Annotated in this window: 66 protein-coding genes, 3 tRNA genes and 2 pseudogenes (1 of these 71 only partly in view); 40 read left to right on the top strand and 31 right to left on the bottom strand. The window is 49.5% G+C overall.

Going from position 1 to position 95,612, the window contains the following annotated elements:
• On the top strand, window positions 1-380 hold a 380-nt coding region (locus tag ELAC_RS10055; protein ID WP_204250556.1), incomplete at its 5' end, for a hypothetical protein.
• Window positions 352-3,039 carry a DarT ssDNA thymidine ADP-ribosyltransferase family protein gene (locus tag ELAC_RS10050; protein WP_098039153.1) on the top strand — a complete coding sequence of 896 codons (2,688 nt, stop codon included), beginning with the start codon at window positions 352-354 and terminating at the stop codon, window positions 3,037-3,039. The genes ELAC_RS10055 and ELAC_RS10050, both read left to right, overlap by 29 nt.
• Window positions 3,040-3,140: 101 nt before the next feature.
• Here ELAC_RS10050 and ELAC_RS10045 read toward each other — a convergent pair whose 3' ends face one another.
• Both ELAC_RS10045 and ychF read right to left on the bottom strand, forming a co-directional pair.
• Window positions 3,141-4,622, bottom strand: coding sequence for a hypothetical protein (locus tag ELAC_RS10045; protein ID WP_143406496.1), 1,482 nt, complete (start codon window positions 4,620-4,622; stop codon window positions 3,141-3,143).
• 286 nt (window positions 4,623-4,908) lie between these two features.
• Complete coding sequence (gene ychF, locus ELAC_RS10040) at window positions 4,909-6,003, bottom strand: redox-regulated ATPase YchF (RefSeq protein ID WP_098039151.1); 1,095 nt, start codon at window positions 6,001-6,003, stop codon at window positions 4,909-4,911.
• Between the two features lie 507 nt (window positions 6,004-6,510).
• Between ychF and sctU the strand changes: the two genes are divergently transcribed.
• The 11 genes from sctU to ELAC_RS09985 all read left to right on the top strand — a co-directional run bounded on the left by sctU (window position 6,511) and on the right by ELAC_RS09985 (window position 25,165).
• The gene (gene sctU / locus ELAC_RS10035) at window positions 6,511-7,587 is read left to right on the top strand and encodes a type III secretion system export apparatus subunit SctU (RefSeq protein WP_098039150.1); all 1,077 of its coding nucleotides are present in this window, start codon (window positions 6,511-6,513) and stop codon (window positions 7,585-7,587) included.
• A gap of 98 nt (window positions 7,588-7,685) precedes the next feature.
• Window positions 7,686-9,872, top strand: a complete 2,187-nt coding sequence (sctV, locus tag ELAC_RS10030; RefSeq protein WP_420810334.1) for a type III secretion system export apparatus subunit SctV — start codon at window positions 7,686-7,688, stop codon at window positions 9,870-9,872.
• Window positions 9,873-10,019: 147 nt separating this feature from the next.
• A complete protein-coding gene (gene sctW / locus ELAC_RS10025) occupies window positions 10,020-11,267 on the top strand; it encodes a type III secretion system gatekeeper subunit SctW (protein WP_098039148.1) in 1,248 nt (415 codons plus the stop codon).
• 58 nt (window positions 11,268-11,325) lie between these two features.
• Entirely contained in the window at window positions 11,326-11,793 is a 468-nt protein-coding gene (locus ELAC_RS10020) for a CesT family type III secretion system chaperone (protein ID WP_098039147.1), read from the top strand.
• Between the two features lie 89 nt (window positions 11,794-11,882).
• On the top strand, window positions 11,883-13,430 hold the full coding sequence (locus tag ELAC_RS10015; RefSeq protein ID WP_158227867.1) for a transglutaminase family protein: 1,548 nt from the start codon (window positions 11,883-11,885) through the stop codon (window positions 13,428-13,430).
• A gap of 262 nt (window positions 13,431-13,692) precedes the next feature.
• Complete coding sequence (locus ELAC_RS10010) at window positions 13,693-15,600, top strand: hypothetical protein (RefSeq protein WP_098039145.1); 1,908 nt, start codon at window positions 13,693-13,695, stop codon at window positions 15,598-15,600.
• Window positions 15,601-15,910: 310 nt separating this feature from the next.
• Window positions 15,911-19,672 carry a coiled-coil domain-containing protein gene (locus ELAC_RS10005; RefSeq protein WP_098039144.1) on the top strand — a complete coding sequence of 1,254 codons (3,762 nt, stop codon included), beginning with the start codon at window positions 15,911-15,913 and terminating at the stop codon, window positions 19,670-19,672.
• Between the two features lie 92 nt (window positions 19,673-19,764).
• Window positions 19,765-20,367: a cob(I)yrinic acid a,c-diamide adenosyltransferase gene (locus ELAC_RS10000; RefSeq protein ID WP_098039143.1), complete on the top strand. Its 603-nt coding sequence runs from the start codon at window positions 19,765-19,767 to the stop codon at window positions 20,365-20,367.
• 71 nt (window positions 20,368-20,438) lie between these two features.
• Window positions 20,439-23,051, top strand: coding sequence for an ATP-dependent Clp protease ATP-binding subunit (locus tag ELAC_RS09995; RefSeq protein ID WP_098039142.1), 2,613 nt, complete (start codon window positions 20,439-20,441; stop codon window positions 23,049-23,051).
• Between the two features lie 547 nt (window positions 23,052-23,598).
• Window positions 23,599-24,120 carry a ferritin-like domain-containing protein gene (locus ELAC_RS09990; protein ID WP_098039141.1) on the top strand — a complete coding sequence of 174 codons (522 nt, stop codon included), beginning with the start codon at window positions 23,599-23,601 and terminating at the stop codon, window positions 24,118-24,120.
• A 181-nt stretch (window positions 24,121-24,301) separates the two neighbouring features.
• On the top strand, window positions 24,302-25,165 hold the full coding sequence (locus tag ELAC_RS09985) for a BON domain-containing protein (protein ID WP_098039140.1): 864 nt from the start codon (window positions 24,302-24,304) through the stop codon (window positions 25,163-25,165).
• Window positions 25,166-25,653: 488 nt separating this feature from the next.
• On the opposite strand, the gene sthA is transcribed toward ELAC_RS09985, so the two are convergent.
• A complete protein-coding gene (gene sthA, locus ELAC_RS09980; protein WP_098039139.1) occupies window positions 25,654-27,048 on the bottom strand; it encodes a Si-specific NAD(P)(+) transhydrogenase in 1,395 nt (464 codons plus the stop codon).
• A gap of 409 nt (window positions 27,049-27,457) precedes the next feature.
• Here sthA and ELAC_RS09975 point away from each other — a divergent pair, with 409 nt between their 5' ends.
• The 5 genes from ELAC_RS09975 (at window position 27,458) to queG (ending at window position 30,277) form a co-directional block, all read left to right on the top strand.
• Complete coding sequence (locus tag ELAC_RS09975) at window positions 27,458-27,901, top strand: hypothetical protein (protein ID WP_098039138.1); 444 nt, start codon at window positions 27,458-27,460, stop codon at window positions 27,899-27,901.
• A gap of 116 nt (window positions 27,902-28,017) precedes the next feature.
• Window positions 28,018-28,090, top strand: a tRNA-Val gene (locus ELAC_RS09970).
• 9 nt (window positions 28,091-28,099) lie between these two features.
• Window positions 28,100-28,173 (top strand) — tRNA-Asp (locus tag ELAC_RS09965).
• Between the two features lie 186 nt (window positions 28,174-28,359).
• Complete coding sequence (locus tag ELAC_RS09960; protein WP_098039137.1) at window positions 28,360-29,304, top strand: YitT family protein; 945 nt, start codon at window positions 28,360-28,362, stop codon at window positions 29,302-29,304.
• A 10-nt stretch (window positions 29,305-29,314) separates the two neighbouring features.
• The gene (gene queG / locus ELAC_RS09955; RefSeq protein ID WP_098039136.1) at window positions 29,315-30,277 is read left to right on the top strand and encodes a tRNA epoxyqueuosine(34) reductase QueG; all 963 of its coding nucleotides are present in this window, start codon (window positions 29,315-29,317) and stop codon (window positions 30,275-30,277) included.
• A 197-nt stretch (window positions 30,278-30,474) separates the two neighbouring features.
• Here queG and ELAC_RS09950 read toward each other — a convergent pair whose 3' ends face one another.
• Window positions 30,475-30,795, bottom strand: a complete 321-nt coding sequence (locus ELAC_RS09950; protein WP_098039135.1) for a hypothetical protein — start codon at window positions 30,793-30,795, stop codon at window positions 30,475-30,477.
• A 262-nt stretch (window positions 30,796-31,057) separates the two neighbouring features.
• On the opposite strand from ELAC_RS09950, the gene ELAC_RS09945 reads away from it, so the two are divergent.
• Window positions 31,058-31,741, top strand: a complete 684-nt coding sequence (locus ELAC_RS09945) for an LOG family protein (protein ID WP_098039134.1) — start codon at window positions 31,058-31,060, stop codon at window positions 31,739-31,741.
• Between the two features lie 93 nt (window positions 31,742-31,834).
• On the opposite strand, the gene ELAC_RS09940 is transcribed toward ELAC_RS09945, so the two are convergent.
• The 7 genes and pseudogenes from ELAC_RS09940 to ELAC_RS12095 all read right to left on the bottom strand — a co-directional run.
• Window positions 31,835-32,131 (bottom strand): hypothetical protein, encoded by a 297-nt coding sequence (locus ELAC_RS09940; RefSeq protein WP_098039133.1) that lies wholly within the window; start codon window positions 32,129-32,131, stop codon window positions 31,835-31,837.
• Window positions 32,132-32,150: 19 nt separating this feature from the next.
• Complete coding sequence (locus ELAC_RS09935; protein ID WP_098039132.1) at window positions 32,151-33,038, bottom strand: cell envelope integrity protein TolA; 888 nt, start codon at window positions 33,036-33,038, stop codon at window positions 32,151-32,153.
• A gap of 886 nt (window positions 33,039-33,924) precedes the next feature.
• Window positions 33,925-35,286: an acetyl-CoA carboxylase biotin carboxylase subunit gene (gene accC / locus ELAC_RS09930; RefSeq protein ID WP_098039131.1), complete on the bottom strand. Its 1,362-nt coding sequence runs from the start codon at window positions 35,284-35,286 to the stop codon at window positions 33,925-33,927.
• Window positions 35,287-35,307: 21 nt separating this feature from the next.
• Window positions 35,308-35,862, bottom strand: a complete 555-nt coding sequence (gene accB / locus ELAC_RS09925) for an acetyl-CoA carboxylase biotin carboxyl carrier protein (protein ID WP_098039130.1) — start codon at window positions 35,860-35,862, stop codon at window positions 35,308-35,310.
• 357 nt (window positions 35,863-36,219) lie between these two features.
• Entirely contained in the window at window positions 36,220-36,777 is a 558-nt protein-coding gene (locus tag ELAC_RS09920; protein WP_098039129.1) for an elongation factor P, read from the bottom strand.
• Between the two features lie 165 nt (window positions 36,778-36,942).
• A complete protein-coding gene (rpe, locus tag ELAC_RS09915) occupies window positions 36,943-37,659 on the bottom strand; it encodes a ribulose-phosphate 3-epimerase (RefSeq protein WP_098039128.1) in 717 nt (238 codons plus the stop codon).
• 313 nt (window positions 37,660-37,972) lie between these two features.
• Window positions 37,973-38,047, bottom strand: a pseudogene (locus tag ELAC_RS12095) (SEC-C metal-binding domain-containing protein); the annotation flags it as partial.
• 144 nt (window positions 38,048-38,191) lie between these two features.
• On the opposite strand from ELAC_RS12095, the pseudogene ELAC_RS09905 reads away from it, so the two are divergent.
• From ELAC_RS09905 to ELAC_RS09895, 3 genes and pseudogenes are all read left to right on the top strand, one after another.
• Window positions 38,192-38,957, top strand: a pseudogene (locus ELAC_RS09905) (tRNA lysidine(34) synthetase).
• 19 nt (window positions 38,958-38,976) lie between these two features.
• Entirely contained in the window at window positions 38,977-39,831 is an 855-nt protein-coding gene (locus ELAC_RS09900) for an AAA family ATPase (protein ID WP_098039126.1), read from the top strand.
• A gap of 393 nt (window positions 39,832-40,224) precedes the next feature.
• A complete protein-coding gene (locus ELAC_RS09895) occupies window positions 40,225-41,826 on the top strand; it encodes a hypothetical protein (RefSeq protein ID WP_098039125.1) in 1,602 nt (533 codons plus the stop codon).
• Here ELAC_RS09895 and ELAC_RS09890 read toward each other — a convergent pair.
• The 4 genes from ELAC_RS09890 to ELAC_RS09875 all read right to left on the bottom strand — a co-directional run bounded on the left by ELAC_RS09890 (window position 41,819) and on the right by ELAC_RS09875 (window position 46,822).
• Window positions 41,819-43,216 (bottom strand): F-box protein, encoded by a 1,398-nt coding sequence (locus tag ELAC_RS09890; RefSeq protein ID WP_098039124.1) that lies wholly within the window; start codon window positions 43,214-43,216, stop codon window positions 41,819-41,821. The two genes, ELAC_RS09895 and ELAC_RS09890, sit on opposite strands and share 8 nt — an antisense overlap.
• Window positions 43,217-43,297: 81 nt before the next feature.
• Window positions 43,298-44,857, bottom strand: a complete 1,560-nt coding sequence (locus tag ELAC_RS09885) for a hypothetical protein (RefSeq protein ID WP_098039123.1) — start codon at window positions 44,855-44,857, stop codon at window positions 43,298-43,300.
• Window positions 44,858-45,052: 195 nt separating this feature from the next.
• A complete protein-coding gene (locus tag ELAC_RS09880) occupies window positions 45,053-45,499 on the bottom strand; it encodes an Hsp20/alpha crystallin family protein (protein ID WP_098039122.1) in 447 nt (148 codons plus the stop codon).
• A 120-nt stretch (window positions 45,500-45,619) separates the two neighbouring features.
• Window positions 45,620-46,822, bottom strand: coding sequence for an NAD(P)-dependent malic enzyme (locus ELAC_RS09875; protein WP_098039121.1), 1,203 nt, complete (start codon window positions 46,820-46,822; stop codon window positions 45,620-45,622).
• A gap of 356 nt (window positions 46,823-47,178) precedes the next feature.
• Between ELAC_RS09875 and ELAC_RS09870 the strand changes: the two genes are divergently transcribed.
• On the top strand, window positions 47,179-48,666 hold the full coding sequence (locus tag ELAC_RS09870) for a hypothetical protein (protein WP_098039120.1): 1,488 nt from the start codon (window positions 47,179-47,181) through the stop codon (window positions 48,664-48,666).
• Between the two features lie 2 nt (window positions 48,667-48,668).
• Here ELAC_RS09870 and ELAC_RS09865 read toward each other — a convergent pair whose 3' ends face one another.
• Window positions 48,669-49,136 (bottom strand): low molecular weight protein-tyrosine-phosphatase, encoded by a 468-nt coding sequence (locus ELAC_RS09865; protein ID WP_098039119.1) that lies wholly within the window; start codon window positions 49,134-49,136, stop codon window positions 48,669-48,671.
• A gap of 5 nt (window positions 49,137-49,141) precedes the next feature.
• On the bottom strand, window positions 49,142-51,082 hold the full coding sequence (locus ELAC_RS09860) for a bifunctional serine/threonine-protein kinase/formylglycine-generating enzyme family protein (RefSeq protein ID WP_098039118.1): 1,941 nt from the start codon (window positions 51,080-51,082) through the stop codon (window positions 49,142-49,144).
• A gap of 379 nt (window positions 51,083-51,461) precedes the next feature.
• On the opposite strand from ELAC_RS09860, the gene yidC reads away from it, so the two are divergent.
• The 10 genes from yidC to ELAC_RS09810 all read left to right on the top strand — a co-directional run bounded on the left by yidC (window position 51,462) and on the right by ELAC_RS09810 (window position 69,593).
• Window positions 51,462-53,927 (top strand): membrane protein insertase YidC, encoded by a 2,466-nt coding sequence (gene yidC / locus ELAC_RS09855; RefSeq protein WP_098039117.1) that lies wholly within the window; start codon window positions 51,462-51,464, stop codon window positions 53,925-53,927.
• 54 nt (window positions 53,928-53,981) lie between these two features.
• A complete protein-coding gene (gene dnaA, locus ELAC_RS09850; protein ID WP_098039116.1) occupies window positions 53,982-55,331 on the top strand; it encodes a chromosomal replication initiator protein DnaA in 1,350 nt (449 codons plus the stop codon).
• Window positions 55,332-55,689: 358 nt separating this feature from the next.
• On the top strand, window positions 55,690-56,967 hold the full coding sequence (ahcY, locus tag ELAC_RS09845) for an adenosylhomocysteinase (protein WP_204250555.1): 1,278 nt from the start codon (window positions 55,690-55,692) through the stop codon (window positions 56,965-56,967).
• 169 nt (window positions 56,968-57,136) lie between these two features.
• Window positions 57,137-57,211: transfer RNA gene (locus ELAC_RS09840), tRNA-Pro, on the top strand.
• 48 nt (window positions 57,212-57,259) lie between these two features.
• Window positions 57,260-58,297 carry a prolipoprotein diacylglyceryl transferase gene (lgt, locus tag ELAC_RS09835; protein ID WP_098039115.1) on the top strand — a complete coding sequence of 346 codons (1,038 nt, stop codon included), beginning with the start codon at window positions 57,260-57,262 and terminating at the stop codon, window positions 58,295-58,297.
• A 115-nt stretch (window positions 58,298-58,412) separates the two neighbouring features.
• Window positions 58,413-59,057, top strand: coding sequence for a hypothetical protein (locus tag ELAC_RS09830; RefSeq protein WP_098039114.1), 645 nt, complete (start codon window positions 58,413-58,415; stop codon window positions 59,055-59,057).
• Window positions 59,058-59,300: 243 nt separating this feature from the next.
• Window positions 59,301-65,468, top strand: a complete 6,168-nt coding sequence (locus ELAC_RS09825) for a RasGEF domain-containing protein (protein ID WP_098039113.1) — start codon at window positions 59,301-59,303, stop codon at window positions 65,466-65,468.
• 133 nt (window positions 65,469-65,601) lie between these two features.
• Window positions 65,602-68,547: a coiled-coil domain-containing protein gene (locus tag ELAC_RS09820; protein WP_098039112.1), complete on the top strand. Its 2,946-nt coding sequence runs from the start codon at window positions 65,602-65,604 to the stop codon at window positions 68,545-68,547.
• Window positions 68,548-68,651: 104 nt separating this feature from the next.
• The gene (locus tag ELAC_RS09815; RefSeq protein ID WP_098039111.1) at window positions 68,652-68,918 is read left to right on the top strand and encodes a 2Fe-2S iron-sulfur cluster-binding protein; all 267 of its coding nucleotides are present in this window, start codon (window positions 68,652-68,654) and stop codon (window positions 68,916-68,918) included.
• A 24-nt stretch (window positions 68,919-68,942) separates the two neighbouring features.
• Window positions 68,943-69,593 (top strand): iron-sulfur cluster assembly accessory protein, encoded by a 651-nt coding sequence (locus ELAC_RS09810; protein ID WP_239414503.1) that lies wholly within the window; start codon window positions 68,943-68,945, stop codon window positions 69,591-69,593.
• Window positions 69,594-69,761: 168 nt separating this feature from the next.
• Here ELAC_RS09810 and lpdA read toward each other — a convergent pair whose 3' ends face one another.
• From lpdA to ELAC_RS09795, 3 genes are read right to left on the bottom strand one after another with little or no spacing between them, the layout of a single operon-like run.
• Entirely contained in the window at window positions 69,762-71,150 is a 1,389-nt protein-coding gene (gene lpdA / locus ELAC_RS09805; protein WP_239414500.1) for a dihydrolipoyl dehydrogenase, read from the bottom strand.
• Window positions 71,151-71,164: 14 nt separating this feature from the next.
• Entirely contained in the window at window positions 71,165-72,310 is a 1,146-nt protein-coding gene (odhB, locus tag ELAC_RS09800) for a 2-oxoglutarate dehydrogenase complex dihydrolipoyllysine-residue succinyltransferase (protein WP_098039109.1), read from the bottom strand.
• Between the two features lie 9 nt (window positions 72,311-72,319).
• Window positions 72,320-75,136 carry a 2-oxoglutarate dehydrogenase E1 component gene (locus ELAC_RS09795; RefSeq protein ID WP_098039108.1) on the bottom strand — a complete coding sequence of 939 codons (2,817 nt, stop codon included), beginning with the start codon at window positions 75,134-75,136 and terminating at the stop codon, window positions 72,320-72,322.
• Window positions 75,137-75,661: 525 nt separating this feature from the next.
• Here ELAC_RS09795 and ELAC_RS09790 point away from each other — a divergent pair.
• Both ELAC_RS09790 and ELAC_RS09785 read left to right on the top strand, forming a co-directional pair.
• Entirely contained in the window at window positions 75,662-76,336 is a 675-nt protein-coding gene (locus tag ELAC_RS09790; RefSeq protein ID WP_143406495.1) for a hypothetical protein, read from the top strand.
• Complete coding sequence (locus tag ELAC_RS09785) at window positions 76,333-78,864, top strand: hypothetical protein (RefSeq protein WP_098039106.1); 2,532 nt, start codon at window positions 76,333-76,335, stop codon at window positions 78,862-78,864. The genes ELAC_RS09790 and ELAC_RS09785 overlap by 4 nt, the downstream gene beginning before the upstream one ends.
• On the opposite strand, the gene ELAC_RS09780 is transcribed toward ELAC_RS09785, so the two are convergent.
• Window positions 78,861-79,919: a hypothetical protein gene (locus tag ELAC_RS09780; protein WP_098039105.1), complete on the bottom strand. Its 1,059-nt coding sequence runs from the start codon at window positions 79,917-79,919 to the stop codon at window positions 78,861-78,863. The genes ELAC_RS09785 and ELAC_RS09780 overlap by 4 nt on opposite strands.
• Before the next feature lie 11 nt (window positions 79,920-79,930).
• On the bottom strand, window positions 79,931-80,629 hold the full coding sequence (locus ELAC_RS09775) for a hypothetical protein (protein ID WP_143406494.1): 699 nt from the start codon (window positions 80,627-80,629) through the stop codon (window positions 79,931-79,933).
• Between the two features lie 355 nt (window positions 80,630-80,984).
• Between ELAC_RS09775 and ELAC_RS09770 the strand changes: the two genes are divergently transcribed.
• From ELAC_RS09770 to hemW, 3 genes are all read left to right on the top strand, one after another.
• The gene (locus ELAC_RS09770) at window positions 80,985-82,832 is read left to right on the top strand and encodes a cytochrome c biogenesis protein (RefSeq protein ID WP_098039103.1); all 1,848 of its coding nucleotides are present in this window, start codon (window positions 80,985-80,987) and stop codon (window positions 82,830-82,832) included.
• A 547-nt stretch (window positions 82,833-83,379) separates the two neighbouring features.
• On the top strand, window positions 83,380-83,865 hold the full coding sequence (locus ELAC_RS09765; RefSeq protein WP_098039102.1) for a hypothetical protein: 486 nt from the start codon (window positions 83,380-83,382) through the stop codon (window positions 83,863-83,865).
• Window positions 83,859-85,013, top strand: coding sequence for a radical SAM family heme chaperone HemW (hemW, locus tag ELAC_RS09760; RefSeq protein ID WP_098039101.1), 1,155 nt, complete (start codon window positions 83,859-83,861; stop codon window positions 85,011-85,013). The genes ELAC_RS09765 and hemW overlap by 7 nt, the downstream gene beginning before the upstream one ends.
• 55 nt (window positions 85,014-85,068) lie before the next feature.
• Here hemW and ELAC_RS09755 read toward each other — a convergent pair whose 3' ends face one another.
• The 3 genes from ELAC_RS09755 to holA are packed head-to-tail and all read right to left on the bottom strand — an operon-like array spanning window position 85,069 to window position 87,503.
• The gene (locus ELAC_RS09755; protein ID WP_098039100.1) at window positions 85,069-85,755 is read right to left on the bottom strand and encodes an ankyrin repeat domain-containing protein; all 687 of its coding nucleotides are present in this window, start codon (window positions 85,753-85,755) and stop codon (window positions 85,069-85,071) included.
• A gap of 6 nt (window positions 85,756-85,761) precedes the next feature.
• Window positions 85,762-86,478, bottom strand: a complete 717-nt coding sequence (locus tag ELAC_RS09750) for an SAM-dependent methyltransferase (protein WP_098039099.1) — start codon at window positions 86,476-86,478, stop codon at window positions 85,762-85,764.
• Window positions 86,479-86,498: 20 nt separating this feature from the next.
• Entirely contained in the window at window positions 86,499-87,503 is a 1,005-nt protein-coding gene (gene holA, locus ELAC_RS09745) for a DNA polymerase III subunit delta (RefSeq protein WP_098039098.1), read from the bottom strand.
• A 197-nt stretch (window positions 87,504-87,700) separates the two neighbouring features.
• On the opposite strand from holA, the gene ELAC_RS09740 reads away from it, so the two are divergent.
• Window positions 87,701-89,482, top strand: coding sequence for a glycosyltransferase (locus tag ELAC_RS09740; protein WP_098039097.1), 1,782 nt, complete (start codon window positions 87,701-87,703; stop codon window positions 89,480-89,482).
• A 72-nt stretch (window positions 89,483-89,554) separates the two neighbouring features.
• On the opposite strand, the gene ELAC_RS09735 is transcribed toward ELAC_RS09740, so the two are convergent.
• From ELAC_RS09735 to ELAC_RS09715, 5 genes are all read right to left on the bottom strand, one after another.
• Window positions 89,555-90,265 carry a hypothetical protein gene (locus ELAC_RS09735; RefSeq protein WP_098039096.1) on the bottom strand — a complete coding sequence of 237 codons (711 nt, stop codon included), beginning with the start codon at window positions 90,263-90,265 and terminating at the stop codon, window positions 89,555-89,557.
• A complete protein-coding gene (locus ELAC_RS09730; RefSeq protein ID WP_098039095.1) occupies window positions 90,258-90,908 on the bottom strand; it encodes an HAD family hydrolase in 651 nt (216 codons plus the stop codon). Before ELAC_RS09730 ends, ELAC_RS09735 begins: the two co-directional genes overlap by 8 nt.
• Window positions 90,908-92,458, bottom strand: coding sequence for a GNAT family N-acetyltransferase (locus ELAC_RS09725; RefSeq protein WP_098039094.1), 1,551 nt, complete (start codon window positions 92,456-92,458; stop codon window positions 90,908-90,910). The genes ELAC_RS09730 and ELAC_RS09725 overlap by 1 nt, the downstream gene beginning before the upstream one ends.
• Before the next feature lie 3 nt (window positions 92,459-92,461).
• Window positions 92,462-93,214, bottom strand: a complete 753-nt coding sequence (locus tag ELAC_RS09720; protein WP_098039159.1) for a cytidylyltransferase domain-containing protein — start codon at window positions 93,212-93,214, stop codon at window positions 92,462-92,464.
• A gap of 427 nt (window positions 93,215-93,641) precedes the next feature.
• Window positions 93,642-93,848, bottom strand: a complete 207-nt coding sequence (locus tag ELAC_RS09715) for a hypothetical protein (RefSeq protein ID WP_098039093.1) — start codon at window positions 93,846-93,848, stop codon at window positions 93,642-93,644.
• Between the two features lie 218 nt (window positions 93,849-94,066).
• On the opposite strand from ELAC_RS09715, the gene dinB reads away from it, so the two are divergent.
• The gene (gene dinB / locus ELAC_RS09710; protein WP_098039092.1) at window positions 94,067-95,125 is read left to right on the top strand and encodes a DNA polymerase IV; all 1,059 of its coding nucleotides are present in this window, start codon (window positions 94,067-94,069) and stop codon (window positions 95,123-95,125) included.
• Between the two features lie 151 nt (window positions 95,126-95,276).
• On the opposite strand, the gene asd is transcribed toward dinB, so the two are convergent.
• Window positions 95,277-95,612, bottom strand: the final stretch of a protein-coding gene (gene asd, locus ELAC_RS09705; RefSeq protein ID WP_098039091.1) for an aspartate-semialdehyde dehydrogenase. 705 nt of this gene lie beyond the right edge of the window; the window shows 336 of its 1,041 coding nt (coding positions 706-1,041); its start codon lies off the right edge, out of view; the stop codon is at window positions 95,277-95,279.

Below are 95,612 nucleotides of genomic sequence, written 5' to 3'. Positions count from 1 at the left end.
CCATCCAGAAGAGTATGGAAAACGAAGCGACGGGAAATTTGGCCTCGCTAAAGGTCAAAATGCAAGGCGGCAAAGAGGTCAAGCTGGAAAACGCTCTCGAGATCATGACAAGCAGCTTCGAAAAGCTAACTCCATCCCAGCAAAACGATGAAATCTACGTCCTGAAGGATAGACTAGGCTACATAAAAAGAAATTCAGACACCAATCAAGAAAAGTCAAGCGAACTTCTAAAAGCCATAGAAGCTTACGAGAAGAAATTTTCTCAGATAGAAGGTAAAGAAATTACCGAAAGTCCCTTCCAGAAAAACATTTGCCAACTCACTACAGCCGTAGAAATCGCTAAAGGTCAAAATGCAAGGCGGCAAAGAGTTCGAACTTAAAAAAGCTGTCGACATCATGGTGAGCAACTTCGAAAAACTCACTCCCTCCCAGCAAAGTGACCAAATCTACGTCCTGAAGGAAAGATTAAGCTACATAAAAAATAACGCTGGCACCGATCAAAAAGGGGCGGGCGCGCTTCTAAAAGCTGTTAAAGCTTACGAGAAGAAGTTTTCTGAGGTAGACGGCAAGGCAATTACAGGAAATGCCTTCCAGAACAAAATTTGCCAAATCAACACAGCCGCGCAAATGAACGTTTTCGGCATTGCGTCTCCCCAAAGCAACGGAGATGTGCTTCTGAACATTACCCACCCCAACGCGCCAAGTCGCTTTTTTACTCTCAAACAGAACGAGCACGACAAAACGATCACCATATCCGAGCTCGGGAACCCGGTTTATTCCAAAACAATTCCAGATGATACCACCACCCTTGCCGCCGTCATGGCCTTCAAGAGTGAAATCGTCGAGGAGATGACCAAAGCCAAGGAAGCGTTGGTTAAAAAAACTTCAGATAACGTCGAGACGCTGGCAGGAGCCGCTCTAAAAGACATCGAGGAAAGCCAGAGGACCCTCTCCGCTAAAAAGTTCTCCCTAGGTGGCCGGATTGCCCATTTGTTTAAATCGATCGGAAGCTTCTTCGCTTCCATTCCGAAATTTTTCTCCAGGATCTCCTCCCCCGCTACAGAGACAACTCAGCCAATTGTTAAGTCCAGAGTGAAACTGCTTGCAGGCAAAACAAAAGCTGAGGGACAGGCCCCCACAAAGACACCGACTGCTCAAGGGGTCGATCTCACGCCCCAGCTCTCCATCAACCAAGCTACCACAGTATCGACGGGTTCTGATTTCACGATTTCCCCCTTCAAAGAACGAAGTGCTCTTACCGCACAGGATCAAGTCATAACCCCTTACGATGCGGAAAAGTTTCATTACGATTGGCAAATCAAAAACTCGCCGTTGCCTGAGGACGCGCAAAAAAAACAAATTGGCAAAGCCACGCCGGAAGAACTTTTGGGAATGACCTCGAGGGGCCTCTCTGTTTCGGCCGAAGAGTTCCTGGCTGCCGCAGAAAAACTTAAATCTAATCTTCCATCTAGTGGACAAGAGGGAGGTCCCCAGCTAACCACCCTCCACGACCTCTACTGCAGGGCTGCCGACCAATTCGAAGCCGCGGGCGACGTCACCAAGGCCTTCGAGGCGAGAGCAAATGCAGCCTCCTTTGCCGGCCCGGCAGCAAGCAGCAAGCTACACAATATGAGCCAGGCTGTCGCTTTCGGACAACAAGCACAAAAAAGCCCCCTTCTCCCTGCGCACTTCTCAGGGTTGGATACAGGAATTTTGAAGGGAGGATCTTTGAGAGCCTCCAACCGCACAATCAATGGAAATGAGATAACACAACTCGATTTCAAACTCAGCAGGTTTGCAAGGCAGGATCTTCAAGAACACTTATTGAACATCCAAAACAACTTGGCTGCCTTCGAAGCTTCCCTTCCTGCTGAACTCAAGGGTAAGGTGCGCATTACCGAAGTGAAAGATACCTTTCTTGGTAAAAAGCCGGATGGTTCATTTGCGGTAGAAGACGGCTATACTCCTTACGAAGCAACGGCCATCCAGATTGAATTCGGGGGGGTCGGATCCGTGATCATCGGTAACAACAAAGAGTTTGGATGCCTTTTCAACAACATTAAAGTACTGGTCAAAGCAGACCTTCCCGAGGGAAAGGCTGAGCAGCAAGTCCATCAGATGCTGACGATGCTGGGTGTCGGCCCCATACTCAATGAGCAGCGCCCCATGGATGAGGAGCGTCTCAAGACGGCTCTGATATTCCGTACCTACTACCCTCAACAAGCCACTAAAATGGAAAAAACCAAAGAGTTTTATGAGATGCCTTTGGATATGCTTAGGCAGAAGATCGAAGCGGAAGTACCCGAGATGAAGGATGTGTTCAAGAAATACGAAGACAATCCTGAGCTAATCGAGAAAAAGGAAATATATCCAGGGAAAACAACATTCTCTATTAACGATATCGGCATGCTGATGCGAAAAAAGGGAGCCTATGGCCTCATGGCAGGCGTCGGCAGTTACGTACCCGCTTCAGATGCCGCCGATACAGTTGTTTTGATGATGAAATATGGCGCCCTTGCCTCCCAGGACAGATTCCAGGCAGGACTGTTTGTGGAAGGCGCCTCCTCCGAGAAGGACTTACGTACTGGAGGCGGGGATCATGTGTTCACCCGACTGATCAACGACAAGACGGCGAAAGGCAAGCTAGCGGATACATATGGAGGAGATTTCACCTTCTCTGGCACATATCAAATGCTCTATGACCTCGATGTCTGCAACACCGGAGCATATGGCTACAAAACCGATGAATATGGCGTAAAGAACCCCGATCACAACGACTACTCAATTTACGCAGGAAGAAAAAACCTGCCGGAATTAGCCGAAATGACCGACAACTACAACAACGAGATCATGGTCAAAAACACCGTTCCCCCCGCAATGATTCGAGGCATTGTCTGCCAGACACAAGAAAATAAAGACGTTCTGGTGGAAAAGCTGACGGCGCAAGGCGTTATTGTAGACGGCAAAATCAATGGCAAACCGGTCGATTCGTTTATTCATGTCGCGAGCAAGTTCACGAAAGAGATGTGGGATAACTAAGAGACTGTCTCTGAATTAAATTTTTAGCATATAGCTTTCTCCTCTCTCGAAGCAGAAACTCTGACTCGAAAAACCATCCAGCTGTTATACCGAAGAAGCCCTTAATCGATCTCAAGCGCGGGACGTATCGACGCTATTTTCTCTTTTGCACCCGCAGAAACCGGTGTGTGCTTAAGCTTTAGGTGCTTCAAAGAGAAGCTAGACTGAACTGCCTCGATGATGCCGCTGTCTGAAAAGGAGTCGCACCGCTCTAAGTTAAGCTGATTTAAATTTTTGAGCCTGTGGGCCAAATCGATCAGCTCCGCATCGGTAATGGGCAGTCTTGCAATGCTAAGCACCTCTAGTCGCTGCAAAAGCCTAGAAAGAGTTTCAAACGATTTTCCCGATAAGCGCTCACACCCTTCCAAATCAAGATGGAGTAGTTTCGGACAGCCCTGACAGATCAACAACAGATCGTCTTCGTTAACCTGATAGCATTTGGTCAAGGTCAGCGACTCAAGATCCGAAAGCTTTTTCAAATACCCAAACCCCTTGTAGTCTATTCCGGTATCGTTTTTCAAATTCAGCCGCTTGATGTTTGGGCATTGTTCGACCAAGATTTTGAGGTCATCGCTTGTCAGCCAGGGGTTTTGAGAAATATCTAACTCCTCGAGGGTGGAAGGAATATCTAAGAATCGATTGGTGAACGCTTTCACTTCATTTAAACGCAATCCCACAAGCTGCCTCATCGAGGTGATGATGTGGGTAAAACGCGGATCGTCAACGATGGGCCCAAAAAATCCCAAGTGCGTGATCCATGGGCGCAGCTCTTCGAAAATATCGATAGCCGACTCCCGATAATCGTTAAATTCGATTTCCAGGAACTCAATATCGGAAAAGGTGAACTGGACACCCAGGTCGTAGGTGTTGGCGATTTTCAACACTTCGGCATAAAAAGCGAGCCATCTGTTTTTCATGCACTCTTTGATCAGACCGATGAAGTTAGCCTGCGTCACGTAGCGTTTTAAGATGCCCGCGGCCTCCTCCGGCAACCCACCGATCTCCCATTCGATCGCTGATTTATACACTTCCAAGACGACAGGGTATTCCATTTTCCAAAGATCTTCAGAGCGCCCCGTCTCCATATAGTCTTCAATCATCTTGAAGACATCGACCGGGATGAGCGGAAGTTCTATCCACTTGCCGTCAGGCGCCTTGTCTGCCGACGAAAGGAGCGTTGCAAAAAGCGGGCTTAGGGTACCCAGCAGAAGGGAGCTGACCTGCACGGTGGCATCTTTCAATTGGATATTCAGATCCCTTGGGACCTTGGAGAGCAGATTTACCGGATGGCTCCTTACGGCATAAGCGGTCCTGTCGGCAAGCTCCTGCGACAGATTCCCTTCAAGGAAATGGAACGAAAGCCTTTCGAGCATTTCGCGGGTCGCTTGAGGGTGAGCCATGGGCCATGATTCATCAGCGGCCGCTATCTCGAAAAACGTCGTCAACGTTCTCAAGTCTTTAGCTGCAAGTTCTACCAGTTCTTTGTCATCAGACGCGTCCTTGACATACGCAAGACTTTCTGGAAGCTGGGCAGGAAAATCCAAGGTGAATCCTCTTTCGTGTTTTAACGGAAGCCTCTCAAAATTCAGCATTAGGGCTTTGAACGCACCCCAAGACTGAAAGATTGCAAGTCATCTAATATTAGAGATGTGGAGTAACTTGCAATTTTTCAATTTTGAGACAATTTAGGTCTAAGAGAATACGCTAAAACTGAAATTACATGATTTGTTTTAGTACGGTCTCTAAAAGAGAGGATATAGGCAAATAAGGGGTTAAATGGAAGAAAAAGAGAATGAAAGAGGGAGCACAGCTCCCTCGTCCGCATAAAAATTAATTGTGCATGAAGAGAATGACATCGCCATCTTGGACAATATACTCCTTCCCTTCGCTGCGTGCCTTTCCGGCTTCCCGAGCTCCCACTCTTCCCTTACAAGAGACCATATCATCGTAGCCGACGACCTCTGCGCGGATGAATCCCTTTTCGATGTCGGAGTGGATCTCGCCTGCGGCCGCTTGCGCTGAAGTGCCTTTCCGGATGGTCCAAGCTCTGGTCTCGATCTCTCCGGTCGTAATGTAGGTGATCAGTCCCAAGAGCTCAAAGGAGGCTCTGACTAACTTGTTAAGGCCCGACTCATCGAGTCCCAAGCTTTCCAGAAACTCTTTCCTTTCCTCTTTGGGCAACTGCGAGATTTCCTCTTCGATCTTGGCGCAGATAGGCACGACTGGGCTCCCCTCTTTCGCGGCATACTCCCGCACTTGCCTGACATACGGGTTGTCATAGCTTGGAAGAGCATCATCCGATACGTTGGCGACATAAAGAATAGGCTTCTTCGTAAGGAAAGAATAACTTTTCAAAATCTTGTCGCCCGCCTCGTCCAGCTTCAAACTTCTGAGCGGCTTGCTCTCGTTAAGATGTTCCTCTGCCTGCTTGAGCACCAAGACTGCCGCTTCCATGTCTTTTTTGCCCTTCGCCTGCTTTTCAAGCTTGGGCAGTATATTTTGACACATCTGCAAGTCAGACAAGATGAGCTCTAAGTTGATCACTTCGATATCACGGACGGGATCGACACCGCCGGAAACGTGGATGATCTCATCCGACTCAAAGCAGCGCACCATGTGCAATATGGCATCAGTCTCGCGGATGTTGGCCAGGAATTTGTTGCCGAGCCCCTCACCTTTGGACGCTCCGGCCACAAGGCCTGCAATATCAACGAACTGCACTGTCGCGTAGATGATCTTCTTGCTGCCTGAGAGGGCGGAGAGAGTTTCCAGCCTCGGATCCACCAGTTCCACAATGCCGACATTGGGATCAATTGTGCAAAATGGATAGTTGGAGGCAGGGGCAATGTTTGATGTTAAGAAATTAAAAAGGGTCGATTTTCCGACATTGGGAAGACCGACAATTCCGCATGAAAGGCCTGGCATATCTACTCCATTCTTAAGATCAAATTTCGCCTGCTACTTAAACTTCAAAAGACAGTCCACAAACTCAACTCAGAGAATCCGAGCTGAGAAGAAGGCTCCAAGAGCCTGTTAACGGATTTGGATTTCGTCGATTACAGTTTGTGAACAGTCTCTTATAGAGTATTGAACCCAAAATCGACAGAAACCAAATCCTTTAAGAGATTCTAAAGGTAGCGGGATCAAGAATACCACGAAACTTTCTTTTTAAGAAATCCTTTGGAACCCCACTCCCCAAATAGGGTGTTTCCACCCGAAAAATCGACTTTTTCCTTGACACTCCCCTCTTTTGGGGGGTATACTAATAATGGTGATGAGTAAGAGTGCGTTTGTCTGGATTTTGCTTCGCTTATCTGCTATGTAACTATCGGGTGGTGTTTTCTACCTTCGGGCCTCAATTGCCGGGAGCTTTCTAGCCTCGAGAGAGGATAGATTCAGACATTTAACAAACATTACCGGAGTTTAGTCCCTATGGGAGAAAAAACAGAAAAGGCGAGTCCTAAAAAACTAAGGGATGCCAGAAAAAAGGGACAAGTCGCCAAGTCGCAAGACCTTCCCTCCGCTTTTACCTTTATTGCCTCCATCTGGATCACGATGGGCATGCTGGGTGCTATCTACACCAAGATAAGTACCTTTCTTACAGGCATCTTCGACATGGTTCCCCGCCAAAACCTGGAAGTCTATATTTCCAACGGATTTTCCGAAGGCTTCATGATCATCTTCCTCTGTTCCATTCCGGTCATGTTCTTAGTGTCCATTGTGGGCATGACCATCAATTTCCTTTCAGTTGGCCCGGTTCTTGCTTTAGAAGCTTTCAAGTTTGATATTAAAAAATTCGACCCGATCCAGAATTTGAAATCAAAGTTTAAGGTAAAGACCCTGTTCGAGCTGGTAAAGTCGGTCTTCAAGATCACAATCGCTTCCTGGCTGATTTACCGGGTGATGATGAAGTCGATACCGACGTTGATCACAACAGTCAACCACCAAGCGGACGTCGCCCTATGGGTCTACTACAACTTTCTAATGGACGTGGTCTTGCAGGTGGGTATCTTTTTCATCTTCGTGGCGGTTCTCGACTTTGTATTCCAAAAGAGAAACTTCGCCAATGAGATGAAAATGGAAAAATTTGAGCTGAAACAGGAGTATAAAAACACAGAAGGCGACCCTCACATCAAGGGAGAGCGAAAGAAGATCGCCCAGGAAATCGCGTACTCGGAAGGCCCGGGGGGCGGCGTCAAGGGTGCGAGCGCTGTTGTCACCAACCCGACACACCTCGCAATCGCTTTGGGATACCAACGGGAGATCGACCCGGCGCCCTTTATTGTAGCGATGGGTGAAGGAATACTTGCTGAACGCATGATCGAGATCGCCAAGAAAAACGATGTTCCTGTTGTGCGAAATATCGGTCTTGCTCATAAACTGTGGGAGGATGGGGATCTATACGAGTTCGTCCCCGAAGACACTTACGAAGCCGTAGCCGAAATTATCCGCTGGGTGCAAAAACTGCAGAACGACCCCGAAAACGCTGGGAATTATGTAGCCGAATAGTTGCAATTTGAATGAAAGTGCAATAAAATAACAGATATAGATGTAATTCAAAAGATTACTGTGCCGAGTTGTAAGCAATAGGAATAGAGATGGAAGCAATCAAGAAGGTACTCGACGGCATTGCGGCAAGGCTAGCAGGCGAAGGAGGCGCGATCACCAAAAGCGCCGACGTGGCCTTGGCTATCATCATCATTTGCATCCTCGGCATGATCATCTTGCCGATCAACCCCCACATTATAGACTTCTTGCTGGCTGTCAACTTAGCGATCTCCGTTTCGCTTCTGATGGTCGCGATGTACATTCCCTCAGCCCTCCACCTGTCGATCTTTCCCTCGCTCTTGCTGATTACAACGCTTTACCGTCTTGGCCTTAACATCGCCTCCACCCGTCAGATCCTCCTGCACGCCTACGCCGGAGAGTTGATCGAGCAGTTCGGCCAATTCGTCATCGGGGGAAACTTCGTCGTCGGGGGTATCATCTTCTTGATCATCACCTTGGTTAACTTCATCGTTATCACGAAAGGTGCCGAACGTGTCGCCGAGGTCGCCGCGAGATTTACACTGGACGCCATGCCCGGTAAACAGATGAGTATCGATGCTGACATGAGGGCAGGCATACTCGATGCCAACCAGGCACGGGAAAAAAGGCTTGTCATCCAGAAAGAGAGCCAACTGTACGGTGCTATGGATGGTGCGATGAAGTTCGTCAAAGGGGATGCCATCGCAGGTATCGTCATCACTTTGATCAACGTTATCGGCGGTATCGTCATCGGGATGACCATGATGGGCATGGACGCCATGTCGTCAGTCAACAAATTCTCCATTTTGTCAATAGGTGACGGTCTGATCTCGCAGATCCCAGCGCTGTTGATCTCCATTTCGGCCGGTATCGTAACGACCAGGGTCACCTCAGACAAGGGCGACACGGCGCTCGGTGCCGAGATTTCCGGACAGTTGTTCAAACAGCCCAAAGCTCTAATGCTTTCTGCAAGCTTTCTTGTCGGTATGGCCGCTGTGCCAGGCTTCCCGGCAGCCCCCTTCCTCCTTCTGGCAGCGGGTCTTGGCCTGATTTCCTATGCACTGTGGACTGAAGAGCAGGCTCAGGCAGAAGGCGGCACCTCCACTGGACTTAGCTCCGGCGGCAGCACCATCTCCTCGTCGAAGGGGGGAGCGGCAGCGCCCAAGACGACTAAAAAGACGAGCGTTCCCGAGCACCAGGCGATCACGGGCGGCGGGGTTGATAACTATGCCCTAACGCTGCCGGTTATCCTGGAGTGCGGTGCGGCCCTCTCCGATGAGATCCGCGAAGCGCAAAAGGTCAAAGGATCAAGCTTCGTCGACGTGATGATCCCCAAAATGCGGCAGGCGCTTTATGCCGACCTTGGCGTCAGGTTCCCTGGCGTCCACGTCAGAACCGACTCGCCGATTCTTCAGCAAGATGAGTATTCCATCCACTTGAACGAGGTGCCGATCATCCGCGGTAAAGTGCTGAAAGGCCACGTTTTAACGAACGAAAACGAAGAGAACCTATCGCGCTACAACTTAGCTTTCGTGACCTATAAAAACTCTCTTGGCCTCCCCTCTCTTTGGGTTGAGGACAAGAACATCGAACTTTTGGATAACGCCGGCATCAAATACTGGCAGTCGCTTGAGGTGATGATTCTGCACCTTTCTTACTTCTTCAGGCACTATGCCAACGAATTTGTCGGTATCCAGGAAGTGAAATCGATGCTGGAGTTTATGGAAAAATCCTTCCCTGATCTGGTCAAGGAAGTGACGAGACTGATTCCGCTGCAGAAAATGACCGACATTTTCAAACGTCTTATTCAGGAGCAGATCTCGATCAAGGACTTAAGGACGATTCTTGAGGCGCTGAGTGAGTGGGCGCAAACTGAAAAAGATACGGTTTTGCTCACCGAGTATGTCCGCTCGTCGCTGAAGCGCTACATCAGCTATAAATACTCTCAGGGCCAGTCTGTGCTATCGGTGTACATCCTGGATCCTGAAATTGAAGATATGGTAAGAGGAGCGATCAAGCAGACCTCGGCCGGTTCCTATCTTGCGTTGGACCCCGACTCTGTACAGCTTATTCTCCAAGGAGTGCGCAACACCGTGGCGCCGCCCCCTCCGGGAGGGCAGCCTCCTGTTATCCTGACGGCGATTGACGTCAGGCGTTTCGTCAGGAAACTGATCGAAATGGAATTTACCGACATATCCGTAGTTTCCTATCAGGAGATCATTCCGGAGATTCGTATCCAGCCGCTAGGTAGGATACAGATCGCTTAAGATAAGCGACTTGATACAGAGCCTAAAGACAAAGCCGGACTTAAATACAAGCTTCGGACTTATGGCACTGTTATTGCTCCCGTAAAGTGCGTGCCTATGGTTAAAAACCGTCGGCACACGCGATTGGCCAAGGAGGGTCTTTAGATTATGGGTTTCGATAGAACTTCAGGCTATGAACACAGGGACGTCACGCTTGCGGCCATGCAAGACATCCAAAAGGATGTCGCTCAAGAGCTCAAAGCCGAGAGGGAGACCGCCAAGGAAGCCGTGCAGAAAGAGCACGAGGAGATGGGCGGCGAGCTCCGGCAGCAACTCAAAGGGCACCGAAAAGAGAGAAAGGATCTATTCGGCCAAATCAAAACACACCTCGTCGAGAAACCCGACAAAAAGCAAGAGAACGAGATGGCCGGCAAGAAAGCCGCTGCCTTCGAAAAAAAGAACCCTGAACTTAAGGGCAAGACGCTCATGCTGCTTCGCGAGCAGATTGGCAACAATATGTCGCGGGAAGAGATCTTAAAGAAAGTTGAAGACTTCTACCAAGATCCGGCGCTCGCTGACGAGGCGATGGAATTTCTGGAGCAAACCACAGACGGGGAGCTGCAGGAAAAGTGCAAAGACGCCAAACAGCAGCTTAACGATAAGCACGGCCGCGAGATCGCCGCAGGACGCAATATTGGGGAACTCTCCAGGCAAACCGAGGGCCTCGGCACGCCGACAACGCTCAGACAGCTCTACAAAGACATCACAGGCAACCCACGCGAACCCAACACCCTCTTTGAAGAGCTATCGGAGCAATATACCTATAAAGACCTGCAGAAAGTAATCAAGTTTCTCTTCCATGCGCTGGGAACAGACATGAAATCCAAAGGCCCGTCGATCCCGAGGGGGCAGCTGCACCGTCTACTCTCGGAGACAAGGACTCTACAGGCAATCTTAGGAGTTTACCGTTTCTTCAAGGGGCGCATGAACCTGATGGAAAAACTGTTTGCGAAAGAAGGTCTTAAGATGCCGCAGAAGCTCTCCTTTGAGCTGATGTCCAAACAGTTCATGAAACTTGTCAGCGAGCGATACCCCTCTTCCGAAAAAATTCTTAAACAGATGGATAAATACGGCGTTGAGAAATGGATCATCGGTAAAATCATTGTCTTGAGTCAGATGAGGGACGGTATTCGCGAGGTGGCGATGAATCAAATCTATAAGTCGCTGCAGCACCGCGACGAGCTGCAAAACGCTATCATCGAAGCACTGGAAGACTTAGAAGACGAGTGGGAGGAGTACGAGGAGGAAGAAGACGAAGACCGCGAAGACGAGTGGGAAGAAGAGGAAGAGGAAGAAGACGAAAAGAAAAATCAGGGCAAAGGCAAAACGCCCCCTTCCCAAGCGCCACGCCGCTAATTGCCTTATGTGTGCCTGACCCGCAATAAAAAGACCTGTTCATGAGAGGAGTCATCATATGCTTGCCGGAGAACTTGGAGCCATTTTGGAAGAGCTGGGACGGGAGCTCCGCATCCCGAACCTCGCGCCGGATGAACACGAGACCTGTCTGATCAGGCTGGAGAGCGGCATCAGGGTGCAAGTGGAGCTTTTGAAGGGCGGAGAGTATCTTTTGATTGCCTCCGATCTGGGCGAACTCCCACCCGGAAGATACAGAATCGACCTCTTTGAAGCGGCACTGAAAACCAATGGCAGCGACGAGGGAGGACCTGGAACACTGGGGTTCTCCAAAAGAACAAACCATCTATTGCTCTTCGAAAAGCTCTTTCTTCAGGGCTTAAGCGGGATGAAAGTGGCTGACATGATCGGCCCTTTTTCTCAAAAAGCCAAAATCTGGAAGGAAGCAATTGAACGGGGAGCCATTCCCCAGATCGGCAGCAGTTCAACCGCCTCATCCGGCCGAGGAATTTTTGGCCTGCGCCCCTGAAACGGTTATTTCCATTCCTTTTTTCGGTATCAGTATAGTCATCTTTGAACTAAAATCAGGGCAGTTTAGTTCAAAAGATGATACATCCCATGCACCTGTTCATCCTGCTGATCGCCTCCTTTCTACTCGTAGGCCCCTCCTCACCACTTTTGGGAGAAGCCTCTCCCAAGCTAAGAGCCATTTACTCCAGCATCCCTCCAAAGGCGCTGCTCGAGCATCTTGCCTTCTACTCTCTCTACCCGGACAGTGAAGAGGGCAAACGCGCTCTCGTTGATGCCCTAAAACTTGCGGGAGCCGGTATCCAAGATCCATTCTTCGCAAAAAAAGCGCCTCTTCTAATTGACTCGCTGAAACACGCCCTGCTTCTCATCCATCGCGGCCGGCCGGAAGAGGCAGCTCCCCTCACACCCGAGGAGGTGGCATCCATTGACAAACTGGCGTTTTCACTGCAAAACCGCAAGCTTAAGGGAAGGGTGGCTCAAACCGAGCAAGAGGTGCTTGTTCTTCCGCCGGAAGAGATCGACCTCGCACGCGGGCTGCTTCTAAGCCAGCTTGGCAGCGAAAGCTTGGACGCCATCCGCTCCTATGAGGCTGTACTGGATCTGATGGCACTTTCCATCCGGGCCAAGCTTAAGAAAAACAGCGCTCCCAAAGACGTTATCCATGCCATTAACGCGTTCATCTTCGACGAGATGGGATACCGTTTCCCCCCCCTATCCTCTTTTGAAAAAAAGGTCGACACCTACACTTTCCTCTCGTCCGTCCTGGACTCGAGAAAAGGGGTATGCCTTGGCGTCTCCATTCTCTATCTCTGCCTTGCCGATAGGCTCGGCATCCCCATGGAAATCGTCACCCCTCCGGGACACATCTTTGTCCGCTACCGCGATGCGTTGAGCCATATCAACATCGAAACCACAGCCCGGGGCATCCATCTGGATGATGAGGAGTACTTGAGCGTTGGGACAAAAGCGTTGCAAAAAAGAAACGTCAAAGAGGTCATCGGCCTTGCCCACGTCAACCAGGCGTCTGTTTTTTGGGAGACAGGCGAGCTCACTCAAGCCATGGCCTACTATAAAAAGGCAGAGAATTACCTTCCCGACGATCTGTTGCTAAAAGAATTGATGGGGTACGCGCTGTTTGCCAAGGGAGAGAAAGAAGAGAGCTATCGTCTGCTGCAAACGGTTCAAGAGAGGAAAAACCCCTATCTCGTCAGCATCCACACCTTGGTAGACGACTGCCTTCAGGGCAATGCCACGCCCTCGGGAGTTTTGGCGCTCTTCATGCGTGTAGATGAGACCAATGAATCGATTGCCAAAAAGAGGGAGGCGCTTGAGACGGCCCTGCAGGAGAGTCCCCGTTTCAAGAGCGCCCTCTTTGCCCTTGCGCTAAACACCCTTAATGAACAAAAGCTTAAAGCAGGTTTAAAATTACTTCTCGATTATCACGCTCTCTACCCGGAAGATCCCGCCGCTGAATACTATCTCTCCATGCTGCTTCTGATGCGCTACAGGCTACAAGAGTCCTGGAGGCACCTCGAAATCGCCGAAGCGTTGGCTCTCAGGGAAGACCACAGTCCACGAGCCCTGAAAGAGCTTAGAAAAGAACTAGAGAAACGCTGTCCAAAAGGTTGTCGATAAAAATCCCTTCTGCACCGGCCCCCTCCGGCCCGAGAGACAAGATACAGGCAATAGTGTTGCCTAGGGGAAAACACCTCTATCTGCTCACACACCCTAGCCACTCCCCTCTCCCCCGATTTACGCTTATAAGCCCTACCACCCCGATATTTATAATAATAAAAAATCAACATCAATTTATAAATTGATAATAAAATTTTACAATAAATGCTATAATTAGAGCTATGTGATGATTGTTTTTTAACATACACGCCAGGAGTCCGAGATGGATCCCTCAATTCAGAGCAGAGTCCCCCAAACAGTTTCTTTCCAGACCCCGACCGGGGAATCCTCCGCACAGAATGGCGTCCCGCAAACATCGGGTGAACAACACACAAGCAATATTGCTCACGACATGGGTGTGACACCCGATGAGGCAAAAACCTCTTCCCTCCACCAAGGCGATGCTTCGAGCCACAAATTGGCCAGTCCCGATCAAGCACAACAAAGCCAGCCTACCGACAAAACTTTGTCAGCCATGCTAAAGAGCGCATTTCAAACTGTCAAAGGCGGGTTAGGCAGCGCAGCGGCCACAACAGCCAAGGCCATATTGAGCGCGGGACGCGGTGTTTCTGATTTCGCAAGAGATCTCCGTAATGAATTTGAGGCTGGGAACTTCATCGATAATAGGAAAGCCCAATTGTCTGGCCTCGCCGACAAAGCCTCCCAAAAAACCGGTATTGGACTCGATAGCAAGATCCAAAAACTGGAGACCTCCACTAAGCAGCTTGACCAACAAATAGCCTCTGACAAGACGGAACTTAACCAGTTGAAAGAAATGAAGGACCGGGTAACTACTCGGCGCGATAATGCCTCAAGTCAGTCTCTAAAAGGATCATTCCAGGAAAACCTCGATCAAATCAACAGAGAAATTTCTAAACTTGATGGTCGAATCAATATGACCAAGACGGAGTTGACAGCTGCAACTTCCCAATTAAAGGAACTGCAAGAAGCTAAGGGAAGTTCCATGCTTACCAACGCTTCCAGGATGGCCGGTAATCTCAAACCCCTAGCCCAAGGACTTGCCGGTCGCATCGGGATCATAAAGCATCAAAGACCTACAAGCCAAAACGATGAACAACTCTCCGCCGCCAAAGCAGAACTCGCTAAATTCACTAAAGCCGATGATGAAATCTACCAGCAACTCAAAGATTTGCAGGGGACCTTGAGTAAATACCCTGAGAATCCAAGCAATCCAGAACAAGCTAAAATGAAAAGCTCCATAAAAAAGCAAGTTCAGACACTGATAAATCAGAGAAGCGCCAATACAAAAACGCTGGAATCGATGCGAGAGAACATCCAAAAGATGCAGATTAAACAAACCGCTGAGGAGACTACATTCAGAGAGCAGAATCCCACTTTGATTGGCAAAGCCGTCTCAACAGCAACAACAGTTTCATCTGCCGTCTCATCCGCCCTTCAATCAATCAAAGGTTTAACGCAGAGTGACAACCTTAAAGCTCCTACAGGGAGGATTTCAACTGCACTCGGCGACTTAAAAGAGGGTGCCGGAAAAGTAGCCGAAGGGGCGAGAAAAGGTTTTGAGGCTCTACGCAGGGGCATCCGTGACCTCTTAGTCGGCAAGAAGGGAGAGAGTGATGAGGGTACGGGGATTAATAAAAGTAAAATGACTTCCTCACCTGCAAGTCAAGTAAAGCAGCAAAAGATAGAAATGGCTCACAAGCAAGTAGAGGAAATCCGCGCGAAGGTCAATTCCGTACTGAACCCTGAAAATTCAAAAGACTTGATGGGTGCAATCGCATTAGTTTCAGATGACAGACTAAATTCCATATTGAATTCCCTGGATGTCGATCAAAACGAAATTAAGAACAGTATTCGAAGGGATTTCGCGGAAATGCGCAATTCTCTCAGGGAACCAGCGCTTAACAAGCTCACAGCTTTAGCCTCACAAATTGTAAGTAACATTGAAAAATTTGAGACAGAAAGAGGTTCAATGACAGACCAAGACATAAAAAAAGAGATGGATGAACTTAGACCATCTTGTGCATATTTTCTCAACAGTCTCAACCGTGTGAAAAGTTCAAGAATCAATCCTCCTGGCGAGTCGGATCTGGCAGAGAACTTCAAGAAGATCCATGAATTTGCCAAAGAAAATGGTATTCAACTTCAGTAAATCGGCAATTTTAGCTTAGCTGAATTACTTCAAAGCCACATCCTCTCCAAATATACGTAATAGACCACGCCAAGGGCTGCAAAACCCCTCCAGGTAATCTCTATTCTCACCCATCGTAAAGTAATCGATGAGATGACAGCATCTCCACTCAATATTTTATTTAGATGGATTCCTTGATGCAGTTCTCGCTTATTCTTCACAAAAAATTAATCAAATTTAATTTGCGAATTAATAATTGAAATAGCATCCAAATGATATAATTAATGGTAAGTGACGATTGTTTTTTAAACATCTACACTAGGAGCCAAATATGGAAACCCCTATTCACAGCGGAGGTCCTCAATCAGGTTCTTTCCAGACCTCGCTTGGAGAATCTAAGACACAAGGCGGCGTCCAGCCGACACAAGATGAACAACACACAAGTGGAGTAGCTCACGATACCCATTTGACACCCGATGACACAAAGACCCCTTCTCTGCACCAAGGTAATGCACCCAGTAAAAACTTAGCATCTCCCCATCAGGCAAAGCAAAGTCAGCCTACAGAAAAGACTCTATCAGGCATGCTACAAAGCGCTTTTCAAACTGTCAAAGGAGGGTTAGAACGATTTGCGTCCGCAACAGGGAAGGCTATATCAAGCGCAGGACGCGGTGTTTCTGACCTCGTACGAGACACCCGCAATGAAATAGAATCAGGCGACTTTATCGACAACAGGAAAGCTCTGCTATCAGCCGCTGCCGATAAAGCCTCCCAAAAAACAGGCGTAGGACTCGACAGTAAAATCGAAAAACTGGAGACCTCCGTAAAAGGTCTTGAGAGAAAATTAGCTTCAGAAACAAGGATTCTTAGTCAGCTGAGTGCCGAAAAAGAGAAAGTAACTAAGGATCGCGATAACGCAAGCAACGCATCTCAAAAAAACGCCTACAAAGACAGAATCGGAATACTCGATAAACAAATTTCTGAAAATACTGCCCAAATCAATACCATCAAAGCCGAACTGAAAGTTGCCACTGGCCATCTGAAGGAATTAAAAGATGCCAAAGGAAGCTCAATGCTTACCAATGCTTCCAGGATGGCAGGTAATCTCAAACCTCTGGCCCAAGGACTTGCCGGGCGTATTGGAATCATAAAACTGCAAAGACCTACAAGCCGCAACGATGAGCAACTCTCTGCTACTAGAGCAGAACTCGCTACCCTCACTAAAGCAGATAACGAAATCGGCAGGCAACTTAAAGATTTGCAGGAGACTTTGAGTAAATACCCTGAAAATCCCAGCAATCCAGAACAAGCTAAAATGAAAAGCTCCATAAAAAAGCAAGTTCAGACACTGATAGATCAGAGGAGCGCCAATACAAAACCACTGGAATCGTTGCGAGAAAACATCCAAAAGATGGAAGGCAAACAGGCCGCTGAAGAGGCTGCTTTCAAAAAGCAGAATCCCACTTTGATTGACAAAGCTGTTTCAACAGCAGAAACGGTTTCATCTGCCGTTTCATCCGCCTTTCAATCCATCAAAGGTTTAAAGCACAGCGATAACATTGAGGCACTTGAAGCTCGGGTTTCAACTGCTCTTGGCGACTTAAAAGATACCGCTCAAAATGTAGCACAAGGAGCAAAACCAGCCTTTGAGGCTCTAGGGAGGGGCATCCGTGACCTGGTAATCGGCAAGAAAGGAGAGGGCGAAGAAGGCGCCCGGATCAGTAAAGGACTTATTGGCCACGTCTCCGATCTGGGCAGCGCCATAAAAGCAGGCCTTCCCAGCGCTGAAACCCTCAGCGGCCTTGCCAGTGATATCGGAAAAGCCGTTCTCAAACCATTCAAAGCTCTGGCCGCATTGGCAAATAAAGAAAGCGCTCCAGCGCAAGCTCAAGTCTGGAAGGAAAAACTGGGTGAAATAGAGAGCGCCCAAAAAACTGAAACGCAAGAGGTAAAGGATAAGGCTGAGGCGACTGCCGACGCAGTGGCAAATTTCCCCTTGCCCAGCGCTTCGACACTCACCGGAGCCACGTCAGTGACCTCCGGAGCCATATTAAATCCTGAGCACCCCGTCACACCACCTCAGATACACACCGGGACCACTCTTTTCCCCGCCATGCTCAGTGATGTCAAGTTAGTCAACGCCTCAATCGGTGGCTCCACAGGTGCTAAGCTCATGGAGGCCGGTGGAGAGAAATTTGTCCAGAAAGAGGGCCCGGTTCAGCAGCAGGGAGCTGTAGGGGCAGCCAAGCACATCACCGCAGAATACCACGCCAACGTAGCCTACAAAGCGCTGGGCGTCGACGTTCCGGAAGTCAAGCTCTACACCAAAACATCCTCCGATGCCATCAATGGACAGGCAGCTTCAGAGGCTACACCTGTCATGCTGGCTTCGTTTGTGAAAGACGCAAAACCGCTCGGAAAATATTTGGCAGAGAACCCGGGTAAACGAGAAGAGGTTATCGCGAAAGTTCAAAAGGACTTCATAGCGGACGTTTTGCTCGCCAACTGGGACGTTGTCGGGATGGGGATGGATAACATCCTAGTCACATCTGACGGAACACCCGTCCGTGTCGACAATGGATCTTGCTTTGAATTCCGAGCTCAAGGAGATGAGAAATCAATACCCAAGCTTGGTATTTCCGGTTTCTCAGATAAGGCAATAGAAGTTGACTCCTTCCGCAATCCCCAGATTAACCCTCAGGCCGCACAAATGTTCGGCAGCATCAGCGACAAGGAGATCATCAGACAGATTGACGAGATGGCCGGAAAAATGGATCAGCTATTGGCTGCCACCCCCCCGAAATATCATGATGCCTTGGAGGGCCGCATGGCATACCTGCAAGAGTATAAAAAAGGGCTTGAGAGCAAACTTGGCATCAAACAAGAAACAGCGGCCAGCTCAGCCGTTGAGCAAAAGGATAAAACAAAGGCAGCAGAGACACCTTCAAAAACCACGAGTGTGAAAGGATTAAGAGGCAGAGTAATTGGCAAAGCACCATCAAAAGAGTTAGCAGCCAAAGCCTCTAGCAGGGCTCTTGAAGCCTTTTCCGGCGCCCTTGAAAATATAAAAGGGTTTCTGTTCCAACGAGTCTCTGATCCAACCGAATATGTTACATGTGATGCCCTCGATGTTGCAGGAAAACTTGAAGGCAAAAAAAGAGAAGAGGCAATTGCCAATATGGCCAAAGAGTTCACAAGCGTTGCATCAAACGCTTTATCACATGTTACTGCTGAAAATCTTCTGGATGATTTCAACCCCTTAGCGTTGGCGCACCAAGGAATGACATTAAACATCCAGGAAGCTTTGTTCTACACCAACGGAACGCCTCACAAACAAAAAACGATGGAACGACGCTTCGAAGCTTTGATGGATGTTATGGATGCCTGCATAAAAAACGGTGATCTGACTTCAGCTTCCGCCATCCACGCAGCTCTTAGCCAAGAGGGAGTCCGCAGGATCATCAAAGATAACGATAAATTAATGCAGAGATGGGATAACCACGTTATTAATAATGGCACAACAAGTTTCAAAAAAATGAACGCCGGCGACAACATATCTACCCCCTATCTCCCGGGTCTTAAAAATGAATTGGAGATAGATCAAAAGGCGGGAAAGGGACGATTCGGCCAGATGACGAAGCAAGAGGCTTTTGATGCTATTAATAAAGGCCTTAAAAAACCGGAAAAACAGCCAGAAGGTGAAACCAAATCTTTGCTGGCCCAGGATCTGGGATTGAGGGGAATGGCCCTATATGCCCGCAACGCTGTCGCGGAAACGCAATCTAACGTAGAGTCGAGCGCTCAAGCTCTGCAAGGGTTTTACGCAAGACGAGATGAGTGCAAAAATATACTTGATCAAATCAAACTCCTGCCCAGACCCCTCCAAGCCGAAGACGCGGCGAGGGAAACAAAAGCAGAGAATGGCTTAAGAGAAGCCAACACCCAGATTGAAAGGGAAGAAAAGGTTCAACGTAAAAACAAGATGGGTCATGAACTGGCGGAATTGGGGTCTGTTAGACTGCATCCGAATGAAAAGAGTATGAACGACAAAGTGTGGGATGCTTCATACACTCTAAAACCAAAAGGTTCATAAATTAAGACGACTTTTTGGTACCTATTGAGATTTATTAATTTCCCAATTAGCATCGCTATCACTGAAACTGAATTAAGTTAACTGAGGAAGCGATGGTAAAAATCTACACGAAAACAGGCGATCAGGGGCAGACGTCCCTCTTCACAGGGCATAGAGTCCCCAAAAATTCCCACTACATGGAAGCCATCGGCACTGTCGATGAGTGCAACAGCGCGATCGGTGCTGCCATATCGCTACTGCCTTCCGACCAAAAGTTTAGGCAAGTGAAGGAAGAGCTGGAATTTATCCAGCACGCCCTGTTCGATATCGGAGCGGCTCTGGCAACACCAAGATCCTTAGCATCAACACCTAAAATTTCCAAGACACGTTTTGACAGCGAAGAGATCACTCTGCTGGAGAAATGGATAGACAAAATGGATGGCGCCCTTCCCAAGCTCACCTACTTTATCTTGCCCGGCGGTCATCCCGCTTCAGCCCTTTTACACCTGGCCCGCAGCATCTGCCGCCGGTCAGAGCGGGAAGCCTACCCCTTGGCACAAAATGCCGACGTCTCCGAAAACGTTCTAGTCTATTTAAACCGCCTGTCCGACTATCTGTTTGTCCTCTCACGCTATGTCAACTTGCTCTCCGGCAGCGAAGAGACGCGCTGGGAGCACAACAAAGACACCCAGGCCATGCTTGCCGAAAAGAGCTAACCCCCTTTTTGATATTCTCCGGTTCTGTTAACTTAGCAATGACATTCGTTGACCGCTAACCGGAGAATCCCATGGAGCATAAGTTCACCGATGCCGTAGGGGCAGCTATCCAAACCGCCTTTTCCGAAGCCGAGAACCACAAAAACACGGAAGTGGGCGACAATCACCTCCTTCTCTCCTTCTTAAAAGAGCCGGAAGGGTATTTTTCTTCAATTCTTCACCATCTAAATCTCCACCCGAAGGCGTTAATCGACTCTCTGCAAGACGAGATCAACAAAAGCGCCAAATGGGCAGGAGGGGAAACCAAGCCCCCCACCACCTCCTGGTCTCTTCAGAATCGTATCAGAGAGGCCGAAACGATCGCAAAGGCGTGGAAAGATGACTACACCTCCAGCGACCACTTTCTCATTTCCTACTGGAAAGGAGGCTCCGAGCCTTTCAACAAGTGGAAGAGCCAGTCGAAAATCACACTGAAGGATTTAGAAGAGCACATAAGAAAAATACGAGGAGAAAGGCATATGGACTCCCCCACAGCAGAAGAGAATCTCCAGGCGCTTGAAAAATACTGCAAAAACTTAACCGACCTGGCAAGAAAGGGAAAAATCGACCCGGTGATCGGACGGGAAGAAGAGATCCGCAGGACAATGCAGGTGCTGAGCCGCAGAACCAAAAACAACCCGATGCTAATCGGCGAGCCGGGTGTGGGGAAAACCGCTATCGCCGAGGGACTGGCTCAAAGAATTATCCAGGGGGACGTTCCGGACTCGCTTAAGAACAAGCAACTGATGACCCTTGACATGGGCAGCCTGATTGCGGGAACCAAGTTCCGAGGAGAATTTGAAGAGCGCCTGAAGGCTATCTTGCAAGATATCGAAAAGAGCGAGGGCAACGTCATCTTGTTCATCGACGAGGTGCATACACTTGTAGGGGCCGGAGCTGCCGAAGGAGCGATGGACGCGGCCAACTTGCTAAAACCGGCGCTTGCTAGAGGCTCTCTCCACTGTATCGGCGCGACCACGCTAAACGAATATCAAAAACACATCGAAAAAGACGCGGCGCTGGAGAGACGCTTCCAGACCGTCTTTGTCGACGAGCCAAGCCCCGAAGATGCCGTTGCCATCTTGCGGGGGCTGAAAGAGCGCTATGAGATATTCCACGGGGTGCGCATCACCGAGTCGGCCATCCATGCGGCCGTCTATCTCTCCAATCGCTATATCACCGACAGACGCCTGCCCGATAAGGCGATCGACCTGATCGATGAAGCAGCCTCTTTGATCCGCATGCAGATCGGCAGCCGTCCGCTGCCCATCGACACCAAGGAACGCGAGCTCTCCGCCCTCAATATCGAACTGGAAGCGATCAAGCGGGAAAAGGGCGCGATCGAACAGGGACGGCAGGAAAAGATCCAAGAGAAGATCGCGAAGATCAAAGAAGAACTCGCCCGGCTCCGCCAGGAATGGGAGCAGGAAAAGGAGCTTTTAAATACCTTGAAGCAAAAAAAAGATGCGCTTGAAAAGATAAAATTTCAAGAGGAGGAGCTGGAGCGTAAACTCGACTACGAAAAAGTAGCCGAAATCCGCTACCACAAAATCCCCGCACTCCAAAAAGAGCTTGAAGAGGCGCAGCAAAAGCTGTCTGCCAAGCCCCACCGTCTCTTGCAAGAGGAAGTTGACGACCAGCTGATCGCCCACATTGTCTCCAAGTGGACTGGCATCCCTGTTCACAAGATGTTGGAAGGAGAGGCCGAAAAGCTGCTGCATCTGGAAAAAGATCTTGAAAAGAGGGTTGTCGGACAAGATATTGCTGTTAAAGCCGTATCCGAAGCGATTCGCAGATCGCGCTCCGGCCTCGCCGATCCATCAAGACCGGTGGGAGTATTTCTCTTTCTCGGGCCGACAGGAGTGGGAAAAACGGAACTTTCCAAGGCGCTTGCCTCCATTCTATTCGATCAGGAAGAGGCGATGGTGCGTCTCGACATGTCTGAATACATGGAAAAGCACAGCGTCTCCAAAATCATCGGCTCTCCTCCAGGGTATGTTGGCTACGACGAAGGTGGTCAGCTCACCGAGTCTTTAAGACGCCGCCCCTACAGCGTTGTCTTGCTCGATGAGGTGGAAAAGGCCCACCCCGATGTTTTCAACATCCTGCTGCAGATCTTTGACGACGGACGCATCACCGACAGCAAAGGCCGTGTCGTCAACTGTAGGAACGCTCTATTCATCATGACATCCAACTTAGGCTCAGACCGTCTCCTTGCCAAAATGGAAGAGAAGAAAAAGTCATTTGATAAAGAGGAGATTCTGCAGATTGTCGAGCCGGTAGTCAAAGGCCACTTCCGCCCCGAATTCATCAACCGCCTGGACGAAATACTCCCTTTCCTGCCGCTTAAGGAGAGTGATATGGAGAAAATTGTCGCAATTCAGCTCGATACGCTGAAAAAAAGGATGGAGGAGCGTAAGAACGAGTTGTCCTGGTCGGACAACGCTGTGAGGTTATTGGCAGAAGAGGGTTACGACCCCCATTTCGGAGCGAGGCCGCTCAAACGGCTTATCCAGCACGCCGTTGTCAACCCCTTGTCAAGAGGCATTCTGGAAGGGAAAATACCTCCAGGAACCATCGTCGAACTGGATGTTAAGGACAAGGAAATTGCCTACACCGCCAAAATGAAAAAGGTAGCTCGGTAACCTTTCCAAAAGTCCATGGTTTTCCCCCTACACCAGTGAAAACCATGGACTGCTTTGTGATTGACAAGGCTTTCAAGACACTCCACGATATCTCCCACACACCTCATTTAAGTTTCGCCCGAGCGCTTCAACTTGCTAAAAAACAAGCGTTCCCAAAATGAAAACAAACCGCAACTTTTTAACTATACAACAAAGCTGTTCCGGTAGAATGTGGGGATAAGAGGAAACTTGATTTAGAGAGAAAGTATCTAAGATTCAACTTAGAGACTGACCACAAATAAATCATACGATTTCAGTTTGTGGACAATCTCTTAGCACACATAACCCCCACTCCTCTTTCGCAATTTAGTAAGTCGCATCCAGTTCACATTTTTCCAATATCAGAGACAGCCCGCAGACTCAAATCAGTATGCTTTACTCCTCCGTAGAATTATAGGTTTCGAAAAAATTTTCACCCTATTGGATTAATAAGCTGAATTATTTTTCGAAGCTTATAACTTAGATTTTATTTTTATCCTGACAACAAACAAGGACAAGGAGGTCGTTCATGGAAAAAACCTTTAAAAGCTTACTCATCAATGAATTGTCTGATTTATTGAGCGCTGAGCGGCAAATCGTTGAGGCCATGCCCGAAATGATCAGAGCGTCAGAATCCCCGGATTTGAAACATGCTCTTGAATCCCATTTGGTAGAGACAAAAACACACGTTGAGCGTCTCGAAAAAATCTTCGACATTCTGAATGTGAAGAGAGAAGAAAAGTTCTGCCCGGCAATGAAAGGGCTGATTGAAGAGTGCAAAAGCGTGCTTCACGATTTCAGATCGAAATCGTCTCTCTGCGATGTATTAATCATCTCCAAAGCGCAGCGCATCACGCACTACGGAATCGCGGCCTATGGAACCGCTCGCACATTTGCCAGGGAAATGGAGCTTGGCAAGGTAGCCGATCTTCTCCAGGCCTCGCTGGACGAAGAAGGAAATGCAGATAAAAAATTAACCAAAATTGCCGAGGGAGGTCTGCTGAAATCTGGTATCAATCAGCAGGCAAAAGCCCTTACTGCTCAGCGATAAGCCGACAGGCGGTATTCTTAATTCGGAAGGGGGCTCTGCAAGCAATCATGTGGCACCACCCTCCCGGAATTTGACGAAAAAATAGGGCTTGCTAAGAGACTGCCCCACAAACAAATCATACGATTTCAGCTTGTGGACACTCTCTTAGCAGTCGATGGAATAACCAACTAAAGGAGAAACTATGGATACCACGAAAATTACCGGTCTTCTGGCAATGATTTTCGCATCAGGCTTTGCCACGAGCGCTCATGCAGATTACTACTACCAAGATTCCAGATCGTCCTGCCCAAGCTGCCGCTCAAACGACCGATGCCATCATTCAGGCGGTTACCACCATGGTGAGGGCCAAAGATACCATCGAAGCGATGAAAACGGGGGATACAATCGAAACGACACCAATAAAACCGATCAAAACCGCCAAAGTGACCCTGCCAATAGGCAACAAGGCAGTTTTCATCCAACGAGCAAAAACTACGTCGCCAGCAATGCCCATGACAACTCCATGCAATTGACCGATGCAGAACTTGCGAAACAGATTCACGATAAGCTCGATTCAGGCTGGCTCTCAAAATCCTATGCAGGCGTAACCGCCCGTGTAAGCAATGGAAACGTTGTATTGCAAGGCCAGGTTGGCACGTCGGTGGACAAATCAAAATTGGAAGAAGAGATTCGCAACATGAAAGGAGTCATTAGCCTGAACAGTCAAGTCACTGTCGGGGAGCAAAACACCATGGAAAAGCCCGCTCAAGATCAAATGGAACAATCCGGTCAACACAAAATGGAGTTACCAGGTTCAGAATTTCCTCAGGACAAAGCAGCAACTACGGCAGACAGACAGCTGAATAAAAAAATTCGTGACAACATCGGAAAAAACTGGCTTGGAAAAAACTACAATGAGATTGCTCTGAACACTAAAAACGGAATCGTTACCTTGCAAGGAGCGATTAAAAACCCCGGTGACCAGCAAAAGCTGGTAAACGAGATTCAGCAAATCGAAGGGGTCAAATCCGTGAAGAGCGAACTCCGCGTGTTAAATAACAGCTAACTCCGCTTCAATGCATTATTTAAACACTCTTTGACTCGGGAGAACAATTCACTCTCCCGAGTCAAAGAACAAATAGACAGCCTTCACTATACCGAAACAACTTGAAGAATTGGAAATTTGGCCAGGAGGGCCTTAAGAATTTTTGTCCGGAGCGAGCGACCATTGCCGAGAGGCAAGGCGCGAGTGAGAACGAAAATTCTTAAGTATACCGAAATTCTCTCAAAATTTGGATTTTGGCAAAGAGAAAGCTCTCGCAATTGAATGATCGCAAGCCACCTAATATTAGAAATATGAGGTGGCTTGCGATCATTCAATCCCGAGGCTTTCTCAAAGCCCCCATGCCAAATTTTGAGAGAATTTCGGTATAAACCCAACGAAGCCAAAGACCAATTCTTCAAGTTGCCTCGGTATAAATGGGTTCCTCATGAATTCAATGCTCCCCTTTCCTAAGGGATAACGGTATTGAAACCGCGGGGAACACCTCATGCTCAGCGACGGTGCTTGATCTTGTTGATGCCGTTCAAAGCAGCAATACGATAAGCTTCCGCGTAGGTTGGATAGTTGAAAATGTGATCGATAAAGTAGTCGATTTTAGCGCGGAACGACACGGCGACCTGGCCGATGTGAACAACCTCGGCCGCTCCCCTGCCGATCACGTGGATACCGAGGATTTCGAGCGTTTCCTTGTGGAATATGAGTTTCATCAGGCCAGTTGACCCGCCCACAATGTGGCTTCTTGAGATCTCATAGAAATAGGCTCTGCCCACTTCATACTGAAAACCCAGCTCGCGCAGCTGGTCTTCGGTATATCCGCAGCAGGAGATCTCCGGAATGGTCCAGATACCGATCGGATAGAAGGTTGGGAAGTGGTGCGTCTCAACGCCGCAAGCGTGTCTTGCGGCAAGCCTTCCTTGCTCCATACTGGTCGAAGCTAAGCTAGGGCCTCCGATAACATCTCCAACCGCATAGATGTGAGACACCGGCGTCTGAAAGAGGGCATTGACGGGCAAATAGCCCTTGTCATTTTTTGTCAGTCCGCAGTTTTCGATATGCAGCGACTCGACGTTGGCTTCGCGGCCGAGGGCATAGAGTAAACAGTCTGCAGATAGGCTTGTTCCGTCTTTAAACTTAACGACAGCCCTATTTTCCTCTTTGATGATCTCTGCCGGTTCTTTCCGTCCTTTGAAGCGAAGGCCTATGTCGGTCAGCGATGTCTGCAAGTGGATGCCGATTTCAGAGTCAAGCAGAGGAAGAATATGATCCTTCTTATCGATGATGGTGACTTCGGTGCCAAGGGCTGCGAAAAAGGAGGCGTACTCAGAGCCGATGATACCACCCCCGAGAACCAGCATTGACTTTGGCACCCGTTCAATCCGGAGAAGACGTGTCGAGTCCAAAATGATCTTATCGTCAAATGGAACACCCGTGGGGTTTCTCGGGACAGATCCTGTCGCGATGATGAAAGACTCCCCCTTGATCTGATAGGAAAGCCGGTAGTCGCTGTCCACAATGAGAAGCGTATGGGGATTTTCAAACCGGCCTGTGCCATGCAGGAAGCGAATGTTATTTTTCTTGAACTGGCGGCTGATCATCGTCCGCTCTTCTTCGATCACCTGGCTCAAGCGGCTGTTTAACTCGGATATCGTGACCTCTTTTATATCGCGGACATCGCGGTATTGCCTCTCATAGAAGCGTGTCAGGTCGATGATCGCTTCACGCAGCGTCTTCGAGGGGATGGTTCCGGAATAGAGGCAATTGCCGCCGGGAGTCGGCTCCTTTTCCACTACGACAACAGATTTTCCCAGTTTAGCCGCCTGAATCGCCGCCTTCTGCCCGGCCGGCCCCGATCCAATCACCACTACATCGGCTTTTATCTCTTCCATAGAGGTTTTTTCCTTTTCCGTTGATACCGAAATGCATTGAAAGAGACTCTTTTCACCCGCTCTCGATGAAAAAAAACTTTTTCGATGCGTTTCTTCTGCGCTTGGTGCCTAGATCGCATGATCTTTCTGCTATCAATGCGCCAAACGAGATACGCGCCCGCTCTCTTTAAGCCCCGTGGTCACCCTCGCTAAAATCAATGCAGGACAGCGGCTTGACAAGCACTTGCCCAAACTAAGGTTTATCACGTTATGATAATTGTCTGTAGCAAATTATATGCCGCTCGGCTCTCTATGTGTGTTTTTCCAGCTATGGACAGGCTATTTTCAAAAGATGACAGTAAAATCCGAACGTGTTAAAATATTTTTAGAATCCTAAGGAAGCGGAGCTTTTTTTCAAAGAGGATCTTGTATGGGAAAAACCAATTTTACCAAAGTGGAAGAGTCTCTCGCGCAGGGTTTGCACAAAATGGAAGTGGAGAGGCTGCTGAATGAGGCCGATAAAGCTTCCGGCAAACCCCCTCCTCCAAAAAAAGAGACCAGCCCGGAGCTTGCCGAAGAGAAAAAGAAACTAATCAAAGACTTGGAGCTCAACATCAATCGGCTCAAAGCCAAAGACAGCAAGATCTTCGAAAAACTGAAGGTGAAACGTTCCACCGTTCAAAAATTCACAGAAAATCCTCAGAAGCTAAGCGAGGAGGACTGGAAGCATGCCGCCATTCTCCTGAAAAGAACCGAAACCCTACTGAAAGAGATGGTGCCCGACAAAGCCAATGATAAGCTTGTCGAGGACGAGCAGACGCGCCATCTTAACAAAAGGTTCAACGTCAATGAAAAGTGGCTTCCCCTAAATTAGCCACTGTTGACTCTTAACACTTAATTTTCAGCACTCTAAATTCAATTTCACTCCTTTCGCAGGAATCCCCTTGCGAATAATTGGCAAAATCTAGTAACTTTGTTCTTCCTTTCGAGGGGCGTATAGCTCAGTTGGTAGAGCTCCTGTCTTACACACAGGCGGTCATAGGTTCGAGTCCTGTTGCGCCCAAATCGATATGCGGGAGTAGTTCAATTGGTTAGAGCACCGGCCTGTCACGCCGGAAGTTGCGGGTTCGAGTCCCGTCTCTCGCGAATCTTTTATCGAGCGCCAAATATCTGGCAAACCGCTCGATCCCCAAAAAAACACAAAATTTCTGATAGACAATCCTTCGCTTCCTATTGAGTTTTAGCTAGAAATAGTGTATGCTTCCGCACGTGAAGAAAGTGGCTAAAAACTAGAATCTTCACTCAAGCCCGATAGGAAAGGAAGTAACCACTATGGCCTTAGCCCACGCGAGCGCAAAGCGCTCAATCATACACGAACTGTTTCTTCTCGTCTGGATGGTCATCGGTGCTTTCCTGGCCGCCTTTGCCATCGAGGTGTTTTTGATACCCAATCAGCTGATCGACGGCGGAATTGTTGGTATCGCGATGATCTTAAGCGGCCTGACAGCCCAATCTTACTTACCCTATTTTCTGGTTGCTCTCAACCTCCCCTTTCTAGTGACAGCCTACCGCTCGATAGGAAAGATCTTCCTCTTCCACTTCATCTTTGCAGTCTTTTCGTTCGCGCTCTCATTCACCCTCATCCACAATTATTTAACATGGCACTTTGACGGCGAAAGCCTCGAAGTCGTTGTCATCGGAGGAGCCATCCTCGGAATTGGCCTGGGCCTCATTATCCGCTATGGCGGATGCCTCGACGGCACAGAGATCATGGGCATCTTGCTATCCAAAAAAGTGGGCGTCAGCGTCGGGCAGGTTGTTTTAGCCTGCAATATTGTCATCTTTGGTGCTTTCGGCCTGATCAGCAAGGACTGGCACCCTCCGTTACTCTCTCTCATCACATATATGGTCGTGATCAAAGTGATGGACGCCGTCATTGTCGGCCTTGACGAAACTAAATCTGTCATGGTGGTCTCTTCGAAGTCGCAAGAAGTCAGAGAAGCGATCATTAACGAGCTGGGACTCGGAGTTACCGTCATGTACGGCAGAGGCGGATTCTCAGGCGCTGAAAAAGAGATCCTCTATGTCATAGCGGAACGTCTTCAGCTTTCCGAACTGAAAGATCTGATCCACCGCAACGACCCGGCGGCTTTCATCGCAATCGAAAACCTCCACGAGGTAGCCTACGGCATGGAAAACAACACGGCACGTCGAAAAGCCAAACCCAGCGTCATCAAGAAGATTGGTAAAGCGCTGATAGGTCGCAAGGCAAAATAGAATAAGGAACATGGACGAGATCTCTTTCGCGGAAATCCATGAGGCAGCACTCCGATCTGGCTTTCATGATTGCGGCATATGCGATCCGGAGATCCCCAAAGAGGATGCCGATGCTTACGATACATGGCTCAAAGATGGGCTAAACGCTCACCTCGCGTACATGGAAAACCGCATTAGGATTGATCCAAAGTCGCTGTTTGCCGACCTGAAATCGGTCATCATGTTCGTCACCCACTACAAGCAAGAAAAACTGCCGTTTGAAGAGGGCAAAGGGCTCATCGCCAGTTATGCGAGAGGCCGCGATTACCACCGCATCCACAAAAAGCAGCTGAAAGAATTTATCTGCTGGCTTGAGAAAAGGTCGGGGAAGGAGGGCATCGCCCGGGGCTTCAGCGACTCGTTCCCTCTACTGGAAAAGGCCCTTGCTGCCAAAGCAGGCCTTGGTTTCGTAGGCAAAAACACCCTGTTGATCCACCCCAAATTCGGCACCTTCGTTCTTATTTCAGGTATTTTAACATCTCTCGACCTGCCACGCACAGCCTCCAAAGCACGCATGCCCAGATGCGGCAGCTGCACCAAATGCCTCGACGCCTGTCCCACCTCTGCCATCATCGCACCCTACCGCGTAGACGCGGCCAAGTGCCTCTCCTCCCTGCTTATCGAATCGAAAGGCCCTCTGGAAAACCCCGAAAAGGTGCGCAATCCCGGTTATATTTTCGGCTGCGACATCTGTCAGGACGTGTGCCCTCATAATGTAAGGAAGCCCCTCTCCCTCCACACGGAATTTTCCCAGGAGAAAGGACAGGGAGCTTATATCACAAGAGATAGGCTGGAAGCTCTTCTAACGATGCCGGAGGAACTTTATGGCAGTCCCACTTTTGGCAGTCCCCTGAACCGCCGTGGAGCTTTAGGACTAAAGGCCAATGCCGAGACGCTCCCCTGGGCACTAGAGGCAGCCCACGAGCTGAAATAGCCTATTTTGCCTCCAGACGGAATCTCATAGACTGTTCTCAAACTCAAATCAGTATGCTTTACCGTCAAATTTGGTCTTTAGTGACTTAGGAGTGTGTGTAAGTGACGCAATATCTCAATCCCGAAAGCCCTCTCTTTGCCAAAAGCCAAATTTTGAGGCACTTTCGGTATAATCCCCGCGATCGGATTTAAAATCCTTTAGCGTCTTTTTAAGGAATAGCTAACGACGGAGGGAGACGAAGGTTTGGCGAAGTTGACAGGGCCAAACTGCTGCTTGTGGCTGAAGGGTTCTTTTACCTTCTCCCTGGAGACGGAGAAAGAGCTGTAGCCACTGGACTCTTCTGCAATGTAAACAAGCGTTCCAAGCACCATCAATATCCCCCGGAATCCCTTGCAACGGAGGCGATGAGGGAGTTTTTTGTCGTCGTCCAGCCAGCCCCTGATCGGGTAGTTGATCGGATGATGAGCCCCAAACATCAAAGGACAGGCGCGCGAAATAAAACGGTCTCTGTGGATCATAAATTCTTCTACCTTTCAAAAGCACTAGTATTATAATTTTTTACACAAACAAACAACTATTTTAATAAATTAAGAATTTATAAATCAACAATTACCTTTAATATATATTAATTTTTCATACTATCATTTCCATTTCCCGGGAAATTTCCTATCCTCTTTAAAATTTTTTAGATATAAACCGAGGGGTTGTCCGAACAGAATCTTCTAATGGCTGTTTGGCTTGACTCAAACATTCCTTTAACCTTAAGAGCGATACCCCCTTATGTTCGATGATGAAAAGCAAAGATCTAAACGGCTGCTCGCGATCGATTCGTGGCGCGTATTTCGTATCATTTCCGAATTCGTTGATGGCTTTGAGACGATGACCGCCCTTGGGCCTTCCGTTTCCATATTCGGATCAGCGCGCCTGCCGCCGGCCAGCCCCTACTACAACATGGCCATTGACGTGGCCGAGCATATTTCCAGAAAAGGGTTTGCAGTGATTACCGGCGGCGGCCCCGGTCTCATGGAGGCGGCCAACAAAGGTGCCCAGGCTGCCGGCGGCAACTCCTGCGGCCTAAGTATCGACCTGCCGAATGAAGCCGAGCCCAACCACTTTATCGACAGGCGCTATCAGCTGCAGTTCCGCTATTTTTTCATCCGCAAGGTGATGTTTATCCGCTACGCGCAAGGGTATGTTTTCCTACCCGGGGGGTTTGGCACTCTCGATGAACTCTTTGAAGCGCTAACCTTAATCCAGACGGAGAAGATCAATCGTTTTCCAATCTACCTAATGGGAACTTCCTATTGGCTTGGCCTGATCGACTGGCTAAAAGAGCGTGCCCTACGTGATGGCTGCATCGCTCCTAAAGATCTGAATCTATTCAAAATCACGAACGATCCGGAAGAGGTGGCGATCGGTATCGATCAACACTACAAGACCAGCAAGGGCCAACGTAACTTTTGATAAGGATTTGGTGAGAAGATGCACTCAAGGGGCCGGGATATCCCGGCTCCTTGAGCTCTTTTAAGATGAAGATTTATTATGATCTATCATTAATTATTTACGGTAGGGATTCAAATTCTGCTGCGAAAGAGGAACATCGCGTCTTTGCACATATTGCACCCCTCTGCCTTGAGCAGCCAGGGGAACCCCTTGCTGAACAGGCTGAACTGGCACTACCTGCACCGGAAGGGGCTGGCCGCCTTGGACGAACCCTCTGCCACCGTGCACGACGGGGCCTTGCCCGGACACCACAGTGACTCCTCTCTGCTGTAGGTCTTGCGCGTAGTTTCTTATTCCTTCATTTCTACCGGAGCCCGGTATCTGTCTTGCTGCGTTAGGATCAAAGGCCATGGTCAATCCTCCTATTGGATTAGAATCCGTTTTCACAAATACCGCTGACATAGTTCAGCATGTTGACGTTCAGTAAGATATTGGGCTTGCTGGAGAGCCAAGAATCATTGATACCCAAGATGATAGTATCGTTGACCAGCCATTTTTTCATGGTGCTGTAATCACCGGAAGAGATTCTCCAGATCGAACCATCTTCAAGGCAAAGTTCACAGTTAAGGTAGTCGATTGCAATGATCCAGTGGGTGTAAACACCGTTGTAGATAGGACCTTTCAACAAGTTAACTTCGATGTCAGCGCCTGTCATTTGGTTAACCAAACGGAAGTAGTAGCTGGAGAACCAGGCATGGTTAGGAAGCACCAGGATCGAGTCGGAGGCGAGCCAGTCCAGCGTCTTATAGCGGTGGCTGTACTTCACGATCCACTCTGAGCCGTCTTCCAGAGTCACGATGTCGCCAAGAACTGTGACAGCGATGGGGCGGTGCATAGCACCTTGGTGGGATGTGTAATAAGTGGGCTTAGCGATGATCTCTGCATTTGTGACATCTTCCACAGCTTCTTCGCTTGGCTCTACCGATTCGAGCGAACGTTTTTCAACACCCTCTTTGCCCTCAGCGCGATTTTTTCTCGCTGTCGCAATTTTCTCTTTCGCTTCCTGGCCCTTTACCCATTCGGCATGGCTTAAAGAACGGTTACCCACTTCAACGTGTTCCGCTTCCTGTTTCTCTTCGCCTTCTGCCCCTCTGATCTTCAGAGAGCCGAGGAATGAAAGTGCTTTCGTCTTTCTTTCTTCGCGACCAGTCTCAGCAACTTCTTCTTTTGTCGATTCGGTTTCTTCAGCTTTGATTTGTCCGGCAAACGTTGTCATTAAAGCTGCGCAATAAGCGATGTGCCATGTCAAGCTTTTCATATCTGATTTCCCTTTTGGTTTACAGACTATCCACAAACAGCAACAGTGTGATTTGAGCTGGTGAACGTCCCCTAGTTTATTTTTATCCGTTACAGCGGGCTAAACGAAAATGTTAGCAAACTGAGCCAGATTTTGGATTTGTCTCATTAAGATGACATAAAGATTACATTAATCTTCTCCAAAACGCTGTCATTCTAAAACTTTAACTACTGTTTTTCAAATATTTAATTTTTTTTAATTTTAGACTTCACAATTGAATATTCTGGTAACAAGTTCATCTCGTACTGCATAAATTTCCCGCCAAGAGATCGCTAAGAGACTGTTGACGGATTCGATTCCTGTTGATATTGGGTTTTCAATCTCTTTCGATTCGTTTTTTGGAGGTCAACACCAGCTCTTACAGATAGCCCCCAAAATCGACGCAATCCGAATCCGCTGACAGTCTCTAAAGAGTGCTGCATTATACCGAAAGTATCTCAAAACTTGGCATGTGGGCTTTGAGAAAACTCTCGCGATTGAATGATCTCAAGTCACCTCATATTTCTAATATTAGATGACTTTGTATCTTTCAATCGCGAGAGCGTTCTCTTTGCCAAAAGCCAAATTTTGAGACACTTTCGGTATAAACAAAAGAGCGGCATCCAGCTTTCTCAAAGCCTTCATGCCAAATTTGACAGACTTTCGGTATAATGCCGGATGCCGTTGATTTTTCAGGAGGAGGAAATGAACAGAAAAAATTTCAGAGAAATGGGGCCTTTAGCTCTCCGAAAGTGCCCCGAGTGCAAGTCACCCACGAGTAGAAATGTAAGGTGACTTGCAGTTTATCGATCGTTTGGGGCTTTCGCTTTACCCCAAACCAAATTTTGAGACATTTTTGGTATAATCGCTAGTCGAGGGTGAACCGGCACCCGTCGGCGATCAGTTTATCGATATAGTTGAGATCGTAGTTCATCCGCAAGAAATTGGGGTCTTCCAGCATGTAGAGATGAAAAGGGATAGTCGTCTTGATGCCTCCGACGTGGAACTCGCGGAGCGCCCTTTTGGCCCTCGCGATCGCCTCCTCCCGGGTACGTCCCTTGACGATTAGCTTGGCGACCATAGAGTCGTAGTTGGGCGGTATCACATAACCCGAGTAACAGGCGCTGTCCACCCTGACATGGGGTCCGCCCGGCGGGAGGTAATACTCCAGCTTTCCTGGAGATGGCATGAAGTGGTGGGATGGATCTTCCGCGTTGATGCGGAACTGGATCACATGGCCCGAGAAGGTGATATCCTTTTGCGTGAAAGGAAGCGGCTCGCCCCTGGCTACCCGGATCTGCTGCTCGATAAGATCGATATCGGCAAGCTCCTCGGAAACCGTGTGCTCCACCTGGATCCTGGTGTTCACCTCCATGAAGTAGTAGCGGCCCTCGCTGTCTAATAAAAACTCAACAGTGCCGGCAGAGTAGTAACCGGCCTCTCTGACAACCCGTACAGCTGCCTCGCCGATCTCTTCAATTTTTTCCTTACTGAGAATAGGGCATGGAGTTTCTTCAATGAGTTTCTGTCTGCGCCTCTGGATGGTGCAGTCTCGAATCCCGATATGAACGACGTTGCCGAACTTGTCGCCTAAAACCTGCACTTCGATGTGGCGAGGGTTTACAATCATTTTTTCCAGGTAGACATTGGGATTGCCAAAGCTGACTTCAGCCTCCGCCCTGGCAGCGGCAAAATGCTTCTTAAACTCTTCCATCGAGTGCGAAATGCGGATCCCCTTGCCACCGCCACCGGCGGTCGCTTTGATGAAAACGGGAAATCCGATCTTTTCGACCTCTCTGATCGCCTTTTCCATATCCTCCACAACGCCGTCAGAACCGGGGATGATTGGACAATTGGCCTTCGCAGCCGTCTCTTTGGCTCGTGCCTTATCACCCAGAAGCTGGATTGCCTTGGCCGAAGGACCGATGAACTCAAGTCCGCAACTTTCGCAAATGGACGCAAAGCTGTGATTTTCGCTTAAAAATCCATAACCGGGATGGATTGCGTCGGCTCCCGTAATCTCGCAGGCGGAGAGGATATTGGGAATTTTCAGATAGGATTTCTGCGAGGGAGGTTCTCCGATGCAGATTGCCTCGTCAGCGTGCAGCACATGCAATGCCTCACTGTCAGCCTCAGAGTATACCGCGATGGTCTGCAGCCCAAGATCATGGCAGGCCCTGATGACCCTGACAGCGATCTCGCCGCGATTGGCAATAAGTACCTTTTGCATAAAATTGAAATAGCCCCGCTACTACTCTTTGCTTTCGACACGGAAAAGAGGGGTGCCAAACTCCACCGGCTGGTTATTTTCTACCAACACTTCCACGAGCCTGCCCTTCACTCCGGCTTTGATCTCATTCATGACTTTCATCGCTTCAATAATGCAAAGAACTGTATCCGCGCTGACGATATCGCCAATTTTCACGAAAGGAGGATCGTCCGGTGATGGAGCCATGTAAAACGTTCCAACCATCGGCGATTTGATCACCTCTCCTTTTTTCGCCTTCATCTCTTCGCTCACAATAGTTCCCCCGTCTTGATTATTGCTCATTTCCGCTCTGCTGTGCGCTACGCTCTGATGAATCGGGGCTCCTCCCGCCTTGAAGAAGGCCGCATCTGTCCTTTGAAAAAAGCGATCGTCACGATATTCGGGCTTGAAATATTCAGGGATGGAAGCGCTCTCCTCTTTGGCTCGCATGTCATGCCTCTCCAGCATCAGCTCATATCCCTCTTCCTTGATGCGCAGGCGCTGAGTTCCGGTTTTCTCCATCGCGCTCATCAACTCTTTGATCTGTTTTAAATCCACTCGCTAAACTCCGCTTATATATTGCCAACGCTGTACGAGACTGCCCACAAACTGAAATCGTGTATTTTGTCCGCTCCATGGGATATAAACTTCGAGAAAATTATCGGCGTAACACGCCCTATTCTGATAATTTCTCGACACTCATAGCCCAATGCAGCAGCAAACCCTACCGATTGGAGTTTTAGTACAGGCTCTATACCGAAAGCGCCTCAAAATTTGGCATGGGGCTTTGAGAAAGCCTCGGTACTGAAGGAATGCAAGTCTCCTCTCTCTAATAGTAGGTGACTTGCAGTCTCCGAGAGAGCTTTCTTGTTGCCCAAAACCAAATTTTGAGACGCTTTCGGTATAAGTGCTGCGTTATACCCTTTGTACGTATTCGCCTGTCTTTGTATCAACTTTTATGATGTCCCCTACTTCAATAAAGGGTGGAACATCGATTTTTGCGCCGGTCTCCAAGATAGCGACTTTGCCGCCGCCCGAAATGACCGGATTTTCCTCATCCCCCTCAATTTTAGAGACCATGATCTCCAAAAACTGCGGCAGCTCGACAGCGAACACTGTGTCTCCAAAGTAGGAGGCCTTAAGCTCGACCCCTTCTTTAAGAAAATGGATCGCATCACCCACGATCTGCGCCGGCACGAGCACCTGGTCTAAATTTTTGGTGTCCAGGAAAAGATAATCCTTACCTTCCATATAGAGGTAGGAGATAGGACGCTCGATGAGCGCCACGTCGTCGATGTGCTGATTGATTTTAAAATTCTTTTCCAGCGTCTTGTTGGAGGAGAGATCGCGTAACTTCGTTTTGATGAACGGAGTTCCTTTAGGGACGGTCACTTTAACGCTCGTCTCGACGCGATAAAGCTTGTGATTGATCGAAATGATCATCCCCGGCGTTACTTGATTACTTAAAACCATACGTGTCCTTAGATTTTATCTTGTAGATTAGCCTATGCCAGCACTTTTGTCAAAGGAGCTCTTAAAAGAACTATACCGAAAGAGTCTCTGAATCGGGGATGATTAGGACACTTTCGGTATAAAAATGATGCGTTTTTACGAGACTGCTAACGGATTCGAAGTTTTTTACAAACTTTTAAGGAAAGCTATTTCCGAAGCCATATCCTTCGCCCCCATCAGGTAGGTGCCCGCGACAAATTCCGTAGCACCCGCAAGCAGGCACTCCTTAGCCGTCTCCCGGTTAATTCCTCCATCAACTTGGATGGGGAACGGAGGAAGTTTTAAAGTAGCGGGATTGTTTTTGTCGGCTGTAACGCCTCCCTGGCGAATATCCAGTTTTGTCAGCGCGTCGCGGACAAAACGAATCTTATCAAGCACCTCTGGCATGAATTTTTGCCCGCCAAAGCCGGGATGCACGGTCATCAACAGGATCATGTCACACTTGTTCAAATATTTAGGAACAAATGTTTCTGAGGTTTCTGGACAAAATGCCAAACCGGCCTCGACGTTGCATTTGCGGATAAAGCTTAGCGTATCTTCCACATCTTCGGTCGATTCGAAATGAAAAGTGATCCTGTCTGCGCCCGCCTCGACAAAGCGTTCGACATAGTCAAACGCGTTGTACATCATGAGATGCACATCAAGGAACATGTTCGTGCCGCGGTTGATTGCAGCGACGACTTGAGGCCCGATTGTAAGGTTAGGGACGAAATGCCCATCCATGACATCCACATGCAGCCTGTCAGCGCCTGAATCCTCAATCCTTTTTGCCTCGTCATAGATCTTGCCGAAATCTCCGGCCAGGATCGAAGGACAGATTTTGATATGCCCTTTAGTCCCCATAAATATCCTCCCTCTGCCCTTTATACCGAAAGTGTCTCAAAATTTGTTTTTTCACCTCGAGGAATCCTCGAAAGCAAGAGCATTCTCTTTGTCAAAAACAAAAATTTTGAAACACTTTCGGTATAATTTAGAGCTGTTTTAATTAATCGTGCTTTTCTTCGATGTTGTGTGTGGTGATCGGTTTAGGAGGCTCCTCCCCTTTGAGTTTGGAGATAGTATCCCCGAAAGTTCGCTCCAGAAGATCGGGTGCGGCGCCAGGTTTCTGCCCGCTGCGAATCACAACCGCTTTAATCTTTTTCTTCTGATGGGCAAGCTTAAAGCAGCATTGCTTATATTTTTTTCCTGACCCGCAGGGACAGGGGTCGTTTCTACCGACTTTCTGATTCATCTGACTCCTTTAAGCAAAGCGCTATGCCGTGAACCTTGGAACCCGCGCGCTTACCTTTACAAATGATTTTTTATAAACTTGTTTTTTTGCAACCAACCTATTATAATAGATCCTTTATTTTTTTCTAACTTTTTAGATCAATTTATGACTGAACACCTTCCGGTATATACAGAAGCTCGCCGCACCCCATCACTCTCTCCACCTTGGAAAGGAGTGGGCAAGGACATCGAGAAAAGCGTCCGTAAAGCTCTCCATCACTTCAACATGTTGGAGGGGGTCCAAAGCATCGCCGTCGCATTGAGCGGCGGAAAAGACAGCCTGACCCTTTTGGCTATGCTGGCGGCTGTCAACGTTCCCATCCTTCAAGCTACACGCTCTCTTTGTGGACGGCCCCTACACATGCGGCGCCGGCGTGCAAAGACAACAGCTCGAGGCGTGGTGTCAAGAGCTCTCTGTTCCCCTGCATGTCTTGAACTCCACCCAAACTCTCGAAACACTGGAGTGCTACAGCTGCTCAAGAGAGAGGCGCAGCCTGATGTTTAAAATGGCCAAATCGCTCGATATCGACGCGATCGCCTTCGGCCACCACCGCGATGACCTGGTGGAGACCACGCTGATGAATCTTTTTGTCAAAGGGGACTTCGCAGGAATGCTGCCCAGAGTGCCCATGAAAAAATACGGCGTCACCATCATAAGACCCTTGATATTTGCCCATGAAAAGGCGATTATCGAATTTGCGAGGCAGCAAGGGTTCTTGAGAATCACCTGCCGCTGTCCGGTAGGCCAGACAAGCGTCCGCAAAAAGACAAAAGACCTGATCGGCGAAATTAAAGAAATCTTCCCTCAAGCAGAGAGCAATATCGAGCTGGCTGTGCTGAGGCAAGGATCCCAGGCTGCTTTAGAACCTTAAAGAAAATGGAGCCCCCATCATGACCACCTCCCTGCCCTCCGAACACGAAAGCATCGTCGAGATCCAGGGAGTGCAGATCGCGCTCGGGTTCCCTGACGTGTTTCAATTCGAGTGGATCGGGCAGCAGGATGTGCTCGATCAGCTGCTCGCGGCATGGTACGTGGTCGATAAAAGCGATATCCCCCTCAATCCACGTCTGATCGGTAAACCGGGTGTCGGAAAAACAACTCTCGCCTATGCTGCCGCAAAAAAACTGGGACGGGACGTCTACATCTACCAGTGCACGATGGATACAAGGCCGGAAGACCTTTTGATCACTCCGGTCATCGGTAAAGAAGGGAGTATCCGGTATGTAGCCTCAAGCCTTGTCACCGCCATGATCAGAGGGGGGGTGTGCATCCTGGATGAGGCGAACCGCATGAGCGAAAAATCGTGGGCATCCTTAGCGGCGCTCCTGGACACAAGGCGTTATATCGAATCGATTATCGCCGGGCTTAAAGTGACCGCTCACGAAGATTTTAGGATTGCCGTCACCATGAACGACGACGCCTCGACCTATGAGATCCCCGAATACATCCACAGCCGGCTTCAGCCGCAGATCTATCTCGATTTCCCTGAGGCAGAAGAGGAAAAACGCATCTTAAAGGAAAATCTGCCTTTTGTGCCCGAGCACATCCTTGAATACGTCGTTACCTTCCTGCAACGGGCGCACGCAAAAAACGAAAACTACACCGTGCGCGACGGGATCAATATCGCCCGCTACGCAGCCAAGCGGATCCGCTGCCTTGAACACAAAAGAGTGGACTTAGAGTCGCTACTGAGGCAGGCTGTCATCATGACTCTTGGCGACGAAGCACTACCCTACCTATCCTAAGGAATTGTTTCCTTGAGAGACTGCCCGCAAACTCAACTGACGACTTCCGTGTTATCTTAAGAAGGCCTTGACATCGAGCGCTTTCTCTTGGCCATATCCCGAAAACATCTCAAAATTTGTTTTTTGGCAACGAGACAGCTCCCGTGCCAAATTTCGAGATACTTGCGGTATAGTATAGGCTCTTCGAACCTGTCATTTACACTCTAGCTCCCCCCGTCAATCGCAGATTGCTGCGCCGATCCCCGGGCCAGCCCGCGCCCCCTTTCGCACTCAAACAAAACGTTAATTTTTTATTAATTTATATATAACTAACGTAGAATTTAATATATATTAATTATTTTGCATTATCATTAGTTGTTATAATCATAAATGTAGAACAACAAGAGGTGATACATGCACAGTTTAGGTTCATATTTTTCATATTCGGCAGGCGACCGCCTCAGCAACAACATCCAAGAGATCATCAACTTTCCGGCGGACGACAATAACGCCCAGATCAAGGCAAGTTCCCAAGGTGTACTGGGCAGAGCGGACGGCAAGAAAGGCAACTGGGCAGTTAACTGGGTAAGCACCAAAGCAGGTTATGCCACAGAACTTCCCGGGACCGTCCAGGCAATTGACGAGACTTTCAATGCAGTCATCGATGAGTACAAACAGAATTTCGAAAACCTGCGCAGGGAGGGCCCTACGACAAAAACCATTACTGCCCTCAAAGACTGCTTCCAAAAAGAGCTCAGCATGATTGAGGGGCTTAAAAATATCTGCAACGTCTATCACCAGCGCTACGATCTGCCCAAAGAAAGCGCCGAGAGCAAAACCTTAGCGAGCAGCGTCTACAGCTCCCTGTTTCAAGTCGATGCTTCAAAAAAACAAGAAGGCCTGCACCTTCTGGACGACACCGCGCATAAATGGGGATCGGTGATCGCCCAGCATGGCGAAGAATTTTCACAACTCGTCCAATATTATAAAGAGCAGCAAGAGGCGCAAAGCGGCAGCTTTGATCTCTCCGCTTCCGTCATCTCCCCCAAAGCTTTTCAGCAATTCTCCAAGCAGGAGGCGACTGGTCGACTCGACGCATTTTTAGCGACATGGTCGCATCACATCGATCCCACCGAAGCGAGAGAAATGATCGATCAAGGCCAGGAACTTATGGGATACATCCTGAAGGGAGTGGTCACGAATCCGGCCGAAACCCCTATGGGAAGCGAAAAGGCGGTCACGTCACTGATGTGGTATTTGATGAAGCTGGCCATCGACAAAAAACAAGGACATGACCAAGGCTCGTTTGGAATTGAAGATCCTCAGGGCCGCCTCTATCAATTCCTGCTGAAAGCGGAAGGGTGCGGCGACAGGGAGTCGAGCCACTATGTCGGCAGAAGCGAAGCCACCACAGGCATATCCACTCTTGTCATGAAAAGCTCCAGGCATAAAGGAATCGACGTTGTCAGCGGCAAGCTACCCGCCGATAAACGCCATCTCCTCTTCGCGCAGGTGGACGCCAACACACCTCCATTGCATGGTGACGCAAGCAGTTCGGCTAAAGAAAAAATTCTCTTCATCAAGCTGGAAGACTTCTCTCCCTTCATGACGACCGCGTACGGCTACGACTTTGCCATGCACGGTGCGGAACTGGCAATCGCTCAGTACAACAAAGCGTTCTTGCCCGGAAGCGACGACCTGCCCGAAATGGCAAAAGAAAGAGTTCCTGCTGCAACCGTCAGAGAGTTCATCGCCCAAGTCAGGAACCTAGATCATGTCAACCTTTCGGAGATCAACCAGAAAATGACGGCAAGAGGATTTGCCGGGGAGCCTGAGAAAGCAGCCAAGCTATATGGCATTGCCTACATGACTGCTTTCATGCAAGAAGCTGGCAATTTAGCGATACTTCCAATTGAGTTTGACCCATCCAAGTTTTTCGCATCTCTGCCAAACCTTGACCACATGGACAGGCGCACCGGCAGAGAGGTCTATCTGACTGCGGACGAGCTTATTTAACAAATGAAAAAAGGCGCCTGAGAGTCTCAAAAAGGGTTTCAGGCTCCTTCTCTCCGACAGTTTCATTTGGGAACGGACGAATGGAAAAAATCCCCCCATCCCTTGTTGTCACGGTCAATTCCAGAGTTTTGCTGAACATCATGGAGTGCACCGGAGCTTTTACTTTGAAACAGTCGGTCGAATAGATCTTCACCAACGAGTTGCCCCTCTCTTCAAAAACTGCCACCTCCCCCGAGCTAAAAGCCGCCGCGACCAGCCCTTCTAGCCTACAGGCAGAAAGTAGTATTGCATTGTCTCTGAATTCTGTGCTCACAAGGCGCCGATTGGAAGAGATCACCTCCAGAGTACCCTCCAAGGTCGTCAGCAACAGGGCACTTCCGCCGAGAGATGTCCAACTGGATACATTCGTCCGCATGACCGAGGGAATTGGCAGGGAAGACGGACTGACGAAGACAAGGTCTCCCCCCGTTTTTAAATAGACAATCCCTCCATTGAATAACGCCGGAAATCCCTCTCCCTCTTGCAGGCAATATTCGCTCGCATCATGTCCCGGCCGGCTAAAGTAGAGAGTATCGCCGGACAGGCAAACCACCCCCTCGCCAGGCAAGGCCTGCACCCATTTGACAGGGTGCGAGTACAACGAAGACTTTGCCAAGACAAGCCCGCCATCGTGCCCTATGCGGAAGTCAAAAACTTCGCCGCAATCGGTGCCGACAATCACCCTACCCTCCGTGAGGCACTGGGCCGTGCAGTTTTCTATTCCCAGGTCTGTCCGATTGAGAGGTGTTAACGTCGAACTGTCTAAATGAAATAAGACGAGCGAGGAGTCAAGCTTCGAGAGCAGGAAAAGTCCGCTTTCTCCTTGAAGCACCTCTTTGACAGCGCCATACTCCTCCCTGGAGAATTCTTTGAAGGCAACCCCTCCGCTCGCTACTTCGACCGTCAGAGGAGAATCATTTTTGAGGAGGAGAGGGCACTTTTGCAGGCGGCAGCCCTCATCAGAGAAAAGAAGCGGGCTGCTCGCCCCCTTCAAATAAATCCTCACCGGCGCCTCCTGTCTTGGCTGCCCCATCTCATGGGCAAGCAGAGGCCGCAGCTTCTTATATTGAATGGGCTTTAATGCGGAATTCCAGGCCTCTTTGGCGGCTAGAACGATCCGGATATTGAGTCGGCAGCAAGCGCTCAAGGATAGATTACCGCCTCCAAATTGAGCATAGTTCTCCGATCCGCACACCTCCTTATAAAAGGCTTCCATCGCTTTATCGGAGAGACTTCTCCACAGACGGCAAGAAGTGCGGGCGGCAAGCAGGGACGGCCCATCCAGCCGCTCCAAGATTAATAGCTGCGCTTCAAAAGGCAGTATTTCCACAATGGAAGGAGAAGGTGTCATGGCAATCCCTTATTATATCGATTACCGTGACAATATAACTTTTACGCAATTATTTAACAACTAATGCTTAGAACAAGAAAACTACTTTAAACTACCAATGAGCATTTCTTTTATCTTTTGATCAACCGATTCATGCAAAATCCAGTGAAGGATCATGGCCTTGGCATCAGCTCCTTTTCCCTCCTTTTGCTCCTGGAGCAAAATTTTGGTGAGAATCACGGGATCGACAGAAATGGGATCAATCCCTCCTTTCTTGACATGGTGAGTTAAATACTTTCTCAGCACAATTTCCCTTCTCCACTTACGCTGCATTGATTTGATAACCGCGGCAATCTCCCTGGCGCCCTCCACCTTTTCCTCCTCCAGCAGAAGAGTTAGAGCTGTCTGAAACATTAGGGTTGACGAGGCGACTGTACAGTTACCCACTTTCTGCGGTTTTCCGCGCACAAACACAGTTCCCTCCTCCGCTTTTAGCAGGGTAAAGATTGGTCTGTCTTCTTTTGTCAGCCCTAAAGTTTCCTGCAGGGGCCGCCCTTCTTTAAACCGCATAATCAATTCGGCAAGCCCGCCCCCATCTCCGATCTTGGCGCGATAAATTCCCGGCTCGTCGATATACGCCAAGCCCTTATTGCAAATATAGATATTACCCTTGTAGAAGATGACACCATAGAGGTGATGGCTGCCGGTGACCTTGAAGGCCACCATCTCCCCCCTTTCAATGCGACGGACCAGCTCCGGAACCGGATCTTTCAGATAGGCAAGACTATCCTCCATGACCCGGTTCACCCTACGGACTGACTGCATGATTTTGCGCTTTGATTCTTCTTGATCGAGATACAGCTGCCTCAGCGCCCCATCGGATAGCGTGTTCTCGGCGTACCGCTTCTCTTGAGAGTTTCTCTCGAACAAGAATGCGACAATTTTTTCTTCGACTAAGCGATCAAGCCCCTGCAAAAAGCGGTGGCTCTGGCTCGGAGTCATCCCCTCGAGCGGTAAAAATCCTTTGGGAAGCTCGGTATTGCCCCCGAGTGAAAAAACACTGGCCAGCTCTCTTCTCCAGGCAAGCTCTTCCATCCGGGCAAGCAGCATCATCAAACGCACTCCATCGGGACACTTCTCTTTCTTTAGCGTCAACGTTTGCTCAAAAGCGTGTTTCATGGCAGGAAATTCAGCCGATTGCAGCCACTGAAAAAAAACATAGAGGACAAATTGGAGTTTATCGCCTTCAAAAGCATCCACTAGCGCATCGGTCAACGAACGCAACTTCACTCCCTCGCCCAGTTTGAGCTGATGAGAAAGCATCTGCTGAAACAGAACCACCTTCGTTTCCGGCTTCAAAGAGCTCTTAAGCAATGCGACTGCGGCACTGTCCCCCTTATCATCTTCTTCATTAGGATCCAGTCCGAGCTCCAGAAGAGCTTGAACCAAAGGCTGAACCTCCCGCTCTGGAATCTCCATACCAAAGAAACGGTGCAAGGAAGGAGGCCTTCCCTGCCAGGTGATCGCCGAAGCGCGAATCAACGCCCGCTTCTCTTCAACGCTCAATTCCTCTCCTATCAAAGAGGCAATGCCATCTCCCCCCTTCTCTTCCGAAAACAGAGGAACATTCATCAGCAAAAAAAGGAATAATATCAAAAACAAAGACCTCACCTGACGCTCCCGAGCTATTGAATAACAAGAAGATTTTACAGGAGGGTCGTGAAGCGCATTTAAATTTTTTTTGAGATTTTAATTAAGACTTGGATGCAGGAAGTGAGTTCTCAGACTGTTTTTACTAGAGGCTCTAAGACAAGGCGGAAGGGCTTTAAAGCCCCTCCGCCCAAGATTTGAGGAAGATCAGCTCTTTTTCAGCTCGATTTTTCGGGGCATTTCCTTTTGGCTCTTGCTGAACATGACATGGATCACGCCATTTTCATATTTAGCCGCAGGATCAGTCTTCGGATCGATATCTCCTGGCACAGCAATGCGGTAAGAGAAGGAGCGATGAGTTTTGTAGTAAAACTTCCGCTTCTTATTCTCCTCGCTCTCCTTGTGTTCGCCTTTGATCCACAGAATGCCTTTATCAAATGTGATCTCGATCTCACTGTCTCTCAGCCCGGGCATGTTGGCTTCTACATAGACGTGCTTGTCATCTTCGCTCAGACTGATGTTGGATGCACCCATTGACTCGAAATCTTCATTCATCTCTTCATCGAAGAGAGAAAACTGACGCATCAGCGACGGCAGGAATGCGTTGCGCATCAGGGGAGATTTCATCAGAGCTAATTTCGATTGATTAGACATAGGATTCCTCCTTGGTTTGAACCATCTATTGGACTCAACCCTTGTTATACGGCAAGGAGGATTTAAAAATCTAGCACTCGGCGTTATCGAGTGCTAGATCCAGAACTGGAGACACTTCGGTTAGAACAGAAGCGCCTTGCCCGCGACTCCGTCGTCGAATGCAGCCTGATAGACGGCTTTTGCCACGATTTCCGCGACACCTTCCTCTAGCGGCCGGGGAAGGATGCGTTCAGGCATCGGCGAAGGCACCAAGCTGGAAAGGGCAAAGGCAGCCGCCAGCTTCATACCGGGAGTGATAGTGGAAGCTTTGGCGTCGAGCGCTCCGCGGAAAATGCCCGGGAATGCCAGCGCGTTGTTAACTTGGTTCGGGAAGTCGCTGCGACCTGTTCCAACGACACTCGCTCCCCCAAGATACGCCTCTTCCGGCATAATTTCGGGCACAGGATTAGCCAGCGCGAAGATGATAGGATCCTTAGCCATGTGGGCTATGTCGTGACGGTTCAAGATGCCGCCGGCCGAAAGACCGATGAAAACGTCCGCTCCGGTAAGAGCCTCTTTCAAGCCCCCTCTAACACCGCTGCGGTTAGTGTATTTCAAAAGCTCTCTCTTGTAAGGATGCAAATCGTTCCGATCTTCAGAAATCACCCCTTTCGTATCCAGCATGATGATGTCTTTCGGTCTGTCGATCGGAAAATTGTGAATGCCGATGCCGAGCAATAGCTTTGCGACCGCAGCGCCTGCTGCTCCCGCGCCATTAATCACGACCGTCATCTCGGAGAGTTTTTTTCCTGTCAGTGTCAACGCGTTGAGCAAGCCGGCCATCAAGACTATCGCTGTGCCGTGCTGGTCGTCATGAAATACGGGAATGCCGATATTCTGAAGAGCGTCTTCGATCTCAAAGCACTTCGGAGCCTTGATGTCTTCGAGGTTAATCCCGCCGAACGTGGGCGCGATCGCCTTGACCACACGGATAATATCCTCAGGCTCCGTGGCGTCCAGGACGATAGGCACCCCATCAACCCCGGCGAATGTTTTCAAAATAATAGCCTTTCCTTCCATCACGGGCAATGCAGCATAAGGGCCAATATCACCGAGGCCAAGCACAGCCGACCCGTCGGAAACAACCGCAACCGTGTTGCCCTTCATCGTCAACTGCCACGCTTCATTACGCTCTCCGGCAATTTTTTTAGAAACAGCAGCAACTCCGGGCGTGTAAGCCACTGAAAGATCCTTCTGTGTCTCTAGCGGAAACTTGGATTTGATCTCCCATTTGCCCGAGGTGTGGCGGTGAAGATCGAGCGAAAGTGTATAAAACTCCGACATAACAATCCTTTCTTTAGTTTAAAAAGGAAGAGTGTAAAGTTTTTACCTTTAATTTTCCAGTTCTCCCCGATTCAATATTTTAAACCCATTGATTTAAAAAAAATAACTTGATAGAAATCACTCAAGGAAGCCCCTCGAGAACCGCTACCGGAAGCGCCTCTATTTTGGGGATCCCGGCGCTAGGGAAGTTCCTAGACTAAAAGATTTCAAGTCACCTAATATTAGAAGCATAAGAACACTTGCTATCTTTCGGTCGTGGAAAGCTCTCTTTTTGCTAAACCCCAATTTTGAGGAACTTTCGCCATACCTCCATGGAGACGGGCGCAGAAAGACTACTTCACCGAAAGGACTATTGAATGAAAACTCCACTCCGCTTTGGCCTGTCGGCCATCAACATCAACCAGGCCTGGCAAATAGTCCCCTTGTATAAGGAAATCGTGAAAAGAGGGCACTCGGCGGATGTCTTCGCCTCCCTGACAAACACCTCCAGCTACATTCCCTTCAACATCGAAAACATCCCGTGGGAACCCCTTGAAACTGCCGATCGGGAAGCTCTCATGGCCGCTCCCTACGATGTCATCATCGAAAGCGATGAGCTGCTTTCCACTCACGCCCTTGCCGCAAAGGGCTTCACACTTGGATTCTTTCCGGGCGGCTGCGGCCATTGGCTAACGACAGGAGACAACCTCCCGGCACTCTGCCGGCATAACGTCTGGGTAATGCACCATCAATTCGAAGTGGAAAGCCGCAGGCTGCAAGGATTTGACGGCATCTTTCCCATCAGCGGCATGCCCTCACTCAGCAACTACACCGACTACTCCCCAAAGAAGAAAGAGAGGGGCACCCCGCTCAAAGGACTCTATCTCAACGGCCCTCCCTTCGAAAAGACTCTGAAAGATCAGTTCACCCGTTTCCTTGCCCGCTTCGCCGAAACCAACTCCAACGTCAACCTGCTCATCAAAGAGCGATTTCTAAGCCGGGATATGGCCAACCACTACGAACTTGAAGTGCTGAAGATCGAAAAGATGCAAAACGTCCATGTGCTAGATGGCTACGCTTCGGCAGTCGAACTGATCAAGGAGGCAGACTTTCTCCTGGGCATCTCCACGACTGCCTTCATCGAAGCGCTGTTCATCAAAAAACCGGTCTTCATCATCGAGGACTACGACACGGAATACCTTCTGGGTGTCCGCACCGGCATCATCTACCCGCAATGCCTCGGTGGATTCACCCGTGTTGCCAAAGAGCACTTCATCACCAACTTTTCCGCCTGCCTCGAAGCTAGGAAGACGCTAACCGACGACGAATACAAAAAAAACTTCCCGCATCCGGATCCTTGCCACATTATCATCGACATAGCCGAAACCATCAAAGAGTGCCAGAAAGACCGCCCTCTGAGCGGCATTTTAGTGGAAGTCCCGTATCACAGCCGCGAGCAGTACCACGATGCAGTAACACTATTCATGAATAAATTGGATTCAAGCCGTCAAGAGCTCGTCAAGAGGCGGGAAGAGTTTCTTTTCCTAACGACAGTCTTCTCCGAATTACTGAGGATCATCCGCTGTACTCTCCCCCGCATCCCCTCCTCGTATTACACCCGTTTTATCACCGACCTGAAGAAGGAGTTTGAAGCCGGCAAAGAAGACGAAGCGTGGCAAGTCTCCCTCTTTGAAAATATCGGAACGATCTTCTTTAACTATCTTGATGCGGTGGGGGGAATCAAAGAAGAGTGGCTGCCGCCGGAGGGCTCTTTGTTTGACAAGTCATCTGACAAATACCTGCAAGATGCGATGGAGCGGTCGCCCCTCATAAGAGCACATATTCAGAAGTTGATCAAAAAATAGCTTCAGCTACCCATCTTTTTAACGATCAGCTCTTCGCACACATCTTCCATCATGTCCAGAACAAGCTCAAAGTCGGCCCTGCCCCCGTAGTATGGATCGGGCACATCCTGATCTTTATATGAAGTGCTGAAGGCCGTTGCAAGATGAACCTTGGCTTTGTGCTCAACGGTTTTGGCAAACTTGTAGAGATCTTTTAAAACCTCCCTGTCCATTGCCAAGATGAGGTCGAACTCATCGAAGTACCGTGGTTGAAACTGCTTAGCCCTACTGGAGAGGGTAAACCCCCTGTCGGACGCTGCCGCCCGCATCCTCGAATCCGGAAGCTGCCCTGCATGCCAATCGCCAATACCGCAGCTTTCGACCCTGATATCAAGACCTCGATCGCGGGCAAAATGCCTTAAGATCTCTTCTCCCGCAGGAGAGCGGCATATATTGCCGAGGCAAACAAATAATACGGAGCGCGCCATCATAAATCCTAGCTGTCATGTACATCGGCAGCACAGCGGAAGCCATAGGTGCCGTTGACTGTACCGGGGTTGTTGCGGTGGCGTTTGGAACAACGGAGATCTTCCTTTAAGCTCTTCCAGCATCCTCCCCTGAGAACACGGTACACACCCTGGAGAGGCCCCTTTGGATTATCAGGCTCCTGGACAGAGGTCTCATAGTAGTTGTAGCCGTACCAGTCATAGCACCACTCATACACATTACCGGCCATATCGTAAAGACCAAAAGGATTCGTGGGATAGCTCATCACCGGAGTCGTATCGGAGCTGAAGTAGTTGGCCTTCGATTTATCGATCTCATCACCGGAAGGGAATGTGGGGTATTCAGCCCCCCCCTTAGCGGCAAGCTCCCATTCCGCCTCCGTCGGCAACCTCTTTCCGATCCACTTGGCGTAGGCCGCAGCTCCATACCAGGTGACCCCGACTACGGGATGCTTGGCGTACCCCGATTCAATCGTGAGCTTGCCAGCGCTGCGCTTGATTCTGGAGTCTTTCAACCGGATTACGTCGTTGTGATTGGAATCTTTCTCGCCCCCGAGAGCTTCGAGAAAACGCACAAACTGCTCGTTGGTGACGGGGTGGATGTCGATGGCGAAGCTCTCGACATGGATCTCATGGCGCGGCATCTCATCGCGGCTCCCTTCGTTGCTACCCCTTGTATAGGTGCTTCCTTTGATAATCGCCATATCGGTCAGGATCGGCTCGATCAGCCTGTTCTCTTTCTTCTTAGGCTCATAGTGCTTCACCGTCTGGTCAACAAGAAACTGCGCTGCCGGATCGGGATCGATCTCAGGCCGCTCGATAAAACCCTCGTTGAGATGAGGCCTTAACGTCTCCTGCCCATCCCCGAAAGTCGAAATCACCCTCTGCTGCATCATATGCGTCGAGACCTGCACAGACTCCCCCCGTGCCGCCGTCGCAAGCTCCATTTCTACCGGTGCTTCCTGGACAGCAAAAAAACGACTTGCCACAGAGCTCTTCTTACTTGCTCGCACAGCTTTAAGAAGAGGCATGATCTGCTCCGGCCTCTTATCGGGATTTTGGGCCAGGCATCCGGTAATCAACGCGTTCCAATTCCAGCTAAGGTGGGGTGACAGCTCGGAAGGCGGGTCGAAGCATCCCTCAGGGAACTGCCCCGTGAGAAGAAAATAGGCCAAAACCCCGAACGCAAAGATGTCCGCCTTGACGCCGGCATCTTTAGCGCCGAGACGTTTCTGCTCGGGGGCCAAGAATAGAAAGTTTTGCAAAAAGGAGGCGTGCAGAGGCTTGAGCTCGTGATCGTCGAGAGGACGCGAAGAATATGTCCTGTCGCTTCCGGGAGGAGGGGCAATCTCGTCATGAATGCCAAGAGCCTCGGCAACACTTTTATAAGTCCTCGTCAAAATGGGTCCCTCACCCACAATCTTCGCCAGCCCGAAATCTGTTAAGAGCAATTTCGGCCCTGCTTCCTCTTTCGACACCAAGATATTGTTCAGTTTAAGCTCGCGATGGACAAGCGGCTTACCTCCGACTTGCAGGCCGTGCGCATAGTCGAGCGCATCGGCTACTTGCTCAAGCAGGGAAAAGAGCTCATCGTCTCCGAGATGCTCCTCCAGAGAGAGCATATGCTGGGAAAGGTTGGTTGTCTCACCCATCTCGTCAACTACGCAGTCCGTCACAACAAAATAGCGACCTGAGGCGTAAGAGACATTATGCACTTTGACAATGTTTGGATGACTCAGGCAGACAAGCCTGCCCACCTCTTCTTCAAAACGCTGGATAAATGCCCGATCTTGAGAGAGTTCCATCGGAAGAACCTTCAGGCAATACTGCTTTTTCATGAAACGGTGTTCAGCTAGTAGCACAGACCCCAGCGGGCCATGCCCTATCTGTTTGATGATCGTGTAGTCGCCCAGGATGTTGGCCTCAGTCATGCGATCTCCCTAATGATGCAGTCGGCTGGCCCGCGGCAAACGGGAACACCTACTTATTTCCTCTATCCCGAAGTCCCATGGGCAATCCTTGAAAACCCTGAATATACCGAAAACGTCTCAAAATTTGGAATTTTGGGTTAGAGAAAGCCAAAGTTCCGAATTTTGAAACATTTTCGGTCTAATTCAATAAACTCTCCGTGTGGACAAAAAGCCTATCATCAAAAAGCGTTACCAAAGACCAAAATTCAGCAGCTAGAGGTTCTTGCCAACAGAATAGAGATCGCTTTTAATTTTTCGCAAGACTAAGGATGCCTTCCTTGCACCTTTTAATCCTGTCTGCTAAACTGACCGTTTTTCAAATGTTTTGATAAGGCTATCCATGGACAAACGAACTCTGATCTTTGCTGTCTCCCTGAGCTTGACCCTCTTCGTCGTCAATATGTTTTTTGACTGGCAAGGCCAAGAGCAGAGAGAAGCCTGGCTTCAGCAACAAAAAGCCATTAAAACTAAAACGATAGAAAAACTGAAAACCGATATTGCCGCCAGCAAAAAAGCGATGCCGGCCCTTCCCATCGTCGACCTGCACTACGTCACACAAGAGGGCACAGAAAAACTGACGGCCTTAGAAGAGGGATCCAACGTCATCTTCTTAAAGCCGGAAGGATTTGAAGCCAAAGACATCTACACAGAAAAAGACGGCGTGAAAACACACTACTCGCCCCTCTTTGTTCCGGAAAAAGTCTCTCACCCTACCGTTTTCTCCAAAAAACCCTCGTCCCCCCTCAAAGTCGCAGAATATAACGAGTTTGGCCACTATGACTTAGTGCTTCTAATTCCCGACAAAGAAGGCTCGGGCTTTGCCATCTACAACGCCGAAATGAACGACGGCTCCTTCAGCGTTCCCCTCCAAAAACTGGACACCCTCTCTAAAGAGACGGAAGGGGACGAATACACTCCCAAATTTAAAGAAGGACCCGGCATTGTTCTGGCCAAAACAGACAATCGTCTTCTGCCCCTCGCCTACTTCAGAGGAACAAATCAACCTCTTGACTTCTTCGAAGACGCTGAAGAGTTCGCCAAAGACGTCGTCAAAGAAAGGAACGTCGAATCCACAGGATCTGCAGTTCAATCGTTTTACACACTGGAAAACGAAACAGTGCAGCTGGTCATATCGACTATCGGCGGCGCGGCGACAGAGATCAACCTCCCTTTCCAAAGCGAGACCAATACCCGAAGCGTCGTCATGCCCATCGAGTTTGACCGCGACATCCTGAAAGACCACACCGCCAACGCCCGCTTCCCCTTAAAGCCTGCTTACTCCTACAAAGACGGGAAAGCTGTGCTGGAAGAGGGCCAGACAGGTGGCTACTACCCCCTGCTCCGACGCGACCTGATCCAAAAAGGAAGAAAAATCCATCAGATCGCCCATAAGTACTATGCTTTCAACTTAGTCTCCGAATATCCGGAAATCGCCGAGCTGCCCTACACAGTGAAACACTATGATGGCGAGACGCTCGTTTTAGAAAGCAAGCAGGACAGACGCAAAATCACCAAAACGTTCGCTCTTGCGAAAAAAGACGCCCCTTACTGTTTTACCTTGAAAATCGATGTCCAGGGCGATGCAAGGGGATTGTGGCTGACATCCGGAGTGCCTGAAGCGGAACTGGTCAGCGGCTCCCCGGCACCCTCCCTGCAGTACCGTCTGACAAAAGCCGGCAAGCCCGAAGTGAATCAGATCGACCTGCCGAAAGACGCGATAAACATCTCCACCGTAGCGCCGGACTGGGTATCCAATTCCAATGCTTTTTTCGGCATCATCCTTGACCCGCTGAAATCGAACGAGTCAGGCTTCAAAGCCCTCTACGTTTCCGGCAAAGACGCTCCCTCCCGCCTGACGCTCATCGGTGAGGACTGGGAACGCTTCAAATCCGCCGACCTCCCCGGATACATGACCCTGCTGCCTTTAAATCAACAGGGCGGCTCCATGGAGTTCCGTTTTTTCACCGGACCCTACTCCACACCAGTCTTAAAAGAAGTTGACGCGGCTTTCAGCGACCCTACAACCGGCTACAACCCCGATTACCTGGCCTGCCAGACATTCCACGGATGGTTTGCCTTCATTTCCGAACCCTTCGCCAAATTCCTCTTTTTCCTGATGAACGCCTTCCACTCCTTCACAGGATCCTGGGCCATCTCGATCGTCTTGCTCACAGTGGCGCTCCGCATCATGCTCTACCCCCTGAACGCATGGTCGACAAAATCCATGCTGAAGATGCAGCAGATTGCCCCTAAAGTGCAGGAGATCCAGCAAAAATACAAAAATGATCAGAAAAAAGCGCAGATAGAGATCATGGAGCTCTACAAAGAGAGCGGAGCTAATCCCTTCTCAGGATGCCTCCCCCTCCTCGTCCAGATGCCGTTTCTGATCGGTATGTTCGACCTTCTGAAGTCATCGTTCCAGCTGCGGGGAGCCTCCTTTATCCCTGGATGGATCGACAACCTGACATCTCCCGACGTGCTCTTCAGCTGGTCTTTCCCAATCCCCCTGATCGGCAACGAGTTTCACCTCCTTCCGGTCATTCTGGGAGCTATCATGCTTATTCAGCCGATGGTGACGTCCAACCTGCCTAAAGACAAGAAGCTCTGGACAGAGCAGCAGCGTCAACAGAAAGCGATGGGAACGATGATGGCCGTCCTCTTTACCTGGATGTTCTACAACTTCCCCTCTGGCCTTAACATCTACTGGATCTCCTCCATGCTCCTCGGCATGGCGCAGCAGATCTGGACGCAAAAGACCATGAAGCCGGTAGCCTTTGTCGAAAACGCACCGAAGAAGAAAAAGTAGTCCACTGTTTTCCCGGCAAAAGCGACACTTTTGCCGGGACAAGGATAAAGTTGCATGAAAGCATGGGAACAGTTCATTGACCTCCACGAAGAGAGCTTGGGCAAAGCCGCGACGGATAAATGGCTAAGATCCTTGAAAGTGCTCCATTTCGACGCCGGCAACCTCTTCCTGGAAGCCTCCGACCCCTTTCAAATCATGTGGTTCGAAGAGCACATGAGGAAGAAAGTTAAAGAAGGGCTATTCAACAACAACAACCGCGAAATCAAAGTCCACTTAAGCCTCGCCAAAGTTGCCAAGCCCCTCTTAAAAAAGAGCAAAAAGTCTCCCAAAAAACCCGAAGAGAAGCCTTTTGCCCTAACGTTCGATGAGCTGGACACCCACTCCACCTTCAACACCTTCCTGCCCACCGATGAAAACCGCTTCGCACAGGAAGCTCTGAAAGAAGCGATCTCCACAGCAAAAGATGCCCACCCCGTCTTCAACCCTCTTTTCCTCTACGGAAAGGTAGGATCCGGAAAAACGCACCTCCTCAAAGCCGCAGCAAAAGCCCTGCAAGACCGCGGGCTAAGACCCATCTACTGCCGTCTCGAAACTTTCACCGAACACGTCGTCTCCGCCATCCGCATGGGAGAAATGAGCCGGTTCAGAGAAGCCTACAGAACCGCCGACGCCCTGCTCATCGACGACATCGACCAACTCGGACGCAAGTCGGCAACACAAGAAGAGCTATTCCACACTTTCAATACCCTTCACGTCCAGGGTAAGCAGATCATCCTCGCCTCTTCGTGCCCCCCGAAAGACCTCCAGCACATCGAACCGCGCCTTGTCAGCAGATTCGAGTGGGGCCTCTCCATCCCCCTCACGCCGCCAAGCAAAGACTCGCTGAAGAAAATCCTCGCCGAAAGGGCTCAAATGCTCAACTTCAGCATCAAACCGCGCATCGTCGACTTCCTGACAGACACCTTCCCCTCCTCCCCAACCGCCTCCGTCCGCGCCCTGGAAGCTTTAGCGCTAAGAAGCCATATCGAAGGCATCCGCACCCAGATGGCTCAAGTCAATCTAAGCCTACCCGAAGCCGCAAAACTCCTCTCCGATCTGATCAAAGACGAAGAAGAAAAAACTCTCACACCGGAACACATTCTTAAAACTGTTGCCGAGCACTTCGGCATCCGCAAAGACGACATCACCGGCAAATCCCAAACGAGAGAGTGTGCCCTCCCCCGCCAAATAGCCATCTATCTCTGCCGCACCAAACTCTCCATGCCCTACATGAAAATCGGCGATCTCTTCGGCCGCGACCACTCCACCATCATGTCCAGCTTCAAGCTCATCCAAAAAGGCATCGACTCCTCCGACCCCAATATCGCCCCTATCGTATCTTTCTTAGACAAACGCATCGGATAAGAGGATGCGGGACGTGGCCCCCTCTCCCCTGTAAAAGGGCCTGCACCCTTTTAAAACCCATGATCGCCTGCAAAAAGATAATGCAGATCCATGCTTCTGAATCGACGATTCGTCGGAATCACCGGATTGTACTCTCCTTAAGGCGAAAGGGATGAAAGACCTCAGACGCAAGAAAGCAGAGTAGCGTTTCATAGACTATTAAAAGTCTCGAAGCTCGTTCCCAGAGATTCAAAAGGACGAACGCCCATATGACAAAGTTCCAAAGGACAGCATCCCCTTTCCCCTCTCTCCTTCTATTGACGTGAAATGGGCTATTGAGCACATTGCCATTTTAGGAACAGAGCAAAGGAAAACGTCAGTGGTTGCTGTTGGTTATAAGATAAGGGATGGGCTCCCTGTTGATTCAGAAAGAGGTCGAGAGCTAGCGGAACGGGGGCGGCTTGAGACGGCCCTTGCGAGGAAGGAGATGCCCGGGATAGCGGAGCTCGTCGCTGAGTATGGCGAAAAGAAGCCTCTCCTCGGGGCGAGGATTGCGGGGTGTTTACACCTGACTGTAGAAACGGCGGTGCTTGTGACCGCTCTTCGGAGCCTGGGAGCGAGTGTTCGCTGGTGTTCTTGCAATGTATTTTCGACGGAAGACCATGCTGCAGCGTATCTTGCTTCCGAAGGCTTTCCGGTGTTTGCCTGGAAGGGTATGAGTGAGAAAGAGTATTGGGAATGCATTGCGGACACGGTGTCGATAAGTCCTGATCTGATCATCGATGATGGCGGCGACATGACGAAGTATGTGCTGGACCAAGGGATTGCGGTTAAGGGTGTCGCCGAAGAGACGACAACGGGAGTGCGGCTTTTGAAGCAGAGGGAATCCCTTCCATTTCCGGCGATCGCTGTCAACGACCTGATCACAAAGTCACAGTTTGACAACCGTTATGGATGCCGCGAGTCCCTCCTGGCAGGCTTGATGCAGGGAAGCGGAATGATGATTGGCGGCAAGGTGGCGGTTGTCGCGGGGTATGGGGATGTGGGCCGGGGATGCGTGGAGGCACTATCGGGCCTTGGCGCACGCGTGGTGGTGACGGAGATCGACCCGATTGCTGCATACCGTGCCGTGATGGAGGGTTTTGAGGTGATGACGATGGATGAGGCCGCCTTAATCGGCGACCTTTTCATTACGGCTACGGGGTGCGTGAGTGTGATCGAAGGGCGCCATCTCGAGATGATGAAAGATGGGGCGCTTTTGGCCAATATCGGACATTTCGACTGGGAAATTGACGTCTCATACTTAATGAAAAACCCTGATATAGAGAGAGTTAATATCAAGCCTCTCGTAGACAAGTTTGCCTGGAGGGGACGGGATAAGTGTCTTTTACTGCTTGGCGAGGGACGCCTTGTGAATTTGAGTCTGGCAAGCGGCCATCCGTCATTTGTCATGTCCAACTCCTTCTGTGGGCAGATTTTGGCAATGCTGGAGCTTTGGAAAGGGGGATACTCTCCCGGTGTTCACAAGCTGCCCCGCTTGCTCGATGAAAAGATCGCGCGCCTGCATTTGAAGCCGCTCGGTGCGAAGCTGACAACACTGACCAGGAAGCAGGCGGAATATCTCGGGGTTTCGATCGAGGGTCCTTTTAAGACGTAGTATGACAAAGATAAGGCCGCAAGTCCTCGTCACCATTTAGAGACGGCGATTAGGGACTTCTCCTCACTGCCAAGACAATGGAATTGCCTAGAAGATGCAAAATGTTCAGTTGGCGCTTTCCTAAAATCATGCCGGTGTGTTAGATTTATTTTTCGTTTTGAATTCCTCTCGGAGTATAGCGCAGCTTGGCTAGCGCGGCTGCTTTGGGAGCAGTAGGTCGGGGGTTCGAATCCCTCTACTCCGAGCTTAAGCTCCTATCTCCGGATAGGAGCTTTTTTTTTAAGGAGTACCCGTGCAAAACACTCTTCTTTCCTTCTATTTCGATCCGGATCCAATCGCTTTCACAGTTCCCTATTTTGATTTTGAAGTCCGCTGGTATGGGATTTTGTTCGCTTTGGGATTTATCTTGGGATATTTCTTTGTAGAACGCGTATTCTTCCGCATGATAGACGGGACACGGGAGATCCTTCCTCGCGACATCGCATCGATGGATGCTTTGAAGAAAGCGGTGGAAAAGATGCGTGGTGTCGAAGGTGAGACTAAGGTACGGGAAGACAAGGCCTATCTGGGACTTGTCAACCGCTCGCTCGCTTCAATGCCGGGACTGAAGACCAGATCGGACATTGTGAAGCTATTTCCGGGAGCTGTCTTGCCGACAAAGGAGCTAGCTTCCCTTTTTACGGATCGGCTGCTGTGGTTTATCATTGCCGGCTGCATTATTGGCGCACGGCTGGGACATGTTCTTTTTTACGACCTGCACTACTACCTGGCGCACCCGGCTCAAATTTTTAACCTGAGGGCAGGCGGCCTTGCCAGCCATGGAGGCGCGGTGGGGGTCATGCTGGGTCTTTATGCTTATACTGCTTTGTACCGCAGCCGCTTTTCCGAAATCTCGTTTTTAAAATTGCTGGATGTCGTCGTGGTGCCGACCGCGCTTGTCGCATTTTTTATCCGCATCGGCAATTTCATTAACCAGGAGATTCTGGGTCATCCTACGGATATGCCTTGGGGAGTAGTCTTCGGCCACCCGGTTGAAGGAGGGGGAGCTGTGGCCCGCCATCCGGTGCAACTTTACGAAGCGCTCTTCTATCTTTTTACCTATGTTCTGCTGCTATTGCTGGCAAACCGCCTGAAGGTGGGGCGGCTGGCGGGCCTTTTCTTCCTCCTCGTATTTGGCTCACGCTTCGTTTTGGAGTTTTTTAAAGAGCCGCAAAGTCTCGTCATCAATGAACACTCTCTGCTTGCAGGCCAGCTTTTGAGCCTGCCATTTATCGCTCTGTCGCTCTATCTGTTGCTGCGTCGGGAAGCGGCTCCGGCAAAGACCGAGTAATCGCTGCGCAAGACGTTCTTTTGTAAAAAAATTCACACATTCTTAATATAACATTTAAAATAATCAAACAAATCATCATCATAATTGACCTAATTTTAAATTTAATAGGTTAATTATGTCTTTCCACCGCACTCTTTTTTTTGACGGATGTAACTTGAACTCGCCTGTGATCGACTGCGTGAACAACTACTCCAGAATACCAAGCGCCACCGTGGTTCATAAAAAGGGCGACATCATTAAAGCTTTAAAGGACGGCAGGAAGTATCAGCTTATAACAATCGCCGGTCACGGAGCAAAAGATGAAATCAGCGTGGGTTCGGGAATGCAATCGAGCGATAATCCAAGGATGGAGATCTCGTTAAAAAAATTTGATCAGTCACTACTTTTCTTCAAATGCTTAAAAAAGCATCTCGACACAGAACACTCCACTCCGATTGTGTTCTTGGCCGGCTGTGAAATTTATGACTGCATGGATTCCCATGAAAAAAGCTCTCTGCTGTGGAGAATCAGTACGGTGATGAAGGATGTGCTTGTCATCGCTCCATCAACCTTGATCAGGCCGGCGTTAAAGAGCAATGCGGTGAAAATTAAATTCGAGTTTAAACCGGGAAAAGAAGCCGACTTTGACTTTTATCTGACCTTGGGAGCGTTCAGAAATGGGACGAGGATTGACGAGATTTCGACAATTCTGGAATTGACAAAGTGCACCAGTGAAGAAGAACTCCATAAGTATTTATGCAGGTGGGAGATGAAAATCTAATGCACTCCCCCTGCGAGTCCCGCAAATTCAGCGATACCGAAAGGCACTCAAAGCAAAAATATCGACCTTGAGACTCTTTCGGTATGCTTCCCTTTATCATGCCAGAGACTGTTGAGCCTCATCCCCGCAAACGCCCCTCAAACCACATCTTTACAGATAGTTAATACTACTTTGTTTTACATTTTACAATATCAACTATATAATCTAACTATGGTGATACTCTAATTTTTTGGAGGTTAGCGTATGGACCCCCATCTCTCTCCACGTGACCACGGCGAACTGCCGACGGATTACCAAATTCCCCAGGGCAAAACAAACATAGAGGAATCAAAGCGCACATACACGGTGAAGTCCCCACAGTCTAGCGCCAATGCCGCAATCGAAAAGGTCGCTACTGTCGAAAAGGGGTTTTTCTCTAGGGTGGGAACAACTTTGGAGAAAGCCGGAGGCAAGCTCATCAAAAAAGGCGGCCAGGCTGCCGCCCATGTCAAAATTTATGGGACAAGCTTAATCAAGGCCGTCAAAAACTATTTCGCTCTTCACAAAAGCTCCGACACTGGATTTAAAGAATATTTCAAAGTCGCCCTGCAGGCAGAAAAAGCGAACCGTTTAAGCAACTCCATCCAACTTATAAGCGCAGAAAAAGAGCAGTTCTCCACCAAGATGGAGTTCATCAAAGGCAAATTCCAAAGCCACGTCACTGATATGCACCTTTTGAAAAGCGGAAACATTCCTCTTGTCGGAGAGGCGAAGATCGACGGGATTCGAGAGGATCTCGAGCTTGGCATTACCTACTTGACTACACTCGCAAAGGAGGCGAAGAGCTCGGGCAATCCTCTGGAAGAGGCACTCTTCAAAACGATGGCGGAGACCATTGAAGGTGACTTGAAATTCATCAATTCCCTTGAAAAGGACAACTGGGGCAATTACAGGGTAAAAAAGGGTGTCGAGCTGCTAAAGGCGAGGAATAATCTGGATGCGGCAAATAAGGAACTTACTTCGCTACAGAAGCTAACATCCATACCGCTCGAAAACCTGTCGCCGGCAGAGCTTGGCGAATTGAGGCAAAGGCTCTCTGAAGGAGTCCACCTCGCCTCGGCGCATGTCATGGAGATCAGCGCCTCCTATGACACGATCAGAGGCGGCTTGGAAGACGCGGAAATTCGCTCCCGGCTCGATGGTTTAAAAGAGGCGCTGCAAGAGCTAAGAGGCAAAGTATTTACGATAGAAACGAAGATGCTTGGAGCTGAATGGAAGCAGTCCGAGCACAAAAAAGTCCTTGAAAAATGGGTTAAAGGAGCGTCCGGGCAGAAGGAACAGACAGACGAAAACAGGCAAAAGGAGCTGATGGGGCAAGCGATGGAGCTTAAGATCTTCATCGATAAGGCGGAGAGTTTAATTGAGAAGGGAGAGCAGCATTTTCCAGGGTATAGCCCAGCAATGCAAGAGCTGCAATCAATGAGAAAGGAGGCGAAAGATCACTTGAAGAGCATCCAGGAGGAGCATTATGCCATCGGGGCAGGTGAGCTGCTGGAGAGTTTTGAGGGTAGCATCAAGCCTTTTTTTGAAGGGTTGCAGGAAGATATCGGTCATCTCTACAGCTTAACTCCCTCCCATGTCGACAAGTTGGAAGCCTCCATCCAGGGGTTCGTAAAGAAAATGGATGCCAAGCTAAGCGCGCTCACCTTGATGAACCCCAAGGCAGTGGAGAATGATCCGGTCTTAGGCGAGATTGCTGACATGAAAGACTCTATGCAAAGCGCCCTAAAAGAAATCGAGAGTTATCGCTTGAGCGATATCGCCCATGAGTGGATTGCCGAGCTTTTCCAAAACGAGGAACCCTCGAAGCTGGATCTCGACATCGCGCTTTATAGCGGAAAAATCCACTCCGGTGTTTTGAGTGAGTATAGCGCGATTGATATGAACCTGAAAGGACTCGATGCAGAGGCCCTTGGACGGCTGAAAACCCAGCTGACAGACATCAAAGAGCGCCTTGAAAAAGACCTCACAGCTCTTGAAGGAGCGATTGATGCCAAGGAATCTGCCCATGAACCCATCAATGCCGATGTCAATGACGACGTAGCCTCTATCCGGGAGGCGTTCCACGCCATCGTTTCTGACCTTCAGGACGTCAAGAACGCTATCGAGCTGGACTCGATGACTAAAGAGATGATTCAGCATCAGGAGGCAGCGGCACAAGTGCTAAAGGGAAAAGAGCTTTCATCACGGGATATCAAACAGACCTTCCTTGCCTGGCGCACTTTCAAAGAAAAGGCCGAAGGCTTCAACAAAACCTTACAAGAAGGGGCGATGACTTCAGAGTTTCTCACCCACTTGGAGACAACGGAATCAAAATTCATTTCCTTGGCCGAAGTCGTCGTTAAATCGATGAATCAAGCGATTCTCCGAGAAGCCGATTCCTTGCTGGCCGCTTCCTCGATCGAAGAGTACACCGCCGGCGATGTCGAAAAACTGGAAAAGTGCGTTGAAAAACTGCGCGGGGCGTCTCTCTTCTTCGAGGAGGTCAACAACACTTTGGAGGGTATTTTTGATGCCAGCCACCCTCTCGCGAAAGAGAGCGCTCTCCTTACTGAGAAGAGCGATGCGTTGCAGGGTAAAATGGATTTGATCGCAGGCGAGGTTGTCCATGGCCAATTGAAAAAGGGAATGTTTGAGATCCTCGATAGCTCCGTCGGATTCTCCAAGCTAAAAGCAGCCTCTTTTGATTCGGCACGAGAAAAGATGATCGCTTTCGATGTTTGGATTAAGAAGGCTGAAGAGAGGAGCGCCTCTTATGCTCTCTTGATCAAAGATTTGTCAGCGAAAAGAGAGGTGATCGATGATTTTACTCCTGCGCTTGCCAGCTTGACGTTCATGATCGATGAGGCGAAGATGTTAAGAGCGGAGGCTTTTCGTGTAGAGTCTTCGGCACTCTTCCATGGGGCAGTGCGGAGCATTGAGTCCGATCCCCTCTTTCAAAAGGGCCTGAAACTTGTCAATGACGCTCGGAGCTCTCTTGCTAAGACTGCTGATATGCCCTTCAGTGAACAGGAGAAGTTTTCCTTTCTCCAAAAGGAATCTGTCGAGGAGTTGATGCATGATCTTGGGGTGCTCATTCCACAGCTTGAGGGTGGCGTGGCAGCGCTTAAAGGGCTGGAAGAGGAGATGAATAAGCATGGGCTTTCACTCAGTGCGGAGGAGTCTCAAAAAAAATGCAGCCTGGAAGAGGAGCTCGGCAATGCAAAAGCCGCCCTGCACCGACTGAATTCCCTGCGACCTCCTCAAGGAGATAATGAGTGCTATACCGATGCGGCCAAGACGATGGGAAAAGAGGGACGAAGGATTGCCGACAAGAAAACAACAGGCGGCAGGAACGTAATTATCCTTGAGCGACAGATCCAGCGGCTGATCGATGACCCCAAGTTGGTAATGACAGAGAAGGCGGGGCAGTTGATTGTCGACAAAAAAGAGGGACTAAGCGGCGTTTACGCCCTTAAAAAACACCTGAAAGTATTTGAAGAGATAGCTAAAAAGTGCGCCACACCCAAAGAGTTTTCTGATGAAGGCTACTCTTCCGACTCCCCTGTCGGCTTAAGCGCTTTTGAAGAAGCGGATCTCCAACGGATCCAAGGGCTTCTACCTAAAATCGAGAGCCTTGAGTGGATCGGCCACGTCGGCGCCAAGCATCCCGAAGCGGTGGAGGAACTCAAGCAAGCATTTCGGGAGCTTTCCACGGAAGTCGACCGGGCGCTTGGACGTCTGGCTGAGAGAAGAGTCCAAGAGTCTATCGATAAGATAAAGGAGTGCCGGGCGGCAAACTTCTCCTCTTCCGACGGAGAACTCCATGTCAGGGGCGATGTGAATGCTTTAGACCTCTCCGCTGCGCTCCTGATAATCAAGAGGATGACAGAGAGAGACCCGTTGATGAAAAAGGCATACTCCTCTCTTCCCGCTAAAGATCAGGAGGAGATCACGGCGATCAAAGCCCTGCTTGAGAAAGGTCTGAACGAGGCCTACATGGCTGGCAAGCCCAAGGCGGAGAGCTTCCATCATTTGATGCTGAGCCTCTCACTCAATCCTAAAACAGCTATTGGACAAGGCCAAGAGGAGTTCGCCACTTTCGATTCAATGCATCTTGGCCTGATGAACTATGACGGGCTTAAAAAGAAACCGCATCTTCTTTTTGAAGCGATCAAAGATGCGGCGGTTTTAGGGACGATGACCGATGAAGGCAGAAAGGATCTGTTCCGCTTCGTTTTGAAGTTTTACGATGGCGGCCTCTATTCCAAGGCCATCCAAGACCCTCAGGTGACGGCCGCTGTCCTTTATATGGCCGAATACGCCAAGGCTAACGGCGACAGCGAGCTTGTGCACCTCGGCAATAGGATCGAAAACGCCGCCCTGCGCGAGGCAACCCCTACCGAGAATAAGGGCGCTCCAGAAGTGAAAGCTGAATCTCCCGGTGCCTCTGAAGTTCTTGATAAAGTGCGAAAGAAGGGCCTTGACAGCAAGCGCAAGGAACAGGCCGAACACTTTGCCGAAGCGCTTAGGGCAAGGCGGCAGGAGATGATCCACGACATGGACTTCTCCGATTTGTGGCAGATCAAAGTGGGTGAAAACCCTTTCTGGGTGGGCTCTGTCGGCAAGATGATAGCCGAGTCAACCAACCTGTCTCATTTCGCGACACTTGAGATTTTAAAAGGCAATAAAGCCAAAGAACGTGCCAACACTCTTGAATTCTTTATCGAAGTTGCCTACCAACTGGTACAGAAGGGAGACTATGACAGCGCACAGGCAATCATGGGCGGGGCGATCAAGTCAACCGCTGTACTACGCCAGAAAAAGACATTTTCTCTCGTCAGCGACAGCGCAATGGAGAAATACCGCGAGCTAGATACTCTATTTAGCCCTGAGAAAAACAGTAAGAACTACAACGATGCCATCCGCCAGCGCATCAATGCCGGGCAGCCGGTAATCCCCTACCTTGGCACCTCTCTGACGATGATCACATTTTTAGGGTCGCGACCCGATATGAGCAAAACAGCTCCCGGCCAGATCAACCAGAGCAAGGCAAAAAAGGGAGGAGAGATTCTTTCTGTTTTCGAGGAAGCCAAAAAGAGCAAGGTGCCTTCCAGCCTGAACATAGGAGGACTCGGTGCGATGTTAGATGGGTTTCCCGCAGAGAGGGATGCCGCTGTCAAAGCCAGTAAAAAAGGCGGTTTTGACGACTACACCTACCACCTCTCCTTAGAGAAAGAACCTAAAGGCCAAGAGCCGGCAGTCTCCCTCACGAAAAAAGCCAAAGCGCTGCTTCCCGGACTCAAAAAAGGCAAAACAGAAGGCGCTGTCAAACCGACCAAGTCCAAAGCGGCTAAACCTGTCAAACCGAAAAAGGTGCCTCCCGAACTTAGCGGGGTCGCCGATCTCATGAAGCAGATCAATGAACAGGCAGGCGGAAAGTTCGCGAGCTTCGTCGGCCCGTGGAACGATAGTCGGGAGATGCTCGCCAAACTGCATGCGCTTTCGGGATCTACGCCAGATGCCACCGTCAGTCTTTCTATCGGAGGCAAAGAGATTCCGGTTCCACTGAAAGATTTTATCGCAGGTCAAGGCGCCGATTTTGTCGGACAAAAAATCCAGTCGGCTGTGGATCAGGCCAAGAGGGTGGAGACGGACCCGATGAGCGTTATCGAAGAGTACAGGACCAAATACGCCAAAGAGGGAAAAACAGCCTCTGACATGGATCTGACAAAAGCCTTTGGCGCCCTCTTCCTTTCTGCACAGGCTTTCAACCAAGAAGCGTGCAAGTTGATCGATAAGATGCTGACTCAGGCGATGAATGATAAAATGGTAGCACTTGCCCTGTTTGATGTAGAGGCCGGTGATGAGCTGAGGCCGGAGCAAGCGGCCTGGAACAAGAAGGTGCAAGAGAAGCTGACAGCTCTCGGCCACGAAACCTGGGTTCAAGAACGCCTCCATATCAATCAACAGATCACCACCATCTTGCGAAAACAAGGTTCCAATCTCGACGCCCCCCTTCTTAAAGGACTCCTGGCAGAGGTCGGGGCGTTCATCAAGAAATGGGAAGGAATGTCCTCTGCCGAAAATCAGGCGGCTCTTGCGAAGGTGCGGGAAGAAATGGGTCCTCCCCTGCCCCGCTTCTTCGTCAACAATCACCCCGACTATCCGGGGCTGATCTTTGACCAGGACGCAGCGCAGGCCAATTTAGCCGGCCTCAAAGACGAGGCAGCTAAGGAGGGCATCAAATCGGACGACAAGGAGGCTCTCAAAGCCTTCGTAGAAAGTAAGGGCTTTAAGCTTGACCCCTCCGGCTCGGTAGCCTGGAAAACGCCCTCCGAGGAAGCCATCAACAAAGCGCTCTCCTGGAAACACCTACTCCAAGGACAATAACTTCTTTACAAAGATTCAGAATATTCCAAGACCACTTGAATTTAAAAACAACAAATAATTGAAGCATTGACTTTTTTAAATAATTATTTGTTATAATAAAAATATACCGTCATTTTTATTTTAGAGGTGGTTTATGGGCGATGGGCTCCAAGGCCTTGGTCACACACAGGTTGCTTATGGTCAAGGACAAGTAAGTGGGCAGCCCCAGCAGCAGGGCGCCAAGATTGGAGGCCAAGCTGAGGGTGTGACTCAAGGAGCCTCCCAAGCAGCAACCCAAACTCTCAATCCAGAAGGTTCCTCAAAGAGCGGCGTTGCCTCTCGTGTGCAGGGCAATACGAATCACGTCTCCGCTCCAAGCGATGACCAAAAAGACACACAGGAAAAATCGAGTTCTTTCCTCTCCAAGCTGACGGGCGGTATTCACAAGGCAATGCAGGAGCTAAAAGCAGGAACCTCTACCTTCTTTTCGACCACTAGCGCGGCGATGAAGGGAGAAAAAGCACAAATACCGGACGAAGAGAAAGGGGCATCTGCCACAAAAGCCGGCAATGCCGTGGGAGGAGCGCTTCGCTACGCCGGTAAAAGACTCAATGACGCCAAACAGCGAATAAATTCTTCGATAGGCAATACGCAAGAGAGAAAGCAGATTGACCGAGAAATAAAGGAAATTAAACAGAAGCTTGCGGGGTTTCAAGGTCAGTTACATGAAGCGAGAATGAAACATGCCGACTTATCACAAGTTCCCAATGATCAAGGAGGTAAGCAATTTCGTGATTTGGGCAAACTGCAATTTGATCAATTAGAAGCAAAACTGGAGCCGGAGATTTCAAAACTTAACGCAAGGCTTGAAGAACTGACTAATTCTCAAAAGCAAAACCCGAAGCTTCAGGAGAGGGCCTCTAGCGCTGCGGGAAACGCTATGAAATCCATAAAAAACTTCGCTGCCGACGCTAAAAGGGAAATTAAATTCTCTGCTGGTATTGGCCGGGCCGCTCAAGAGAGAAAGGGAGTTGATGCAAAGGCTAAAGCTGTAAAACAAGAGTTGGCAGGCGTTAAAGAGCAGTTAGCAGAGGCCAGAACTTTTCATGCCAACGCGTCGCAAATACAGGGCCCCCATGGAGAAACTGCTCGTGCACAGACCTCTGGCAAGGTAAAGGATTTGGAAGCTCAAGTGGAGCACCTCGAAGGGCAGCTTGGAAGACTAAGTGGATACCAGAGTGAAAACGCCAAACTTCAAGAGAAAATATCAGGCGCTGTGAGCAAAAAATTTGAGAGCATCAAAGAAGGAGCGAAAAAAGAACTCGACTCCATGAAGGATATGGGCGCCACGGAATACCTGAAAGCCAAAGGCCAAGCTCTGAAGGGAAGGGTAGAGAAGTTTGCTACAGAGGCTAACAAAGAACTTAAGTTATCCGAGAAATTTGAAAGTGTCAAAAAATCCGATTTGAAAGGCCGGGTTTCAACTGCGCTTGGCGACTTAACAGAAGCTGCCGGAAAAGTTGCCAAAGGGGCGAAAAATGGCTTTGAAGCTCTGGGCAGGGGTATCCGTGACCTGGTAGTCGGCAAGAAGGGAGAGGGCGAAGAAGGGGCCCGGATCAGTAAAGGACTTATTGGCCATGTCTCCGATCTGGGCAGCGCCATAAAAGCAGGCCTTCCCAGCGCTGAAACCCTCAGCGGCCTTGCCAGCGATATCGGAAAAGCCATCGCAAAACCCTTCCAGGCACTTGCCGCACTGGTCAATGATAAACCCGATGGTTTGAGTCAAAGCGATAAAAACATTCTTACAATTGCCGATTTCTTCAGACCTGCGAACACTGAAAAATACCAAAATTCACATTTGGTATTTTTATCGGAGACGAACGAATTCAAAATACTTCCTAAAAGCAAAAAAGTACCTGCAGACGCCATCACTGATCCTGCAAAAGTAACAGAACTAGTAGTAAATGCTATCAAAAACAAAGCTGAAGAGTTTGCATCTGATGGAAAAGTGGCTGCTGCGCAAAATTTCACCCCGATTGGTGGAGGAAGAAACTTTGGCCTGAGTACGATTCCGCAGTGGATGGAAGGATCTTATAAATTAGACAAAAATCAGAGTCTTAAAGTACTAGCTAGCGTTATGGCTGGCCAAAACCTTGGTGTAGCCAGAGACAATGCAAAAGTATTTGAAGAGAACAAAGGCATATTGACAACTCTTTGGAAGATTTCAGAAATGCCCGATGATTGGAAAATTGAGGGAGCATCAGACACAATAGGAACATCCCTACCAGCTGCTGAGTTATTTGGAATCAAAAAGAGCAACAATTTTTTGGGTGAGATCGCAAATGACGCTGTTGCTAAAACTGAGGCTAATCTTATAGATATGACCGGAACTGCAGAGAAATTGCGACAAGGGAAATTGGCAGAAGCAGAAGCAAAACTAAAAGAATTAGATACAAAATTCGCTAATGGCGAAATAGATGAAACAAAATACAAAGACCTCAAGGGAAAAGCTGAGTCAGCAATAAATAAGTGGAAAGATCCCGATGCAAACAGTCTTGCTGAACTTCTGTTTGCACCAACAGCAGTATCTCAAGCTTTTAATCAATCGGCCGTGGAAGGGATGAGAAAAATGTTCGATAAATACTGCGATAATAATATCGGAAAAAGCTACCAACCAGCAGCTAAATGGGTGTCTGAAAACTCACCGGGTTTCGCCATCTACGCGAACTGGAACGCAGAACTCAATTCAAAACTGGATAAACTGAATTTGGGCAGTTACGTACAAGATAGAAAGGAAATCAATGATCTATTTGAGGCTGCTGGATCAAACACCGAAAAATTGCCCGATTTAATGAATAAAATTGATGAGTTCGTAAAAAAATACCCACCTGAAATTGTTCAACAAAATAAAGATGCGCTGAAACAAATCCAAAAAGACATGGGTAAACCCATTCCTATGATTGTCAAAACTAGTCATCCGGATCACCCAGGAAAAATTCTTCCCGACTCGGTTTTCACTTCCGATCAAACATGGCTTGAACCAACTCCTCAACAGTTGGCCGATGCAGAAATTTGGAAAAGATGGCAAACATCAAAATAGTCTGTTTATCATCAGATAATTCATTTAGCTGATTCTATTGCTCCTATTTCAAATTTAGGGTATAATAGCTCTTTTCTTTAAAGAAACAAGATGGAATACCCACAATGGCGAAGTTAATTTTTGAACATAACGGCGATGAAACTGATTTGCCGGACGGCTGTCCTATTGCCGAAGCTTGCGAAGAGGCAGGAGTGCCTTTTGCCTGTACAGAAGGCGTTTGCGGCACTTGTGTCATCGAAGTGAAAGAAGGGATGGAAAACCTCTCCGCTCCCACGCAAGAAGAAGAGGATTTTTTAGGAGACGGCACTTCAAAGGAACGCCTCGCTTGCCAGTGCAAAATTAAGGGCGGATGCGTTAGAGTCACGTTTTAACCACACAAATTAAAGGTTTTTTATATGTCATGTTCAAACAAAAAAGAGATGGGTTCTTGCTCGACCTCCAGGCAGACAAGCTCCTGCTCGACACAATCGAGCGACAAAGTGATTGAAAAACCGATCATCCACCGCGAGATGACGATCGAAGAGATTTTAGGCTCCTACCCAAGCAAAGCACAGAAGCTGGCGCAAGAGCTAACGCAGGCCGGCCTTCATTGCGTAGGCTGCCAGGCAGCAACTTGGGAGACCTTGGAAGCAGGCATGCTCGGACACGGCATGAGCGAGAGCTCGATCGACGCTTTAGTCCACCGCCTGAACAAGGTAATTCAGGAAGAGAGCGATCCGAACAGCATCACGCTGACTAAGCGCGCTGCTTCGAAATATCTGGAAATTCTGGAAGAAGATGGTAAGCAAGGCTATGGCCTTCGCCTTGCCGAGAGAATGGCCGGATGCAGCGGTTTTGAGTACGCGTTGGATTATTCTGAGAAAGCGCAAGCCGATGACCAGGCGTTTCTTTCACAAGGCATCGAGATCCACGTGAACAAGAAGATGGTTCCGCGTCTGATCGGGACAGAGATCGACTACATCGACGGCCTACAAGGCTCGGGCTTTAAGATCTCCAACCCGAATGTACGCTCCTCCTGCGGCTGCGGCTCTTCCCACGGCTATTAATTCATCTCCGTTTGACTTGGCGTGAGCCAAGTCAAGGCTGATGCCAGAAAGCTTGCTTTCTGGCATTTTTTTTGCCCTTTTTCATTCCTATTTTTCGGATTCCAAAGGGCCGGCCCTTTGGCGGGGTCCAAGGGGCGGCGCCCCTTCTTCCCTTTCTCCCCTCTTCCTCTACCCGTGCAATGTCCTGCCGATGGCGGTGAGGGCAGCTTCTTTTACCGCTTCCGAGAGGGTAGGATGGCCGTGAGAGAGATAAGCTATTGTATCCGTCGATTCCTTTTTCTCGATGGCGAGGGCTGCTTCGCCGATCATTTCCGAGGCTCGTTCAGCGAGTATGTGGACACCGAGGAGCTGTTTTGTCTCTTTGTGGGAGAGAACTTTGACCAATCCTTCGGTCTCGGAGGAGCTTCTTGCGCGAGGGTTGCCGCGGAGATAGGAGACGCCTTTGGTGTAGGGTATTTTGAGCTCTTTCACTTCGTCTTCTGTAAGGCCGACGGCGGCAGCTTCTGGATTTGTGTAGACGATGTTGGGGATGGCAAGGTAGTGGACCGGCCGGGGCGTGCCACTAATGAGGTCGGCAACGGCGATGCCCTCATCGGAAGCTTTGTGAGCGAGCATAGGACCGTCGATAACATCACCGATGGCCGACACAAAGGGGTTTGTCGTGCGGAAAGAAGAGCTGACCGCCACCTGGCCTCGTGAGTTGACTTCGACACCAGCCGCTTTAAGGTTGAGCGAATCGGTGCAGGGCTTTCTGCCGATGGCCACCAAAACTTTCTCTGCCGAGAAAAGCTTGGTTTCTTCAGGGAGTTTTACCGTAAGGTCGACCTTTTCCTTGGATATCCGGGCGTCTTGGACGGCGGAGGAGAGGTGGAAGATGAGGCCCTGCTTTTTAAGAGAGGTCAAGAGGTGTGTGGAGATGTCGCGATCGAACGTGGGTACGGGGCGATCCAGCATTTCGATTAGGGTGACGCTGGTGCCGAGCCGGGCCATGACGGAGGCGAGCTCTACGCCGATGACGCCGGCGCCGACGACGAGGAGCGATTTGGGCGGGCGCTTTAGGGCTAAAAGACCGGTCGATGAGAGGACAATGTCCTCGTCCAGGGGAAGAAACGGCAACGTGATCGGCTTAGAGCCTGTGGCGATGATGAAGTGCCCGGCCTTAAGCGAGTCTTTGCCGGAGAGAGTGATGGTATCTTTGGACGAGAAGGAGGCTAGAGCGGTGAATATATCGACTCCATTTTTTTTCAGAAGGGAGCGGACGGAAGAGGTAAGGCCTTTGACGACCTCTTCTTTCTTCTTCATGAGGGCAGTAAAATCGAGAGAAGGCTCTTTTACCTGAATGGCGTGATCTTTGAGGTGGTGATTGATGGTGTGATAGAGGTGCGTCGAGGCAAGGAGCGTTTTGGAAGGGATGCAACCGACGCGGAGGCAGGTGCCGCCGAGCTCCTCGTCTTTTTCGACGAGGGCGGTCTTAAGTCCATTTTGGGCAGCTCTCAAGGCGGCTACGTAGCCTCCGGGTCCGGCGCCGATCACACACACATCATAGGTTGAGGCCATGAGTATTCTCCTTGCTATAGGTCTATTAAGAGGAGCGATGGGTCTTCCAGGGCAGCTTTGATGGCGACCAGGAAGGAGACGGCCTCTTTACCGTCGATGAGGCGGTGGTCATAGCTTAAGGCCAGATACATCATGGGACGGATGACGATGGCGTCGTCGATGACAACGGGCCGCTTCTGGATGGTGTGCATCCCTAATATGGCACTTTGGGGTGGATTTAATATGGGTGTTGAGAGAAGGGAGCCGAATACACCACCGTTGGTGATGGTGAATCCGCCGCCTTGAAGGTCCTCTATAGTCAGGGTGCTGTCTCTTGCTTTCTTGGCAAGGAGGGCGATGGCCTGCTCGACCTCGGCAAAGCTGAGTTGATCGACGTTCCGCACTACCGGAACAATGAGGCCTTTCTCTGTCGATACGGCAATGGATATGTCGATGGTGTTGCGGTAGAGGATATCAGTGCCGTCGATGGAGGCGTTCACTTCCGGAAAAGCTCTCAAGGCCTTCGCAGCCGCTTTGGCAAAGAAGGACATGAAGCCGAGCTTGACCCCCGTTTTCTTCAAGAAGGCATCTTTGTGCTTTTCGCGTATTTGACTGACGGCCGTCATATCCACCTCGTTGAAGGTGGTGAGCATGGCGGTCTCTTGCTTGACTTCGAGCAGACGCTTAGCGATGACGCGGCGTATCTTGCTCATGGGCTTTCTGGTGACCTTTTCCGTAGGGGCAGGCGCCTTTTGAGGCTGTGGTGGAGCACTTTTTGCCGTCTCTTGCAAAAAGTCCTCTTTGAAATGGCGCAAGGGAGCGTCGTATTGGGGTACGGGCTCTTTTTTCTCCGGCACCTTTTCTTCTTTGGGGGCTGGAGGCGTGATTTCCGCCTGTGGAGGAGCTTTTTCCTTTGCCTCTTCTTTGGGAGGCTCTTTCGCGGCTTTTGAAGTGTCGACCGTACCGATGACAGTGCCGATGGAGACGGTGTCCCCTGTCTTTACAGTGAGGGTTATCTCTCCGGATTTTGGCGCGTAGAGGGGTTGGTTGACTTTGTCTGTTTCAAGCTCGAGTATCTCTTCGTCTTGAGCGACGATAGTGCCTGTCTTCTTAAATATTTCTCCGATGACGGCCTGAGAAATGGATTCGCCCATCGCAGGAATTTTTATTTCGATCTTCATGACGTTCCTCTATTTGTGGGACAAGGGTTCTTTTCCGGATGACCTAGCGATGTCAAACAGGTTGGGTTTGGCCTCTTTAAAGAGGGCGTTGACTATATGCTGATGCTGCTTTTTGTGCAGGGTGTGGGAGCCTGTCGCCGTGGCGGCGCTGCGCTCCCTTGCGATGAGGCGAAGCGGCATCCCCTCCGGAAGCAGGCTCTGCAAGCGAGGGATGATGTAGTCGGCCGGCCCCATGTTGCTTGGCTCTTCCTGAACGAAGAAGGCCTCTTTAAAGCCTTTGTATCTCTCGACGATGGCGGCGACTTTCTCGGCGTGAAGGGGGTAGAGCTGTTCGATGCGGATGATCGCCATGTGCGATGAGCCGGCTTTTTTTCTCTCTTCTGCCAGATCGTAGTAGAACCTACCTGATACGAAGACGATCTGATCGGCTTTCTCGGGAGGGTTCATGTCGTCAAGCACCTCTTGAAACATTCCTTTCGAGAGATCCTCTAGTGTGCTTACAGCCTGAGGATGCCTTAAAAGACCTTTTGGGGTCATGACGATGAGGGGCTTAGGTGTTTTTCTGAGTGCCTGACGGCGCAGCAGATGGAACATCTGGGCGGGCGTTGTGGGATTGACGACGTACATATTGTTCTCGGCTGACAGCTGGAGGAAGCGCTCGAGTCTCGCGGAAGAGTGCTCGGGACCCTGGCCTTCGTAGCCATGCGGCAAAAAGAGGGTGAGTGCCGACTGCTGCCCCCATTTTTGCTCGGAGGAGGCAATATACTGATCGGTAACCACCTGTCCGCCGTTGGCAAAGTCGCCGAACTGCGCCTCCCAGATCACAAGGGTGTCTTTTGCCGCCAGACTGTAGCCGTATTCAAATCCAAGGGCGGCATATTCAGAGAGGAATGAGTTGTAGATGTGAAAGGCTCCCTGCTCCGTGTGGATATTCTTCAGGGGAGTGTAGGAAGCACCATGCTCTTTTTGGTCGACGAGTACACCGTGGCGATGGCTGAATGTTCCGCGGCAACTGTCTTGGCCGACAATGCGGATCGAGCGCCCTTCATTAAGAAGCGTCGCAAACGCCAGCGTCTCGGCGCACCCCCAGTCGATGGGGCGAACCTCTTTACCAATGCCGGCCATGCTCATTCTTTCCTCAAGCAGCGTGGCAAGCTTGGGGTGGATATTGACATTTGGAGGAACTCTACCGATTTTTTCGGCGACCTTGCGGATCACCTCGAGGCTCACGTCTGTTTTAACTGGCTTTAGCATCTCTTCCCTTGCCTCATCGAACGTCGGCTCGTTAAGGCTGCCGTGTCTCGGCCTGTGGATTGCTTCGCTACGCAGGTCCATCTCCTCCTGCAGCAGATGATGAAATTCCTCTTCCAACTTGAGAGCAACCTCTTTTTCCACAAATCCGTGGCTGATGAGCTGGTCGCGAAAGAGCTCGCGGATCGACTTTTTAGAACGGATAAGCTGGTATTCCAGGGGCTGGGTGTAGGCCGGTTCATCCGATTCGTTGTGCCCGTATTTCCTGTAGCAGTTGATGTCGATAAAGACGTCGATGTGGAAGGTCTGGCGGATGAGCGAGGCAAGCTCCGTGGCGAAAATGCACGCCTCGGGATCTTCAGCATTGACGTGGAAGACGGGCGCACCGAATGTTTTGGCGATGTCGGTGCAGTAGATGGTGGATCTGCTGTCTTTCGGTAAGGTGGTGAAACCGATCTGGTTGTTGATCACGACGTGGACTGTGCCGCCTGTCTTGTAGCCTTCCAACCCGCACATCTGCAGCGTCTCGTAGACAATCCCCTGCCCTGAGAGGGCGGCATCTCCATGGACTAGGATGGGCACCACTTTATCCTCGCTGCTCTTCCCGAGAGCGTCCTGCCTGGCGCGCACCTGACCTTCGACGACCGCGTTGACGGACTCGAGATGGCTGGGGTTGGGAGTCAGGGTGATTGCAATTTCCTTCCCCTCTTCTGTTTTGACGGAGGCGTAAAACCCCTTGTGGTATTTGACGTCGCCGGAACCTTGGAAAGAGTTGGGAAGCCACCTGTCTTCGAATTCGTTGAAGATGTCGCTGCGCAACTTTCTCAAGATATTAGCGAGAACGTTCAAGCGACCCCTATGGGCCATTCCGATCACGAACTCTTCGCCTCCGGCTTTCGCAAGCGACTCAATCAGCGTAGCGATGATGGGTATGAGGGTTTCACCTCCCTCTAAAGAAAAGCGCTTCTGACCGACGAATTTAGTGTGGAGAAATTTCTCAAAGAGTTCGGAGTGGTTCAAAAGTTCCAATATACGCTTTTTAGTTTCCAGCGGCAGCTGCACCTTAAAGCGGCTGGGCTCTATCCTTTGCTGAATCCACTCTTCGAGCTCTAAGTTTTCTGTCCCCATGTACTCGATGCCGATCTGGCCGCAGTAGGTGTCTCGCAGCCAAGCGACAATCTCCTTGAGAGGCGCTGTCTCCTGAGGCATCAGCCCGCAGGTGGGAAACGAAAGGTGCATCTCGTCGTCGGCAAAACCCAGATAATTAAGGTTAAGAGGTTTTACAGGCTCCATCCCTTTGAGGTTGATAGGGTTGATTTTCGCTTCGAGGTGACCGAAGGTGCGATAGGCATTGATGAGCCTCATGATCCTGAGCTCTTGATGGAGAGAGGTAGCGGGTTCGGACTGAGCGGACGTTTCGCCTTGAGAAACCTCCTCCCTGTCGATGGATTCAAATAGCTCACGCAAATTAACGGACGCGGCCTCCCCCTTCTCTTTATACTCTTGATAAAGAGGATCGAGATAGCTTAAGTTTAAAGGAGATAGAAAAAATTGATCGCGGGCGGGCCGATCCATGCTGATCCTTGGTATCTTTTGTATTCAGATGTACAAAGAAAAAAATTTTCTTAAAAGGAAGATTATGTCGAAAGTGCCTCAAAATGTGATTTTTGGCAACGAGGACACCCCGCAATTGGAAGGTTACAAACCACCTAATATTAGAAAGATGAGGTAAATCGTAGCCTTTCAGATACCACACTACTAAACCCCAAACCCCAAATGCTGAGGCTCTGCCGGTAATATTCCATAGTCGAGGAAATAGCCCCCTTCGAGTCGAGAATCAAGGGTCTTAACCCGTTGTTTCAAGGTAGTCAATTAATGCTACGCCTGTTACGTTCTTGTTATCCCGAAAATTTTGAAAATATCGGGTTTTAGCTTTGAGAAAGCCTCGGGATTGAAAGATTGCAAATCACCTCATCTTTCTAATATTAAGTGACTTGTAATCTTTCAATCTTAGGAAGCCTTCTCTTTGCCAAAAAGCAAATTTTGAGACACTTTCGGTATCTGCCGAAACACGTCCGGCCAATTTTTAACCACTGTCCTATGATGCCCTGTATTCTGACGCAACCTCTCCGGAGGATACACCACCTGCCCTGGCAGGCGCTTTTTCTCCCGATCCTTCTTGCTTTTTTCTCCGGCTGCTCTTCGGAGGAGCAAGACGATGCCGTCGTTCAGGAAATTGTTGGTCGCTCGGGCGACTTGGATGCGCCCATCTGGCGGGTCAGGCGGCCGTCCAACTGGGAAGAGGTCAAAAGGACAGGTCCTGAACATGACACGACTTTGCCGGTGCAGGAGTGGACCATCGGTGAGGGCGATGATCTGATCAGGGTACAAATCCACAGCTTCCCGGCAGAAACGTTGGAGGCGAGGATTCCACCAATGGCACAGATAACGCGCTGGCAAAAGCAATTCCAGTCCTCCCCCCCGCCCGATCTCGAGCTGACAAGGCAAGCCTTTTCCGGATATTCGGGATACCTACTGGACGGGCGGGGCACGATCAAAGGCAGCAGCGTCCGGGTTCTCGGCTTTGCGATGAGCCTACCGGAAAGAAGCTATGCTGCCCTTTCGGCACTAAAAGGGAAGAAGTCCAGCGAGATTGCTGAAATGCGAGGCGACATCACAATCAAGGTGGTAGGCAAAGAGGAAGCTATCGACAAAAGAGAAAATGAGATCCGCTCTTTTGCAAGGTCTTTTGAACTGATCGATCCCATTCCATGATGAAAAAGCTGATAGCCAAAACATACCATTTCCTCGGCGGCGCTCTGTTCGCTGTTTTTTTACTGTTTGCCACGGCGGTTTTTGTCGCTTACGGGACAATTGTCGAGTCGAAAACAGGCTCGCATCAGCTGGCAATGGAAAGCGTCTACTCAAGCCTTCCCTTCAGATTACTCTTAGGGGGCTTTTTTCTTAACATTCTCATCTCGGCCCTCCGGCGCTATCCGTTCCGCTCCCGCCACATTCCCTTTCTTGTCACACACCTAGGCCTGCTGGTGATCATTAGCGGGCTGATCGTGAAAAGTTTCTTTGGCCTCCAGGGGATGATTTCTGTGCGTGCCGGCTCGCAAACCGGGGTGGCAATCATCCCGGAAGAGATTGAGCTTATAGCGGAATTCAAAGAAGGTGAAAGTGTCTCTCGCTACCGCATTCCCTTCCATAAAGATTACCTGGGCCGCTGGACTGCAGATAATTCCAATTCTCCTTTTACTGTCCGCATCGTTGGCAGCCGGGAGCACTCCTCACTTCATATGGACAGCTTTTTCAAAGGGGGGTTCCTTCATCTGCGAGGTCTTCGACCGATGCCCGTGACAATATTTGAAGAGGGAGTCCCCCTTTCTCCCTCAGGGAAAATTAAGATGCATCAGGGAGAGGGCGGGGTGATCGAAGTGATTGCCGTAAAGGCGGAAGAACCGGAAGCGGTCATTCGTGAAGCGCTACTTGACGCACACCTGACACTGAACGTTTTTGGCAGACCCACCCCCATTTTTTCCGGATCTTTAAGGGAAGCTATCGGCCAAGGAATCGACGAGAGGGGTATCAAAGCAACCCTCGAGCTCTCAGAGGACACCACCACTCTTAATATTGACTACGACTGCGGGAAAGGTGAGGAATCGCTCTCGTTGGATCTACCAACACTGCAAGTGACTCGTTCCGAGAAGATGCCGCTCGAGTGTTTTGGTAAGTTGAGGAGACCTCATCTCACGATGGAGCCAAAACTGCTCTTCATCAAAGACATGAGGGGCGCCATACAGATTGTCTCTTTAGACAGTGATGGGAAGTTGACCCAAACCGCGATGGGGCCCGATTGTGAAGGCGCACGCTTTCTCTCCTATGACGATGGCTTCATGGGCTATTCTGTCGAGTTACCTCTCACCTGCTCATTAATCGACAACAAAAGCTTCTCTCCTGAAAGGGCGGCTCTTTTTTTTGCTGCGGAAAGGCTCTCTGCCATGCCTGACCACCTCTTGCCGCTGCTGGTTTTTTCCACAAAAAGAGAAGAGGCTTCCGAGCTTTTGGCGCTTTTTCAAAAAACTTTTACCGAGGAGGGATTCTACTTCTACAGGGCTGCTGCTCCTCTTCCGGAAAAGGTGCGAAGAGCTCTTGAAAGGAGCTCCTTTTTTGACCAAAGAAAGGAATTGACCCGGGCCCTTGCCTTGACGACTCTTTTGACTGAGAACGCCTTGGAAAAAGCCAACGACGCAAAATCGCTGAAGGAAGCTTTTTCTCGCTCCGAAATCCCGCTGCCTCATTTAATTGATGAAGAGGATAACACTCTCTTTTTAGGGAAGCTCTCAGAGCTTGCCCTTGTGCTGGACAAGGAGATGAAAGAATCCCTTCCGGCGCCTGTCCAGTTCCCTTTGGACACAGCTACCAAGGCCAAGTTTCTCAGCCTGCTACTTCGCCTTTATGGCCTCACCTACCATGAGATTGTTCCCGAAGGCTCTTTCAATGTTCAGGATTTCATCAACAGAGAAGCGCTCTATAGCCAGATAGCGTTTCATTTCCCGTTTTTCACTGATCTGCCACGAGAAGAGGCGATGCAGGCATTTAACATAGCGGCTGCAAGTGAGAGTGCAAGCCCTGTTATGCGAGGGCTTTTAAGCGAGGCCGAGCGCACACCCTTTTTCTCCAAAGAGCTGCTTCGGGTTCTTGATATTGAAGAGGCGGACAGAATCAGGAACGTCCTGCAATCGGCCCCTCCTTACCTTGAGTCCACTGTGACGTTCCGTTTCGAGGAAAAACCGGCTGGGCAAGTGAAGGGCGAGGAAAGAGCGCCGCTATTTCTTCTGGATATCACCTGGAAAGGGACAAGCGAGCGTCTTTTGCTTTCGGCAAGCCGCGGCGGAAACCTGCTTCTCCCCTTCTTTGAAGGCCGCTTAAAGCTCGGTATCGCTCCCAAAGAGCAGGACATCCCCTATCTCGTCCGCGTGCAGGATGCACGGGAGATCGCCTATCCGGGCAGTTCTCAGGCAGAGGCTTATGAGAGTGTTCTCTACCTGCAAGACAAGAAGACAGGGAGAGTTGAGAGGAAAGAGATCGGCTTAAACCGCGTCTTCGAGACCGACGAGGGATATCGTTTTTTTCTGTCGAGCATCACACCCTCGGATGAGAGCGACGTACCTGAGGTACGCCTCGCGCTTAACTATGACCCCTCAAAGAGGCTTCTCGTCTTTGCGGGGTCAATTTTGGTGGCTCTGGGAATTGTTTTGCTCTACCTGTTCACTATCAGGAAAAAGGCTAAAATCTAGTCAATCTCCCAGTCCGAATCATCCTCCTCCTGCATCTTATGCAGGAAGGCCATCTTTTTGTAGTGATCGCTGTTGGCAATATCTGTCGGCACTACATGCACAGGTGTTTTGTCAGTAACCTCTTCAAGTTGATACGTCACTTTAGGAGCGTTCATAATGGCGCTCAACGTATCATCGAGAATAGGAGATGGATCGAACGGGGGCAAATCGTCGGTTTCCCACTCGCTATCTAACGTAGGGGTTTCGTCTATCGAATCGTCCTCTTGTTTGGCTTCGATGAACGCCAATTTCTGATTGATGATGGTCATGTTGAACATCCCCATCATCTTATCCTTTTTGGGGATAAGGGATTCGATGGTTTGTCCCGATTCTGCAAGCTTCTGCGCCTTTTTTTGGTGGTCTCCAATCGCTTTTTTCAGCAAGGCCTCCATCGGGATTTTAGGGAGAGGCCTTGTCTTTTTTCCTGTTGCATTCGTTGAGGGGGTAGTGACCGCTTTCTCAGCAACCTTCCAATTGGGTGGCGGTAATGGGGGTGGTAGTGGGGGCGAAAATGATGGCACGGGGGGCGGAAGCACAGATGGTGCGGAAACAGTCACTTCGATGTTCACTTTGGGGCTTTCGGGGCTCGTTTTATCCACTTCGATATCAATCTTGATGGATGGGATCAGAGCCATTTTTTTGTGGATAAACACGTTCGCGCCCGGGTGGATAATGCCCACCAGGTAAAGAGGGACGATGTCGACCCAGAAAAGGAGAATTTTATAAGCGTGCCAAGCCATGTGCGAGGCAGTTGAATCCTCGGGAAACATGTCGGCCAACTTCCCCTTTTCCGTGGGAATGAATCCGATCGTGTAGCGCATGAGCGTCACCGGGGCTTTTAAAGCAATCGCAAAAGCGTTGTAAAGAACGGACAAGATCATGATAGGAGGGATCGCTACCATCTGGACGGCTCTTGTCACAGCTTGCTTCACAAAGCCGCTTTCGGAGTGGTTTAGATGCTCAATACCTCTATAGAAGAGGCTGTCGACTGAATTTCTTACTGGTAATAGTTCCATCTTTCTAACTCCTAAACTAAGTTGGCTTTCGCCTTGGCGAAGAGAGGACTTGCTGTTGGGTCAAATCCCCCAAAGCCCTTCGGATGATCTTTCTTCGGTTTTACTTCGGTTTTTTTCTCTTGAACCGGAGAGGCGCGGCCGTTAGCTGCTTCTGCCTGCTTTTCCTTCCATGTTTTCAACTTGAAGGTTTTGAAGTTTTCAGGGTTCGGCGGTGGGGGGATCGAGTGCGATTGCTGCGGAGGGATCGAGTTCGATTGCGGAGAAACAACGGAAGCTTCGCCATCCTCTCTCTTTCTTTGCCGAACAAAAGAATCCTCTCGGGGGACAAGTCCCAGCACTTCATGGTAAGCGATGCCGACCTCTGGATTCAGGAGCAGAAGAGGGTGGAAAACAACGATATTAGCGGAAGTGAAAACTATCCTGTAGACGTGCCACATCATGTGCTTCATCGTCGTATCTTCAGGAAGCAGATCGGCGACCCTTCCCTCTTTAGTGGGGATGAAGCCGATGGTGTATCGAATTAAGGTCAGAGGGACCTTGATCGCGAAAGCAACTGCATTGTAAAGAGCCCCCAGAAGAGTGATGATAGGAAAGGCCACGGCGGAAACAAGACGCGTCAATCCTTGAGCGACTGTTTTTTTGTCAGAGCAGGTCCACTCTTTCAAACCATTGACAAAGACAACATCCGGAGAATAATTCACTGGCATCATGCCCATACACAACCTTTTACTTAAAAAATAATTAACATCTGTTGAATAAGCATTAATACTAACCGCAAATAATTAAGTTGTTATAAAGACAAAAACAATCAATCTTAATAGTTCTTTAATATTACACAATTTAGCGAATTAGGCGGATAGACCCCTTGAAGGCTGCAGAAGATTTGGTTTCTCTTGATTTTGGGGATGATTTTGACCAACTTTTGATTCGCTTTTTGGGGTCAAGACGCAGTATCGGATAGTGAACCAAAAAATAATCACAAGGTCGGTTCAACAAAACCCGCATCCGTTAACAGTCTTTTAAATGGGGCTAGAAATGGAAAAGAGGTTTTAGTATGGTGTCATCATGCACAATAGACACAACCCTTTAAACACCCTGAAAGTCAGTTTTATTTTCGGTCTCTTATTCCTCATTCCTCTGGGAATCTGGCTCTTTCAGACGATCAACGCCGACCCTCTGGCATCAGCACCCGTTCTCTACCAGGGACGCTATCGCCCTTTTGAAGCCTTCGTTAAAAATACTGAAGAGCGCCTCTTGGGAAAGACCTCTTCCGACCCCACGCGGGTTCTAATGCTGGAGCTAATGAATTGGCGGCAGCTTCAAGTCTTAAAATTCATCGATGTGAATCTGCCCGAAAGAAGCGAAACAAACCTGACTGCTGCTGAACTACTAAGACTGTTCGAGAGCGATGCCGGTTTTGTAAAAAAGACGCTGCCGCCGCTCATCGCCCGCTTCATCCAGCAGGAAAAACTACCCTACCAGCAAGGGGAAACTGTCAATTTGAATAACTTAGCACCGGGGCTATCGGTCAAGCTCAGAAGAGAGGGCCCCTCCCCTGCTTTGTTCATTCACAAAACTTCAAAAGCAAACAGCTGGAATCTGCTGGGGCGAGGTGAGAAGATCGAGGCGTCTTCGCTTTTCGAAGACCTTCGATCCCAGCAAGAGGCGGAGAGACTCTACCGCCTCTATCAGTTATTTTCCGCAAAAAGCAACCAACTTTCAGCTGATGCAAGACTTAACTCTTCTGCCGAGCTGGGTATGCGGATGATTCCGGGCAAAAGGCCTTCCGACCGCTGGCTACCTCTCAGCGCCTCCCTCAGCCATGATCCATCCTTCGGAACAGCCGACTTCCACCCTGAGATCCAAAAAGCAGCGGTCGCCCTGGTGGACAGCTTTGGCACGGCAGCTTTCCAGGAGAATCAAAACGCACTGGGACTCGTTTTACATCAGAGGTACCAAGATTTTCTGCTAACAACCCAGGGCAGCTTCCCGACGGCCCTTCAGCTCAAAGCGGAACTTTTTTACATCCGGTATGACCTCGTCGGTCTAACAGCTTTTCTCTATCTGACGGCAGCCGTCCTGATAGCCCTTTCCCTGAAGTGGACCGGGGCCAGATCTTACGGACTTTTCGCCTATTCCCTGGCCCTGCTGATGAACGCCTGCCTCCTTGCGCTACGAATTTATATTCTCGAGCGGCCCCCCGTCTCCAACATGCTGGAATCTTTGCTCTTTGTACCTTTTGTGGCGGCAGTCATCTCCCTGCTCTTCCTCAGAACCTTCCCGTCAAAGCTACCGCTCATTGGAGGCGCTCTCACAGCTTCAGCCCTTTTATTCCTGACGCGTGTTGCCTTCCCTGATAGCAATTTGGAGAATGCCCCGGCAGTGCTAAACTCTCGCTTTTGGTTGATCATCCACGTCTTGATGGTCGTTTCAAGCTACGCTTTCTTCATCGTCGCCTCTGCTGTGGCGCATGTGCATCTTTGGCTTAACTCAAACAAGGTAAAGAGCGACTTGGCCTCATCACTGTCGTCACTGATCCTCATTATTCTATATACCGGCACTTTTTTGCTAATTTCGGGGACGATTCTTGGAGGGGTTTGGGCGCAGCAGAGCTGGGGCAGATTTTGGGACTGGGATCCAAAAGAGAGTTGGGCTTTCATCTCAAGCTGCCTCTACCTGATCCTGATCCATCTCTATCGGTTTGGAATGATTAAAGAAGCCGGACTATCCATGGGGGCCATTGTAGGTGCGCTGTTGATTGGATTTACCTGGTATGGTGTGAACTACCTGTTAGGAACCGGATTGCACAGCTACGGCTTTGGATCGGGAGGCTCTGAGTGGTTTGTCGCCTTCTGCCTTGCCGAACTGCTTTTTATCGGCCTTGTCAGTATCAGAAAGAGAGTCGCCGCCTGATCGTGCGGCCAGTCTCTTAGAAGATGGGAGACACTCCCGTCTTTTGGCCGCCCGGCCGAGATACCCCCGGCATTAGCAATACGAGGTGACTTGTGATCTTTCAATCTTGGGGAGCTTTCTCAAAGCCAAAATCCCAAATTTTGAGATCCTTTCGGTATACTCATCCAATCCAACGACTTGCCGCAGGAAAATAAAATTAAATGCGGCTATATGTTCCTCTATAAATCAAAAAAATGCTAGACTATTTATGTGTGGGGTGTTATCCTGCGGTGCACTTTTTTTATTGCTACCGCAAAAAAGTGTTTATCTGCCTCGCGAAATGAAAACCCATCATCATTTACGTGAGGATATCCACAGGTCAGGTTTCTGACTTTTTAGTGATTATAAGGACCTGTTAACAGATTTGGATTTCGACCAACTTGCTGATGGATTGGAAAGTTGGAAGGATCACTCTCCTGCGAGAGTTAAAAGACAAATCCTACCGGTGGATAGCATTCAAGAAATGCAATAATGCGTATATCAATAAATCTTGTTTAGAGAGTGTGCGATGAGACATGTTAAAAGCGAAAGGCTAAAAAAACTCGAGCAAGAGCTTGCCGATTTAGAGCAGTGGCTAAAGATGGGACTAGTTCCTAAGAAAGACCAAGAGCGTCATAAGGAAGAAATCGAGCAGGTAAAAACCAAGATTGAAGAGGAAAAAGAGCGCCTCCACTTCCTGAAAATGAGCGGCGAAGAAGAAGAATTTGCTGCGCCCAAAAGACAGCAGCAAAGAGGCGGTTACCAAGAAATCCCCACTATTCCTGACATCGACATCGGTGACACGAGCGCCGGAGTCCATGACACAAGCGTTGACTTTGACACCGAAACCCACGATACAGAAAGCGGTGAGGGCGAGGAGCGCTCAGATGATGATGAAGAGGAAGGAGAGCACCACACTGCAACGGACGAAGAAGACGAATCCTTCTTTTCCGAGAAAAACAGATGGCGCCGCGGAGCTAAAAACATCGTCGACCCTGACGCAAATGAATGGTAATACCTCTTCCCCAGCCTGAGGAAATCAGCCTGTATTTTCATGTTCCTTTCTGCAAAAAAAAGTGCGGATATTGCCATTTTTTTGTCGTAAAGGATGACAAAGAGCTCCATGAGAGCTTAGTACAGGGGTTTATCCAAGAGATTAAAAGAGCCGCCCCCATCTTAAAAAAGAGAAAACTGGTCTCAATTTATTTTGGCGGCGGCACCCCCTCCCTTCTCTCTGCAATGCATATCGAGACCGTACTCAACGAGGTCACTAGGGCTATCGCCTTTTCGCCCTCTGATACGGAAATCACGATGGAGTTCAACCCGGAATCGTGTTCCAAAGAGACTTTTCACCATTTCAAATCTGCCGGCATCAACAGAGCCAGCATCGGCATCCAAAGCTTTGACGACGCCCTGCTTCTGTCTCTGACACGGGAGCATAGCGCCCAAAAAGGGCGTGACGCCGTCTTGGCCTCGGCCGAAGCGGGAATCGACAATATCACGATTGATCTGATGTATGAAATTCCGGGACAGACGAAGAAGTCATGGGACAACACTCTTCAGACAGCAACCGACCTGCCGATCACCCATCTTTCACTCTACAACCTCACCTTTGAGGAAGGCACTTCCTTTTATCGAAAAAAAAGCGCATTGAGCCTACTCCTTCCTTCCGATGAGGAGGCCAAAGATATGCTTTTGCATGCTGTCGATCATTTTGAGCGGGAAAACCTTCACCGCTATGAGATCTCCGCTTTTGCCAAGACCGGCTTTTACTCCCGCCACAACACCGGCTACTGGCTTGGAAGAGAATTTTTTGGATTCGGCCCGTCCGCCTTCAGTTATCTGGGCGGCAAGAGACTGCGCAATACGGAAAATCTCAAAACATATCTTAAGCTCTGCAAAGAGGGAGACAGCCCGATCGACTTCGAAGAAGAGCTCGAAAGAGAGGGCAAGCTCAGGGAGCTTTTCACAATCAGCCTTCGGCTCTCTCAAGGTGTCGCCATCAAAGAATTTGAGGAGAGGTTTATGCCACTTTCCCAAAAACTCATGGAAGAGGTGGCTAATCTGGAGAAGAAGGAATTTCTTCGCACAGATGGCGCAAGAATCTCCCTTACCGAAAAAGGGCGCCTTTTTTTCAACGACGTCGCATCCGAGTTAATCTAGCGCTCTGTCTGACAAGTTTTGCCCATCGGAGCCTTTTCAGACAAAGCACTAGCACCTAATAAGAGGAAACCTCGTTATAAATTTTCTGAAACATCTCCAACGGAAGGGACGCCAGACAACTGTCGTTTTCCGTGCCCGCCCGTTTGAAGTGGCCCGTCAAGAGCAGCCTCTGGATCTGCAGTATTTTCCGCGCTTTGAGAACAAGCTTAGGCTCTGGCAAATCCGCCCCCGGGCTAAGAGTCCCTCCCCGCCTTAGAAGAAACCGCACCATCGGAGTGTTGAATGTTTTGTGGACGGCAATCCAAAGGGCTGTCGCCCCATCAGGAACGGGCATCAGTTCGGGGATGAAAAAACCCTGTTTGACGGCAAGGTTGATATCGGCGCCATTCATGGCAAGCACCTTGGCCACCCGGAGCCCGTTATCGACCACCATGCAGTGGGCTGCATACGCAATAGGGGGCATTCCGAACATATCGCCATGGTTGACGATCTCCTTGCCATACTTGGCGATGATATGCGCAACCAACTCGACATTGCCCATAAGCGCACTTTTAGCAAGGACGGTGATACCGAAAGCGCCGCCTATTTTGGGATCGAAATCAACCACATCGGCAACCAGAATATCGAAGGCTTCATTCGTTGTGGTGATGCCAATCGCGCTGACGATTTCCTTATAATCGTCCGCCTCTTTTGTAAAGAGCGTACTAGTTGTTGTTGTCGCTACATATCCAATAGAGGTCATCTTTCACTATTCCTTTCCAATCAAAAAGACCGAGGGCCGTTTATCGAGTTGAGGTTTAGCGAGCTTCTTCCAGGTGGCTACCGACTCTGTCATCCCGCCTTCGGAAGGAAGCGTTAAGTCCCACATCACCGATAAAAGAGTGTCGTCGGCGAGGTTCTCCAGGAGCAAATTCAAGAGCGAGCCGTTGCGGTAAGGGGCTTCAATCATGATCTGGGTTGCACCGGTTGCTTTCATCGTTTTTTCCATCTCCCGAATCTTCTTGATCAGCGGAGGGTGCTCCTTCGGCAAATATCCATGAAAGGTGAAGTGCTGACCAGAAAGTCCTGAAAGCTGCAGGGAGAGCATAATGGATGAGGGTCCCGGCAAAGCTTTTACCTTAACTCCCACTTTCCTTGCGCGCATGACCAGCTTGCTGCCGGGATCTGCGATACACGGAAGGCCCGCATCGGATACAAGTCCCCATTTCTCTCCCTTCTGGATGGGCTCAAGATAAAAATCGATGTCTTCATCCTTTGTTTTTTTTGTGAATACAGCGATAGGCACTTGCGCGGCTCTGTCCTTGATAAAATGGCCCAGGAAGCGCCGTCCTGCTGTTTCACTCTCTGCAATCAGCCCGTCTAAGGAGGCTACCTCTTTTTCCACAGCGTCTGGTAAATTTTCTTTTACTGCCGCTTCTCCGATCAGGTTGGGCAAAATCACCAATGCCCCTCGTTTCAATGCCATTTATTCACTTCCTTATTCAATTAACAAAGTTCTGCTATAAGTTTATCGACAATCATCTCGGGGTCGGCAGGAACGCTCTTCAGCATCAGCTCCGCCTTGTCAATCGCGATGAGTCCTTTTCTCAGTGAGGCTGCACCGTAGGTGAGCGCCTGTTTTTTGTGCTGCTGTAAAATAAATCCCTTCATATAGGGAAAGAGAGCAGCGATCGCCTCATCATGGCCCTCGCTGGCTAAAATAGCCACTTGCAGCTCCACTTCAAACTGCTGGCGCAGCATTTTGATCTCCGCGATGGCCTGGATGCCTTCTCGCTTAAGGGCCGACTGTATCGAAATTGCCTTTCTGGCGTCCCTGTTAAAAAGCGCTTCCGCCAGTTTAAATACACTTTCTTTGGAAACTGCTTCAGATAATGCCGACACGTCTTTACAGGATATTTTCCTCTTTCCGTCGGTGTAGAGCGTCAGCTTCTCAAGCTCCATGAGAAGCGTGTCCTTATCGCTGCCAATCCATTCGACAAGCAAAGCTGCCGCCGCCGGGTCAAGAGAGGCTTTTCTCTCTTCCGCTTTGGACAGGATCCACTCAACGGCCTGTTTCTCTTTTGCCCAGGGCTTAACTTCCGGCACATCGAGGATAACACCATATTTTTCAACCAATTGGAAAAGGGCGGAGTTTTTCCGCAGCGAAGAGGAGACAAGCGCCAGGCACGCCCCTTTTGCGCTGCCTTTGATCCAATCGTTCAGACGCTCCTGTTCCTTTTTGGCGATCTTGTCGGCCTCTTCCACCACTACCAATTTCATCCCCTGAAAGAGAGAAAGGGTCAACAGCTCATTGAGCAGGGGGGCTACCCCCTCTTTTTCCGGATTCAGGCGGATGACTGTGACACCGGAACCCAAGGCCGAAGAAAGGAGGGTGACAGCTTCTTTGAGATCAAACGGCTCTTTGGAAAGCAAAAGATAGGTCGAAGAGAAGTGCGATGGCGAGGCGCTCTGCAGGTGTTTTTGAAATGCTCTCAAACTGTCGTACTTCATCGACTATTCCCCCTGAAATCATCCCTGCAGATTGTACACGATCCGTCCTCTTAAGGCACGCACATCTTTTCCACAATACAATGTAAATTAATATTTAATTAATCGTTTATTGATAAATTAACACCAACTTACGATTTAATTAATTTACAAAAGATAAGATATTCAACACCTAGATAAATACAAAAAAGGAGTTTTGTATGAGCAGCTACCCAATCACAACCCCATTTCATGAAATTCAGGCCGGTCATGACCGCTATCTGCTTACAGCCCAGGGCGAGGTGATCAAAGAAAAGGCTTACAGTTCCAATTTTGCCAAGGATTTAGCCCACGTTCTGATGGATTCGGAGCGCGCCGACTACATCGCCCGCTGTTTTGATGAGATTTTAGCGCCTAGCTGCCTTAAATGCGACAATCCTAACGCCGCAATGCATGAGTGGAAGGAGGCGCTGAAATACTACGGTTCCCTGCTTGGATCTGACGCTAAAGACATGTACCGCGTGTTCGACTCCTTTGCGCACCAGGAGGTGCGGAGTTTCATTCAGAACAATCCAGAAACCGCCGAGAAGTTTTTCAACGCGATTGCCAAGAGGGAAGGCTACTTAAACTCAGATCTTAGCACCCGCAGTAAAAAAGTTGTGGTTCTGACTTCTTCATCAGGGGGCGGCCACGTCACCACGGCCAACGCCATCAAAGAGATGATCGAAAAAAAAGGATATGAAGCGATTATCCTCAACCAGGATGAGCTCGACAAGCAAAACGACCCTCTTTACCGGGCCGGTGTGAAGTATAAAGGCGAAGAGATCACAATGGCCGAAGTGTACAACCGCGTCTTTCAGCAAGACAACGACTTGAATGCCGCCAATGAGCTTTGGGCGATCGGCAACAGGTTGAAGGCTTTTATTCCAAACGAACAAATGCGAAAAGTAGCCGACAAAATCCGCCACATAAAACCCGCCGCCCTCTTTTCCGTTGCCACCCATCATCAGGAACACGCCTCTTTGGCCAATATGACAGGGACCAAATTGAACTATCTGCACACCGACTTTGACTTCAACAACGCGCTTCTGCCGATTGCCGATAAGGTAAAACCTGACCTTGTCAACTTCTGGATCAATGCTCCGGATCCCGAGATCTTGAAAGGCAAAAAAATCGGCGACTGGGAAGTCTCCCTGCTGCCCTTAATGGGTAAAAATATCTTTGTGGCAGGCTATCCCGTGCGTGGAGCCTTCGTAAAGGAGAACAATCCGGCCAAACTGGACGCTATCCGCAAAGAGAAAGGAATCGAAAGAGGGGAAAAATGCGTCCTTCTATCGATGGGAAGACAGGGAATACGCGATCACATCCTGAAATACCTGAAGATGGCGCTTGATCCGAAGTCAGGAATCGATCAGCCGACAAAAATTGTCGTAATCTGCGGCAAAAATGAGAAGCTTAAAAGTGAGGTCGACGAATTTTTCAAAAGCCTGCCTGCAGATCAAAAATCTCCCTTTGTGACGGTGAAGGCCGAAGGGTTTGTGGATGAAAAAAACATGGCCGATTACTTTAAGATCGCCGACGCGATCATCACCAAGCCGGGAGGAGCCACTTCCGCCGAAGCCGCCGAGATGGGCGTTCCGATGCTGTCTGTCGATCCACACCCCTGGGAAATGCCCAACCAAGCCTATCTGGAAAGACATGGACTGGCCGCCAAGCTGGAAAATGACGAGTCGTTTGTTCATCAGCTCAAGGATCTGATGCAAAGAAAAGAGAGCGGGATCGCATTCAGGCCTGTTGGCTGGAGAGGCGCTCTAAGTAATCTTGTCGCGAAAGATCTGCAAGTGAAAAAACCCTACAGCCCACGCTTGACCAAGCAAGAAGCTTTGGCTTCGCTGTTTTTCAAGAAAATGCAAGGAGAGTTTTCCCGCTTTGCCAAGCAGATGAACATTAAACTGCCCTCTATTTTTGGTGAGAGCCTGATCCGCTTGCCCCTATTCGCTTAAAGCACTCTTTCTGACAGACAACACCAAAAGTGTCTCAAAATTTCTATTTTGAGACACTTTCGGGATATTTCACTAAATCAGTTCTTTCCAACTGTAATAAAGATGTTTTGTCAAAGGAACATAGTGATCGATATGCTGCATTAGATGCTTTTCAAACTCCTCCTTGGGCAACCAGATCAGGGATCGATACTCCCCTTCAGACATGTGCTTGGGACTCGACGAGATAAATTCCTTAACGCGCAGGCGCGCAACTACCTCATAGCCTCTCCCCGCAACGTCATAGATCAGCGACCACCCCTCCGTCGATTCGATATAAGATGGGTGAATATCGGCCTCCTCTGTCAACTCCTTAACAAGCTGCTCCCTTAAATCGATAATCCCCTCATGGCAAGTTGAGCAGTCTATGCTGCCGGAAGGCACCATTTCATAAAAGTTAGGGTAAGAAGAGACATATTGGGAACGTTGTCCGATCAGCACAGCCCCTGAAGAGATCGTCATCCCAGATGTCGAAAGAGGTTTGAAGGAAATTTCGGCAGAGAGCCTGGGATCCCGAAGAAGGGCTAAAACCAGCTTATACTCCACTTTTTCAACAAGCAGCTCCTCATCGCTTGCGGAGACAATCCCTAAAACGTCGCCGTTGTAAAGACTACCCTGCCTAATCTGAAACTCCTTGTCCCATATCTCGTCGATTCTTCTGAGCGACTCATCGCTTAAATGACGTACGTTCTCAACTAAAGTCCCTTTGAAATCTTTTCTGCAGGAGACTTCGACAAACTCATCCATAACGACTCTCAATGTATTCCTTAATTTGCTTCCAATCGGCGACAAAGCGCACATTCTCGCTCTCAAGTGTTGTTCTTTCTCGTGAGAGCATCAGAGTAAAAACTCCAGCGCTCAACGCGGCGCGTGCACCATTTTCGGAGTCTTCGATGGCAATGGCTTCTCCACTTACGACCTGAAGCTTTCTTAATGCCTCCTGATAGGGCATAGGGCTTGGTTTTGATGGCAGTTCATCTTCTTTTGAAACGATCAGATCAAAAGAGAGACCGCTCTTTTTTAGAAACGGTTCGATGAGTCCTTTTTCAGCTGATGTCACAAGGGCTACTTTAAAGCGTTTTTTTAAAAAGCCTACGCAATCCATTGCTCCCGGCAGGGGCACCATTTCCTCTTCGTACAATGGGGCTAATGAGGCTCTCCACTCCTTAAGCATCTCCTCAACACTTTCATTGAAGCCGTATCTTCGCTGAAGCAGCAAGACTCCCTCCTCGATAGTCGGTCCGGTCAGCTCCCTGAATTCACTCTCGGTCGGAGTCACTCCCCGTTTCAGAAGCATCACGCTGTAGGCCTGGAAGAGGAAGGGCATGCTGTCAATCAAAGTCCCGTCAAAATCGATTAAAACCGCCTTCAGCTTGTCGAGATAGGGCATCACCAATCCCCGAAAAGAATACCGCTGCCCGCCTCGATCTCCCTCTTTGCCGTCTTGCCTTCGATCTCTCCGATAAATCGCGGGTGCACTCCAATCGTTTGATTGCCGGGTCTTAAAATGGCAAAGTTGACCCCCTCCGCAAATATTTCTCCCGCTTCGATGTGCCGGGTGGCCTGCAGGCCGCGCCTTGCGAAACGGCGAAGCTCTTCTTCGTTTTGATGGATTCCTTTAAATCCTCCTCCCCTCATCATCTCTGCCTCGCGGACAGATCGAACCATCTCTTTCAACTCCGACGGAAGCACGGCGAAGCTGTGGTCCGGCCCAGGAAGATGGTTGCTTAAGGTGAAATGCTTTTCTATGACCACGCCGCCAAGAGCTGTCGCCATGACGGGAGCAATTATCGGATCGCGGCTATGATCGGAAAGGCCAACCGGACAGCGAAATCTCGCCCTCAAAAATGCCATCGCCGAAAGATTCATGCTGACAGGTTCTGCAGGATACCTGGCGGTACACTGAAGCAGGGTGATATCACTTCCACCAGCTTGTCTGAAAGTCGACACGGCCCAGGCGATCTCATCGACCGTTGATGCCCCTGTTGAAAGAATGAGCGGCTTTTTCGCTTTGGCTGCAAGCTCCAGGAGATGGACATGACCATTTTCATACGAGGCAATCTTGTGACGGGCAACCCAAGGATCAACTTCTTCAAAATCCTTCTCAGAGAAAGGAGTCGACATAAAATCTATCCCGGACTGCCTGCAGTAGGCCGCAAGATCCTCAATCATTTCATAGGGCATCGCCAAATCGGAAAATATCGTACTGACGTCTTCTAAAATTCCCGCATCGGCCAGATACCCTGATTTGCCCGCGTTCTCGACATAGACCGTCTCCGGACGATAGGTCTGGAACTTGACTGCGTTCGCTCCGGCATCTTTGGCGACATCGATCAGCGCTTTCGCCATCGCCTTGTCACGCTTTTTAGATCCCATCCGCCAGTTCGAGCCAGCCTCCGCTATGATATAGACACTCCCCTGCTTTACCTCTTGTTCCAGTTCCTTAAACAGGAGAACCACTTCCAGTGTTTCTCCGGTGTCGTGGACTGTCTTAAAATGCCTTCCCTCTTCTTTAAAGCCCGCGTTGACGAAAGCTTTCACGGAGGCATCGTTTCCTGTTTTAGCCTCTGCCAAAAGCCCAGAAACACCCCTGCCTCGCAAAAGATCATCTAGAGCCCTCAGCGCTCCTGTCGCCACTTTTTTTGACCTGAACTCGGGTGCTATACAGATGGAAACCTCAAGACAGGGAGTTCCGGGTCTTTTGATGTGCTCTGTCTCATTAAACCGCAGGTACCCGGCACGCTTTCCCTCGTGGAGGATGAATACCGGAGGAAATTGCGGGGAGGTGAAGTATCTTCCGACAAACTCGCCAAAAAACTCGTCCGGATGCCGCCTGTTTTGATGAAACGAATTTTTGAGAGTCTCATGGTCGTTTATCCACGGAAGCAGCTGCATTGCATGTTCTTTGACAGGAAGAATCAGCTCAAAACCTATCTCCATTCCTTAAACCTTTTTTTGCTGAATGTGGGCGTTGATGGCAAGCCACTCAGGGTGATTGGACAAAAGGGTGACAATCTCGGGAAGACCGAAATGGGGATGCTTTTCCGCAAGTCCCTCGATGATTTTTGACACGAGCAGAAAATCCTCTTCGGTATCGACTGTCAGCCTGAGCGAAGAAAGATCTTCTTTCTGCTCCATCGAGCCCATGTTAAATAGAGTGGGATGCGTCACGATGTAGTAGGTGACATGCTCCCTCTCCTCTTTGGTATTTGCAGATCGGTTGGCCTGCTCTAATGCCTCGAAGGAGAACACTTCGACATCAAGACCTCTAGGGTATGTTCTTTTGACGCAGTTCGATACATAATCAAAGTGGGAAGAGGGATCTAAAAAGAGCTGGATCGCCTCATCCACAATCGAGGGGTCGATCAGGGGACAGTCTCCTGTGATGCGCACTCCTATATCCGTTCCAAAGCGGCGCATGGCGCCTATGTACCTGGACAGCACATCTTCTGAGTCTCCGCGAAAACACTCCACGGACTCTGAAAGCGCAAGGGCTTCGATAGGATTATCCTCAGGAAGAGTCGTTGTTGCGACAACGATCGAATTGAGGTACTTGCACCTCTGCAGTCTTTCGATGATCCACTGCAGGAGCGGTTTCCCCAAGACTTGTTTTAAAACTTTTCCGGGCAGCCTCGTAGAACCCATCCGGGCTTGGATAATCGCAGAGATAGAAAGATGGCTTTGATATGGCGTCATGCCCTTCATCAAAGACTCTGCGACAGGTAAAAATCAAGAAAAAACTTTCCTCGAGCAAGTCTTCTCTTCAGGAGGGTCGTTATACCGAAAGCGTCACGAAATTTGGCCAGGAAAGGCTGTGAATTGAAAGATTGTCAATGAACCCATATTTTTAGTGCCGGGTGGCTTGCGGTCTTTCAATCTCGGAGAGCCTTCTCTTTACCAAATACCAAATTCCGAGGCACTTTCGGTATAAACCGCCTCTAGCAAGACTTACTCAAGGAAAGAAGCGAAAAGTGTCAGCCCTTTTTTGGACGCGCTTTTCCGAGTTCCCTCATCATTTTGCGCTTCCAGCCTTCGCTTGTCAGCTTCCTTGCAGAGGGAGCCTTTCTTGCAAAGAGTGTGCTTTCACTCTTCTGAATGCTTTTTGCAGCCGGTTTAGCGGCGATTACTTTTTTTTCGCCGCTACTTTCTTTTTTGGCGCTACCGCCTTTTTTACAGGCTTCTTCACACTTTTCGCAGCAGGTGCTTTCTTCACCACTTTTTTCACTACTTTCTTCACACTTTTCGCAGCAGGTGCTTTCTTCACCACTTTTTTCACTACTTTCTTCACTACTTTCGTCTTAGCCGTTGTGGCTTTCTTTTTTACCACCATGGATTACCTCCTTTGGAAGTTCAAAAAGCCGGCAATTCAAGTCAGTGTTTTGCCCGCTTGCAAAGATAAAGCAAATGCCGTGCCAATCATTAAGATTTTAATGGTTTTGACCTGAGCGAGCAGTTACAATTGAGGGACCGAATCTGTCTCGGAATTTGGAATGGGGAATTTGAGAAAGTCCTCAAGATTGAAAGATTGCAAGTCACTTGCTTGGGTTCATGGAAAAAAGGATTGTCCTACATCTTGACATGGATGCCTTCTTCGCTTCGGTGGAAATCCATAAAAATCCGGCCCTTAAGGGAAAACCGGTGGTTATCGGAGGTCCGATCGAAAAGAGAGGAGTTGTATCCACATGCTCTTATGAAGCAAGAGTTTATGGAGTCAGATCCGCCATGCCTCTCATGACTGCCAAACGGCTCTGTCCCGATGCTATTTTCATTCCGGGCGACTACGCTCTGTACCGGGAAATCTCCGACACCATCTTCACTCTCTTCCATCAATTTTCCTCTCAAGTTGAGGAGACCAGTATCGACGAGGGATACATGGACATCACCGAAGAGTCGCTTCACTTCCCTTCTCCACTCGACATAGGCAGGAAGCTTAAACAGGCGATTTGGCACTCCACGGGTCTACCGTCCTCTGTTGGAATCGGACCGAACAAAATGGTCGCCAAAATCGCCTCCTCCCTCAAAAAGCCAAATGCCCTGTGCATGGTGACAGAAACTGAGCTGGACACATTTTTAGAGCCGCTGGACGCTGCCGTCATACCCGGCATCGGCAAAGTCACCGAACAAGAGATGGCCAGGCTGGGCATCAAGACGATCAAAGACTTGAAAGAGAGATCTTTGCAGGAGCTGATCCACGAGTTTGGCGCGCGCGGTTTCCTCTTCTACAACCAGGCACGCGGAGTGGATAACAGAAAAGTCGAAGGACGCTCATCGCCTAAGTCCATCGGTGCCGAGACCACCTTTGACGAGGACCTCTACGATATCACCCTGATCGAATCCAACTTAGCTTCCCTGCTGGAAAAGGCACACAGAAGACTCATGAAGAGGAACTTAAAAACCCGCGGGATGACGCTTAAAATTCGCTACTTCGACTTTAAGACCATCGCGCGCTCGACAAACATCCCATTCTACACCAACGATCTTGAAATCCTCTCCACCCGGGCAAAAACGCTTTTTGAAAGCACCTATCCCGGATACCCCCCCATCCGGCTGATCGGAATCACTTTCGACCGCTTAAACGACGGCTGGTGGCAACCCAACTTATTCTAAGGCTCAAAAGAAAAGCCCCCGAGATTGAGAGAGTGCAAACCACCTCATATTTCTAATATTAGAGGGCTTGCAATCTCTCAATCTCGGGGGCATTCGCTTTGCCAAAATTCGGAATTTGGAGACGCATTCTGCAGAGCGTTACAGACGAATGTTAATTGAAATACCCCTGTTTCAGCATCATTTCACCGTTTAAAACTGCCGCTCCGGCAGCTCCGCGACTCATGTTGTGCGACAAGACGACGAACCGGAAATCAAAGAGGCTGCAGGAGCGCAGCCTCCCGATGCTGACAGCCATCCCGCCATCCAAATCTCTATGCAGCTTAGGCTGAGGAAAAAAGGGCTCTTCATGATAGTGGATGGGGTATTGGGGCGCGGACGGCAACCCTTCGGTTTCTTTGGACCGAAAAGTACGCCACGCCCCGATCAATTCCTGTTGATAAACTTTTTTTCTAATTTTGATTGAAACGCATGCCGTATGGCCATCGGA

The organism is Estrella lausannensis, assembly GCF_900000175.1.
In the GTDB taxonomy this organism is placed as follows: Bacteria; Chlamydiota; Chlamydiia; order Chlamydiales; family Criblamydiaceae; genus Estrella; species Estrella lausannensis.
This window is presented reverse-complemented; position numbering and strand designations above follow the sequence as displayed.

Bases quoted from the DNA above. Each gene is read 5' to 3' on its own strand.
- ELAC_RS09900 (WP_098039126.1), top strand. From the start codon at position 38,977: ATGACCACCTCCCTGCCCTCCGAACACGAAAGCATCGTCGAGATCCAG.
- ELAC_RS09770 (WP_098039103.1), top strand. From the start codon at position 80,985: ATGCACAATAGACACAACCCTTTAAACACCCTGAAAGTCAGTTTTATT.
- ELAC_RS09945 (WP_098039134.1), top strand. From the start codon at position 31,058: ATGTTCGATGATGAAAAGCAAAGATCTAAACGGCTGCTCGCGATCGAT.
- queG (WP_098039136.1), top strand. From the start codon at position 29,315: ATGGACGAGATCTCTTTCGCGGAAATCCATGAGGCAGCACTCCGATCT.
- sctU (WP_098039150.1), top strand. From the start codon at position 6,511: ATGGGAGAAAAAACAGAAAAGGCGAGTCCTAAAAAACTAAGGGATGCC.
- sctW (WP_098039148.1), top strand. From the start codon at position 10,020: ATGGGTTTCGATAGAACTTCAGGCTATGAACACAGGGACGTCACGCTT.
- ELAC_RS09860 (WP_098039118.1), bottom strand. From the start codon at position 51,082: ATGACTGAGGCCAACATCCTGGGCGACTACACGATCATCAAACAGATA.
- ELAC_RS09775 (WP_143406494.1), bottom strand. From the start codon at position 80,629: ATGATGCCAGTGAATTATTCTCCGGATGTTGTCTTTGTCAATGGTTTG.
- ELAC_RS09960 (WP_098039137.1), top strand. From the start codon at position 28,360: ATGGCCTTAGCCCACGCGAGCGCAAAGCGCTCAATCATACACGAACTG.
- ELAC_RS09725 (WP_098039094.1), bottom strand. From the start codon at position 92,458: ATGGAGATAGGTTTTGAGCTGATTCTTCCTGTCAAAGAACATGCAATG.
- ELAC_RS09870 (WP_098039120.1), top strand. From the start codon at position 47,179: ATGAAAACTCCACTCCGCTTTGGCCTGTCGGCCATCAACATCAACCAG.
- dnaA (WP_098039116.1), top strand. From the start codon at position 53,982: ATGAAAGCATGGGAACAGTTCATTGACCTCCACGAAGAGAGCTTGGGC.
- ELAC_RS10000 (WP_098039143.1), top strand. From the start codon at position 19,765: ATGGTAAAAATCTACACGAAAACAGGCGATCAGGGGCAGACGTCCCTC.
- ELAC_RS09815 (WP_098039111.1), top strand. From the start codon at position 68,652: ATGGCGAAGTTAATTTTTGAACATAACGGCGATGAAACTGATTTGCCG.
- ychF (WP_098039151.1), bottom strand. From the start codon at position 6,003: ATGCCAGGCCTTTCATGCGGAATTGTCGGTCTTCCCAATGTCGGAAAA.
- rpe (WP_098039128.1), bottom strand. From the start codon at position 37,659: ATGGGGACTAAAGGGCATATCAAAATCTGTCCTTCGATCCTGGCCGGA.
- ELAC_RS09940 (WP_098039133.1), bottom strand. From the start codon at position 32,131: ATGGCCTTTGATCCTAACGCAGCAAGACAGATACCGGGCTCCGGTAGA.
- ELAC_RS09780 (WP_098039105.1), bottom strand. From the start codon at position 79,919: ATGGAACTATTACCAGTAAGAAATTCAGTCGACAGCCTCTTCTATAGA.
- ELAC_RS09985 (WP_098039140.1), top strand. From the start codon at position 24,302: ATGGATACCACGAAAATTACCGGTCTTCTGGCAATGATTTTCGCATCA.
- yidC (WP_098039117.1), top strand. From the start codon at position 51,462: ATGGACAAACGAACTCTGATCTTTGCTGTCTCCCTGAGCTTGACCCTC.
- ELAC_RS09735 (WP_098039096.1), bottom strand. From the start codon at position 90,265: ATGGATGAGTTTGTCGAAGTCTCCTGCAGAAAAGATTTCAAAGGGACT.
- odhB (WP_098039109.1), bottom strand. From the start codon at position 72,310: ATGAAGATCGAAATAAAAATTCCTGCGATGGGCGAATCCATTTCTCAG.
- ELAC_RS10020 (WP_098039147.1), top strand. From the start codon at position 11,326: ATGCTTGCCGGAGAACTTGGAGCCATTTTGGAAGAGCTGGGACGGGAG.
- ELAC_RS09830 (WP_098039114.1), top strand. From the start codon at position 58,413: ATGTCTTTCCACCGCACTCTTTTTTTTGACGGATGTAACTTGAACTCG.
- ELAC_RS09935 (WP_098039132.1), bottom strand. From the start codon at position 33,038: ATGAAAAGCTTGACATGGCACATCGCTTATTGCGCAGCTTTAATGACA.
- ELAC_RS09975 (WP_098039138.1), top strand. From the start codon at position 27,458: ATGGGAAAAACCAATTTTACCAAAGTGGAAGAGTCTCTCGCGCAGGGT.
- ELAC_RS09995 (WP_098039142.1), top strand. From the start codon at position 20,439: ATGGAGCATAAGTTCACCGATGCCGTAGGGGCAGCTATCCAAACCGCC.
- hemW (WP_098039101.1), top strand. From the start codon at position 83,859: ATGGTAATACCTCTTCCCCAGCCTGAGGAAATCAGCCTGTATTTTCAT.
- ELAC_RS10015 (WP_158227867.1), top strand. From the start codon at position 11,883: ATGCACCTGTTCATCCTGCTGATCGCCTCCTTTCTACTCGTAGGCCCC.
- accC (WP_098039131.1), bottom strand. From the start codon at position 35,286: ATGCAAAAGGTACTTATTGCCAATCGCGGCGAGATCGCTGTCAGGGTC.
- ELAC_RS09950 (WP_098039135.1), bottom strand. From the start codon at position 30,795: ATGATCCACAGAGACCGTTTTATTTCGCGCGCCTGTCCTTTGATGTTT.
- ELAC_RS09730 (WP_098039095.1), bottom strand. From the start codon at position 90,908: ATGCCCTATCTCGACAAGCTGAAGGCGGTTTTAATCGATTTTGACGGG.
- ELAC_RS09920 (WP_098039129.1), bottom strand. From the start codon at position 36,777: ATGGTTTTAAGTAATCAAGTAACGCCGGGGATGATCATTTCGATCAAT.
- ELAC_RS09890 (WP_098039124.1), bottom strand. From the start codon at position 43,216: ATGACACCTTCTCCTTCCATTGTGGAAATACTGCCTTTTGAAGCGCAG.
- dinB (WP_098039092.1), top strand. From the start codon at position 94,067: ATGGAAAAAAGGATTGTCCTACATCTTGACATGGATGCCTTCTTCGCT.
- ELAC_RS09755 (WP_098039100.1), bottom strand. From the start codon at position 85,755: ATGACCTCTATTGGATATGTAGCGACAACAACAACTAGTACGCTCTTT.
- ELAC_RS09810 (WP_239414503.1), top strand. From the start codon at position 68,943: ATGTCATGTTCAAACAAAAAAGAGATGGGTTCTTGCTCGACCTCCAGG.
- holA (WP_098039098.1), bottom strand. From the start codon at position 87,503: ATGAAGTACGACAGTTTGAGAGCATTTCAAAAACACCTGCAGAGCGCC.
- ELAC_RS09765 (WP_098039102.1), top strand. From the start codon at position 83,380: ATGAGACATGTTAAAAGCGAAAGGCTAAAAAAACTCGAGCAAGAGCTT.
- ELAC_RS09750 (WP_098039099.1), bottom strand. From the start codon at position 86,478: ATGGCATTGAAACGAGGGGCATTGGTGATTTTGCCCAACCTGATCGGA.
- ELAC_RS09875 (WP_098039121.1), bottom strand. From the start codon at position 46,822: ATGTCGGAGTTTTATACACTTTCGCTCGATCTTCACCGCCACACCTCG.
- ELAC_RS10005 (WP_098039144.1), top strand. From the start codon at position 15,911: ATGGAAACCCCTATTCACAGCGGAGGTCCTCAATCAGGTTCTTTCCAG.
- ELAC_RS09825 (WP_098039113.1), top strand. From the start codon at position 59,301: ATGGACCCCCATCTCTCTCCACGTGACCACGGCGAACTGCCGACGGAT.
- ELAC_RS10050 (WP_098039153.1), top strand. From the start codon at position 352: ATGCAAGGCGGCAAAGAGTTCGAACTTAAAAAAGCTGTCGACATCATG.
- ELAC_RS09785 (WP_098039106.1), top strand. From the start codon at position 76,333: ATGATGAAAAAGCTGATAGCCAAAACATACCATTTCCTCGGCGGCGCT.
- ELAC_RS09740 (WP_098039097.1), top strand. From the start codon at position 87,701: ATGAGCAGCTACCCAATCACAACCCCATTTCATGAAATTCAGGCCGGT.
- sthA (WP_098039139.1), bottom strand. From the start codon at position 27,048: ATGGAAGAGATAAAAGCCGATGTAGTGGTGATTGGATCGGGGCCGGCC.
- ELAC_RS10010 (WP_098039145.1), top strand. From the start codon at position 13,693: ATGGATCCCTCAATTCAGAGCAGAGTCCCCCAAACAGTTTCTTTCCAG.
- ELAC_RS09795 (WP_098039108.1), bottom strand. From the start codon at position 75,136: ATGGATCGGCCCGCCCGCGATCAATTTTTTCTATCTCCTTTAAACTTA.
- ELAC_RS09895 (WP_098039125.1), top strand. From the start codon at position 40,225: ATGCACAGTTTAGGTTCATATTTTTCATATTCGGCAGGCGACCGCCTC.
- ELAC_RS09880 (WP_098039122.1), bottom strand. From the start codon at position 45,499: ATGTCTAATCAATCGAAATTAGCTCTGATGAAATCTCCCCTGATGCGC.
- ELAC_RS09720 (WP_098039159.1), bottom strand. From the start codon at position 93,214: ATGACGCCATATCAAAGCCATCTTTCTATCTCTGCGATTATCCAAGCC.
- ELAC_RS09990 (WP_098039141.1), top strand. From the start codon at position 23,599: ATGGAAAAAACCTTTAAAAGCTTACTCATCAATGAATTGTCTGATTTA.
- ELAC_RS09790 (WP_143406495.1), top strand. From the start codon at position 75,662: ATGATGCCCTGTATTCTGACGCAACCTCTCCGGAGGATACACCACCTG.
- ELAC_RS09715 (WP_098039093.1), bottom strand. From the start codon at position 93,848: ATGGTGGTAAAAAAGAAAGCCACAACGGCTAAGACGAAAGTAGTGAAG.
- ELAC_RS09865 (WP_098039119.1), bottom strand. From the start codon at position 49,136: ATGATGGCGCGCTCCGTATTATTTGTTTGCCTCGGCAATATATGCCGC.
- ELAC_RS09820 (WP_098039112.1), top strand. From the start codon at position 65,602: ATGGGCGATGGGCTCCAAGGCCTTGGTCACACACAGGTTGCTTATGGT.
- lpdA (WP_239414500.1), bottom strand. From the start codon at position 71,150: ATGGCCTCAACCTATGATGTGTGTGTGATCGGCGCCGGACCCGGAGGC.